We start from the raw sequence: 114837 nt of genomic DNA, 5'->3' as shown, positions 1-114837 counted from the left end.
TTCGACCGCTACATGGGCGCTCAGGGCCTTCATCTGATGCCGCGAGCCAAACGTGGCGAATCGGAAAACTCGGAAGATAACCAATTGGTGGCGGCCAAACGGGCCAAACAACAAGTCAGATTGCGTTGTAAGGCCATCGGGGCGGATCGGATGATCACGCTGACCTACCGAGAGAACATGCAAGACAAAGACCGACTGAGGCGTCATTTCGACGCCCTGCGCCGTCGGCTCGGGAAGGTGATGGAGTTTCAGTACGTCGCAGTTGCAGAGCGCCAGAAACGCGGGGCATGGCATCTGCACATCGCGGTCAAGGGCCGACAGAACTACAGAACGTTGCGCTCGATCTGGATTTCGATCATTGGCAACAACAACGGCTATGTGCGAGTAAGCAACCCGTTCAAGCAGAAGGGTCTACGCCACAAACTCGCCTCCTACCTGAGCAAGTACATCACCAAAGACTTCGCGGAGCACGCCATCAACGAGAAGCGCTACTGGACGAGCCGTGGCGTCGAAATCCCCGAGCTCTACTCCATTACGCACCTTCTCAACGACGATCCGCTAGATGCGATCGTGATCGCATTCGAGTCGGCCAAGCTTGCTGGCGCAACATTGGACTACTGCCAAGTGTTCTGGAATCAGGAGCTAGGGTGCCTTTGGTTGGCAACTAGGGAGAATTGAAATGGGGAACAAAGTAGATTTAGATTCAACGCCGAACGACGCCGATGCGCAAGCACTGTACCTCGTGGATCAGCTAGCGAAGGCAATTGCAGAGCGTATCGCAGCCCCGTTGCCGCTTTCGATCCAGCTGTGGAACGCTAAGGCAATCGGAACTTACTTGCAACGCTCACCGGCAGTGGTTCTTGAACGAGTCGTTACGCTTTCTGATTTTCCTGCCCCAATCCGGCTACCATCCACTAGATCGAAAGCAAAAGCAGATGAGAGCCGCCCCCAACGCAATGCAACGGGGCAACCCCTTTGGAAAGCAATCGAGGTCATTCGTTGGACAGAGTCTCATCAAAACATCCGCCGCGCGCAGGCAAGGGATGCTAACAAAAAGGTGCCTCCGATTCTCACTCCCGACAAGTGATCAACGATACGAAATGCGACGAAGCCCCGCTTTGCGGGGCTCCCTTTACAATCAATCCTCGCCACCAACATCGGTCGCACTTTCAAGCCTTCGGCGGGCAAGCCACTCCAGTCGCTGCGCCTGCACGAGCAATACTCGCCTAAGTCCCTTTTGCACCTTCCGCTCGCTAATCACTTGAGCCAGTCTAGAAATTGTCTGTGTCCTGCGTGCCACGCGAACATCTGGATGTTCGCGAATCTTCTTCACCTCATCGGAAACAATAACGCCTTCGTAAGACGAGGGGATTTCGACGTCCACTGTCGGTTGCGGAGGTTCCTTCTCGTTGAGAATTGCACCGAACCTCGATGCCTCAATTGCGCGAGAGTAGATCATGTGCTCCAGCGCATCAAGATATCGCTTCGCGTTGCTGTCTGAAGCGGCCTTCCCTTCCAACGCTGGCAGAGGGTACACAACAATTTTGTGCACTTCAAACGGGTCAAGAACATTCATTGCGACAGCGTCCGTACGCTGATTCGTCAAATGACGACGGATACGCACACGTAGTGATTCTTTCGTTTGACCAACGTAGATCGGCTCACCGTCGTAATCGTAGAAAGAATAGACACCCCACTGGAAGTTTCCGATCTTCGTTTCCGCCCCGGTTAGCGGATTGACAACAGAGCGAGTTAGAAAATAATCGAGCAGCCGCCGAAGCTCACTCGTTTCGAACGGGAGATCAGAGGTAGCATCGTTAGGAATCGGAAGTTGGTCGAGTATTTCTAATTGTTCTGGCAAATCTGGCATTCACGCCCCTAGGCAACGTTCAGTTGGACCTGTGGCTGCGCACTCATGATTGGAAGCAGGACATTTTCGCTAATGTGCGCTACCACCGGCACAACCACCCCATCACCAATCAGATGGTACGCTTCGTTGTACTTAGTAGGCAACACATACTCTTCCGGCAGCCCCATTAACCGTGCCGCTTCACGAGCACTAATCAAGCGAGTGCGGACGAGCGGACCGTCAACGATCATAATTGTCTGGCGACTCGATCCACCACTGGGAGTTCGGAGACAACCTGCAATCCCGTCGAACCGGACTTCGGCACGTTGAACACCTCCGCGCGTGCGCTTGTAAATCGTCCCAACGTGAATTCGACCGGCCTGTTGTGCCGTCAGGACCTTCTGAAGATTCGTCGGTGCCATCATGCCGAGGATCTTGTCGGTCTCCTCACGACTATGCCATTTCACCCCTGACGGTTCTGAATCGATTATTTCGTCTAAAGTCTTCAATACTGACGTCGGCTCGGCCATCTTCCACCAACGCCATTTACTTCTAACCTTCTTTGGCAAAGCGTTGTAGGCACCAATCAGCTTCTCTGGACACCAGCTTGGCAGCGCACGCTTGGACACGACTTCATTAGGTACAGTGAGTCGCTCGTCGACGCAAACGATAAATACGCGCGGCCGCGATTGAGGAACAAACTGAACTGCGTCAACAACCATTGCGCCGAAGATATAGCCTTCAGCCGCGATGGATCTCGCGATTGCGTCAAAATCCTTGCCATCATGCGATGTTAGAACGCCATAAACGTTTTCGAGAACAATGGCCGACGGCTTTCTTCCCTGCCAATTCAACTCTTGAATGAGATTCCAAAAGCCCCAGAACGTCCCCGAGCGATCGCCGTTCAAACCAGCACCATTCCCCGCCAACGACAAATCTTGGCAAGGAAAAGAGGCCCATGCCAAATTGGCCTGACCCGGCAACTGATCCGCGGTCAGCTTATTAATATCTTCGACAACAAGGTGTTCACCACCCCAATTAGCCTTGTATGACCTTGCCTTCTGCTCGGAAAAATCGTTGGCAAATAGACAGGTCCAGTCATCGCCTAGGCCTGCACGAGCCATCCCGCCACCAGCAAAGAACTCGTAATAAGTGGGCATAATTCTGAGCAAACAAAAATCCAAGGAACTACAACTGACCATCGGTTGCCGTCAGGCTCGTTTATTTCTTTCTACAAACTGCTTGAGCGCCAAATCTATTCGTGTCTGCCATCCAGCACCTGATTCTCGAAAGTAAGCGAGAACTTCAGGCGAAAGCCGAATATTGATCTGCTCTTTCGGGGAACTAGCCTTGGGGCGTCCGCGCGGTCTAATCCGAAGATTCTCGATTATGTCGCCAACCATGCCCAAGGACTCTCGACCATCCGAGTCTTCCAAAATGGCATCCTCCGTAAATCGCAAAAAAATCACGCTACCAAACGATGCTGATCCGCCAGGTCGAACACCACCGCACAGGTGAAGATTTGATCGCGCACGTCAATTTTGTCACTGCGATACCCCCATGGATGTCGGGTAGCAATGTTTCCGGTGGTAATTGTACCGACATTTCCAAGTGGCCGATCTCGTTTTTTGCGGATACAAAAAATACAGATTCTTCCCATGCGAACGCCCTGCCTCGAGACCGCGCGGCAACCAACCGACGGGCCTCGCGCGTTAGCCGAGTCGCCCTGCGATCTCTGTTGCGGTAGCGTTGTAGTAAGTCATTAGTTCTGAGATGTTCCTATGGCCCGTCATTCTGGCGAGGTCCAGAGGCTGCAACTTCTTCGCTAGGCGGGTGATGGCTTCGTGGCGCGTGTCGTGGAACGTCACGTCCGGGATCTCGGCACGATCCCTCGCCTTCCGGAACAGTGCGTCGCGGCTAGACGTCGATAGAGCAAACAACGGTTCACCCTTTGGTACGCTCGGCAGCATCCTCAGCAGATCGATAGCCCTCGACGACAACGGTACGCTCCGGGCCGTCCCGTTCTTCGTCATCGGAAGCCGCGCAAACTTGCCTTTGTAATTCACTGACTGCACAGTGAGCGTCAATATCTCGCTCGAGCGCATGGCGGTTTCTATCGCAAAGAGAAATGCAACGGCGACTCGCTGCATCGGCTTTTCGACCGGCAGTCCCTCCTCGTATCCCATGCTCGCCAGCAGCGTTTCGATCTCTTCCGTGGAAATCAACCGCTCCCGCCCGGGAGGCTCCGGTGGTCGCTTCACTTCGGTCATCGGGTCTGTCACCAACCAGCCCCACTCCTTCCGAGCCACCTGAAATGCGTGCGACATCAGCGACATTTCGCGTGAAGTCGACGATCCCGATACCTCACGCATCCGAACATCTCGCCAAGCCGCCACATGGCTAGGCCGAAGCTCCGCCAGCCTGATATCAGCGAACTTCCGTCCATTGACCACTTTGCTGCCAATCAGCGGCAATCGAAGCTTCTCCCATCTAGCCCCGCGTTTCGTGGGACTCACCTTCAGCTCGTACTCTTTGAGAACGTCACCTACTGTTAGCGTCTTACTGCCACTCCCGCTAGCAATAGACCGCATTTCCGTCTCCCGCTGCGCACACCACGCCTGCGCGGCTGCCTTTGTATCAAACGTCCTGCTGTCGCGCTCGCCGTTGACCATCAACTGGGCGCGCCAGCCCTTCACCACCTTCTGAATGGATGCCATTTCGTGGGGAAATCTCGGGTAAAAATTGGGGAGGCCACCCCGATTTTAGGTGTGAACAGGTGAGATTTTGGGTGATGGGGAAGACAATCGGAATTCACGCAAAGCCCCCGCCGGGCCTTACCAGACGGTCTTTCGCGCGAATTTCAGGGAAGAAGTAGAACCTACAAAACCGATGCCAAAACGGGGAGTTGGTGCGAGGAAGGGGACTCGAACCCCAGCAAATTCCTTGTAACTCGGCCCTCTCAGCCAGCATGCTGGCAAAAAGCTGGCACTACGATGTACCGCACTCCGGTTGAACGGCGAACCCACACGCTCCGACTGCACTTCCATGTGGGTCGATTCTCGTCCACCCGATTCGTTTGATCATCAAGACATCTGTTACAAGGACACAACAGCTCAATCGGGCAATTGAAATTGGTACGCCAACCGCTTAAGTTCTACCCACGGGGATTTTTTCTGTGTCTAGAAACGTCGTCCTGGGAGCGCTTCAATGAATGCTGCGAAACGCCTAAGCAGTCCGTTCTCTGATCCCCTAAGATCGATATTTATTGCACTCTCCCTGTGTGCCTTTGGCACTGCCCACGCGGCATGTGACAACACAAATCCGGCAAGCAACACGACGGTCACGTGCACGGGAACCGGTGGCACGGTCCTAGCACAAAGCGGAAGTACCAACGTTACGGTGAATGTGACACCCGGGAGCACCGTATCCTTGGTACGCGGCACGCCGAACCTCGCGATCATTTCAGTCGACACTTCCAGCACCATCTCCAATTCCGGCAGTGTCAGCCTTTCCGGATCGTCCTCGACAGGTCGCGGAGCAGCGCTCCTCGGCCAGAACGACAGAAACACACTCATCAACACGTCGACCGGCACCATCACGACGAGCGGTGCTAACAACGACGCCATGGCCCTGAATGGCAATAATGGCTCGCTTACGAACAATGGCACCATTTCACTTTCCGGCCCCAACTCTTACGGAATGACGGCCTCCTGGGGGCAGGCTACTGCCCTCGGTCAGTTCACTACGTTCGTGAACACAGGAACAATCAGCGCATCCGGATCTAGCAGTCGTGCGATAAGCGCCACCGGTGGTCAAAGCACGATTACCAACACCGGATCGCTTATTACCACGGGGGGCACTGCATCGGGCCGCTCGTTCACCGTATACATGCAGGGCAATAACATCACGTTCACCAATAGCGGCTACGTCGAAGCACAAGGTGTCAACAGTGACGCAGTGGTAGTGAACACGGCGCAAAGCTTTACCGGGACCGTTGTCAATCAGGCCGGAGGTCAGATCATCAGCCAGCAAGGTACCGGTATTAGGTCAGTCAACGGCTTCATCTCCATCACAAATGCCGGCCTGATCCAGAGCAACGCCGGAACAGCCATCGCGATGAACCCCGCCGCACGATCGAACACCCTCACGCTGCAAACCGGGTCGCAAATCATCGGTACGGCCGACGGGGGCACCAGCGCCGTGAGTACCCTAATCCTGCAAGGTACAGGCACCGCCAGCAACCCATTCGTGAATTTTGGCACCCTGCTCGCTCAAGGTGACAATTGGACATGGAGTGGTAGCGGCAACTTCAACAACGCCCAGTTGCAGACCGGGACGTTCAACCTCACGGGCACGCTTGGCGGCGCGACGACAACGGTGGCTTCTGGCGCAACCCTTACCGGGACTGGGACGCTCACGGGCAACGTCACGAACCAGGGCATCGTTCATCCGGGGGACGGCAGCGGCAATGGCACGCTGACCATTGTCGGCAACTACACCGGGCAGAACGGCACCTTGAAAATTGACTCTGTGCTTGGCAACGACAGTTCGCGTGTTGCCCCTCTAACCGTGAGCGGAGGCACGATCAACGGCAACACATCGGTTGCCGTCAATAATCTTGGCGGGCTCGGTAACTTGACCACGGGCAACGGAATTCCGGTGGTGCAGGCCGTCGGCGGCGCAACGTCGACCGCGTCAGCCTTCGCGCTCGGCTCGTCGGTGAGTGCCGGCGCCTATACCTATTACTTGTATAAGGGTGGAACGACGGCCGACAGCACGAACAGTTGGTATCTCCGCTCGACGGTTGCTGCCCCCGTTGAGGTGACCGTTACAGATCCAGTCACCGGAGAGCCGGAGGTCGAAATTCTTACGCCCACGCCTGGCATCGGCACACCGCCGACCGCCACCTTGGAGCCGGGCGAAGATCCACTGCCCATCTATCGGATCGAGGTGCCCGTCTACTCGATGATGCCGGAGCTAGGCAGAACCGCCGGTTTTGCCCAAATGGCCACATTCCACGAACGGCAGGGTCAGCAGGGATTGCTTGACGAGCGTGGCTGGCTGACCGATGGCTGGGCTCGGGTGTGGGGACAGACCGAGCAGTTGCGTACGAAAGGTGATGTCACACCTCAGTTCGACGGCAACATTGGCGGCATTCAAATCGGGCACGACGTCTTTGCAGGTCGCAGCGAGTCAGGTCATGGCGACCACGTGGGGATTCTCGGTGGGTGGACACGCGCGTCGGGTGACGTTCAAGGTCTCGCGCTCGGCATGCCAGATACTCACGCAGGCTCCTTGGCGTTGGATATGTACAGTGCCGGCCTCTATTGGACCCACACCATGCCAGGGGGGGCGTACACGGATGCCGTAGTCCTCGCATCTTCGATGCAGTACCAAGCAAAGCCACTAAGTGGCCTCAATCGGAACGTCAACGGCAAGGGCCTGGCCGCGTCGCTGGAGACGGGGTGGCCGATTCACCTGTCGGAGACGTTGGCGCTCGAACCACAGGCACAGATCATCTGGCAAAGACAGAGCATTGACGATTTCAATGATGGAATTTCCAGCGTAGCGTTCAACAACGTCAACAGTTTGATTGCGCGTATCGGCGCGAGGCTGGAAGCGAACTACGACGGTGCGCGCGGGCTGCTCCGCCCTTACCTGCTATTCAATCTCATCCACACCTTCGGAAACGATGGTCGGGTTCTGTTTGGAGGTAATACCCCGGTGGTGACCAACTCCAATAGCACCGCCGCCCAGTTTGGCGTCGGCGTCGCCGGTCGCTTCAACAAAGCAGCGAGCGTATATGCAACGCTCGCCTACCTGACCCAGCTTGACGCAACGCGCCAGCAGTCGGTTTCCGCCACGCTCGGTCTGCGCTGGACGTGGTAAGTAACAAAGACCTGGTTCGGGCGTGTACCGCATCCGACAGTACAACTCGGGAGAGCGTACCTGCATGGGGTGCAGGTGGTCGGAGGTTCAAATCCTCTCGCCCCGACCAGAATTGAACCCGCACAGTCATTGGCTGTGCGGGTTTTTTCGTTTGGGTCAATCTGTTGATTCGTACAGCGGAATATTAGGCGATTGCCTAATATCCAATGGCAGCGCGCAGGTCAGGTAGCGGGCTTCGGCTGTGGCTCCGCGCGCATGGAAGCGGTATCGGGCAACATCACAATAGACCGCGCCGTGTCCATCGATCGAGTGCTCCAATGTTTTGGTGACGTATCTTGAGGCGAGACTCGAACCCCAGCACAATCCTTATTCGATGCGGCTTCCAGGCGATACGCTGGCACAATGCTGGCATTCGGTCAGTTTGTGTGCCGGTTCTGTACGTAATGGCGGCTGTCGGCCACTCTCGGCCATTCGACATACCTGCACGAATCGCAGACAATCGAGTGAGCAAGCTTTATTCGCGACGGAAAGCAGACTGATGGAACCTTGCAAGGTCCAATTTACGGTGGATAGCCTTTGCCACTGGGCAGGCATGGGCGATTACGTGCTGATTCCGCCTGATCGCAGCTATGAGATCACGCTGCGATATGACGGTGAGCTTCCGCACGGAGATTCATACCACGTCGCTGCCATAGCCGGGCGCCGGTTTCCCGGCTATGCATGGGGCAGCATGTTCGCAATGTCAGAATGTTCGAACTTAATTGCCTTCAGTTGGATGAGAAAGAAATTCGAAAGGCTGACGACGATTATCGACGTGAGACATTCCAGATACTTCGTTTTGCCGCGATACATCTACCATCCCCGTATCGAATGGCCGTCAATTCTAGATGCGATGTGCGAACAAGAAGAGTATGCGTTCAACGGCTCAGAGGCTTGGGCGAATTATTGACGAGTTTCAGGCTTTATCGTCGGTTCAAGCCCCCCCTCCGCGCGTCTGCCGAGTGAGCACGCGAATTGATCTTTGCGACTGACTGCTAACGAGAAAGGTGAAGGTCTTTTCAGGGTCGGAATCGGTCATCCGAGAAGACCAATTTCCCTCGGTGAAAATTCTCGCATCGGTGCACCAAGCGTGCACCGATTGAAGATATCTTATTGATCTAATTGGTTATAGGATTCTGGCCCCCGGCACGCCTACTCCATTTTTGATGCAGTTCGAAGGGATTTTTTTGAAAGGCTGAAGTCGGCCATAATGAGTCACTCGACGGGACACATGGGATCGCTCACAATTCGCCGTCGATGATACGAAGGAAGCCAATGTCCGAGAATGACTTTGATACCACCCTCGACGAACTCGTCGGCCGCTCTGTCGATAGGCTTCTCAAAGCCGATACCTTCGATCAAGCTGCGTTTGGCGCTCTGATAGATCATCTGTGGCGGAAAGCTGAAAGACTTCAGCACGAACATTGCTTGTCAAAGCAAATTCTGCGCACAATTCGGTCAGCCATCGCGGCTATAAGGAGCCGGGCGGAATATATGCAAGTCGTGCGAGGTCAGCTTCATTTGGCGAACGAATTCGAACTGATGCTCGACCGATTGATCGAAGGAGAAACGAGATCATCTAGGGTACCGGGCGTTCCTCGAGTCATTTGATCCGACCAACTGAACGTCTGCTCCTGGGAAATGTAAAGGGCCGCATTGGGTCGAAAGCAGACTGTGGACACGTTGATCACAGGTTCGATTCCTGTCGGGGGGACCAGCCACATAAAGCTTTCAGGGTTTGCCGTGACACGTTTGTGTCAAATCTGGCAAGCAATCCTACGCTTTCGGCGCGGGTGCACAGAAGAGCGACTCCGACCCCGGCAACACAATGAACGATCTTGCCTCGTCTGTGCTTCGTGAGCCTAGCCAGTCATCGTACTCGTCGGGCAGAACGATCACGACCGAACGCTTCTCGCTCCCCGGCTTGTGAAATCGCTTCATCAACGGGTGATGATCCGCGTTGAGCGTGAGCATCGTGAATGAAAGCCTGGGACCGCCGTCGCCTTCCCACTCTCGCCAAATACCAGCTATCGCGAAGGGCTCGCCGCTTGCCATGCCAATGGCCCAGCGTACCGCCTTACCCGTCTCGTAATCCGGCTCATAGAAAACCTGCGCCGGGATCAGACAAAGCTGCTGCTTTTTCCAGGCGCCGCTAAAGCTCCGCTTCTCCCCTACCGTCTCGGCACGAGCATTCATCGTGTCGAACACCTTCACGCCCTGCGGGATCTTCTCGCGCGGCACCATGCCGAACGACGCCAAGTCCGAGCGCCGCCCCTCACCGTCCCTGCGAATAATCGGTGCGAAATAGTCCTTGTAGACCTCGTCGCGCCATTCACCCCCAGGAGCAGTGACACCGTACATATCACTGAACAGCTGCCTATCAGGTACGCGGTAGTTCGTGCACATATGTTCGCTCCGACGCCTGGAGTGTCTACTTCGCCGTGTCAGTTGGCATCAACGTCCAAAGGGATTTCAAGCGTTTGCCCCTTCTTGGGCATTACCTGATCCATCATCTTCAGGAACTTGTTCCACCCCCAACCATTCGCGATAGACAATCGCTGAATTGTGAGAACTGACTGCATATGAGCTGCAAGCATAGGATCACCAACCTGCGGACTCAGCCATTGGTGAAGTTTGTTTGTTCTCGTACCCGAATCGTTCATTGGGCTCTTCTCAATCAGTGCCTTTGTCAAGCCATTCGCCATGCGGTCATAAATCAAGTCAGTTGTGTACTTCGCCACAACGCTGTATCGATTTGTTTGCATGCCCGGCCAAACCCAACCGCGAAGTTTGTAAATGTTCTCGTAGAACTCGTCCGGAAATTTCTTGACCCACACTGCAAGGTCCTTTTGGATGAGCTTTTCGAGATACGCCTGAAGCGCATCTTGGGGGCGTTCGGACTGATAGCCCGTCGCCTCATCGACAAGGGCAACGATACCCACTCGCGCAAAGGCCCGAATCAGCGTATCCGCAAACTGCGCATAGCGCTTTTCATGTTCGGTGACCAAGAGACCAAGGTCGCGACTTTGGAGCAATGCCTCGCAAAGATCCTGAAGAACCGCTGCTTCGAATCCGTCACTGGTTTCCCCTACTCGGGGACTCCCACCAGTGAATTTGATTGGCTCAGAGATGGCCAGGAGTAAACCATTGTTTTCGTAGGAGTTTACGGCCTTCATTGCCCGAATTCGGCCAACACCTTGGCCACGTCCCTTCATGCCAATTGCAGCGGTAAGGCCCCGGCCGGAAATTACGCGACGGCCGTCATCCAGCACGAAACACGGAATCTCCGTTTCACCAATCTTCAGCATGCCCTTATGCGTAGCAACGGGCGACGCAGGTGCCTTGTGTCGTGCTGCTGCGGCTTTCTTTGCAATTTCCGTTCGCTGAGAACTGGTCAACGCCTTCGCGCGGGCGTTGCCGCCGGCGCTTTTGCCATTGTTCTTCGGCGCATTCTTCGATTCGCTCGTCACCGCAAGCTCCTTGTTAGAAAGTGCTTGCATTATTTGCAGCGAGATCAAAATTTGCAAGAAGAATTTCTCTTTATGCTTGCAATAATCTTTATACAATCATTTTTTACTGTGTTTTTGTACAGTATTTTGTGATAGTTTACCTCCCCGAAAGTGCACTACAGGGGAGATCGCCATGGACATCCGCATCATCCGCGCGCGAGGCCGCGTGGATTACGCTCGCGCACTCGGTGAGGTTGATGAGGTAGACCGGCGCTTTCAGGGCGATACGACGGCCAGCTACAACCATGTTCCCGGTGAACTGTGTGCTTTGGCTATGCGGCGGCCAGAAAGCGGCCTGAGTATCAACGGCGCCCGCTGGGGTTTTGCGCCCGACAATGACATAGGTAAGCGATATGGCCCGCAGCCGTTCGCCCAGGTCGAGACGGCCATGGACAAGCCGTATTTCAGCGAGGCGTGGCTGCACCATCGGTATCTGGTGTGCGCTTGCGGCTGGACGATCGTTCGCAACAGAGGGACAGAAAGGGAAGCATGGCACGTCCGGCCGCGCGATGGCGAGCCAGTGTTCCTGCTCGCACTGGGTGCGCCGGTTCACTGGTCTGCCGTCGACGGCTTTTCAGTGCTCGTCGCACCAGCCCCCGGCAAACTGGCAGAGCTTGCGCCGCGGGTACCGGTCACGATGCCCGGCTCACTTGCGCGGTTCTGGATGGACCCGGGGCTAACGCCGCACGAGCGAACCACGCTCGCCAGCCGGACAATGATGGGGAATGCGTTCGAATGGTCGCGGGTCACGCAGCATGCGATGAACCCGGATATGGACGGCCCCGCCCTACTGCTGCGGGCACCGAAGATGGGCGAGCGCGTACATGGGTACAACGCTGACGAGTGGTGGGAAAAGCCGAAGGGAAAGCGATAACCGCTCACGTGTGAGCGCAAAAGCAACTTTGTGCGCGCCTGGTGAGCGAATGCGGCAGGTTTCGATCGACGACCATAGAGGCCAGCACTTAGGACCGACCGGCCTCACGCGCCTCAATAGCCGCTATCGCGTAACGAGCCGAAAGCTTCACGTCACGTTTTCTGGACTTTAGGTTTTTCTCAAGCGAAGGGATAGACTTACGCGTGCCAATTTTGTTGAGAGTGGAGTGGCAACAGGCTGCATCATAGGGATCTAATGTGGTCGCCAGAATATCAAGCAACCTATCTTCCACCTCGGCCCTGTGACAGCCCGCTAGCGAGCCTATTGCAGAACGCCTTACGAGCCAACGAGCATCATTGAGGTGCTGAAACAGTGGCGTTACGTCGACGCTTTCAGGCTTCGGAATATCAGCGAGTCGGTCAAGTATGCCCGCCAGTGCGTACTTATCATGCTCTTTGGATGAATATTCAATGAGGAGAGATGCACACTTTTCACTTGAACAGTTCTTTCCGATCTTGCCGATAATGAAGTAGGCAGCAGAGCGCTGTTCCTTTCTAGGCTTCTGAGCCAGATATGCATCGATCTCTACAACTAGCGATTCGTCGTCGAGTTTTTCCGCTTCGCGAAGAGCGTGCCAAGAGATTGAATCGTCCGAGTTGACCAACGGCTCACGCACTGCAATCCGTTGGATTAGATCAACGAGTTCCTGCCGCATCACCATACCCCGCAAGGACGTAGTTGAAATTAGAACAGTCGGCCAGATGAACTGGTGTCTGACTCTATAAGCCAAATTGTCATCCAACAAGGCCCCGGTGTCGATGGTCTGCTCTTTTCTCACTACATCGCCGACACTAGGTGATGCCGACGAATAGCTGCATATGTGATAACTCTGTTTTACTCATTATGCAGTTATCGCACGCCCCTCTCGCAATCAAATCAATCCCGCTTCGTCACCGATCGAAGTAGCGCCTGCTGACGATCTCGACACTCTCCCCCTTGGCGCTGAAGATCGAGCGCAAATTGCCGAAGGTCAGCGAGCGTCGGACCCGACGGCTGTTCGAGCACCGGCGGGCATGGCTGTGCCATTGGCAATGGCCGCGTTGTCACGGTAGAGGCGCATCCAGTCGTCACCAGTGCGGCAATCAACAATATCAGGCGTCGCATTCTTGGCGGCCTCCACAGTCTTCGTAATGGTTCGGTACTGGACTTCTTTCTTGTCCTTGGCTTCGAGGTACATGCCGAAGGCAGCCTCGGCATTCTCTTGCCACGCTTGCACCTCTTTGGCCTGCTCAGCCCTCTGGTCGTCAATCCCGGTCGACCGTCCTTTGAGATAGCCAGCACTGCACGCAAGCGCGATCGCTAGAATAAAAGCCCCCCACAGACGCGGGTCGATCCAACTCACAGGGCACCTCCAGCTTTCACGTACTGCTGAATCAGCGGCTCGATCGCGTGTTCGACCTGACCATATCCAGCACCAGGCAGACTCGCCCAGATGTTTCGGCACTTGGATATCGCCACTTCGATCTGTCCGGCTTTGATGTCCGGCAGCGCGCCACGCTCGCGGATCTGTTGAATAGCAATCTTGTCCTGGCTGATCGGCGAGAAGTCGGGCAACCCCAGCTGCTTCTTGTACACGTCGAAGTACCGCGAGAGCAGTTGGTACCGGCCCGCGGCCGTCGACCAGACATTGAAGCGTTTGATCCACACTGATTTTCGCGGGTGGTCGGCGTAGCTCGGGAATAATCCGCCGCCGACCAAAACGTTGTACCCATCATCCGAGCCTGCGATGCGCGAGGTGAATTCCGACCATGCGAGCATGTCGAGGAAAGCGCAGACGTTTTGGCCGCCTGCCGTTGTTGGGTCAATACGTGTCATCCCGCCCTCCCTTGTTATGCCAGTAGACCTTGCGAACCATCATCCAAATACCAACCACAGCCATGCCCACCAGCATCAAGATTTCGGGGCCATCGATCGCTTCGCGCATCCAGATGGGCTTGGAAAGATTGATGGCCGCGGAAAGGCCGATCATGGCAAAGCCAAACGTGCCCCAAAAGCCTGTCGGAAGAGCGTCACTGAGTGAGATCCAAATACTGGCGGCGAGAACGATGATGTTTGCCGCGATAAACAAACAAACCAAAAGCGTGATCATTTCTCCAGCCCTCCGAAAAATCGCCGCTTGAGAGCCCCGATAAAGTCGGCATCGTTGATTTCCTTGAACACTTCTTTCGCTACCGCGAGGCCGAACAACCCCAACAGAAAGCCAAGCGCTTGCTGCGCGCCGGCATCCGTGATCGCGAAATACACCACCACCAATGGGCTGATGTAGTACGACATCGCCGCGCCGGCCGCGAACGACATCGCCTTTTGCTTTCGTGTCAGCCCTTCACCGATGAACCGAAGTGCAATCAGCGAGCCCACGGCCCCCGGTAGCACCTTCACCACCACAGCCAAAGCGGCCGCTGCTGCGCTCGATGTGGGTTCTGCCATTGATTTGTCCTTTGGGCGCCCCCGCGCCCTGCCCCGGAAATGAAAAAGCCACCCGAAGGTGGCTGGCGATCACAGATTGCTCACGTCGATCAGAATGCCCCCGTAGTCGAGCGCAGACTGGTAGTCATATTGGAAATTTGGAGGGTTTGGTGAACTCGGCCCGAAACGCCAATTGAAGGTGGAGAACGTCGCCACACCGTTGCCGGTCATCCATCCACCAAAGCCGATGTTTCCTCGCCATGCCCCCGAGAGCACGCTACCGTTGAATTGCGTCGAAGGCGTACGAATCGCCCCAACCCCGATGCGGCCACCACCAGGCGAGAACGTCGCCGAGAAGCTCGTCGCTGCCGCATAGTTGTACTGGCCGTAATCCGGCCCTGCTCCGATCACGTTGCCTGCTACCACCTGGCGAATCAGCGGGTACTTCATGTTCGAACTGGCTACTGGGCGGCCGGTGCCACCCGGTTGCCCAACACCGTCATAGACAATCATGCCCCACCCGGAACCCGCAACTACCACGTTTGAAGAGAACACGTAGTACGTTACCGAAACGGCTGCCAAGGCCATCAGTCGTGTTTGCCACATGTTCGGGCCGACGCTGGCCGTCGAGATGACTACAACAGGAATTCCGCTCGTGTTCTCCATTACAAACAGGGGGTCGGGCGCTGTGTAGCTCACGTCGGCAACGTAACATGTGCCGTAAACATTTCCCGCGCCGGAGCCGCCTAGAAACAAAGACTGCTCTGAGAGCGTTACCGCCCCCTTCAATGCCAGCGAGTAGTTCGCATACGTGCCGTCGATCTGCAATATGCCGCCATCGTTCTCAGCGACAAATCCGTATTCCACTAGCGAACCCCATAAGTAATGTAGCCAGCCATCGTGACCTGATTTCCCTGCGGCTCCGGGTAGTACCACGAGAGCGTTTTGCCCGAGATCGAGATGCGCGGAAATCGGCGAAATGATCTGACGTCGTAGAAGAGCTGCTGTAGGTGAAACGAAGCGAACGCTTCACCCGAGGCTAGCGCGTCATGTTGAAGGCTTCCCGAGGTTCCATTAACGTATACCGATCCGAGGACTCGACCTACCCGCGAAGAAAGCCGCAACACCGGTTCGCCGTTCGGGCCATTCAGTTCCAGCCCAGCCAACTCCAGTCCCGCCAACATCAGAGTTTCCCCAACTTCACACGTAGGACGCCGTTCTCGTCGTACACGTACAGGCCATTCGGCGAGAGCACCACCCGGCCACCGCCATTGACGCCATTCATATACAGGCTGCCGCCCTTATCTAACCGCCACCCTGACACCCCCTCTTGGTAGTTGTTTGACTGGATGTAGTCGCCAATCATGGCGTTGGTGATCCGACCGGTGCCAATAATCGCCTGGCTAATGAACGTCTGGCCGTTCTCGATCACGAACGGGGTACTCACCGTTCCGTTGATCAGATTGATGAATCCGAAGCGATCGGCTGTGAAGAGGATCTGGCTTTGAATGGGGCCGTTGTCGTTACTTACACCGATACCGATGCCAGCGCCGTAATAAAGTCCCCCCGCCGTCACGCCAACTTTCATTTGGAACGAAGCCGAGACCTTGCCGTCGAGCGCGACGAGCGCCTGAGCCGTTGTTTGAACCTGTGCAGACGTGGTGTCGAGCGTCGCCTGCACGTTGTCGACGCGAATTCCAAGCGCCATGTCCGCCGTCGCTCGCGCCGACTGCTCAGACCACACGCCCGCAAAAGCAGTCGTCGCACCAGCGTAATCTCCGGTCGATCCGGCCATCGGTGGATTCAGTTGCGCGTACACCCCATCGATGCGGGTTGCCATCGCGGAATCAGCGTCGGCGCGCGCTGTTGCCTCTGCTGTAACGGCCGCGGTGTTGCCAGCCACGCCCGCCACAACGGTATCGATGCGTTGGCCGAGCGCAGTATCGCCGTTGGCTCGTGCCGTTGCCTCTTGCTGAATAGCCGCAGCGTTGCCACCCACACCCGCAGTGACGGTGTCAATCCGCTGCCCTAGCGACGCATCCGCTTCTTGCCGCGCCGACTGCTCACTGCTCACCGCGGCCTGCCGTGCTTCAGCCTCTTCGAGAACCCGTTGATTGACCGATCCCGCTACGCCCGGCGGTGCATCGATAAGGTCGATGCGGCTGGCCAAATCCTGCGCAAGCTGTGTGGAACCGATCTTGCCGGCAAGGTAGTCGAGGATCTCACCAGCATCATCACTCGACTGCCCTTGAACACCGGCGCCAGTCGGATAAAACTCACCGATATTCCCGCTCTTGTCGACGAGACGCGCCCAAAAAAATAGCCGCACTCCGGCGGCCATTCCCATGATCGTGTTGGTGTTCTGTGGATATGCAAAATCCGCCAACTTGATCGCATCAGCTCGGTCGCTTGTCTGACTACACCAAACCTCGGTGCGCTCGACATCAAGCGCTCCCGTAGGAAATCCCCAATCTTGGCGAATACCAAAGACGATGCCAGTTGTGACAAACCTGGTGACGGTAGGTGGAGGAGTCGTCTTTCCGGAGAGCTCCGTGGCCACCGAGTAAGCTGGGATCGACGGCGTATCGAGGGCGCTAATGGCCGTGACGCGGGAAACATACGTGCCCGCAAACAACCCCGGAATTTCAATGCTTTGTGATCCGGTGCGCCCAGCCTTCACCCACTCGCTGTTATCGCGCCGCCATTCAACGTCGTAGGCGACTGCCTTGTCAGCTGTTGTCCACTTAATGACGCCTGTGGTCGTCGCGAATCCTTGCGAGATGACCGAATAGGAATCCCACATTACGCCAGATGGCGGGGCTTGCACTGACGGTGGGATGACGCTGATTGGTCGCTGCTGCAAGCGCGTGCCACTGTCGATCGCGTCGTACTTATCGGGGTTGTGCTGAAGCGCAGTAATCGACCAAGTAAGACCATCACCTTGCGAAATGCTGAGCACGCGGAAAAGCTGCGATTTGAGGTTGGCGCTCTCAACAGTCCATACCGACTCAGCGCGAACAGCCTCCGTCCAATTAGCAGAAACCGTTACCGCGTTCCCGCTGACAGACTGCACTGTGCGTGTCTGCCGCGTACCGCTGGGAAGAATTACCGTCAGCGAATCACCATGGGTGATCTGATCCGCTTTGTCGAGCACCACCGTCACCCCAATCGCCGACGCGACACGACCACCTATACGGCGCCCAGCACGGGAGGCATCAGCAACGCTGATCACGCTGCCCGGCGATACCATCGCCTCTTCCAAGCCGACCGAAAACGAAATCGTTTCCGTTTCAATACGGCTAGTCAGCAGGGTCCAGTGCCCCACGCGCTGCGCCTGCCCCTGACTCGTGCAGCCAAACGCCGTAGTTTCGGTTTGCTGAATCCCATAACGGGCAATGCCGTCCTGATCCTCAACGTACTCGACCTTTGCCTTATAGAAGTCGGCAGGATCATTCCACGAGACGAGGGCAACCGTCTTGCGAGCCTTCCAACTGCTACCCGCATACTTAAACGTCCCGTCGATTACATTCGCATTCGTGAAACTGTAGACAGGATCGCTAGGCATGTCGGCCACGGCAATCACGTTGCCATTAGACCAGTACGCCATACCCCGAAAGACCGACGCGATATCCTGCAAAATTTTGTAGGCATCGGTGCGCGACTGAACGTAGCTATTGCAGGTAAATCGAGGCTCTTGCCCACCCTTTCCGTCATCGACAAGTTCGTCGCAGTACTGGGCAATCAGGTACAACGACCATTTGTCGACCTGTGCGGGCGTAACGCGATGCCCGAGGCCAAAGCGTTCGTTTAAGACATAGTCGTAGAAAACCCATGCAGGGTTATCTGTCCATGCCGACTTAAATGAGCCGTCCCACGTTCCAGCATACGTGCGCGTCTGGGGGTCATAATTTGATGGGACTCGCGCGAGTCGCATCCGCATATCAGCCGATATCGTCGGAATTCGATTGAACTGACGGGCGTCAACCTGAACCCCCAAAAGCGCTGTGGTCGGGTACCTAAGCTTTGCATCGATAATCTCGGTGAAGCTCTCAACGGTGGTCGTATCGTTAACCGTGCTGCTGTTCGCATTTGGAGTGATGCGCCGAACTCGAATTACCCACCCGGAAACCGCGTGGGGCAAGTTGATTCGATGATTACGCTGATATTTCGAAGTGGTCTTTCCATCGAAAGCCGTTGCGGCGATCGGCTCAAACGAGCCGCCGTCCGTCGAAAGCTCCACCACATACTCGATTCGATAGCCGGTGATATCGCCGTTGCTAGTGTTTGCCTGGGAAAGGGCAGGCACCGCGAGCGTGACCCGTACCGCAGAAAGCTGCAAATTGGTAAAGCTGCGAGCCCACGGTATTGCCGAGGTAAGAGCGGCTCCAACAGACGTCTCGTTCTCGACCTCAGGGAAACCTTCGATGTACGGTTGATCCTGTGTTCCCGGGCGGAAATCGACGGTGACGTTTTGGAAGTTAGATGACCCATCCGGATTGAGAATTGGCGTGCCGTCGATGAATACACTTTGCATGCCATTTACTAAGCCACCGAACTCCCCTTCTCCGAGCGCAATCAGAATTCTTGCGTACGAGATGTTGTGGAGACTGTCGGGGCTCTCCACGGGAGAGCGATTTTCTCCGCCACTTTTGCCTCCGCCGCCGTAACCGATGATGTGTTTCATGGGCTCCACAAATGCAAAACCCCGCACAAGGCGGGGTTATTGGGTACTGCTGTTGATTCGGCAATTACATTTGGTCTTCGGCGTAGATTCCCGCAGAAATGACTGGGCCACCGATGATCATTCGACCGTGGCCCGTAGGAACAGGATTGCCCTGCGCCTGGGTGTTCACTGGTCCGTTGAAGTTGTAGCTTGCGCCGTTGTCCGGACTGTCCTTCGCCGACAAGCCAGATTGTTGAGGCGATAAGAGTTGGACGACGCCCCCAAGTGCTAAGGAAGCTCCTGTCATCCCAAGAAAAGTAGATGCACCAGACCATGCGACTGCGTTCAAACCGGGGATGAAAGACGCGGCAATGAGCGCCGCCCCAAGCACTACCTGGAGCAAACCCCCACGCTTCGAACCTCGCAGCACCGGCGCAATGCGAATGTCGTCTTTACCTGGAGGAAAGGACAATTCGCTTTGACTGATATTCCGCTTGCCAATGAACAGCGCGTACGCCACACCGTTCCGACGGCTGTCGATCAGCTCCTTCTCAAAGCCCTTGAACTGCACACACATCGCTCGGATCGCCTCGGCCGCGTTTGATACGACAAACCTATGCACTCGTCCAAATCGCGCTCCTAAGCTTCCATAAAGGCGGATCGTCCTTAAGCGTTCATTCATAGCGGCAGACATAAAAAAACCCCGCCTAAGCGGGGTTAGTCATCAAAAAATGGCCCTTACACACACGCCTTCACGCCTCTTAGCATCTTTTCATTGCCAAACCAGGAGCGGCTGAAGAAAGACACCTTCGATCCATTTGAGTCCGGGGTTGCCTCAAAAACGGCGTAATAGTAGCCGGGGTCCCCGACCGCGATCTCAACACCATCTCCAAGTGGTGAATACCGGAAGTCGACATCATTTGAGCGCCACTGTGACGCGACGCAACCGCCTACGTTCGCCGGCTTCTTACTGGATGCCGCCGTGAAATCCGGCGCTCTCTGCTTGACGTCCTGAATGCTCGTGCATCCGCCGAATACCAAAACAGACAGCGCGCCGATAGACATAGCCACACGCATTTCGGCTCCCTAACTGGTCAAAAGCCGAATATTACCCGAACAGGTCCTTGTGCCTTAGAACGCAACGTGTGATCTCGCGCCAGTAGCCACCGTACACTTCACGGGTCGACAGGCGCCCGTGCATATGATGCAGCATCAGGCCGTCGCCAAGATAGACGGCCGCGTGATTGGGCACAGTTGAGCGACGCTGCATCAGGATCACGTCGCCCTCTTTCGCAGGCTCGTCCTGATTCAGATGGACGAAACCGGCTTTCGGGTACCCCTCCATGTAGAGGTTTTCGCCCTGTGCCCACCAATCGTCGCGCCGCTCGAAATCCGGTAACTCAATTTTCAATTCGCGGGCGTAAAAATCACGAACTAGTGACCAGCAGTCGAGTACCCCGTGTGCGAATGATCGCCCAACTAGCGGGGCTTGAAACCCGCTTGGCTCCATCGTGCGGAAGTCATCCGCCGGCCACGAAAGAATGTGCCACGGCAGGCCAGTCGCCTCGCAACTCACCAGATCGGCTTCGCTCGGCGTTGCCGGTGCGTCGGGATGTGAGTGCACTACGGCAACCACGTCCCCCACGTCTTCGGCCGCCGCGTAATCCTCCGGTGACATGACGAAATGTTCAGTTCCCTGCGCGAGATTCCGGCAACGCATGTACCGCTCGCGCCCCCTTCGAACTACGATGAGGCCGCAGGCTTCACGGGGATACTCCGCTTCCGCGTGTTCGCGGATAGCCTTAAGCGTTAGTTCTTTCATCAGCTCGTACGGACCAGGTCGGCCGCCGGGAAGCCGCCGTAGGGCAACTCGTTGTTCTCGCCGAAGCGACATTTGCACGACGAAACGCGGCCGCCGCACCGATCGCGCGTTGGATCGGCCACGGGGTTGTCGTCCTTGTCGAAATAGGCCGTGCCGGTGTAGCCGCAGTGGGGCCCGCGATAGCCACCGATCGTCAGCCAGATACAAACATTGGCGATGATCTGGCGGCGCGGCAACTGCTCGCCGTTGAAATCGAGCGCGCTTGCCAGTTCGAAGGTCACTGCCTCGTTTGTCTCTTCCGTCTTCTGGTTGATGTACCAAAGCTCGGGCGGGAACTGCTCGTCGGGGTCCGCCGTCGGATTGCCCTCAGGGAAATTGCGGGCGTCGAGGTACTGGCCCAATGTCCGCAGGCGCGAAACCTTCGCACCGACCATGTCGTCCAGATACAGGCACAAAGCGGTGATTGAGCCGTCCACGTTGCCTACTGACAAAGTCGGTGTCGGCTGTTGGCTATCGCCGCTGCGAGCGAAACCCTCGACCTCAATCGGCCAAGGTAAGTACTCGTTTCCCTGCCACCAGATTGAACCAGCCTGCATGTATCCGTGGAATCGCAGAACGTCGCCTGACTGGGCTGTCGCGTCCAATTCAAACATCTCGATCAGCGCACCAGGCTCAAGCGTCTGAATATCGGAATAAATGCTCATTCGCCGGTCTCATGACCCGCTTGGCCTTCACTCGGCATCATCCGCTCAAGTGCCTCAATTCGCCCGACCAGGCTTCCAATCGTTTTTTCCGCCGCCTCAAGACGCCGAACCGTGGCCTGCAAGCCGACAGTCGTGTAAACGACTAGTCCGACGTAGTTCATTCGCTGATACCGAGCCACGGGCTTGCCATCGATGTCTGGAGCGGCCTCTACTGCGTCCTTGGTTCCCTGCACGAGCAGCGGAAATGCCTCACTCACTTCATGAGCTAACCCACCAGGCAAGCGCCCACCGTCCGGGTCAAAAATGGACGTGTATTCGACGCCTCTGAAGCGCATGACCCGCTCAAGGACGTCGTCAGGATCCAACTCGATCACGTCCGTCTTCAGCCGATAGTCCGAGCCTTGACTCAATGTACCCAGGATCGAAAGCGATCCTGTGGGCGTAAGGTACATTCGTGCCGCACCACTGGCGCTCCCTCCGCCGTCGGTTCTGGCCCAATACAGATTGCCAGCAGGATCCATAAAGTTACCCAGGGCTGTCGACCCGGGAATATGAAACTCCAGCATCGGGCCACTGGATGATTTGATCTGCCAGCGAGGGTTGATCGCGTTGTCGAGAGCTCCGCTACCCATCACGACTTTATCGACGCCGCCACCAGGATTCGCGGGCATCTTGCCCGCGACGGCGGTATCGACGGCAGTGAACTTCTCGGATATGTCCGTCGAGTTCTGATTAGTCTTTGCGAACGCAGAACGAACGGTATCGCCGTCTCCCCCCGTAGGAGTGGAGCCGAGATTGATTTGCTGGAGGTTCATTTTCGGTTTTTTTCGTCGATATGAAGAAACGGGACGGCCTAGATCACGGCGCGAACGTCTGGTCGAACGTCGCCGAGATCGTATAAATGTCCCCGTCCTTCACTGGCCCGGAGTACTTCTCGCAGACGAAAAGCGCCTGCTCCCGTAAGGGGGGCTTCCAGAAAAACGACTTGCTGCCTGCGTGGGCGTCGAGGAAAGCCAGAATCGCCGAAATCTTCGACTCCGTCCCGACGAAAGTTAGTTGGTAGCTTGACGCTCTATTGTTCAGCCCGTTATTGGCCCGCTGCTCATAGCCGTCACCAAACTTAGCTTTGAGCACTGAAAAGGTGGTATCGCCGGACGAATTCGTGCGAGGGGACCAGATGAACGTATCGGTCATGCCAGCCGCCCGTATTTCATCTGCGACGCATAACCACCCTGCCCCCGCATCTTCTTGTCCATGCGCTCATCGATCCAACCCTGGACTGCTCGCTTCAGATCTCGCGCGTCCGTACTGTCAAAGCCCCCTGGACCACCACCGGTTGCCTGCACGTTCAGATCCACGTTCGTGTAGTTCTGCACCTGTGTGCCGCTTCCCACGTCGATCGACGCACGAACCCCCAATGAGCCATCAGCCCCGCGCTTGAGCGGCATGATTGCTTCCTCCCCGGCTTCGCCGAAGAGGGCCATGGGTGCGAGGGTGGGTTGATTGACTACCTGATTGGTGAATGTGCCGCCCTTGGCAAAGGCGTGCACGACGGAGCCGCTTGCAAACACGTTGCCCTTCGCACTGGGCATCGTGAACATGCCGGTACCACCTAAGCCCGACGAGAACGAACCGCTATACGATCCAGCCAGCCCTGCGTTGACACTGCTCGACGAATACCCACCGCCAAACATGCTGCCCAAGTAGCCAGTCAACGCGCCAAATACTGGTGATGCCGCCGCGCGAATCGACATTTTTATCAGCTCTTGCGCGAACGCCGAACCGATATCCGCGATGCGCATCTTGGTGCCAGTGGCCCACTTGGCAGCGGCGTCCGTCAACCCTTCGTAGACATTCGAAAAGCTAGTGCCGACCTGGTCCGCGACGTTGAGCGCCTTGTCGTTGAAGTTCTCCCAAGCGCGCCGGGCACCGTTGAGCCAGTTCCCTTGTGCGGCGCGAATACGGTCGGTGGCGTCATACTCCATCGCCACTCGTTTATCGTAGAAGTCTTGTAAAGCCTTCAACTCCGCGTCGTACTGACTCGGGTCGATGCGATTCTCGATACGCGAGCGCGTCAGGTCCGATAGCTTCTGGTCGTATTCCTTAGCCGCAGCGGTAAGTCGCGAGAACTGGTCGCGAGCCGTATCGCCCATGCCGATCGAATCGACGCTTTGCGTGATCGCGTCGCGCCGCGTTTGCAGGGACTTGTCGAGCGACGTCACGTAAGCCTGAAGGTCCCGGGCTTGCTTCTGCTGAAGGGCAGCGGAATCGTCCGCAAACTTACGGTCGTTCTCGGCGAGCTTTTGCCGAATCTGAGTCTCTTCGCCCGCGTACTTTTGGTATGCCGCGAGTTGCTTCTTGCCCTTCGCCAGCTCTTCCTGCTGCTGAACAATGCCCAACTGCTTCGTCAGCGACTGCTGCCGAGCGTCGTGTTCCAGTTGCAATTGGTCCTGCAACGACACCAGTCCCTGCTCTCGAAGACTCTTGATGTGCGTGAGATTCGACTTCAGCGAATCCTCTTCGGCCTTGTACTGCTGCTGCAAGGCTTCGAGGCGTGCGTTTAGCGCGTTCTGCGCGTCCGATTCGCCTTTCTTGTCCGTGTATTGCTCGATGATCCCCTTCCGGGTCGCAGCAAGCGCTTTAGGATCAAGCTCGGGGCTGTTCGGGTTCGCCGTCCGAAGGTCAGAAATATGACGGTCAAACTGATCGAGAGCGTTCTGGCGCGCGTAGCCCTTGTCGTATTGCAGCCGCTGCTTGTGCAAGGCGTCAGTCGCGGCAATGCCTGCCTGAGCCTCGCGCGCGCGGCGTGCATTGCCTTCGGCAAGGCGCTGTTCTTCGATGTTGAGCGATTGGAGCGAAGCGATTTGCTTGTCGATGCTGGCGATGCGCTCTCGCGCCATCTCGCCACCGCCACCCGAACGCTTTGCCATCGACTCAAGATCGCGCCGCTCGTTGAGAAGGGTATCGATCTTGTCGGTGTTCGTGGGGCCGGTGCTGAAACCCTGCTTCAGCTGCGCCCAGGTCTTTGAAATCTCGAGACGAAAATCCCGCCACGCTTTTGCTGCGGTGCCGAGCTTGTCGGTGGCATCCGTTACAAGTTGCCGATGGAGTGCTTCGGAGACGACGCGAACCGCGTCGGACACCTTGCCCGCCTCTTCAAGGGATCGGACGTACTCATACGTCGCCGTATCCATGAAGTGCATACTGCGATTGTGCTCGGCAGCCCACTTCGCAACGCCATCGGGCATCTTGGCGTAATCGGCCACAATATCTTCGAGCTTCGCGCCGGTCAGGTCGGACAGCTTGACGACGTCCTCCCCCAGCGTCTGCAAGCTCTGTCCGGTGAACTTGCCGGTGTAGATCAGCTCTTGGAGAGCGTCATGCGCCGCGCCGATCCCGGACTTGGTGCCCTGCGCGATACCTAGCGTCATCGCGTTGAAGGCGTCGCGAGTCACACCTGCGGCATTTCCGGTCAGTTGCAGAGACTTTGCAAATGCCTCCGCCTCGTTCTTTCCCTGATACGCCGCAAGCGCAAATGCGCCGATGAAAGCGCCGACGAGCCCGACCGTGACGCCGGTCGCGGACATAATGGCTCCCAACGCATCCGTGCGCTCACCGAGTACGAGAAGCGATCCACCGAAGTTCTTCCAGGCACCAGTAGAGGCTTCGTGTGCCAGCACCATCATTTCTTTTCGCGCCGCGGCCGACGCGAAATTCATTTCATGCGCCCCGTTCTCGGCCTTCTTCATGGCCGCGATCATTGGCGCCGCCGAATCCGCGACACCGAGCTGGGCCGCGCGCATCTCCATCCATGCAGCCTTGCCTTGCGAGACGGTCACGGACTGGCGTTCGAGCGACGCCATGAAGCTGCGAATCGACGATTCGCTAGCCCTAGCCCCTGACGTTGCCGCGTCCGACATGCCCTTAAACGCCGCGCTCGTCTTTGCGCCGGACGCCGTGGCCGTGGCCTCAAGCTGCTTTACCGACTGAGCGCCTTCGGCCATGCCAGCCTTAAGGCCCGTGGTATTCGCCTCGACGGCGATTACGGCCTTTCCGATCAGGTCACTCATTGCGATGTCATTGAAAAAGCCCGCGTACAGCGGGCGTTAATGGGATTTGGGCGAGATACCGAAAATCGCGGCGCGGATGAGGTCCGATTGCGCCTTTGGATCGGCAAGCTGAACCGGCTCGTCTGGTGACGTGTCTGGTGACTCAGTCCACGGCAAGAAGTCGAGAAGGCCGTAAGGCTCGGGCCGCTGTTTTCGATCCCGATTTATGTTCGCCAGCATTGACACCACCGCACCGGTCCGCAGATCCTCAACAGGGCTGCCGAAATTCTCGATGCTGGCGTACGCCAACCACTCGGCAAACTCAGCGGAATCAATCTCCCGCTGAGCCTGCCGAACGCTCATTCCGAGGTGGAGGGCGAGGCGGAACCAGAATCGCCGCTCGGGGCGGCTACGGAGTTTTTTTCCGCGCTCTCCTGAGCGGCCCGACCGATGCCATTCAATAGCGCGGCCTCATTGGCGAGCATGTCGAGAATGTCTTTTTTCTTGTCGCGCAGCGCTTCGACGTCTTCCACCGTGAAAACCTGCTTGCCGTCGAGACCAACGATCGTCGCCGCGAGGAGGTTCGCTTCGAACTCCCCGAGACTGCCCGTGCCGCGCTCACGCGAAGAGTGAAATGCGTCGCGCTCAGCGCCAGACATAACCGCAAGTCGAACGGCACCGCCCCACTGGGGCACCGATACGTCCTTGGTCTTGCGGTCGTCCGCCGTCAGAATCTGCTCTTTTGAAAGTACGTTCACGGAGCCTCCGTCCACGTCACGTCACCGCTGATACGCGTGTTGACCGTACCGGTGAGCACCGCGTCGACACCGCCTTGAAGCGGCGTGCTCTTTACCAGGCCATTCCACGTCGCAACTTGACCGTCCGGCAGCGTGAGCTTGAACAGATGCATTGCACTGCTGGCCCGCGCAGCTTCGAGCACAATTTGGCCGGGATCCGTGCGGTTGATGTTCAGATCGAAGTTGAAATTGCCGTTGTCACGCAGGCCGAGCAGGTATTCCTTCGACGTGCTGTCCAAGTCGGTCGTGTCGATTTCCGACGACTGGCCGTCAAAGCCAGTGAACGACTTGAAGCCTTTGATGCGCGTGTACGTCGGCGTGGCGCCCAGAGGCGCGATTTCGAGCTTGCTGCCCTGAGCCGAGATTGCCGGGGATGGCATAGCTGTTCTCCTGATGTATCAAGGGGTGAACCAAAAAGAAATATCGAGGCGCTCGCCGTACCAGTTGGTATCGGACTCATGCAACCCCACGGGTGCGCCAATGGACACACCCTTCAGTTCGTCGTCGCAGACGGTCGTCATCACCTGCCGCATGACCGTCGCCGCTTCCTTCGCGGTCTCCGCCCACACAACGAACTGCACGCGCGCGTTCATGCGCTCGGCAAGACCTTCTAGTGAGCTCGCGTCCTGCCCGCCAACTTTTTGAAAAACTGCAAATGGGCGTGCCGTGTTGGCTGGCGCTGTGGCGTTGAATATCCGACCACCAGCAACCCCGGCCAGCGCGCCCGTGATGAGTGGCTCGATCATTTGCCGCGCGCCTCGTGAATTTCCATCAACTTCTCTTTGAGCCTGTTGCGCATAGCATCAACGGCATCGGTCTTGCGCGCTTCCCAAGCCGGTCGGATGAACGGCCGTGCGGCGACCCAATGCTTACCTACCGAGTTGGCTCGGTGAGACTTCCACCTCACGCCCTTCGGTTTCGGTGGCACATACCAGTGTCCGAACTCAACCATCGGGCCGTAGAAGGCGACGTCGTTTCGGCCGTCACCCTTCTTCCCGCCCCGGATGCTGACGTAATACATCTTGCTCGTCTCTGTCGAGCGCTCTTCGATGAACTTAAGGTAGAGCGCGCGACCGAGGTTTCCGGTTTCGCCTTGCGGGGCGCGAAGTGCGGCTTCGTCACGTAGAATCGTCCCGCCAGCGACAGCCGCAGACCGTAGCGCGGACTCGGCCAGATCGTCGGCGAGCTTCAAGAGCGCCGCGGCAGACTCGCTGAAACCGCTCGTCTTCCAATCAACCGCCATCGCCTTGACCGGAGACGCAAACGAGGTCCGTGTACTCCCGGCCGGCGTAGTCGGGCAACGGCTTCTCGATGTTGAAAATCTCGTCGTCCACCGGCTGACCGGCGACGTACTTGATCAGGACCGCACGCATTCCGTTGTCGATGTCGGTGCGGTAACGCACGCGAATGCTCACGGCCGCCGCGCCGACCGGCATATCAGATTTGATGGCTTCTGAGCCTGACGACACACGGACGTTGCACCAAAGCACCGGCCCGATCGGCACCCAGCCGTCGGACGGTTGGCCGAAATCATCCTTCCCGGCGCCCCGACGTTCGATCCGCACTTGCCGAGTGAGAGTTCCGGAGCGCATCACACCCCCGGAATGATTCGGTGAGGCCGCAAGAGCGATTTCGCGTTGAACGGCAGTTCAGCGACGGTCCCAATGCTCGAATCCTCACGGTTCATGTACAACTCAGCGGTCGTCTTCAGGATGGCCGCCTTAATCGCTGCATTCACCACCATCGGGTTCTCACCGGCCGTACCGGCCGTAACGGCGGCCTGCAACGCGGCGTCGGTCTCGAAGACTTGACGATTCAGATAGTCGATAGCGGACTGTGTAGCGCCGTCGAGCGCCATTTGCACGACGTCGTCATCAGCACCGAGGTCCTGTTTAACGAACTTCGTCGCAAGTTCGATGGAAACCAACGGCACCTTTTACTCTCCGGCCCCGTTCAGCAGTTCGAGCAATTCCGCCTTGCTCGCGCTTGCCTTGTACTCGACACCCTTGGCATCCAGCGCTGCCTTGATTTGTGCGGCAGTCATTTCCTCGGGCGCCAGCGACTCGTCGCCGAGCGCTCCAAGCTCCCGCGCGCCAGCTTCCAGTTCCGGCGGGCATTCGTCGCCAGCTTCGAACGTGGTCGGATAAATGTCGCCGTCCAGCACCCCCAGAAACGCCTTGATCAGCTTTGCCATGTCTTCCTCGCAAAATGAGAAGGGCTCCCGAAGGAGCCCCCGATCTCCTGCATGCTGCTCGCGATTAAGCCGAAGCGGCGACTTTAAGCGCTCGCATCGGTTCGGGATTCAGCAGGCCGCCGCCGACGCGCTTCGTCGTGTAAAACAGCACGTAAGGCTTGTTCGTGTACGGGTCGCGCAGCACACGCACGCCGATGCGATCGACGATGAGATACGTCTGCTTGAAATCACCGAAGAGGATCGGCGTCGAGTTCGCGGCAACGTCTGGCATATCGGGCACTTCGCTCACCGGATAGCCCGCAAGAGTGGCCGGCTGCCCCGCGACGAACGACGGCTGCCACAGGTAATTGCCCTGACCGTCTTTGAGCTTTCGAACCAGACGTTGCGTGTTTCGGTTCATCGTGAAACGTGCGTTACCGGTGAAGGCGCTCGGCAGGTCGTAAATCAGGTCGATCAAGCCATCCGACGTGATGGACGCTGCGCCGCCACTGTTCACGACGCTGATCGCGCCGAACGGGTGCACGGCGGCATTCGCTCCGCCAGCAACATACGTCAGGATGCCCGTCGGCTTATTCGTGCCGTCCCCCGAGAGGAAGGCGAGCCCTTCCTGCTTCGCGAACTGGGTCTGCACCTCGTTCGCCAGCCACGTTTCTAGATCGATCTCGCTATCGTCGAGAATCTGCTGCGTTGCGGCGGGGTTGGCGTAGATCTCACCGGACGTGAACGTCAGCGGCTTGAAAGTGGCCGTATTCGTTTGCGGGCGTGCCGCCGTCTCACCAACCCAGCCGCTACCGGTACCCCCCATGTTGAACAGCTTCGAGAACCCCGCCTTCGAGACCGACTGCACCTGCGCGAGTTGGCGCATGGGCGAGATCAGAACAAGTTTGTCGGTGATGGTGCGATCCCACTCGATCGGCGTCAGGTAGCCGCCTTCAGCGTCGGCGCCCTTATTCAGCGCCGCGCTAACGTCACCCTTCTTCACGTGCGCCTTGAAGGCGTCCGTGTATTCCGCATCGCGCAGCTTCGCACTGCCGCCGGCGCCACCCATTTCAAGCGCGGCCATCTTCACGCTGTGTTCGTCCAGCGCCTTCTGGAACGAATCCAGATCCGCACCGATCTTATCGACCTTGGCGGTAATGTCCGATGCCGGCAGCCCAGCCTTCATGGCATCGAGTTGCTTCGTGTGCTCGGCCTTGAATGCCTCGAACGCGCGGTTGACGCCTTCGACGAGTGCTTTAACTTCGGTGTCAGCGCGCACAGACATGATGCCGCGCGGCACGGGTGCGAAGGTTCCGGCCAGGGCCGCCGTGAGGGCGGAAATCATTCGTTGCTTGCTCATGGACTTATCCTTGAAGAGCGTTGATGAGGTTTTGCAGAGAGGCTGCAACGTCTTCGCCAGCGCCCGGCATGGCGGTTCCAGCGGCAGCGCCCGGCGTGCCGTCGAAAAGGGTTTTGATGGCGTCACGACGAGCGCCGCGCGAATAACCAGCGCGCGCCATCGACGCCTCAATGAGTGCAAGCGCCTTGCGGCCACTCGCGTTCGTGTCTTTGGCGACCTTCGCACTATCGAGCAGGCCAGTTGCAAAGCCATCGTCGACGGCCTGTTGCGCGCCGATCCACGTTTCCTTGTCCATCAACGTGGCAGCTTCGTCCTGCGAGATGCCCGCGCGCTGCGCATAAACCTTCGCCATGGCTGCGTCGAACGGCGCCAGTACCTCGGCGGCCTGCGCGATGTCGTGCCGGTTGCCGATTGCAACCGTCCATGCGTTGTGGATCATCAGGAAGGCGCCATCACCCATCAGGATCTCGTCGCCCGCCATCGCAATCACTGAAGCCGCCGACGCGGCAATGCCCATCACGTTCACCGTGACCTTGGCCTTGTGCTCGCGCAGCAGGTTGTAAATCGCAACGCCTTCGAAGAAGTCACCGCCAGGCGAATTCACGTTGACCGTGAGGTCGCGCGCACCGATGTTTCGCAGCGCTGCACTGATGCGCTTCGCCGTGATGCCGGTGCCTTCCCAGTTGTCGCCGATCGAGTCGTAGATCGAGATCGACGCAGAGTCGTCGCCGGCCGCAGCGTGCACGCCCGGCTCCCAACGCTCCAGCGCATCGGGCCGCACGTCGTATTGCGCGCTGTTGAGCCGGTGATCGGCTCGGATTTCAGGCAGTTTGAGGAGGCTCATTGCCGCTCACCTTGGGTTGCTGTGTCATCGGATTGCGAAGCTGGTCAGCCTGCGGGTCGTTCGACTTCGGCAGGTCGGATATCTCACGCACCTCGTTTTGCGACATCCACGGCGATTGGCCGCCGGCGCCCAGCGCCTTCGAAAAGAACGTCGCCTGGTCGTTGAGCGTGCCGCGCAGCAGCGCGCCTTCGTTGAACTTGAACTGGATCGCGTCGAGCAGCGCATCGGGGATAAACAGCCGCGCGGCGGCCTGCTCCCACGCGACGAACCACGGCGCGAGTGTGTACTGAATGAAGAAAATCGCGAGCTGCTCGATACCGCTGCCCCAGCTCGTGTCGTCCATCATCAGAAGCGGGCGCGGCACGCCGTAGGTGCGGGCCACTTCTTCGATCTGGTGATTGCGCGTCTCGATCTGCTGCGCCGACACGGCTGTCGAGGTGAATTGCTTCGCCTGAGCGCCTTCTTCAGCGAGCATCCATCGGCCGGCATTCTCCGACCCGCTGTAGTCTTCGTTCAGAGACTCCTTCATCCGCTTGTACGCGGTGTCGGAAAGCTCTTTCGGAACCTCGATTACGCCGCCGGCCATGACACCGGTGCGGAACGTGCGCGACGCGGCACGCTCCGCCTGCTCTGCAAGTTCAAGCGCTTCGCGCGAAAGCTTTGGTCGCGACAGGCCGTTCACCCCATCCAATGACAGATCGCGCAGGTGGAACACCTCACGCGCAGGCAGCGTGATCTGGTTTCCACCCGGCGAGGTGTAGTCGTAGACCATCTGCCACGTGTCGGCCAGGCGCGGTTTGATCGACCCACGATCCATCGGGATCAACATGACGGGCCGGTCTCCCGACCAGATGACGCGGGCGAACGACTGGCCGTCGAGCATCGCGCGAAGTTGCAGCAGACTCTTGAACTCCAGGGGCGTCTGCCAGCTATTCGGGCGGTACTTAAGTAGCCGGTGCGCTGGGTTGCCTTTCTGGACCTGCTTGGTGTCGTTGCTGGCGATCAGGTTGAGCGGCAACATGCCGATCGACTGCGAAATCAGCGTGCAGCAACGAAGCACCGCCGTGTTCCTGAGCGCATGCGCCTCTCGCGCAGCGACGCCACCGTTCAACTCACCTCGGCGGATGTATTCGAGCAGGCGAGGATCATCAAGCCCCGTGAACACGGCATCGCCAGTAGGCAGTGCGGATTTGATAGTCGGTTCCTGGCGACGTGACTGGGCCTCCGGCGCACTATCGCGACGGAAACGTTCGAAGAAACCCATTCACACCTCAGAGGAACCGGATACCACGCGACTCATACACAGACGGCCCTTGAGCCGGTGGATTGAGCGCCATGAGTGATACCGCGTTGAAGAGAGCCATCAGCGGGTCGATCTTCCCCGTCCCGCTGACCTGCTTTGTTATGTTTACCGCGTTCCCCACTGGCACGACCCGGGCATTGCCCACGCACCAGGCCATCAAGCGCTGACCGCCGTGCATTAGCATGCCGTCGGACGTCTGCGCTCCATCGGGCACTCGGCGACCGCTGGCAGCCGCGATACGCCGTTCTGCCGTTTTGATCGCGCCAGACAGCTTCCAGCCTTGGGAAATGCCGATTACCTTTTCTTCAGGGATACCTGCCTCAGCAAGTGCATCCAGCACACCGCCGATGCCGGCCGGGTCCGCACCAACCATATCGAGCAACCCAGCTTTATAGATGGTGGATACGATCTCTGCGACGTCAGCGACATCATCGCCAATCTGCTCAACGATGGTCAGATCACCGTCGCGTTCGAAGTCACGCAAGCGATCAGCGATTTCCTTGCGCCGCTCGAAAACCGATGGATGCGCCCATGCGTGAGTCCACGCGAGCCAATTCCGCGTACCACGCTCGCGACCGACGGCTGCGCCGCCGAGCAAGTCGTCAAGGCCACCACCGTCGATTCCGACGTCGATAACCTCACAACGGGAGATCAACTCGTCAAGGGATACGTGCGGCGCCAGCGCCGCCGCCTCCCAAAATTCGGCGCCTGCCCACCGATCGCTTCGAAGCGCGAGACCGATTTCGACGTTTGCATGCTTGGCTAGGAAACCCCGGAAGGACTCCTCGCCGCCTTCTTGCGCCTTACGAAACTCGCGGAGCAAGAACGCTTCGTCGACCGAGTAACCCAGGTTCGGATTGACCATCCCAAGGTTTTCAGCGAGCAGGTGTTCCTTTCGCCTCACCATCTCGGGCGGGTGTTCGTAGATCACGGGCACGAAACACGGATCGTGGATTTTCCCATCGCGCACGTCACGCGCGTAACGCAGTTTCTGCGCGAACACGCCGGCTGGCGGGTCGTCCGATTGCGTCGTCAGGTAGATCACAAACCCTTCCGGGCGCGAGGCCAAGCCGCCAATCGCTTCGCGCAGCATGTTCTCGGCGTTCGGCTGCTTGCCGAATAGCCACACCTCATCAACCAAGGTGCCTACGCTCTTCTTGCCGCCGACCGTATTCGAATCGGCTGCGACCACCTTGAGCGTGGCACCCATGGTTCGATGGGTGATGGTCTTAACGTGCGCCTGGACCTGGAACAGGTCATCAAGCTCTTCCTCATGCTTGACCATGTCCCGGCTGGGCGCAAAGCTGTTGTTCGCGACCTCGATCGTCGGGGCCAGAATCGCAAATTCGGCGGACATCCGCCAGTTTAGAATCATGGCCGTCATCATGATCCCGGCCGCCAACGTCGACTTCGAGTTCTTCTTCGGCAGGCAGACGAACCACTCAGTGATCAGCCGCCGACCGCTGTCGGCGTCATACGCGCCGAAGATCGAGGCGACCAGGTCAAACACCCACTGCGCCGACGATTCACCAAACGTCGGGCTGCCAGGCGCATCGACAATCTTCAATTCTTTGAACACGCCAAGCGCTTGCTCGGCTTGCTCGGGAAAGATCGGCGGCGGAATGATCGACTGCCCCGCCTTGAGCCGTTCGGCCCAATCGAGACACGCTGTCGACCATTCCATGTGCTATTTCCTGTTGACCAATTTCAGCGGCGGTGCCAGTGCACCGAATTTGCTGGCCGCCTTCTGCGCCCGATTGGCTTGATCGTCCTTTTTTCCGCCCTCTCCCTTCTTGGCATAGAGGAACGGTAGCGCCGCCGTCGCGGCGCGGACCTGAATCATCGTTGCGTCGACGCGACCAAGCGCGATGTCTTGAATCAACGTCAGCATGTCCCGATCGTCGAGCCGGACCGGTGTCGCCTTCGTGCGCTTCAGTGCGCCGCCGTGTGCCTGCGGCTCCAGCTCTTCCTTCTTTGCGGTCCGTCTCGGCGCGACCGGTTTCGGTTGAGCGTCGGTCTTCGGCTTCCGACCGGCTCCGGGTCGGGCGCCGCCGCGACCACCTGCTGTTTGATTCTTTGCAGGTTTGATTTCGTCGGTTTGCGGCTTAGGTTTACGACCGGCACCCGGTCGCGAACCCCCGCGCCCACTGGGTTTACCAGCCATTTGAATTTCCCTGTTTGATTTCCGAGAAGTGTTTAAACGGCGATTTTTTCTGCGCGTGCGGGAACGGTCGGTCTAGGCACCGCGGACGCTCAGACTTTTGACGCCCCCTCCCTATTGGGAGCGCTCGGCGCGCTGCTTTTCACTATCGTGATGCAGTTTGCAAAGCGTCTGGATGTTGGTCGGGTCGAGCCTGAGCAGGTCATTGCCACGGTGAGGCACGATGTGATCGCCGATATTGCCTAACGGCTCCGCGACGCAACGAGACGCGCATGCGAGCACAACCTCGGTAGGCAGCATGCCTAGCATCCCAAGATCACGAAGGCAAAACACGCAATGCGGATGTGCTGCAAGGTGCTTCGCGCGTAGCCTTTGCCACTGGTAGTCATAGCCACGAGCCGTGCTCCCATTCTTCCCGACTCTCCATGACATCGGCTCAGCTACGGCCACACGGCTTTTCAGCGCAGGCAAACGCGAACCTAGTGTCTTTAGACGTGCCATGAAAGAATGGACCCGCTACCGCGATTGCGGCGCGGGCAAACGCCACGAGGCGAGGACAAGATCAAAGATTTGCGAGATAAGCCGTAGATTCACACGCGGTTAGAATAGGTTTCCGGCCTATCCCGGAAATACTAAGGAGATCAACACAATGTCCGTAAATTCGTACGCTTTTCCTATTCCTGAGTGCGAAGTCCATGGCAATCGCCATGTGCCAACCAACAAAGGAATGACGCTTCGCGATTATTTCGCCGCACAGTTGATGGCTGGGGACGCGGCCAACTCCGCAAATGACGATTCCTGGAGAAGCGACGCGCCTGACGATGCCCTACTCAAGCGCGCTGAGTTCTACTATCGCTTCGCGGACGCCATGCTGAAAGCGCGCGGATAAACGAAAAAGCCCGCAAAGCTTTCACTTTGCGGGCTTTGGATGCACTGATTCAGCCTTTCCGAAATCATACGTTTTCTACCGAATTTGTATAGCCCGAAGATGTATAGCGTGGCGCTATGCGCTTTCGGCCATTCGGCAATATGCTCGATACGCTTGCGAGCGACCGCTTTCGACGCGCTTATAAAACGCATCGCGCGAGATCCCCAACGCGGAGGCTACGCGCTTGATATGAGAAACGCGGTGGATGTAGAACAGGTACAGTGCTTCCTTCTCCGGGCTCTCGGGTAGTGATAGCACTGCGAGGTTGAAGAAGCTGAGCATCGACGAGCAGATAGCGTCCGGCTCAGGGCCAACCTTACGGGGCTGCATGCCAGCGAGCACCCCACTCGGCATCGGTGGCACGAAGATTCGCCGCGTGCGGTGCCAGGCCGCCCAGTCCTCGCAAAGTGCGTTGAGGTCGCGTTTCGTGGTCATCACTTTTCCTCGTACAGTTTGCAGCGGCGCATGTTCCTGGCACCCGGCTTGGTCTGCTCCTTGGCGCAATACTCCAATCCCCATAGCGTCAGCTTGTGTAAGCAGCCCTTGCATGTTGTGCTCTCCTCAATTTCAATGACTTTTGCCGGATCCTGATAGAAGTGCGCGGGTAGAACTGCCATCAGGCCACCTCCGGTGCGACACTTGCGAAGATTCGGTGTGCTGTTTCGATCCGCGTCTGCGCAAGCAACTCAGCCTCTGTGCCGTATCGCCGCTGAAACTCGGCGGGACCAGCGTGAAACGCTACGCCGTATCCTCCTTCGCGATGGTGCATGGGGCACAGTGGAATCGTGTCCGTATGAGCTGATCGCTGCCCGCCTCCGGCCAGGAATCGCACATGGTGGACTTCGGCCGGACTGTCTCCAAACCCGAGGTTGCGGCAGACAATGCAACACAGGCCCGCGACGAACCCCATGTACTCACGCTCGGTTTTCTTTGCCCGCTTGCGGGCCTTCGACTTGAAAGACGAGCGCTTGAGCGGGGTTGTAGAACGCAGCTGCTTCTTTCTCGTCAGGCTCAACGCGTCACCTCGCAGAGCGCTTTGAGTCCGTGCGTGTATGAGTCGTATGACTTCAATGGCGACCACTGCGGCACAAACCGCGACGTGGCTACGGTTGGAACACATCCATATCTACGGGGCAGCGACTTCGGTCGGCTCATTGCCAGACGTACTCGCTTCTTGTGGTTGAAAATCTCGCCCTCAAGCACGCCGTCTTCGATGAGCTCCAAGCAGGCACGCGTGACGCCCGAGAACGAGAAACCGCTGAGCGCCACCAAAGTCTCATAGGCATACCAAACACCCAGATCCATGCTTTCAAGGATGTCGTGCTTCATGCCCGCTCCAGTTCCGTCTCGATGGCAAGGACTGTCACGCACGGCTTGTCGCTGTAGCGCTTGTGCACCCGTAAATCGATAACCTGGTTGTCGTCGACATAAACGACGCCGTTCAATCCGTCCTTGATCGCCTTCAACACGTTGTCCGCGTCGGGCTTTTTCGTGGCCGCGATTTCGCCGGTCGCCGCGCGCCCTCGTCGCTTCTTCGACCAACTCTCCGGGATCGGCAGATGAATGCCGATTTGCAACATCACTGGACCGACGAAGATTGGCTGTTGCGCCATGGCGTCAGACGCAGCGGCTGCAACCGCTCGCTCGTATGCCGCAGTCTTCGCTGGCGTGTAAGTGCGCACATGGCCCTGGATTCGCGCGAAGCGCGCGCGCCCTTTCGGCTCAGGCTTACCGTTGACGACAAACTCGACCTGCCTCACTTCCGCTCTCCACGTAGGTGGGCGATGTACGCCCTCAGTTCCTTTTCTTGCCTAGCGGCCACTTCGTCACCACAGCGCCGCCTCACACCTGCGAAATAGGCTCTCGCGTCGTTGCCACGCCCTGCTAGCGCCGCCCTTGCCGCTTCATCGAAGCGCCGCCAGCATTTGGCCTGTGTCATGCAGCGCCGCGTTTGCGCAGTTCCTCAAGCTTCGTGGCCGAGACACCGTGGAAGAACGCAAATGCGCGCTCGTACTCGTTCGGATTCGCCTTCTGTGCCTTTGCGAGTTCGGCCTCGATCCAAGGGCCGGGGCCAGCAGCGCGGAAGACGTGCATCATGAATGCGCGTCCGTTCCAATCAGGCCGCTTCTCAACGCCCAATTCCGCCCCCTTGGCTTCGATGCCAGACATCGTTTCCCACCAGATCGCGCCAGCGCCCGATGTCGCACCGCCCTGCTCTTGTGGATTGGCAGCGTCCTTGACCGGGAACAGTCCGGTCCAACCACGCAGCACGCTCTGGTTGATCACTGCAACAGGGTCGTGACCGTCTGCACGAAGCTTGTCGAGTGCTTCGATCGACAGTGAGGCAGCGTGATCGGTGAACGGTGCTTTGCCCTTTCGGCGATAGGCCACCCAGTTGCCCCAGGCCTCTCCGGATAGCCAGTCAGGAAGCTCGATCGTCGATTCAACGCGTCGCGAAGCGCGCGCGCCTTTGGTTTTCTTCTTCTCTTCTTTATCTGTATCTTCTTCTGTCTCTAGGCCGTTACTGGAACGTTTCTGTAACGTTTCACCATCGTTACCAGCTTCGTTTCCTGCCTGTTTCGACTTGGCGCGGTAGTTGCGAACACGCTCAGTGCTTGAATCTGAGCGCATCTGACGCTTCTCCCAGGCGAGAGGCTGCCAGTCATCGTCGATCAGGCCCGCCAAGACGAGGCGCTTCTTGACCTCCTTGATAACCGCGGAATCAATCCAGAGTCGTTGTGCGATGATCCGGTTCATGAGGTCCGGGTCGCATTGATTGTCGAGAGTGCCGTCACCCTTAAGGGCGAGGAGTCCGATGAAATGGCGCTGATCCTCGAAGGCCAGCGTGATCATCTTCGGATCATTGAGGAAGTCCGTGTACATACGGAACCATGGCATTTTGGTTGCGCTCACTGCCGTCCCCCTACAGCCACACGGTACTGCGTTACCCCACGGCGAATCGGCGTCGTCGTGATGTGCCCCGCGGCTTCCAGTGCCTTGATGGACTCGCGCACAGCCGATTCCGACATGCCGCAGTCACGCGCAAGACGGCTTACCTTTGGAGATGACTCGCCAGTCGACATAACGGCGTGGTGGCTCAGCGCCAACAACACGATCTTTTCGGTGTGGCGAAGTTCGATGCCCCACGCTTGATTGACTCGATGTGAGCTCATGGCGTCGCCTCAGTGGTCGCACGGCAGAGTGCCGCTTTGGTTCATTTGTGCTCCACAGGAAATACAGGTCTTGGGCGCCCCAGTGCTTGCGGACTTGAAACAGTCCGGCGATACGTCCTCGTCAACGACCAAGACACCGTCCATTCGGAGCCACACACCTTCGGCAACTTGGAGAAGGTTATTCATTCGGCCATGCCCTCCAAACGTGCTGCGATGTTGAACAGGACCTGTGCGTGATTGAAGATGCTGCCCTTCACACGCACGACTTCCTGGAACTCGACTCGCCCGTCTTCGAGCGTCTTCACGATTTCCTTGCCAACAGCACCGTGCGTTTCCCATGCACGCGCCATCATTTCGACAATGGCCGAATCGCAGCACTCGGCGATGTTCGGAATCTTCACCAGCGCATAACCACGCGACGCAGCCCAAGCCTCAAGCACGCGGTCGTCGTTCGTCACGTCCGCCGCCTTCACCGCTTCCTTCAGGCTCAGGTGATGCGTCTCGTTGTTCGGATTGACCTTGTTGCGCAATACGGCTGCGGACATCCCCAGGCGCGGAGCGAGCGATTCGCTGCCGCCGGGATAGTCGTGCACAAGGGCATGAGCTGCGTCGGTGATGTTCATCTGTGTGTTCCTCGAACGTTTTTATTTGCTTCTCGGGCCACTACGATGGCCTCATGAAAACTTCTAAATTTGGCGAGTCCCCCGACGGTGCTAAGCTGTGCGCTCTTCACTTCGTACAACTCAACATCCATCGGGGTACTCATGGCGGATCAGCCGACGAAAACTTTCTATCCGTTGACCAACATTGCTATCGGGCGCGACGCCGAGAGCGGCCAGTTGACTCTCGAACCGAAATTTCTCTTCAACGGCAAAGAGCACGACGGCCGAAACTTCTCGCTGACGCCGGACGCTGCTCAGATGCTTATCAATGCGCTCCAGGAGGGACTGGAACTGCTATCGAAGCAATCACCGTCCGTCCACTGAGTGCCTCGCCACCGGTTCCGCCGCGCTCAAACTCCACCCAGATCAAGCCTTCGGGTTCGAGTGCCTTTTCGAGCGCGGGTCGGATCAGCCACAGCACAAGCCGTGCGTACAGTCGTTTCATTCGCTCTCCCCAGTAGCGCCGCCGGAGCTTGTCCCGATCGTCGCGGCGTGTAATTGCTCGATCCGCTTTGCGATTCCGTAGGACGTTCGAACACCGCGCTTTCCGGAGAACAGCGCCGAGATGAGCGATTGCGAGCAATTGGCCGCCAACGCCAGTTGAGACTGCGTGAGGCCGGTTTCCAGTAGATCGGAGACTGCTTGTCGAATGTCCATGCGCCGAGTATCACATTTGTGTTTATTCAAGTCAACACAAATGAAATGGCGCACTCCATTACGATTGTGATATGTACACCCTAGCCGAACGCCTCCGATGGGCACGAACGAAAGCTGGCCTCTCCCAAGAACAACTCGGGACAAAGGCTGGCGTTACTCAATCGACAATCGGGAATCTCGAATCGGGGACGCGGGGCACCGCAAGGCGCTTGCCGCAGATTGCGGAAGTCCTTGGGGTGAATGCACTGTGGCTTGCTGAAGGTAAGGGGCCGCAGACATCAAGCGGGAAAAGCGCAGGCAATCTAGACGCAGCTTTGAGTGGCGCGAGCGACGCCGCGCGCGAACTTGTCGAAGCGATTCTTCGCGCCGATCAGGCCGGGGAACCCGCACATACTTTCAATCTGATGCTTCGGATGCTCCCCGCGGACGATGAGCCGGTTGGTCGTCTGAACCCGTAACCTCGTCCGACGCCGCATCACGAGCACCGCCGATGGGATCCAGCGCCCAGTCGTCAGCGATCATTGCTCGAGCGACCACCATGTGGCATCGGTCCTCACTTATAGAGAACGCTGGGCCGTCCAACAGGTACACGAGCCATTCCGTCGACGAGTGGGCGCGGCGGATAAACACCAGCCGTCCCTCCAACAGCTCGTTCCAAGCCTTATTAATCCGCGCCAAGTCCCCTGGCTTGCATCGCAGTTGGGACGACCCACTTTCCGTCACAGCTAGGCCCTCTTAGAGTTTTTGTTAAGACTACTGTATATTTGAACAGTAGTTTAGCCTCGCACACGTGAAAATTTCAACCTAATTTCTCCATCACTCGTCATACGCCCTCGATCGCATAGCAGCCGATCACCGAGGCTCGATGACTCGCGCTGTTCGAAAGCCGAGGCGAAGTAGATGTGGTTCGGCAGGACCATAAAATCACAAATGTGTTGACATCAACAAATCACATATGTGATTATTAAGTCCAACGCAGCACACATCGCTGCCCGCCCGACCTCTCGGGTGCTCTCTAAAAATTCGGCGGATAAAAGGTGTCACGCGGCAATAGCGCCGCCATGCGCACACATCTCCCTCACGCGTGGATGAGTCGGTTGGAAACGCGGAAATGGTTGGCCAACTGGTTTGGCTGGCTCCCGCAGTACATCGCGGCGCCCACTCATCGTGTCGATGGCGAGGTAATCGACACAAAACGCAGCTGACCCCGGAGCCGGTTTGGCCGGGTGTAGCCGGGGCACTGCGTGTGATGTATCTGAGGCGGCTTTCTTCTCGAGAGTCGCGCCATATACGTCAGAGGAGATGCAATGGACACGTTGAGTGCATTCGCAATGGGGTCTGCAAACCGGAACAATCAGATGAAGGTGTTCGACTGGGACAAGGCCGCGCAACTTATCAAGGAACATCAGCCTGTCTGTGCGTCTGCTGGGCTCGCGGGCGACTGGGAATACACGGGCGGAGACACCTTTCGTAATGGTGCACCGGTACCGCAAGACCACACCTGTACGTATCTCGCCTCGACCTGGGCAACTCCGCAGCTCGATATGGACGGAGAGGTGATCGATTGCTTCGTCATGGAGTCGGAGAAACCCGACTGGAATGCCAATACCTATTGGCCGGATTCAGCAGTTGAGATTCTCGTCGGCGAAACCTAAACCTGACACCTCCCCGGCGAGGGAACGCCCCCGATGACGTAGGCGTGACGGCCGCCAGAGTGCGGCCGATAGGATCTCAGATACCTTTTCGCTCGAATTGCACGAGCTCGTCAGTAGGCTTGAGCCTATAAGGAAGGTGGGCCTCCAGAGACGCGATGACACGCCTCACAGCACTTTCTGCGGCTGACAACGTCTTTGACTCTCTCACTTTAGCAAAGCAAGCCTCTTTGACCATACGCATATCCTCCATTTTGAATGTAGACAACACACCGATTACTTCATTCACAGCGAAATCCCCCCCGAACCCAAGGGGGCCAAACGTGTACGACATACCGGCTGTCATCATCAGTCTCAGGAGGCCACCTCTGAGAGACGCGCATCACGCGTTTCGACGCGCCAATTCTACCGACTGTAGTCCTAAATTTCTACGACGGCGTACCTTCAAGTGAGCGGATCCGCGTCGGCGCGGCGACGTTAAATAGCCCGTATCCCACTTCCCCGATCTGTTCAGGATCTCGGGTCTGCTCTCTTGAGGGTGAAGCGCAGGGTCACTTCGTCCGCCGCGCAACAGACGACACGAATGCTCGGGCTGCATCACTCACCGAGTCGGTCGGACGATTCGAGCAATAGCCTTCCAGCCACTTTGTGAGCTTGACCGGGTCGACATCAACATATGAGCCGTTCGCGTCGGTCAACCCAGCGACATAACCGGTCGCCCAGTGAAGTATTGCTGACTCACTGTAGCTAGTGAGCCCCCCGGCCGCCTTTGGAGGCGTCTCGTGCGTGTTCATCCAATGTTGACACGACAAACTCCCCCAATCCGATGCGCCTACGATGGGCGAGCTCGTTAGCAGAGCCAGCATTACTAGCGAATACTTCCTTTTCCGTCCGGCCATTTCGATCCCCTCGGTTTCTTTTGGTCGATGACTTTACACGCCCCTATGCCGATCATCCTGATCTTGCTACCGCTCCTCTGGGCGCGGGCGGCAGCGTACCCGCGCCTTGGCCGGCAGGTCTTGAGGCGCATTCGACCAACACCTAATCCGGCGGTGCCTATGGACTACGGCTAGTTAATCTACGCGCCCATTTGATCCGCCAGCCTGCATAGAAAATTGCGCGCCAGCGGCGTGGAAGCCGGACGTAACGCGGCACGGGATCTCAGTTGCCCGATGGCTGGAGGAGTGCCCGCCCTCTTTATGCCAGATGACGGCGCCCAAAGTTCACAGGTAGTAGAGCGAGCCTGAGCGCTAACAGGCCCATGGCGGACATGGTCAAAGCCGCAGCCCTTCGTCCGCGCTAATCCCAAGAAATGTTGTCCACGGGGATGGTGCGGACCTTCCCCTCGACCACCGCCTGAATCGAATCTGCTGACATCGTCGAGAGCCTGATATCCGCCAAGCCTACATTGCCAAGACAGTATCGGATCACGCCATCGGACATGCGCACGAGGCCGATTCGAAATCCCATTCCTTCTGTCCCTTTTCGGTTAGGCACGTCATCGACCTTGAGGCTTACGAACGCCATAAACGATTCGTCGGCTGCCCACACAACCTCGGGTGATCCCGCGCTTTGCTCTGGACCGCCGTTGATTGAGATCCAGCCCCATTCAGGGCCGCTCATCCAAAGCTCGCCGGCCCAGCGCCATGTGACGCGATGGCGCGTGGACTCAATCTGCACATGCATTGAACGATTCATTTTCGTCTCCTAAGGCGCCGTCCGTCAGAGTCGGTGGCGCTCCTGCCAAGCATTCTCATCTCCCAACACTAGGGGGCGCAAGTGAAACACTTCATCGTGACGGTCTATACGGCCGGTGGCCGCTATCGCGGCGATGGTATCGCTCGCACCTGGAGCGAACTCGGACAAGCTGCCGCCGAGCACTTTGGCACCTCCGCACTGCGAATCGTCGTGAGGCCTGCAAATGGTTGATCGCTTTCTCATCTGGTCTGTGAACGGCACCGATCGGTGGATCCGTCGCCATCCTGCGGCGGCATGGACCATCTGGGGCGTTCTTCTCGTCGCCTGCCTCTATGTGAGATGGAAGCACGGCGTATGAGCAATACCCCGAACAGGGCAGCAGCACTGCGGGCTTGGGAAGCACTCCGGCCGCTCGTGAATAAGCAGCGTGGCCGATCACCCCGGCCCGCACTCGTCGGGTCCGCCAGGTATCACGAAGAGATTGAAGCGCGGCATGCACTAGCCGAGGCGCTGGAAACTCACTCTCACGTCCTGCTCGCTGCCCTCGCCTTCTACATCAAGACCGATGCCCAGCGCCGTGACGACATCGAAGAGGACGCCGCGCGCTGGCGTCACATCGAAGCTCTCTACCCATACGGCGGACACCCTTCCAAGGGATTCCGAGAACACATCCGTACCGCCGTCGACCGCGAACGAGGATTGAAATGACCACCGTACCGTCCTTCAAACAGAAGATCAACGACAAGGAAATTCGCCGCGCGGACGCAATGAAGATCCGCTACGCCGATATCCACATCGAACCCGGCTTCAATCTGCGCGCCTCGCTCGACCTTCTCGAAGGCGAGGCACTCGAACAGGCCAAGGCGGACGACGAAAGCCTGTTTCAGCACATCATGGCGGGCGGCCAATATCCCGCACTTGAGGTCCGGCCCCGCGCCGAGGGCGGCGTCTGGCTCGTCGACGGTCATCGTCGTCATGTAACCATCGGTCGCGCCGACGCTGCGGGCGCGCCCCTCCGGGATCGGGACGGCGAGTTGATGATTCGGATCGACGCGTTCGACGGGAACGACGCCGACCGAACCCTTCGAATCTTGTCGAGCAACAAGAACCGCCCGCTTCACCCGCTCGAAAAGGCATTCGGTTATCAGCGCCTGAGCCGGTTTGGCTGGGACAACACCAGAATCGCCGAGAGCGACCAGGTATCACCCCAATGGGTCGGAAAGATGCTCGTGTTGGCTGGCGCGAACACGGACGTTCACCGCCTCGTGTTCGCAGGCAAAACTTCGGCATCGGTCGCCGCCGACGCCGTGCGACAACACGGCGAGGCGGCCGGGACGTTCCTGTCCGGTGAACTGGAGAAGGCTTCGGCAAGCGGTAAAAAGAAGGTCACGGCCGGGTCGATCAAGGGGAAGTCTTACCCGCGCAAGGTCGTCAACACATATGTCGAGCGCGTTGGCTCCTTCGTCTCGACGCTGCCCGAGGCTGAACGCATCGCGATCACGAAGAGCGAAACTGACTTTCAGGTTTCCGTGAGCGCGAAGGCGTTGCGCGAACTGCTCACCGCGCACTCCGACATCAGCGCCGCCCCGGGAGCCTGATCATGCGTATCTGGATACCAAAGTTCGTCGCGAGTGCAATCATCGCCCGTGCCCAGCGAACGCCCTACTTTGACCTGAAAGGCTACATGCAGCGCTGGTGGGTCAAGAAGCCGCGAGGCCACGACGCCAGCGCCGCCGAGGACGGTCGACGCGATACCAGTTGGGGCGCCCGCGTTCACCGGACCATTCGAAGCGATGCGGGCCGCGATCTTCACGATCACCCATGGTGGAACGTCTCGATTGTCCTGCGCGGTGGATACTGGGAAGTCATCCCGACCGATCAGGATCAGTTGCCAAGATTCGATAGCCGCCCCGAGAGGACTTTCCGCTCAGGCTCCTACGCAGCGACGGTGCAGGGCTATCGCCGCGTCTGGCGCGGTCCAGGATCGATTGTCTTCCGACGGGCAACCGATCGCCACCGCCTAGAAATCCCAGACGGCGGTGAGGCATGGTCCCTATTCGTCATGGGGCCGTGGCAGCGCAACTGGGGCTTTCATACGCCCCACGGATGGGTGGCTTGGCGCGAGTACGTCGAGGCCCCGCGGCGGTACATCGAACCGCGCTCGGCATCAGACGCAATACCGATCAGAGCTTGAAATATTCGATCGCCGTTTTGATTAGGTAAGCCGTTACCTCAGGGGCAATATCCTTGGCCGCTGCCCACAAAGACACCTTCTTCCCGATAACCTCGCCTGCGTCAGCCGTCTTTCCGTCCACTCCGTCGTCACGCAACTGCGTCAATAAGGCAATTACGTCATCGACTTGAAGTCCCGGTGGAAGCTTCCCCAACAATTCCATTAAGGCCTCTGACTTCTCGCCGGGGCGAATCATCAGTGCCGTCTGCACTCGACTGAACTCAACTTGATCCAGATCCAGGTCTGCATCGGCAGGTGCGCTTATACCCGTCCCGCAATCGATGAACTTGGTGTTGCGCATGGTGATCGCCATTACCGTCTCCTGTTGTTTCGCGAAATCCTAACATGAGCCACTACCAAAACCCCCGCCCTGAAGGGCTGAATACCGATCCGGCTCCGCCTTCAGTGGTGGAGACGCTCAAATCTCTGCGGCACTGCGCAGCTTCCCGCGACGGCGAGTGCTTCCACGACCAGTGCCCGCAGATCCGCGACAACGAGCCGCGAGCGACTGGCCGTCATTGCCCTCTCGACACAGGAGACACAGATGTCTGAACTCACAACCGCGATGCTTGCCGCGATCAAGGCAGCAGGCGCACACGTCCTTTCCGACGGCAGCATCTTCTTTGCGAACGTCGAGCAGTTCCGGGCCGCTGCGGAATCTGTCCTCGATCCCTCGTCGCCGATCGCCACGATGGAACGCCAGCCCGTTGGCCGCGTGCATATCGACGAGGGGCATATCGAGTTCGAGCCCCTCGACGACGCTTGGCGCATGGGCCGTCATTTCGACGTGTACGCCAGTCCCGTCCTCACGTCTCCTGCAAAGGCAGGCGGGGATGAGCGGGAGGCGTTTGAGCAAGAAATGCGCAAAACGTATCCGTCTACAGTGTGGCTCTTTAAGCGCATTGAATTCCCCGGCTGGGGCGAGACACGGGGGCAGTATCAAGCGCCGTATGAAGAACGCGCATGGAACGGCTGGCAAGCCCGCGCCGCGCTGTCTGCGGATGGCAGGGAGGACAAGCGGGATGCGCAGCGGTACCGGTGGCTACGGGACCAGAACGATTGGTATGCAGAACCACGCCTTGATGAAGAAGACGGAACGATCTGGAAGCTTACGTTCTATACGTCGGCACGCATCGAAGATGAATCCGATGACGACAATCTAGACACCGCCGTCGACGCCGCCATTATTGCCTCACAGGGGGTGAAGCGTGACTGATTTTCAAAACCGCTGCATGAAATCTCTTGTGCAAAATGACGGGCCCGGTACGACATCAACGGCGCGCCTTGCAGGCCGACTGGCGACGTCTAATGTGGCGATCACATCAGCGATGCGTTCGCTCGAGCGAAAGGGATTGGTGCGCGGCGTGTATTGGCCGGAGAACAGCCGATGGGCAGCCTTGTACTGGCACCTGACCGCCGAAGGCCGAGCCGCCATTGCCGCCAATCAGGCGAAGGGGGATGCGTGACTGAATTCCAACTTCGGTGCGCCCGCAAGCTCAACACGAAGAATAGTTTCGGCGCCATTTCTACGGCGTCTCTCGCCTACCTGATCGGCAGCAACAACGTCGCCGTCGTGTCAGCTATGCACTCGCTGGAACGTCGGGGGCTGGCTGGTAGCACGCGCTCAGATAACAGCCGCTGGGCCGCGCTGTGTTGGTTCCTGACGAAGGAAGGCATCGCCGCCTCTCAGGCAGCGGAGGAGCGGAAACGATGATGTATCAACCCAGTCGACCGATTCCGATTCCGGCGATTACCGAAGCAAGCACGAACGCTATCGCAGAGGAAAGCATCAGACGATCGGCGTACTTTCCATTCGCAATAGAACGGGGACCATCCCCCGCGAATACTCCAATCCGACTTCTGGCTCGCGCCTGGTGTGCGAATACCGTCAACATCGCGCCAATCAGAAAAAGCGCTCCGGCACCTAGACCAAACCACTTAAAGGCGGCGAACAAATGCGCATCCTTTCCTAGTAGCGCTTGCTCGAAGCCCAGCATGGCGACTACTCCACCAGCATTGAGCAGCATGCAGGCTTTCGACGCTTCGATAAGCAGCGCATCCGCCTGCCTCCACATCATTCGCTTGTGCTCGGCAACTTCCTTTGCGACGTCGGACATTCCTCCAAGATTGTCACGTTCCATGGCCTCTCCACGAAGTTTCGAGGAATCCTAGCATGAGACAGAACGAGATCATTCTGGGCGACTGCCGCGACACCATGCCCATGCTGATAGCCGAAGGCGTCAATGTGCAATGCACGAGCCCGCGGTACTGAAGCTCACATTGGAGATGCACGAATGCCCAGTCTGACAAGCGCCGCCACCGCGCAAGCCAATGCGGCCACATGTGAACAGTGGGGGCCTCCGCACCCACGCATAGTCGATTGCCCCCCAAAGTCGGGACGGCTGATCCGAACGTAACCCTGGTATCTGCCGTGCGTAAGTTTCAAAACGTGGGCAGTACCACTGTTTGTTTTTTGGTTCATTTCAAGTTTCTCCATGAGCGCGCGTGATGAGCGTTATGGAAATCGTAGTCGACAAAGCCGCGCCTATGTGCCCCCCCTCCCGGACGCAGGAGGTGGAAACCAGCATGACCACCCACCCGACCACGGCCGAAGCACTGAAAGAGATCCTGCGTATGAGTCGAGTATTAGCCTTGATCGGATTGCGCCGCCCCGAGTCGCCGGATGAATTCCACCAGTTCAATCTGAACAGCATTACGGTGAGCGGTTGCGTTGCGCAATCGGTCGGGGCCTGCGCCGAACTGCCTGATTGCAGCTTCGACGTCCGCGCACGCGCGCTCAACCCGCGAAAGCAGATCTTCGTATTGATCGGTGATATCCATGAGGATGCCCATTTTATGACAGTTAGATCAGTGGGCAACGCCACGGAAAGAAACTCTACCAATGGGCATGTGAGAAAGAAGTGTTTGTCGCCACGATTTGGGAAAAGCCCTCGGGTTCAAGGGTCAACGAGGTCCCGGTCGATCGCGAGCCGAACTTCGTGCATCAGCTCTCGCTCGATTAAGTCGAGCTCTTCAGTCTTGGGAAGTTTCAGCTTTCGACTTCCGATCGGCTCAATGAGCTCGACACCATCAAGCGGCGTCACAGTGATGGTGATGTCCCAAAGCATGGTGCGCTCGCCGATCTCGATGTCGATCTCACAGCCTCTGTACGTCTCGTGCAATTGGACCATGGCTTCCCCCTGCCCTCTGTCAGTTGGCTGGCCCGTGGTCTTGGGCTTCCATTGCCATTGCCTGAGCGATCTTCGCTAGGCCCGTACAGAAGTTCTCGACCTCTGGCAGTGGAATCGCAAATGCGAGCCAACCAAAGCCGGGATGACGAATTTTGAGAACAGCACCACCACCCATAGGATCAGGCCCAACCTGCCATCTGGGATCGTATGCAGCCGTCATTTTCAGATGTGGCGGCGGAGGGTCCGCTGTTATTGGAGGCTCGATTGCTGCACGGCAGTCCCCTAGAACGGCGATCAACCGATCGAACGTCTCGATCGCGACGGGTTTGTCCGGGTCCCCATTCCGGTAGCGCACCCCGGTCTGGTCACCGTCTTCAAACAGTTCCACTGCGAGAAGCGTGTCCGGCATAGCGACCTCCTCCACTGGATAAACGTATCAAGGGCTACGTCATCACTCGTCAACCTGCATCCGCTCTCTTCGAGAACATCAAGAATCGGTTCCGGGAATCGTAGCACGACCACCTTCGTGCGAACGGAGGAACGGTAGAAGCACACCGCGACAGAATGAGATCTGAAAAATGGAAGCCAAACTCCGCAATACTCACCGCCGAGCGCCACGCGCGGGCGATCAATAGAGCGAGGTCCCGATGGTACGTTTTGTGACTATCGCAAAATTCTGCGAGCTGACCGGATTTACCCCGGCAGCCGTCTATACCCGCAAGTGCAAGGGCATCTGGCCGGAAGGTTCGGTCTGGAAGTACGAGCCCGGCACTAAGAAAATCATAATGGACATGGAGGGGTATGAACGATGGCTAGAAAGAGGACAGGAGTCGACATCGTTTCAGACTCCAGCTATGAAATCACCTTCCATTACCAAGGGCGGCGGTGCCGCGAGCGGATCAAAGCGAAGCCCTGTCCTGCCAACACTCGCAAGATAACGCAGTTCCGGGCCGCGATTCTGCACGCAATAGAGAAAGGCGAGTTTGACTATGTGAAGTCGTTCCCGGACTCAAAGCATGCAGCAAAATTTGCAGAACGCCCTGGTGACGTCCTAACCGTTGAATCGTATTTCGAGAAGTGGCTAGACCGGAAGAAGATGGAGATCAAGGCATCAACATTCACGGGATACCGAAACATCGTGAGCAATTGGGTTATCCCGAAATTCGGTAAGCTGCCCCTTTCGGATCTCCGGCGCGCGACTATCAGAGACTGGCTCGCCGGAATCGACCACGACCGCGAGCGCAAGGCTTCCAACAAGCGACTGGCGAATATCCAAAGCTGCATGCGATCGGCGCTCGGCGACGCGTCAGGAGACGAATTAATCGAGGCGAATCCACTCGCAGGTTATACCTACGCACGCGCTGAACGGCCGAAGGAAATCGAAGAAGACGAGATCGATCCGCTTTCCCCTCAAGAGCAAGCCGCTATTCTCGATAAACTGACGGGAGGGAATCGAAATCTGATCCAGTTTGCGCTCTGGACCGGGATGCGCACCTCGGAGTTCATCGCTCTCAACTGGTCGGACATCGATTTCGTTGGAGGATACGTCCGCGTACGTCGCGCGATGACGCGCGAGGCGAAAGGCGTCGCCGAATTCCCGAAGACTGCGGCGGGTCGGCGCGACATCCGGTTGCTTGAGCCAGCGAGCGCCGCCCTTCATGCGCAAAAGGCACTGACCTTCCTGTCCGAAGAAGACGGCGCAATTTTTAAGGATCGGTCGGGAGCGCGCTTTACCGGCGCCAATCAGATCTGGCGCATTTGGCAATCCGCTCTCAAAAGGGCTGGCGTACGCTACCGCAATCCGTATCAGACCCGGCACACCTATGCTTCGATGATGCTTTCGGCGGGCGAACACCCGATGTGGGTTGCAAAGCAGATGGGGCACGCGGACTGGACGATGATCGCGCGAGTATACGGACGGTGGATGCCGGCAGCGGACGTGGAAGCGGGGAATAAGGCCGTGAAGAAGTTCGGAAACCACTCACAACAAGCTATTGAAGATGCAAGAAAAAAAGTTTCTTGAAGACGCAGGGCTAAAGCACATCCCGATTTTGCGAAACCGGCGAGGAATTTACTTCCTACTGTTGCGCGAGCGGATAAGGTACGTAGGAAAGACAGAAGACATCTACCAACGACTCGGCCAACACATCAATGTCAAAGAGTTCGATGACGTGATGTTCGTGCCAACCGACCTGCTACATCTTCAAGCATATGAGGAAGCGTGCATTCGGATCTTCCGACCCGAACTAAATCATGAGCGCACTAAAGGGGAGCTTCAGCCTGACGACGACGCAATGCTGCGACATCTGATAGGTTCGATCGGACACGCCAGGATCGAACGCAGACTAAAGCGATTTTTGGAAAAACGAGTATTAGAAAATGCTGGCACGGTTCATGGCATTTTCGAATAAAAACGGGCAAAAACCGGCTAGATTTTCGCCAGCATCAAAACGTATGTCGAGTTACCCATAAGTTGGCGCGTTTCGGACCCATGAGTTGGCGGACTCGTACCCTAATGCCCTCACTTTCCGCACTTCGCACATCTCCCACCACCCCGAAGCGCACCCACAAGTTGGCGCAAATCCGTGAATCGCACCCATGAGGTGGCGCAACTATTTTCGGCAACACCTTGATTCACAAACGCAAATTTTCGCGACGGAGCAAAGCCCTGTTTTCTCGCCCCGGATTTTGTCGCTCTCGCAGCAGTATAGGCACGCCACTCGCATTTTCTCGCGCGCAGAGCCCAGCGCGGCGACGCAACACGAAAATCTCGCTTTCATCTGAGGGAAACTGACCTAGCCTACGAGTGTGCTTTCACGCGTTTCGCAGGAGGTCATCATGCCCATGTGGAAAACACGCTCCGTCGACACGGAGCCAGTCACCCATCTCGTTCGTTGGCGTGTCTTTGAGGCCAGTGACCTCACACGACACTTTGTTGGATGGGCAATCGAGGGGATGGCCGGGCGCGTGAGCTCGGCCATCCAAGAGTTCGATGCTGCGCGAGGCGAAGGTAGGACGCGGTCTGGTCGCGTTTACCGACTTGAGGGTCCATCGAGTGAGGATGGAGACGCGTCATATACGTGGTCCAGATGGTGCGATATCAATGCGGTTCTGTCGATACGTGACGTTTCCGCGGAGTATCGAGCTGGAGCCGCATTTGGGGACGAAACGTAGACTGCAATGGCGACTCCGCAATAGAACGCGCCCAAACCCCGGAGTAATAGTTTATCCGTTGCTCGGACATCGCCCATATAATGGATTTGAAGGAATGCCGCAAATCGCGGCCATAAATAGATAAATAGTTATCCAGAGTCATTATGCGAATCACTGCTAAGATGCTTGTGGGGGCATCCGTGCTGGTAGGGGCTGCCCTGTTCACTGTCTTTCTCGTGTTCGCCCGCGAACTGCTCGACCATCCCGTACTCTGGCGAGTGCTGATGGCACTTATCGTGGTCTTTCTGGCTCCGATGTTTGTATTCGTGCTCCTTGGTCGTGTGGAGTCGCGTCGGTCAGTGACGAGATTGGACGACGACGCTCAACGTTCAACGCCAGTACATGAGGCGAAGATGCCTCCTCTGTTCAATGACGGGAGTGCTGCCGCACAGATGGACATATACGGGCTGAATACGCGCCACGACGACGCACACTAGCCAAACTGAACGTATCCGAAACAGATTTGGCCGGCCCCTCAACAGGGCCTCGCCCATAACGAACCCGCCCGTAGTACCTATAGCGACCCGATATGTCTTTCGCATCAGACGGCTAATTGTTGCATGTGGCTTGAAGTGCCCAGCGGAAACTTCAGCCAAAGCGACTAGTCATGTGCTGCAACGTTAACTGCGAACTGCCTAAAATCATTCTTTCCGGCAGAACCATTGACTTAATCGCTTATATTTTCACGGGCTCGCGATAAAGCCTAGGCACCTAATGAGAAAATATCAGCCTCTTGCAGCTCACTTGGCTGCACAATCCAACAGTGAAGTAACACTCTCGTTTTCCGATATAGAGAAAATTATCGGCAACGAATTGCCACCAACGGCTGATCGGTTCAAGCCATTCTGGGCAAATTCAAGGACTAAGGATGGTCACCCAGGTCAATTTTGGATGGAATACGGCTGGAGGCAGGTGAGGCTTGACCAAGTCAACCGACTCGTCACGTTTAGACGCGCGGATGCTCCTCCTACAGAGTCACTTGAGAGCCTCAAGCCGTTATCGAAAGGCACACTTTACGATCTTCTCCGAGACGCGGGGGTATCGATTGACGGCTGGAATGAAGACTTCAAGTCGAATCCAAATTTTTGCTACGAGTGGTGCTTCGGGTCCGTGACCGAAGGCTTCGTTCTTTGTCTGTGGCATAGCGAATTCAAGGTCAACGAAGACGGTTGGATCTATTTTGACCGGAACGCTCGCGCCGAGAGCGATCAGCGGACCAGAATCGCCACCGACCTTGCGATAGAAAAAAACGTGCGCAACCGAGCGAAGACACAAGCTCAACGTGGAAAAGCACTGGACGTTGCTATCCGAGAGTCTTTTGAGCGGCGACTTCCGGTGCGAGTGATCGTTGGGGCGGGAAGGCGGCCCGAGGGCGAAGACCGGGCTGAACAAGCAGCTAAGGTTGAAAAGCGCTATCTGGATGGCCAGGAGTGGTATGTGCACTCTTACGACTTCTCCAACGGAGAGTGCGTGCTCGTACGTGGAATTGAAAAGACGCTCGAAGACAATACCGTTGAGCAAGCCGACGACGAAGATAGCACCTACGACGAAGTCCAGAATCGCGCCATCAAGACACGCCGTGGTCAGGTTAAATTCCGGCGCGCCCTATTGACCGCGTATCGGACGCGATGTGCAGTCACCGGTTCACGGATTGAAGAACTGCTGGAAGCGGCGCATATCGTTCCACACTCGCGTCTGACGGACTACAACGTGCATAATGGACTTCTGCTCAGAGCAGACATTCATACACTGTTTGACCTCCATCTGTTGTCCATCGACTCACGAAGTATCGTCCATGTCGCGCCACAACTCCGAGGGACCGACTATGAGAAGTACGATGGAAAGTCACTTGCGGTTGTGCCGGAGCGCTTCAAAGATGCACCTGCTGCGGACGCGCTCGACAAGCATTACTCGATGTATTTGGAACGCCATCGGCGGCAAAGGCGATGACATAACAATCAAGAGTTCTACCGCGTGGCAAACCAACAAACATCCGCTAGCGGAAACTCTGCCGCATCTGCCCTAGGTATAGAGCGGATGCTTACCGAGGCACCCACGAAACGGGTACTGGATGTTCGGCTTGGCGAATCGTCTTGGCACAACGAACGCCCTACCGGCCAATGAATTTCGATTACTCACCGCACAGTCACGTTGTCAGGCTGCCCGCTCCTGAATGAAATGATATGGGCTCGTTTGTTCGACCGGCGCTAGATGCATTGCCACGTCCTTTGGCAGCTCGATGGCCGCCGGAGCGCCAACCCCAGCGGGCATCTCACTGCGATACGCCCTAGAACGGAAAATGGGATTTGCCGTAGAAGGATGCGACACATAAGGCCGAAATCGAAAGCGCACGCATCAGAACCAGGCGAATGTCTCTCGAGATCAATGCTCTACGCCTCTCCCTGTCGTCCGTAAACGAGCAGTAGGCACTCTCAAGGACATCGTAACGTTGTTGATTTTTGGCGACTTTACGCTCGGGCATGATCTCCCCTCAGTTCAGTAGAAGTCGCGTGCGTACTTAGTGACTCTTGCCGTTCGGAGCAACTCGTAGGCGGTACGACCCAAAGGGATCTTCCTGCCTCCGCAAAACATTGCGTCGAAATTCAGGCCTGAGTCTAGAAGGTTTTTCGTCCAAGCTGGTTCATTCGCTAGGCTAGCCTCAAAACCAATTGGTCGCCGGATGACCCTGCCGTCAACGACAGCATCTATTAGCGCCCACTTGCCGAGTGCCTCGAGTAACGCCAGAAGAGTGATGCCCAGAGGGAAGTAGACCATCGCCCAATCGTCATCGATCACCTCGATGTATGTTGTCGGAATGAGATTCGAACGTACACCTTCAGCCTTATTCATCCGAACTTCCAGACCGACTTGAAGAAGTCCCCTTACATTTCTCGGAAGCCTCAACGCAACGGCATAACGGGGACAAGCGGCAACCGTTCTATCGACCAGTATTTGCCGCGCAGCAATCTTCGCGACGAGTATCTCAGCAAGTTCCGGGGAATCACTCCGAAGTACGAAGGCCTCCTCTCCCGCAGTTGGCATCAGCTCAAGCTTCAAGGCAAGGCGGATATCGGTACCGCATGCCGGTCGCATGAGGATTGAGGGACCAACGTCCGTGCGCCCCACATCAAAGCACATACTGATTGAGTCCGAGGCGATTGCATCAACAAACGTGTTTGCCAATCGATGCTCTCCGATGTCATCGCCCAATTCGGCTTGCGCTTTACTCCATTCGAGCAACATTGGCACACCTTCCACGGAAAACAGCTTGCCCCCGTTGGCATCCGATGCCGAAATTTCTACTTCGAGGTTAGGTGCCTTCCGGTTCACCCCCCCGACCGTGGGGAGGCCAAAGAGCAAGTATGCGTCCCCCCTGTAAAAGTATGGAATGGGACGCTCGTTGAGTTCTTCACTGTACTCGCCCCGGTAAGGCATTGTCGCCAGGGCTTTCGTGAACCACCGCTCATGAGCGGCCATATGTTCGTCGAGAATTTCTTCCGGGAGAGCCAGATCGACATCCCACTCATCTTTGGGGGCAAAAAGATAAGTTCGTGCCGCATCCAGCCACGCGTCGGGGTTAGTCCAGACAATTTTGAACTTCCCAACCGGATAGGCTAATTCCGGGTGGTCCACTTCGGCGCCGAAGTCGAGATAATCTGGCAGGTAAGTTCGCGTAGCGACTACTCGGAATGCATTGCCGTTCACGTTCGCATTTGCATACATCACCGCGTAGGCATCGGGACCAAGATTCGCAGGCTCCCACGCAAGTGGGGGGAGTGACGGCGCGACATGCTCAAGCGTTGTCGGGGCACAATTCGCGAGGAACATTTTCCTCACAATGTCGTAAAGGCCGGCAAGATTGGTGTTAGGCATTATTTGCTGGGCAATGGACCGGGCAATGCCGTCCAAATTTGCAGACAAATAGTGCTCGGCCCTGTTGTCACCAGGTAGTGATGCCAACATTCTGATATGTGTTGTTGGACAAGCGAGTCGCGCGAGAAGGCTTTCCCAACTCTTACATTGGTACGGCCCCTCAGCCAGCACGGCACGCGCGACACGAAGACGCACGTTTAGATGCTTTTGAAGACGTCGAGCCTGCCGCTCTACCTTGTGCTTGGCGTCGAGAAAATGAAAATCGGATGTGTCCACGTTCCGTCACTCCTTAGAGTTCCGTCAGAGACGCCCACCCGAATTCTCTGACGCCCGGAGACCGGGTTCAGATATTTTGAAGATTGGATTTGGAACGATGCGAAAGCTTGACTGCGGCCGGAAAGCCCCAAGGGGTGGGCAGCGCGCCGACGTTCTGCGACGCAGAAGCGAATCTAACTCAAGAGCAAATCCAACGCAACTCCCGCAGCTACAGCACAACGCAAGAGATGAGATGCTGCTGTCGAGTCGGAGAGCACTTTGATATTATCGGAGTCGCCTCGTAGACAGAATTTCTGCCATGAATCATGGCACTTGACAACAATGTTAGGACCTATGCTGCATCGATATCAACCTGATTGGCGCCATGTGGAGCAGGAGCCAATACGCGTTGGAGTGTCTACGGGGCTCTCTATCTAAATGCTTCCGAAAAATACACTTGAGTGGTTCCAAGGCGCCAAATCGCGTGCAGAGCTCGCGATGCTTCTTGACATCAAGCACCAAGACCTGACGTACCTTCTCTACGTCAAGAAAGATCCTGAAAGGTATAACGTATTTTCGATTCCCAAGAGTAGCGGAGGCAGCCGGGATATTTGTGCTCCCACATCCGAGTTAAAGTCGTTACAACGCAAACTTGCTGCTGCGCTGGAACAATGTCTCGTGGATATTGCCGCGCTGACCAAGAGAACTAATAAAGCTTCTCATGGCTTCCGTCCGGGAAAAAGCATTCTCACGAATGCTGCTGCACACCGCAACAGGCGATACGTGTTCAATCTTGACCTCAAGGATTTCTTTCCGAGCATCTCGGGGCAGAGAATCCGAGGATTCCTCATCAACGATAGATATTTTGCGTTTGATGCGAAAGTAGCCACGACCATCGCCCATATAGCCTGCCGAGATGGGGTGCTTCCCCAAGGCAGCCCGTGCTCACCGGTCATATCCAACATGATTGCCGGAATCTTGGATGCGCACCTTTCCAAGCTAGCCCAGATGCACGGTTGCACTTACACGAGATACGCCGACGACCTCACGTTTTCTACGAACAAGGAAGTATTTCCCGCGGCGATTGCGTATCGTGATGACTCCAAAGAACACAGCTGGCACGTCGGAGCAGAACTCCAGCGACTGATTTTGCGAAGCGGCTTCTCAATCAACGAGAAGAAAACCCGAATGCAATATCGAGACTCCAGACAACAGGTCACGGGACTCGTCGTGAACAAGAAGGTAAACGTCAGCACCGAGTATAGGTATCTCGTGCGGGCTTACGTGGCGTCCCTTGTCAAGAACGGCAAATACACAGTCAAACGCCAAGTCCCTGACGTGCATGGCAAACTACAGACGTTCGAGGAAGAAGGAACGCCGGCGAAGCTTCATGGAATGTTGGGTTTTATCCATTCCGTTGACAGCGTTTTTCGTACAGATATCAAAAGGCATCCATACAACTATCCAGGGCAGCAAGCTAACGAAAAGAAGCCCACAGGCAATTTGGCCATCTATCGGCGTTTCCTCATATACACCCGCTTTTATGCGAACACCGTACCGCTGATAGTGTGTGAGGGAAAGACGGATGGTGTGTATATCAGCAATGCGGTACATCAAAGCAAAAATCTCTTCCCTAGCCTGGTAAAGAAAAATGTCGAAAAGGAAGACGTGCTGTCCTTTCAACTACTAAAGTACGCACGAAAACACAAGAAAAAGAAGATGGTGCATCTCCCCAACTACTCCACCATCACCATTTTGGGGGGCGGTAGCGGCGGCGGGGCAAATTTAGGAAACCTGATTCGTGCCTATCATGGCGAACTGGCGAAGTTCAAGTCACCTGGGGGCAAGCAACCGGTCATTTTCATTGTTGACAACGATAGTGGTGGCAAAACAGTCTTCAAGGTGGTCAAAGACACGTTGAAGTTAACAATTACTGGAGACGAGTCCTTCGTCCACCTGTTCGCCAACCTATACATCGTGCCGGTTCCTCTAGGCAACGCCAAAGAACGAAGCATCGAGGACCTCTTTTCACAAGTGGACATCGCGAAGGGCCTTAACGGGAAGCCCTTCGACTTCTCATCAGAGTCTAGTTCGACTACGTCGGTGGGCAAGGCTGATTTCGCTTACGAATTTGTCGCGAAGCAAGCCAAAGAGCTAGATTGGGCTGGCTTCCACCCTCTCCTAGCGAACATTGTGAGCGCAATGGACGACTATGCCGCGCGTCTAGCAGCTGCCGCGGCCTGAATCATCGACAGTTGACGACAGCAACCGAGATACGAGGCCACGTCAATTGGAGCCGCATAATCCGCGACTACGTCTGACCCTACGGCTCAATGCCGCATGAACTACGATTGCCTGCCCGATACGTAGCCGCAGCTCACGGGTTCCGCTTACTCGATTGTCTTTGTAGGTGGCTTAGTCTAGGCTCAAATCGTGTATTGGCCACCAAGGACACCACGATGTCGAAAGGTAAGAAGAAGTCGAGTCGAGAGGACGACGAATTCATGTCCATCGCGGACGCAGCGAAGATGCTGTTCGTCTCCCAGACGCACGTCGCCAAGCTCATCGACCAAGGCAAGCTCAAACTACACCATATAACTGGGAGCAACCGGCTTGTGAGAACCGACTCGGTGCTGGCATATCAAGCCGGCCAGCAAATCGGGATAGAGGCTTACCACTCTGCTGCGTCAGACGAAGAGTGAGCCGACGGGAAAGGGCCCCGGGTGATGCAGCTGTGGATTTTGGCAAATTTGGTGACATACATCACCACTCACTTGCCGTCCGTAGTAGTTTTACTTGCCGTTCATAGTAGCCCAGCTTGCCGTACGCAGTATTTCTGCGAAAACACTCCCGAAAATCCCCAGTAAAGTCGCGCAGATTTTGCCCCCGACACGCCTCCCTAATCTTTGTGATCTCGATAATCGGCCCCCTACCACTCCGGCGCGCAGCTGCCTCTCAAGGGGATAGGTGTGCCTCCCCTCGCAGGAGCGCATCTCCCGCTAACTGCTATGTGTAGTTGGCTTCGATTGACCGAGACCCAGAATCACCAACGTACGCGGTCGGTCACTGTACGGTACAGAACGCCCCTTCCGCACCTTCGCTTTGGCATGAGCCATCACTGATTCTGTCGCCGACAATTCCGTCCGTGATGGTGAGATAGTCCCCGTTCGAGGTGTCTCGCAACGACGATAGAGTGATGCCAAAACCAAACTTCAAAACAGCCTGCCCACCAAGGGACGTGACCTCCCGGATCTCCAAGCTGCCGTACCCAGCGTTGTAGATGAATGTGTCGGAACCGCCGCCACCGGACATGACAACCCAATAGTTACTCATGCTCTTTTCCTTGCGACTTAGACCCTAAGGGTAACGTTGATTGCTTCTGCCAGTTCGGCGTCTATAAGCCGCATCACCTCTGCGACGACACGCCAGCTTTTCGCACGAAAGTATTGGCCTTCGAGGTAGGTCGACTGGACAGCGACCACGCGAGCGGACGATTCAGGCGTCCAAATCCCGTCCGTCGACTCGTTGAATTCCCACACAGATGCCCCGCTGGCTCCCGGCAGTGGCGGTGTGGCAATGTCGCGCCACGTCCAACGTGGTGGCCGTCCGTCCATAGTCGCAGAAAATATCAATACCGAGATCAGCGGGCTGGTCAGCGTTAGCGGGGATGGTCGGGATTCGCTGGCTGTACGCACTGACGAAGCGGCCACGGACCTTCCCATTAGCTACCCACCCATCTTCAGGCGAATGGTCTGAGCGCGGGTAGCCAGCGAGAAGAAGCGCCCCGTCACGAAGGGTCGAAGTCGGCAACCCAACATTGTCGAGTGTGAGAAACCGCCAACCAGTCCTGAGTTTCCCTATGGTGGTCTGGTCCAAGAGTTCGACGACGGCTACGTCGTGATGATCCGGCACGCTTTTCGCGATCGTCGTGCTGCCAAACGTATGCAGGTTTCCGTCAATCGGATCGTCGGAAAAGGCGAGCTCTTGAAAATGCGCCTCTGCGAAGCCAGCGAAAATATGGAGCGCGGTGACGATGAAAAACCGGCCCGCTATTTCAAAGAGGGTTCCCGTCCCGACCAAAGCGACTCCCCGTCCATCCCAATTCAAAAACAACGGCACGGTTGAACGCATCGCGAACTTTTCGAACGCTACGGCCTCGGTCAGTCTTAGATTCATGATTCCTTCATTTCTCCTGCTGATTCGTTAACAAAGCTGCGCGCCGACATCGACACCGCGAACTCTTTTTCCTAGCCATATTTGGAGCTCTCCAAGGTCAGTGGCTCGCCGTCTGCAAACTTCGAGGTGCCGCGGATTCTTCTCTATGCCGGGGAAGTTTGCCAACTCGTGGAGCTCTTCGATTTTGATCCAGAGATCTACGAGTTGTTTGTACTGTTGCCGATCTCTCTCACTTCGAGCAACTCGGCCCAGACGTCACCACTGTAGATGCCGGCGACTTGATACAGAGCAGAGAATTTCCTGCCTCGCATCGCTTCGTACCCTTCACCTTCGATGAACCCGGCCAAAGCCCTGAGAGGGACGCGTAGCCGCGTATGCTTTCCTCCAGACGGAACAGCCAACCAGAACCCCTTCGCGACATCGCCTGGAGGACTATACGTAGCGCGATTCGTGGCGCGTCCGCTCCCCGAGTCTATTTCCACCGACAAGGTCGAATAGTCGACGCTATCTACCACAAAGATAATACGAGAAGTTTCAACTTCCGCCGCCAGTTGTCCCCCGACCGCGCCTTGCGGATGTTGAGCTCCGGTGCTGTCAATAAGTCCAATGACATAGCGTCCACAGTAAGGATCGTGGATCGAAAGCGCTTGTTGTTGATGGTCCACGAACGCGCGCAATTGAGCGTCCCCAATCCCTCGCCCATTGACGTAATTCAGCAGAGCCGTGTGAAGAGCCGTGGCATCATCGAAGTTGATGTTGACAAGCGGTCCAATGATTGGCGGAGCGCTATGCCGTGCTCGTTGAATTGTGATCGCATTCGGGTATGCCCCGAAGCACGAGCTCAAATGAACTACGGTCTGGTCCGGGATAGATTGAAACGCGTTAGCATGGCGCAAAAGGGAGATCGACACTTCGTCTCCATCGACTATCCGCCCGGGTATCTCGAGGTCGCCAGAAAGCTTGTGGCCGTGAGCGCTTATCACCAGGACTTTCGGCAAATCCTTGGCGACCTTAGACAACGCCGCACAAGCTTCCTCAACACACTTATCGAACTCCTCACCAAGACGATACATTCCCTTGAAAACACAAACATGCTCGGCGACATTTTTTTCATAGATTTCCGATTGACTGCCGTCTTTTTGGATGCAGCGCTGCTCAATGATTGCGTAGTACGTCATATTCTTTGACATCCCTGTTTCGCGCACGCCAGAATCGCCGCGTTGCTTATCTATCTACCAGGCTTACGCCACGATGCATCCTTGACTGCGGCCTCAGCGAGCCACAAAACGCGCTCAACTGCGCCTACCAATTGAGTCGGCTTCGGTGTCGCCAACTCATTGCGACCTCCCGGATACCAGCCACGGAATCGCCTCCTCATATCCAATAATCGTCGCGCTACTAAAATCGGCGTAGACGTCGGCGCCACCGGTAAGCAATATGATGTCTGGTCCGCTCCTTCGAAGCGAAGCATGGGAGCTTGCCCGAGTACTAGGCCTATCAGCTTGAGAACTAACCACTTCGCCTCGTACCGATTGCCCAACTTATCGGCTATCCTGCCTGGAATCATTGAACTTTTCCTAGTGAACATCTGATGCTACGAGAGCATCACGTCAGATGCCCCAACATCGGTGCTAGGTTCATAACGAGGAGGCAACCGGCCTCATTACGACGGGGAATTCTGTGCGATGGCTGGTTTGCCGGGGCAAGTAAGTTGAGCTCAGGCAGTCATCAAGGCCCTACAGGGTCGCCTGAACTGTTTGAACAAGGGCAAACTCGAACGGTGACAACTTGACTGTAGATAAGTCAAGTTGTCGCAATCGAGACAACGCATCATCGAGCGAATCGGGAACGCCGGTCGCTCTCCAGATTACCTCCCCGATTTGAACCGGTAGCCCATATTCATCGAGAGCGTTTACGACGGGGCTCCTCCCCAAGTTCTCTATGTGCGCGATGTAGGCATCATAGTTGCCTGGCGTCAGGTTGAAGCGGCGAAAGATATGTTGCTGAATTCGGTTTAGCGCAGAAAGCAGATTCGGCGCCCTGAACTCCGACCATTGGCGCTGGAAGTCTAGGGCCAAATCTATTGCATCCTCAATGTGGATGCCATCCGTGCGGAATACCGCGACAACGTCTTGAAATGATTTGGCGGCGAGTACTTTCCAAAGCAAGAACGCCAACTGAGCTCCACTACTCGCGCCACTCCGTCGGCGCCTGTCCGTAAAGTGCTCCCAAATGAGCTCGCAGGTCCATTTGAACTGTTCCCATTCCGGATACCCTCTCCAGCCAAGCATAGTGTGGGAAGTGGACAAATCTCGAACTATCGCTTGCGCAACAGCTAACTGAGCTTCTGGCGATATCCCGGCATTTTGCTTCAACAATTCGATGTCAAGGAGCGGGCTCTCTAAATATCGAGCAACGCGTTCGCGTGACGCTTCGGTGAGCTCGCTGGGCTCAATGTGGATGAGGAGTGCATCGCTCGCATCTTCCGTCTGCGTGATGATTGGAATGTCGACGAGCGGCAGCTCTTGCTGCGGTGGCTCGTGATACAAATAGACGTTTCCAATATAGTGCTGGAACATTCTCCCAGACCTGCCACGAATGTTCGCAAACGTGAAGTAGTCAAATTTCTTCGAGGCAATTTTGTTGTCAAGAATGATCACGTTCTTCGCGCGCGTGTTGACTCCTTCGATTAGCGTTGATGTGCAAACAAGGTATTTCAGCGTGCCTTGGTTGAATTCGCGAACGACCATTTGCGCCAGAGCTCGTGGCAATCGTCCGTGGTGAATCCCAATGCCCCGGTCGAGTGCTGTGGCGAACGACCATTCCGGGTGATAGTTACCTCTCACCCAGTCAGCTGCGTGGATTGCGCCGAATCCGTTATTTAGTGGTCCAAGCACCTGCGCAAGGCGAGCAGAAAATTGCTTGGCTCGTGCTGGCGATCGAACATAAATCAGCGTAGGTTCTCGGAGGGAAGCGCACAACTGCAATGCGTGCTCGACATCGTCATCAGCGTTTATGCGATGAACCTCGGACGCAACGGTGTTGAAATCGGTTCTTTCGAAGACGCAATCGAAGCGATTTTCGAACGCTAACGGTATGCCCTCGATGTTTGGTCCGAGCATATAGAACTGCTTAGCTTGTTGTGCCAACTTGTAAAACGCCAGATTCAGGGTTTGAGCACGCTCAACGTCCTGCTTCGGGTTCAGTTTGTAAAATTCATCAATGACGAAGAAGTCCACATTTTGGATGTTCTTATTCTCAAGCACGCGCTCTTGCGTATGGACAAAAATATTGCGAACACCCGGTGTCTGTGACGAGTGAGTAATGATTTTGTACAAATGTGAGAACCGAGCGAGCCTTCGGCGGACTTCGTCGAGAAGCGCAAGTGTGGGCACCACGATTACGATGTTTGTGTGCTTGTTCGACTCGACGATGGCATCAACGATAAGACTCTTTCCAAAGCTCGTTGGAGCGCTAAGCACAACGCTTCGGCCGGTCATAAGCGTATGGAACACCTTTGCCTGCATCCGGTGGAATACTGTTGTCCTTGCGTTGGCACCTGGGCGGTGAGCTTCATAAGCGAGTGTGTCACTCAGGCTAAGCTTCGCGGGTTCGAGATAAGGAAAGAGGCCCGCGTCACGAATGAACTCGATCAAAATGTCTTCGTAACCCACGAGGCGAGTACGGGCATCGAGCAGGCGTACCACCAGTTCTTGAGCCGTCGGTGCGGAAGACGTATCTCGGACACGATTTATGTAAGTGGCGATATCGCGTAGAAGGTCAAAGGTTCCGCCGGCGGAATTGTCGCCCAGCGACTGGATGCGTTTGCGAAGGCTCTCGACGGTCAGAGGCATTGTGCAGCCCCCAGTTTTCGGTGGAGCTCATCAACCAACAGGGCTTTTGCCCGAAGCGGGAAGAGGATTAGCCGGATAGTCACTGTCGTAAGGCGGTTCTTGCTGACAAAGCGGGAATAATGCTTCTCTAGTTCAATGAGCATTTCTGCTTTGTATTGTTCGCTTAGTGCGGCGTGCTTCGCTGTCGTCGAGCTTTCATATGTGAGAAGTACGGGGACGCAGACCGTCTCGAATACCGTGTCTAACGACGTGGTCTCCGCAGTCAGCGCTCTAAGGCGCTCCGCATGCGGCCATGTGTCGTCTATTTTTCGGTTGATGAGAAGAAACTCGTTGCGCAAGTACTCTCGAGAGAAGTGAACATCAAGCTCTTTACAAACGTCGTCGACTGCCTTGGAAATATCCGTATAGAACTTGACTTCGCCAAGCCACAACTGCAAGCCGGTTGCTGTGGGAACCACGTGTATGGCATCGAAGCCCTTCACGGTGTTATTTACGGAATCTTTGAAAAATATTTTCGATATCGCTGGCAGTGTGTTGAAGAGTTGCTTGAGTACGACGTGCAGAATCAGCTCTCCAAACTCCCCCCGACTCTTGAATTTCTCAGTCTGATACATCGTTTTTGCCGCCGAGGAAATCAGTTGCATCGCGTTGTCGACCGAAATGTCCCTGCATTCTGAGTGACGAAGACAAAAGTCCGGAAGAGAGCGGAATAACACGGTGGCAAGCTGTTGCACCCTCCACGAGCCCTGCTCATATCCTGCACAGATGCCAGTCAGTGCCGGCTTTCGGTCAATGTCATCAACAACAACGTTAAAAAAAGCCCCCGTCATTACGTGTCCGTCAAAGATATTGGCGCACTTTCTTGATTTGTGACTTCCGCTCGGTTGACCTCAGAGGCGGCGCGGTGCTCTTGGTCGAAATGCTATGCGTTGCTGATGTCCGCTGTCCACGCAAGTTCTTTATTGTGGTCGGAAAAGTGTGGCGAACGCTTCATCAGTTATGCAAAGTATATCGGCACTTTTCACAAATTCGATTCGGATATATAGTTATCCACAACGTTTGGTGCCAAATATGGCCTATATTTATCCACAATGACGCCCGAACAAGAGCTTGAATATCTGCGGCAGGCTGGCGAGAGCGATATACGTACATATCTAGCTTCTCGAATTCGCCGCGAGCGTCGAACGGCGAGGATGTCCCAAAAATCGTTCGCCGCATCCGCAGGGATAGCATTGAGGACCTACAAGCGCTTTGAGTCCCACGGAGATGGCTCACTTGAAACCTTCGTGCGAGCCCTGAAGGCGATTGGACAAGCGAGAAATCTCCTGCTCTTGTTCCCTCAACCGCTTCCAACGAAAAGACTGACGCTCGAGGAGCGGGTCCAGGCCTTGGCCTCCAAGCACGGGGGCGATACCGCCGCCCCCTCTCAGCAGCCGAAGAAATTCCGATAAACGGCTGCCAATACCGAATCGCGGCACCAGACAGGATGCCCCGGATTCGAAAATCACAGGGGGAGAGGTGGGGGGGTAGTGTTCTGTTCCCTCCAGACACTCATTTAGGCGAGAATGCTGGCCATGAAAATAGTGTTTGATGACCAAACAACGTCCTTCATTTCCCCCTGAGTTCAAACGCAATGCTGCCACACTGGTTCTTGAACAGAGCAATAGCCACATGGATGCATGCCGCTCCCTCGGCGTTGCCGAGTCGGTTCTGCGCCGATGGGTTGAGCAGCTTCAGCTTAAGTGACGAGGCGTTACCCTTCAGAGCGAAGCCCCCCAAGAGCAGCAGCGTATCCAAGAGCTGGGCGCGCATCGCTCGTCGAGGAAGATGGGAATTCAGATGCCGCTACGAAAACAATGCGATTGTCGAATTTTTTAAGCAAGGTGGTTCAGGCACCATACTATATGCTCGGCGACAATTACGACCCAACCACTTAATTTAGGTCAGTTGTCCGCACAGCTGGCAGCACGCCCACCTTGACCGCATGCCGATCACGAAATTGAATTTCGCCGCCGAATGCTTTCATTAATCTGTGGCTACTCCACACGGCCGCCACAGCGATCGCCAGCCCCGCGATAACATCCCAAATGTAATGCCCACCATGAGTCGGCGTAGACGCGATCATTACAATATTTAGCAAAATAAATATAGGGAAAACCCTTCTCACGTGACGTACAGCGTACGCGAACAACACGGCCAATACCGTGTGGAAGGATGGGAGCGAGACCAACCCCTGCATTGATTGAAGCGTAAGCTCGTGGAACCGACCGCTTCTGAATAACCAAAAGTCGGCTACCGTTGAAGCAGTCCCTAGGTCACGAATATTAAAATGGACGTATGCACTCTCAGCGGGGAAAGGCGTAGCAATGAATATTACAAATGCAGAAGCAACAATGAACTGAATAACGAATTCTGCGTAATAGCGAACGTTATTGGTGACGATAAGTATGAATGGGATCAACGCGAGCTGGAATATCCCCGACTGGTAAGCCATTGAGAATATTGCATCCAACCACGGTCGCGCCTTCACCCAGTAATAGGCAGCCGGCCAGTCGAACCCCAGACGCGAATCAGCGGCCACTAAGGTGGACGCAATTTCGGGAAACGAAAGAGTGACAGTGAGATATTGGAATATCAGGGCGAGGCTAGCGAAAACGGCCAGCGTAGCAATCCACATGATTCCCGCGGAAGCGCTGCGGTAGAGCACCGCTCGAGTCGTCCGCGCGCACCAAGGAGAATTCGCCGCGGCACGCAGCGCGGCAGCGATGCCCAGACTGATAAGACAACGCAGAGCTACCCACTCAAGGTAGCTGCCATCAATCTGCAATCCTATCTGATTTGACCAAGTCCAATCAGCAAGAGCCAAGGCAGTGTTTACGAGCCATGTGAAGGCGTAGATGCGGCCAGCTTTTTCCGACATTTCGACTCCCGTTTTCCCGAGACTTCGGCATGGAGAGCATATCGAATGCGACAATGGGGGTATTTTTCTGTCGGATGTTACTCGATTTTTTTGACAACGAGGTAGGGCATTGCACTCCGTCGCTCTGGAAACTCTCGCCTTCGCAACGAGGCATGCACGCGCCAATTTGATGGCGAGGGAATTTGTCTCATATCTCGCAGTGAGTACTGGACTCCGGCACCGCACCACCGGCGCCGTTGCGAGCGCCCTGATTAATGGACCAAGTCTTCGGCCGGTGCTCATCGTCGGTAATTTCACAGTGGGCATGCTTCGCTATTGATGTCCGCAAATTTCCAAAGTGGCGCATTTGGTCGAAACGCTGATGTGTATCGTCGCCGTTCGCGGCCGTTGCATGCCCATTGCGAATCAGACGTAGCCCGGCCAGCAGTAGCCGGCCTATTATCGACTCCTTGAGCCGCCCCACATACGTCCTCGCTCAATGGAAAGTTGCCTGCTCGGGAATGAAGTAGTTCAGTGCAGCGCCCACCAGCATTGCGATGACCGAGGCATTAATTCCCAATGCAAGCTCATGATCGCGGCTAACACGACCAAGCACCCCAGGGGCATACTCGGACGTTGGGACCTTCAAGCAGGTCTATGCGGCCTCGCGTGCTCGACCGGTCAAGTTTGCCGCAATGGATTCAGGATTCCATAAGCAGTGTCAACGCAATGCCTGGAAGCAACACCTGCTTTACCTCCTGGATCGGCCGATCCGAGGCTTGCACGGCAATCGCAGACCACCAAGCGACAGGAGCCGAGCCAACTTCGCGCGGAGCCCCCGGAATCCTCCACGAGAAACAGGCGTGAGCCATCGGCCAAACCATTTTCAATCGGTCGCGTGCAGGCAGGTGTGCCTGATGTTCAGGGGAAGCGGACGATCGTCCTTCGTTCGCGTCACCAACCGTCGTCGCCATGTGTTTGAACATTTGACCTAGACGTTCCCGTCGATACGCACGTCGAAACTCGACCAATCCCGGGTCCACACTAGAATCGGGAAACCGCGTAAGGGATTACATCGTTCCTCTGCCGTTAGATGATCCTCGCGAATGCGAGCGGCGATTTCGAAATGTGGGAGCAAGTAGCGTTGTCCGTCGTGCGAGTCAGGCTTCATGCTAATGTTCAAACTTAGCGAGTGCCACTTAAACTCTTGCCGACTCCAGGACTGACAATGGCTTCTTTGTTTTTCTCATACTGTCACGCTGATGAAGATCTTCGAGATCAACTCGAAGTACATCTGTCGATGTTGAAGCGCAATGGACTTATTGAAACTTGGCATGACCGGAGGATTGTTGCCGGAGACAACATCGACAACAGCATCTCTGAGCAGTTGGAAGGAGCCGACGTTATTCTGCTTCTGGTGAGTGCCGACTTTATCAACTCGGCATATTGCTACTCCAAGGAGATGAGCCGCGCGCTCGAGCGTAGCCGTAACGGGGAAGCCCGCACAATTGCCGTGATTCTGCGCCAGTGTGACTGGCAAACGGCCCCCTTTGCTGACATGCTAGCGCTACCTAAAGATGCACGACCGGTGACGTCGTGGCCAAACCGGGATGAGGCATTTACCGACATCGCAAAGGCAATCCGAAAAAGCCTTGAAAGCACTGGGCTCAAACGGTCAATGCACTCTAAGCCCTCCGCAGCAAACGAGGTCCGAATCCGTCCGGCGGAGACCACTCCGCGCTCCAGTAACTTGCGCGTACGGAAAGACTTTTCAGAACTGGAGAGGGATACCTACATCGCTGATGCGTTCAATTTTATGGCAGCCTTCTTTGAAGGCTCGCTATCAGCACTGCAGGAGCGTCATCCCGATTTCAAAGGCCGATTTGAGCGAATCGACTCACGCAGCTTCACTGCGAGCATATACAAGGAGGGAAAGTGCGTGACTCAGTGCGCCATTTCCCTAGGTGGATATGGCCGAGGGCATGCCGAAATTCGATACTCCAACAACATCTCGGCTTACTCGAATAGCTTCAATGAGGCACTCACGGTCGGGGCGGACAGCCAGAAGCTATTCCTCAAACCCATGATGAGCATGTCCGGCACCGCGGAAAGTCAGCTCTCCGAGTCTGGGGCAGCCGAGTATCTTTGGGCCACACTAATGGAGCGAATCCAATAGTGACGCACTTGGTCGCGGAAAGTCGATTGCAGTTTCAATGCTTTGACCCAGGAGGCTTCTCATGTCGGAAATCTCAAGCGCACTGCAAAGCGCGCGAATCGCCATAGAGCACCCGCAGTGCGGAGGTGGTTTTCAAACACAAGTGGCAACCAATTTTCGCCCGTTTGGAGACCCTCAGGCGCTTGCTATCTTGCTTGCAGTCCCTTCGGTTCCTGGCGCGACTGAAAATGAGAAGAAGGATGCTGCTTCGCTGCTAGAGCTATGGGAGCGCAAATGTGGCCATTGGCGAGGAGACCATCTGAATCGTGACAGCGTTGCCCCGACGCTACCTCATGCCTTGCAACATTGGCAGGAGTTCCTCAATGTCGCGCTTCGTAGTTGACGTGGCACCTTCGACGCAAACCGTTGTAAGCCGCGAGGCGGCAGCAAACCCGCCAAGCGTCAAAGTAGCGAACGCAAGCTAATGCCGGGATTGTGGCAAATCGCGCGAAGATGTCTACCAAAGGTTGGCCGGTCTAGAGTTTGCACGCGCCCCACCCGCTTTAAATGGTCACTTAGGCCAGTCCGCCCTACTTGAGCGCCTGCGAGCCAATCTGCCCCGGCGCGTACCCTTCAAGTCGAAATCCCACGCGATACCTTTCGTCCCTGGGGGAGCTTCTCACGACTACCGTGAGAGTCAATTCCTCGAGTCCCTGACGTAATGGTCATAAGTTCACTTGAGTAAATCCGTCACCATTGGGCCACCGAAGCGGGCCGCGGTAGTTTGCTGCACGGAGGATCATCCGCGTTACCAGCGCACGTGCAACGTACATGTATGGGGTGATGTCCTCATGTCTATCTCTGCCAATACCGCTGTGTACAACCTCATTTCGCGCGGGGATGATGCTTCCGAACACGTCCATGGGGAAGTCGTCTACGCGTACGTCATGTTCCATCAGGTAGATTTTGAGCTTGTCACCCAGCGCTTGGCGATTCAACTCTGGGAGTTTTCGGCACATCGAATCAACCAAACTGTCTGAAAGCCCCTCCTCGTTGATTACCGCGGCGAGCTTTCTTCTAAGTCGCGCAAACGCTGCCTTACCAAGCAAGACTCCCCCGCTAACGCGAGAAAGAATAGCCTCCAGAGCGGTCATGGCTCCGATGTGCCGCGCCTCGTCGTAGTGGCTGGGGGCGACCAACCACCGGATGGGCAAGTCATACGACTCAAACGCGCTGCGTTCATCGCGTGTCATTGCAAATGCATGTTCGAATATGCTGGGCAGCTGCACAAAACTGAATGGCGCTACGTGCGGCTGGGGCGAAGGGCCAAACGCGTCGACACTGAACACGTCGACATCAGGATACTGCTCAAGAATAACGCGAGGTTCAATGTATACATCTAGGGCAAGCGACATCACGCGCGCGACATGTCGAAGCGAATTTACAGCCCCATCGAACCACCCCTCGGACGGGACCTCCAATTTGCTAACAAGAACCACTTGACCGGCAGTCGGCGGATCATGCTTTTCCCCGAACTGGTGACCAAACATCCTTAACTTTTCATGCTCATTCTCAGTTCTGAGCGCGGTGAACGTCTTGAATCCGTTCGTATAGAAGGCCACCGCCGCTGGGCGCAACTCCGACCTTTCGCTCTTTCGCGTGATTCTCGCGGACATACAGCGCCCCGCCAATGTAAGCATCGGATTAGAACGAGCCCCGTCCGAACGCTTACCGGTCAAGTAGAAATCGGGGCTTGAAAACTCTCCGGTGTCGGATGTCCCCATAAGGTGCAGGTACAACGTCAGGTCATCCGCGCCAAAATTGTGCGCGACTAGTTCAAATGCAATACCCGGTTCTGAAATGGATTCAAACCTCAGGTGAAGCTCCCCAGCATTGTCAATCCGCACAAAGAACTCAATGCTCAGCTGCCTGCCTCGCTGGTCCGCAAGGGTGCCGACGAATTTGGTATCTGAGTAAATTTCTAGCGAAGACATAGTGCATCTCAATCCAAAATATTGAATCGTCGGGCTACTCACGAGTCTCGCCGATCTCTCCGCCTAAGTCGGGCAGCTTGAAATCGTGAACTGGTTGTACCTGGATCAACTTTCGAAGCCACCCTACAGCGCTGCTAGTCCAAAGCCAGCTCATCCACCTGAAAAAATGCCATTCCTCTCTAGCCACGCTTGATGGCCTTGGATGACATTTGTGAACATGAGCGGTCGTACCCGGTGGAGAGTCGCGAAACCAGACAAGCAACGCTCCTCCGGAGTGTTGCCGTCGAGAGCCTGGATCATTGCGTCGCCCAACGTCGCGCCCGGTCCAAAATGAATGGCCTTACCTGATGCCACTGTGCTTTGCATCAGGTCCCGCGCTCCTTGCACCATGCATTCATTCATAGTACTTCGCGCAAGTTGAGCATCCTCCTGCGACAGCTGCCAAGGGTTTCCTGGTAGCGTAAGTTGTTCCGCGAGAACAAATGCGATTTCCGTTTGGAGTGTTTGCCTCTCCAAGTCGAATCCATGGGTTTCCGTCAATACAGACTGAATACCAATGACTGTGAAAACTGCCGTACCCAGCGTCCAACGATAGTCACGCACCAAGTCTGGACCGATTATGATCGCTGACGCTACGAGTACGCCCGCTAGGAAAAGGCTAATCGCACCTAAATACTCATCGTGAGGAACAACGCGTACGGCGAAAACAAGACCAGTAAACACAGCGATAGCGGCAAGAAGTATCCTAAGCATAACTAAGAATCCGATTCCATAAATATTCTTATAGATTGGCCAACTCCGCGAGAACTTTAGGAACTGATTGCTTAAAAGGGCTGAACAGATCGTCCGCCCAAGTCTTTCACTGACGAGCGCTAAACCCCAAGGATTCCGCGGAGTCTCCCGACTCGCAAACACAGAAAACACCACATCATCCGCGACAAGCTGATTGCTAGCGAGTTGCACAATCGTAGCAACAGACAGCGGACATGGAGTGGTTTACGCAATCGCGAAGCACCCTCGACGCTGCCATGCAAACGTAATTCCGCCGCGGTGGGCAATCTACGCTCGTACTCCCGAAATGGAACGACGAGCCTGTAGTGACGGCTTCATGTTGGAAGCCCGTTGCTCCTGGCGGCGACCTATTGGCTTTCGACGGCCATTTTTGTCCGAACGCTATCGTACTTCCCGCTAACGATATAACAGGCAACGCCCGGTGCGTAAAGGTCAGCAAGGGCGATGAATTTCGGCCCGGCGACCGTTATCACTCCCACCTTAGGAAGTCGAATCTCAAAGATCGGCCCGCAGTTAGTTCCTGCACCAACCGAAGGAGACTGGCGTAGCTTGGTGGTTGCGTATTGCATAAGCGCCCTCCTCCGATTCGCATCCTGAGCTTCGTGTTCCTGTTGCCACCTTGCTGCTGAAGTTGGCGATGAAGCATACGCTCTGGTTGCCCGTCTGACCAACGGTTCAAGGTTCGAGATTTCCCGAATCTCGCCAAACTTGATGTTGTACTTCATTGCGAAGTTGGGAATCGCCCCACTCAAGCCTCGTGAGACCACCATGTTTTCCGCGATGGTCGCTGCGTCCTTCGACGCCCGGTTAGTCCCGGCCTGCTCTGCCTCGCTCTCGCTCACGTTCGCCAGGAATGGCGGCATCCCGGGAAAACGATCCGGGACGCCATAAACGCCGGCGCGAACAAGGTCTGCACACACCTTATTCAACGTGCAGGCAACCCATTGCGGGCCCGCATTCTCGTACGCATCCCGCTTCAGGTAGGTCTCCGTCAGCGTCTCCCCCGACCTGAGTTGGACCGTCACTGCCATGTACATGCGGTCGCTCGTCGGCGAAAACGCGTTAATCGACGAAATGTCCTTCGTATTGATAAGTCGATTCCGGAACTTGATCGCCAATACTTGGTTTTCAGTCAACCACACATGCCTCGGGGAAATTATTCCACTCTGATAGATGTAGGCCACTCTGTTATCCGGATACACACTCAGCGAATCAGCAAGCTCCTGCGTCGCTTTCTGGGGTTGCCCCTTCGATACCGTTGCGCAAGCTTGCAGTAGGAGCACTGTGGTAAGTGAGGCGGCTGTCAATCTCATCATCATTGTTTCCAGATCCTTGCGTTGGGTTGAGCGGCGCGCCCGCTGAAGTTCATCACACCTTGCAGCCAGGGAAAGGCATGTGAGAACACAGCAGCTCCAGAACGCGCGAATGCAGAGGGACGGCACGTGACCACGACGGCATCGAAGCTCTCAGGAAGAACAAGCATTTGAGTTTCGCCGAATTCTACGAATTACGTAGAGATTGAGCAAGGTAATTCTACGAGTATCGTAGGATGACTACCCAGCAACCCGCGACCATCTTCGGACGTCGGCTCAGAGAAGCTCGACGGCGAATGGATATTCCGCAAGATTTGCTCGGGGTTCGTATCGGGTTGGATGAGGGGACTGCCAGTGCCCGGATAAGCCGGTACGAAACGGGGGTTCACGAACCGCCATTTGGTATAGCAGTAAAACTGGCAGACGCACTAAATATCCCGACCGCGTATTTCTATTGTGAGGACGACGGCCTCGCTGAGATTGTTCTTCTCTGGGGTCGCTTACCCAAGGCCAAGCGACGGACAGTACGAGCGCTGATAGAAGCAGAGCAAGCCGACGACCATAGCGGCTGAGCATCTACCCCCCCTTCTGCAGGCTGTCCCACGAAGACACGTACAATTCCGCTTGAATCGTGGGCCCCATAGCAAAAAGCGACCGCCCTTACATCGGACTGTCGCTTTTGTTAGTTAAACCGATTGTTCCCTTTCGTCGTTACGCCAATTCCTCAAGATGCTCCAGGCGGGACGACGCGTTGGACTCCGCTCGCACGCAGGGGAATACCCCCCCATTGTTCACTGAGGACTGGAAACATTAACGAAGCATCTTTTAGCGTTCGTAGAACTTCCCATTCTCGGCGCACCGCGCCTGCTCATCCCAACGATCAAAATCCGCCACGAGCTTTCTGCACACCGTTCCACGGCGAAAGCGGCAGCCCTTGTCTACGCACATGAGCAGCTTCGTTGTTACGACCACCTGCGTGTGGCAGGACCTGCGCGACAGGAATCGCCGAACGCATGCCCCTCATTTAGCAAGGCGACAACTGTGGACGATACGATTCAGTCGCTCGTTTGGAGTTCTTCTACAGCATCGTGTCAATGTATTCTCGGGCTTCCGGCCTTGCCCGCTCCCCCTCCTGAGCAGGAGGTCGGATTTTCCGCTCCGTACGGCCTCATCGGAGTGCTTCCGGTCCGCGCGTTTGAGCCGGACCTTTTTTTTCCAGACGTAAGGCCTCAAGCTTAGTTCTCGATCGTCTAACTGGAATTGCAATTGACGTCTGTGCCCCTGGAGAGACGCCAACCATCCGTCGCCTTTTTTCGATTGCGTTTATGTTTTCCAAGTCACAGCTGAACTCGAAAGCAATCCCATTATAGAGGCACGGCTTGTCGTCATGCAGAGCGTGCGATTGCGCTGTAGACGTGCATCGTACTGTCGACTAACCGCTGAATCTCCGGCTCGAAATGAAAACTCTTTGAAGTATTTCGAGAGCCGTTCTCCCGTCTCGACACGCGGCCCGCCAATCGCATCACCTAGTAGACGAAGCACCTTTCGCGACTTAATAGGAATGAGATAAACGCTGAGGCTTCTGCTTCGATGGCAACGCGACTGCAATCAGCGCCCGACTATGTCGTAATCAATCGCTAGCCTGACCTCTCTAAGAAGCTCTCCGACGACAATTTGCAATGCCTCCTCTTTCGGCACACTCATTCTCCGACGTCCGAAAGGTACAACGAGTTCGACACCGTCCCGGGGCCAAACATCTATTGTGATGACCCACGCCGAACAATGAGCACCAATGGTGATTCTGATATCGCACCCCCGATGAACGTCGAACAGTGAAATCACGAGTACCTCACTCGCCGCCGACGGGCGTGACGTCCGCCAGAGTGCGGCACCTAATGTGTTGTGAAAACGCTTCCGACCGTCACCAGTACGCATATAGCGATAAAAAACTGCGAATAGCGTGTCCGGACATCGACGTTCCTGCTCGGCAGCGACTGGGACGTATAGATTGTAGCCTCCCCTGCATTGGCGTCTCGCCACTTAGGACCCAAGGACGGATAGTGCTATCCAGGCTAGTGGTTCGTATTGGTTCAAACGGCCTCCTGCCTCTCTCAGCGAACGTGCGACCCAAACAAAATGAGGATCGCCAGCACCGTAACCGACGTTGCGCCAGCGATGAGCGTTGTTCGCACGTTGTGATCCTCGTCGTCGCGCGAGCCGTGAGAGGGCATGAAGTAGCCAGCCGCACCGACTACGACACCGATTGGGACTAGAGCGCCTAGTATCGTTCTGACCGTCACCAACATGATCGTTCCCCCGAAGTTATGCCGCTGATTCTCGTCCGCACATAAGGACGTTGATGGGAATATTTTCGAGCTGATATTTCAAGCGGTCGTTTTAGCGAACGAACACCACCGTTGAAGTGAGCTGATCCGACGGCGACGCCAAAAGGCGCGTATTCCATACTCCCATCTGACCGGAATCTCGGGGCTGCTCTCTTGAGGGTGAGCGTAAGCGCAGGCCAGGATTAAATTCTCGGCCCGGCGCCCGTAATGCTAGTCAACTCTCTGAATCTGCGGTGCAGTCCACGCTCCACTAATCGCGGCTTCTTTCGGCCAATAAAGGCGCAGCACGGCGGAGAACGGGCCTTTAGGAACCGGCAGCCAGTTTGATTCCTTGTCAGGACCCGGCGACTCATTCTGTAGGTAGATCGTGAGACCTCCATCTTGGTCCCGCTTCAAGTCGGGGAGCATCGGCGAGTTGATCAAGTATCTATTCAAAGCGTTCGCATACAGCAAACTCTGAGGCAATTCGTAGACCGTTAGTGACCAAAATGCATTGACGGGCGGGAGCTGCTCCGAGGAAAAATGCAACGTGTAGCGATGCTGCCCATTGAGCTTTCGCTGCGACGCGTCGGCAAAGTACAACGGATACAGTGCTTCTGCCTTAGAGTTCCCGTAGATACCGAGCACCGCGCCTGCCATTCGCGCCATATAGTTGTTATTGAGTGCCGCCCGCGTTCCAAAGCAATCGGCGCTAGAGAACTTTCCCGTATCGATCTGGTTGCGTTTGAACGCCTCAAACTCTTCCCAGGCATCAGCCATTCCTTGCTTCATGGCTTCTTGGATTTCCGGCGACTGGGCATTCGGATCGAATCCCCCTTTCACGCCGAGCCCAATCTTCTGAAAACGCGAGCGCAGCTTCTTTTCGGACGGGACAGCAGGAGCGAACTGTAAGACAAAGTTCAGTTGCTCGAAGAACTTTAATGAAGTGCGCTCCTCCTCTGGGGTGAGTGGCTTAATGAACTCTATGGCCTTTGGAGCATTCGGTGATTGCTTGTTCAAGAACTGCGAGAGCGGTTGGGCGTGGTAGCCAGCCTGGACGTGCTTCACATTCTCCAGGTCCGCAGGATTGATCAGTTGCGTCCGATATACAACCAATGCCAGCTCAGTTTCTGAGCGGATGACTTCGTTGATGCCAGTGGGCTTTGAACCTTTCCAGTTCGGACCGACAAGAAGATATCGCCCCGGCCCATTGCCAGTGGCGCGACTACCCACGTACGCAAAGTTGTGTGTGTACAGGTCGATGAACTGAAGCGAGTAGTACCTCTTTTTATCAACTGCCGGCACCGTCAACACCAACGGTTCGCTGCGCAGATCGGCACCAAGCATTGAGTACGGCGTATCCGAGTTTGGCGTTTGAACGGCTCGATCCTCAGGAGTGAAAACGCGAGCGCTGCCATGCACCTCGTTCCACGCACCCTTGTACTCAGGGTTATGTTTATCGACAAAATAGGCATATTGAATTCGATAGCTATCAACCATCGGGAAGCCGTAGACCACCGCCTCCTTCGCTATCGACCGTGCCTCCTGCTCGGTAAGCGTCCCAGCACACGCCGACCGTCCTACGAACAACATGACGATCATGAGTGCGAACGTGAAACGCTTGGGCTTCTTGCATATTGACCCAAACTTGCGTGCGTCAAATATTGAAAGGTCCACAGTAGTCCTCCCCATCTTGGCGACACCATCGTTTTGATGAGCTTCCCGATCCTAAATTCGGAGTCGTTCCGCGTCAACGACTCTCAGTGAGGCCTGACGCGCTCCTCCATTATCTATTCGGTTGCCAGCTATGCCGCGCCTATCTCCGAGGCTGTAGTGGCTTCGTCCGACACCAACGCAGATCTACGTCCTTCTATCTATCGAAGGCGCTCTCATGTTCAACTCAGATATTTGCAAATTCCAGGTGGGATGGCGCGACGCCATGTTCAATACGTTCCGTCAGTCCAATGGTCCCTCGTAACGTCTCGGGTAACTGAGGCTTAGAGGAGCGCCAATTAGGCCTCGGCAACGATATTGGCAACACTGCGCCCGGCCAGACTGCATGAGGTGAAACAGACCCCGCTCGATGTCCGCAACACGCTGGCTTCGAAGGTGTGCCCCCATGCATCACGACCAGACGCTCAACATCGAAGAAATCAATAAAAGGCCCTTTTTCTTGTGATGCAGGACTTCCTCGACGAAAGGGTCCGCCTCCCCCAATTGGCCAATGCAGTACTATCCTAGATAGAACTGATTGCTCCGCAGACTCCATCGGAGTTGCGCGTCTGTTGCGAGCTCGCCAATCAAGGAATACCTGTATGCCACGACTTCTATTGGTGCGGCATGGGCATGTGGAAGGTATAGACCCCGTACGTTTTCGAGGTCGAGTCGACATACCTCTCACTTCTACCGGCAAGATGCAGGCGTCGAGGCTCGCGGCGAGACTTCTAAAGCACTCGCGTCCCGCATTTGTCTACACCAGCCCAATGTCTCGCTGCGTTGATACGGGCGAGTTCATCGCGAATGCAAGCAATGCAGCGAGCGCCACCCTCGAGTATTTGAACGACCTCGACTATGGCAACTGGCAATGGCTCACACACAACGAGGCAAAACAAAAGTGGCCGGAGCAATTCGAGACGTGGCTAACTCATCCGCACCTCGTGCGTTTTCCGGGGGGAGAGTCACTTCAGGACCTAGTGCAGCGGACCGCCGACGCGTTGCGTTACATCCTCGAGAAGCACGCCGCCGAACAGCGCCCTATCGTTCTAGTCGGGCATGACAGTGTAAATAGGGCTCTTCTGATGCAACTACTTGACCAACCACTTTCGTCTTATTGGCGAGTAGCCCAATCACCTTGCGCAATCAATGAGTTTGAAGTTGGACCCGCCGGCGTCCACGTCCTTCGTGTAAACGATACTGCCCACCTTGAAGAGGCGTAAGGAGAGATTACGTTCCTTGCGCTTAGTGCTAGAATCAAGGCACACAGGAGATGGCATTCCTCCTTCAACCGTCGCGTTCGCGACTGATGATGCCTACGGAGCCCGAGACGCACGGGATGTAGGCGCATGAACTTAACTCCCCGCATTTCGGATCGATAAGCGCTCAGCTATTGCACGTTCTCCGTGTTTATGGCCGAGACCCGCATTGGGAGAGGTTCACATGGCCAAAGGCAGCCAGTTGACGGTCTACTTCACAAAGAACCAGAAGAAGGGTGGCCAAGACGCCGATACGTGGATCGCGTCGCTAATTGAACAAACGGGCATCCGCGGCCAAACGACCGTACAGGCGTCCACCGGAGTGGGCGCCGACGGCAGATTGCATGCGGCCCGATTCTTCGAACTGGCGGACGAGCCCGTGGCAATTACCGTCGTAGCGGAAGAGGCTAAGATCGACTCGCTAGTTGCTGCGCTCTCGGCCGGTGGCGTCAAGCTCTTCTATACTCGAATTCCCATCGAGTACGGATACCTCGGAGGAGACTAATTCGACACGATACTGCGACTGCGGGGATGGCATTCCCCCAAAACCTCCGCTATCGGATGATGATGCCTACCCAATCACCTTGGCTATTGACCATGGTATTGAGTGGTTCATGATGCGGAGAATAACAACATGGCATCCACCCAGCATGTCGTTTCGCCCGAGATCGCAGCTCAACTCCAAGGGCTTCTGGAGAAATTTGACGAACTCCGCAGCATCTTGGATACATCACCGGCGGATTTTCGCCTCTCCCAATACTGTGACGAGGAACCTGCCCTTGTTAGGGATACGACGCTAGATGCAATTCACCGCGTCCGCCTCGCGATATTCGACCTGATAAGTAGCGTCGGCGCAGCCCCTCCTCTCGACTCAAGCGACACGTTTCAGGCGATGCGCTCGTGCCTTGATGAAATTCCAGCCTTAATCTCACAGCTAGATTTATCACTTCGCCGAGCGTCGCCGCCGTCCCTTCCAGAGTTCTCGCGCCACGTCACCATGTTCATTGATCGAGTCGAGGACGCAGTCGAAATCGTTCGTTGTTCCCTGTCGGTTGCCTACGCACATGCCGACAAACACCACATTCAAGACACATCGGACACTCCTGCTGAGACTCAACTCGATGAGTTGCTTCTCACCTGCGCCCTCTTCGGATTTAGCTCATTGCAAGAGCGCGCGGAAGTGCTTGTCAACCAACGTACTTCGTCTGCCCTGCATGTCTTACTGGTCGGAAGGGCCTGTACTGGGAAAACGTCCCTCACCAATCTTATGGCGCCCACGGCAAACCTACCGACTGGCCCCATCCCCACCACTGCCGCGACAACATTGGTCGAATCGGCAAAAGAGAAGGCCTGTGTCCGAATCCTTTTCTCTAACGGAAGCATCGCTGAGACGCCGCCAACCCAGCTTGACGAATTTCTTAACTTCCAATGGAACAAGCACAATTCCAAGCATGTGGCGCTGGCGACAGTCGACTTGCCGAGAGCAGACCTTTGTGATGGGCTGGTTGTTATCGACTCACCCGGCATCGACGGGGTCGAATCCGGTGGCTGGTGGTGGCGAGCATCCCCTTACTTCGATTTAGCCATTTTGGTTACCGATGCGCACGGCCCTTGCAATCTGGACTTACGCATCGCGAGCCGAGCAGTTGATCTGGGTGGTGAGCTCGCCGTATTAATCAATAAGGCAGATCAGCTCTCGCTGCGCGAGCAATGGTCAGTCCTCGAACATGCAGACAAAAGCATAAGACGCACTCTTGGCAAACATACTGCAATCTATCTGTCGAGTGCCAAGGGCGAACATAAGGAGATGAACTCGTTGTGGATTGACGGCTTCATCAAAGGAAGAGTCACCGAACGTCCGCGAATTAAGAGCGATGTGAGATCCAGGCGTATCAATAACTTGAGGCGTGATGTAATTGCCACATTGAACGCAAAAATCCGATCCCTCGAATCGAAATGCTCGACTGCGGAATTAGAAATCTGTTCGACTCGCTGCCATCAAGCGCTGTCTCGCGCAAGCCATTGCCTTGACAATCCCCCTTGCGTTGGCATGACCGGCAATACGTCCATGTCTACGATACGCGAAGCCGTTTCAGAAGCCAGTGAGAACATCGCAGAGCTCGCACGACGAGATCCCGAAGCATTAATTGACCCGGCGCCGCTAATCCTAGCGTCCATCCGAAGTCGCGTGAGCTCCGATGCTGATTGCATAACGCAGCAGTTGAGGCAGCGGGAGGCGGCCTTTCGCGAATTCATTGCACATGCGAGACAGGCAATGTCAGACACTCATACCGACTTTGATGGCCCCTATCCTCGCGTTCCCAAGCTACCCGAGATTGATTTTGGACGTCTGACCGCGGGAAGATTCTGCGATGAACTAACACACCAATCTCGCTGGAGACCACTCAAGTCGCGCGTAGTGCGCGCATTGACCAATCTTAAAGTACCTGAGACGCTGGAAAGTTGGACATGTGACACCAGCAAGATACTTAACGAATCAGCACAGGGATGGTCGCGCGCAAGACTTACCTGGCTGAACAACGAGAGCATTCGCCTGACCGATCCGAGAAATTCGGTTGCGATGCGTCTATCGGCAATGCGAGATGCGCTGGCTCGGCTGACAGGTGCTTGCACAAATGAACCTAACGGCACCTCCAGTACCGCCGCCGGAGTCATCAGAAACAATACATAGGCACAAACAGCAGAATCCGCATATAGGGAGAGACGACTTGAGGACCATCGTGTTAGTACGGCATGGTGAGTCACTCTGGAATCGCGAACAACGCTTCACAGGGTGGACCGACGTTGAACTAACAGCGCTCGGTGCAAAACAAGCCAGTTGCGCGGGAATGGCGATTGCGGATGCCGGCTTACACGTTGACGTTGCTATTACCTCGAGCCTTCGGCGTGCGATTGATTCACAGACACACATATTGAAGATGGTGCAAACCGTCAGACATCGGGATTGCCTCCTCGATTGGCGATTGAACGAACGACACTATGGTGCGTTAACTGGTCTAGACCGCCAAGAAGCCGAAGCAATCTACGGCGCTAGCACCGTGCATCAGTGGCGCAGAGGCTATGCTCATTGCCCCCCGCGAATGGAGATTTCCGAAGCTCATACCTTGGTAGACCGTCTATCAAGGTCTCACGGTGTCACCATACCATTCATACCTCGCGCAGAATCGCTGCGGGATACGTTCAATAGAGTTAAGCCGAGCTGGATAGATACCATTTCCCCGTTACTCCGATTGGGACGCTGTGTACTAATCAGTGCCCACGGGAATAGTCTTCGCATGCTCATCGCGGCAATGCACGGCACAAATCCGTCCACATTTTGCGAGATGGATATCCCAAATGCGACACCCATGGTGTACGAGCTGGACTCCAAACTACGCGTCCGGAACGTCCGTTACCTGAATACGGGCATCGACAGCTCGGCATCGAAGATTCTCTAGCGTTCTTTTGGCTGAATGCGTGGCAGGACCGAGACGGGCTCAGAGGTAAGCGAGGCAATCCCGGGAAAGAGCACCTCATTCTGGGTGGATGCACATCCTATCTGATGTCGCCCTGAAGCTCTTAAAGTTGCTCCTCTCGGGAGCCATGCTCGCGGCACAGTGCTAGCGTTAACTCTCACAGTCACTGTAATTCTGACGCTCGCGTGATTCACTCCAATGATAGGAGCCGGACTGCTGATCCCAGCGGCCGCGTAATTCTCGTTAATGCCGTGCTTCCGGGGGCGCAACGCAAATGCGATGACTAGGCCCGGGGGTCGACGCGCAGCCGTCTATCCCAGAGGGCGATGAGCACCCTCATTATCAGGCATCCTGAGTTCGTACTATGCGCGGCGAGTTATGTCAGCGCTCGATGGTATCGCCAGAGTCCCCAAAGCCCCTTTAGCAACGGCGAACAATCAGATTTTCGTTCGCTTCATTTAAACATCGGCCTTGGTCGTCTGACTGCTAAGCACTAAATCCTCGCAAAAAATGCGCCTGTAAAGATCCTCGCCAAAGCTCGTCTCAAGTGGTGCCCCTTCGATAAGTCGGAAGCTCCTCGTCCCGTCCTCATTACGCGGAGCACGGAGAAATAAGGTCTTCCCGACCTCCGACGAAATAACAGACCGAGCCAGATGATAGAAATGCGTGACGAAGAGTACGCGTATTTCTTTGTCGAGCATGGCGCGGATTACATCGTGGGCGATTGCGGATCCTTCTCGCTCGTTGGTCGCAGCAAAAGACTCGTTACACAGTAGCATCGAGTTTGGAACAATTTTTTGCGCTATCCGGCTCATTCGCGAGACCTCCTCATCAAATTTTCCACTTTCCAGCCCGGCATCCTCCTCCCGCTTGTAGTGCGTGAACATCCCTTGGTAGATTTCGCTCTCATATTGATCCGCACCAACCAACATACCCGCTTGGAACATGAGCTGGGAGACGCCTACGCTACGCAGGAAGCTGGATTTCCCGCCTTGATTCGCCCCAGTAATCATCACGAGTGACTTCCCTGTGGCGTTGACCCGATTACCCACAATAGCCTTCTGCATTTGTAAGGCAAGGCACACGTCATACATCTCATCAAATCGGAGCCCTCGCGATCCCGATGGCGCAACGGTCGGAACACAGAGTTTGGCGCCAAGCAACCCAAGTTGTTTCTGCAAGTTGAGCTGGGCTCGATAGAATGCGAGTTCAGTACGCAGGAGCACAAAAAAGCCAAGAATATGCTCCATCGATTGGGCGAGCGCATTTGCGACGGCATTAATTCCACGCCCCTGGATGTCACTAAGCGCCTGCGCACCAGCATCATCGCGCTCCGGAATTTCAAACGAAAACTCCGATCTTCGCCGCTTGATGAGTCTTCTCCACCATGGCCGCTCGTCGGCATTCGGGAGTCGAACGATATAGTCGATACCTCGACCGTCTTTGCCCAATGAAGCGCTTAGCAATACGCCACGCCGAAAATGCAAGATGGCGAGGTGATGCTCAACTTCGCTCAGGTATTCATCAGAAAGCTCCTCTCTAAGCATGCAAAAAAGGCGCTTGAATGCGTCGGACGAGAAGGTGCTCTCACTTTCTTCAGCAATTTTCCGCAAGTCTCTGAGCTTCTTGACGAATATTTCCATCACTTCGAGCGCACCATGCAACACAGCGCTTGGGTACGTAGAAAGTATCCCGAAATACGACTTTCCTTTCTCCTCAATAGCACTCAGTGCAAGTTGGTAGATAGCATCGATAACTTCGCCATGGGCCTGACAGTCTCGCAAAACAGCATGCCTATGGCGAATGGTCTCCGCATCGTTGGTCAGCGCCCCATAAGTCGCGCGCTTCGCTACCTCATACAAGAACTCGTCCTCCATCGCCATGGCATGCCAAAGCGTTGGCAACGCCAAATCCTTAGCCAGCTCATCTCTATCCCAGGCCCCTTGGGCCGGTGGTGAGAAGTCCCGATCCGGGTGCATGAGAAACGCATTCATGACGGCACCCTCCTCATCAACCATTCGTAGGTAATCTCGTACTTCTCAGCGATGGCATGGGCATACGCAAGCCCATCAGCAATATGACGCTCGACTCTGAACGTTCGCACTGCAGGATTCTTCGGGTCAATCATACTAACCATGCTGACCGTCTTTTCGTTAATCGTGGAGAGTTCGTCGATGAACGTGACACATACGCAGTAAGCATCAAGTGCTGACAGCTTTTCTATAATGCGTGCTCCCAGCTTCATCGCATCTTGCAAAGACGTTGACGAGAATATCTCGTTCATGATGATGAGGCTTCGCGGCGTCGCTTTGTCTAATATCTCGTGCATCCGGAACAGGTCATCCTCTAGCTTCCCTCGGAGCGTCGTGATGTCCTCGGATCGTTCAAAGTGGGTGAAAATCTCATCGGAAAGATAGAGCTTGGCTGCACGTGCCGGCACAGGAAGCCCCAACACAGCCAGATAGTGCAATTGGCCGAACATGCGGGCGAAGGTCGTCTTTCCGCCTTGGTTGGGGCCCGATACGACAATGATTCTCTCTTGGCCATCTAGTCGAAAATCATTCTGAATCACCGATAAGCCGTTCTGCTCGAGTTTCTCAGCAAGAGCGAGGTCGAATATGCCATCTCCGAAGATTGCCCCCTTCTCCGTAGTGACATCGGGATAACAAAACGGCAACCCCACCTCTCGGAACCTCGCTATATAGTTGAAGTAGCCAAGATAAAACGTAGCCTCATGGTCGAACTTGACTACACCGGCGTCCTTATAGGCTGTCCGTTGCGCGAATGCATCCAACTTGGAGAACTTATCGGGGTATCGTCGCGCTACGAGGTCAACGATCCACGATTCGACATGATTCATGCTCTCCGAATTCTTGTAGGCGACTCGATAATCGCGAACGGCGTTTTTTTGGAACTTTGCGAACGTGTCATGTATCGCTTCACTGTAATCGCGTTCGCCTCCAAACGGATACACCGTGACCTCTCCGCCATCAATCCATACGCAATAGCGAACTTCGGCAAGCATTTCTATGAGTGCGAGAACTTCGTTCTTGAGCGCGACATACTCTGGACTGTGCGCGTATTCGGTGACGTACGCTCGCATTCGCTGAAGACCTGCGGACTTCAGCTCTAGCGCATCGAATGCCGCTGCCACTCCATCTACGGCAGCACAGTATTGGCGTGCCCCATCAAGGAACCAGAATTTCTTCTCATATCCGAAATAGGCTTTGAGTGATCGCTCCTCGCTTTTTCGCTGATGACGCATGTACTCGGCGAATTCATTGACAGCAGCAATGACGGCCGGCAACTCCAGTTCGCCTGCGATGTCCTGCCGATACCTGATATCCGCCAAGCGTTGGAGCGGCGTATTGAGGATGGGATTGAGGTCGAATTCCGCCTCGTTCGTATTGACGTGCAACATCACCGACCCGAGGTGAAGGTCAACGAACGTAGGGGGCGCCTTAGATCTTAGCTCTGCTGGTTCTGGGCCTTCGTAAAGAAGGCTCGGCGCAGGTGTCCGGCTCCCGCCGGACGGCAGACTCGGCGCGACCTGCCGTTCGTCTGCTGGCGAGTCCCCATGACTGAGGCTTTTGCGCGCGCCCGCGGCTTGCAGGGCCATTGGATCTGCGGCGGAACTGATTGAGGAATGTGCCATGTTGCCTTCCATTTAGCTGAGCGCATTCATGGCAACAGGGCATAAAAAAGCCTACGTACCCCATCACCGGGAAAACGTAGGCATCATTAGCCAAAATTTTGGCGCTTGAGGGAGAATGCCATCTCCACGAGGCCAGTCTAGCACGTGGAAATGCTTTGAGCAAAATGGAACGGTGCCCTGCTTTTTCCCCCTTGCGCTATACTCCCCCGTGGAGATGGCATTCTCCCGTAACCGCCCGTCAAGGCTGATGATGCCTACAGGTCGTACCCCAAGGGTACGCGTCTGTAGTGTTGCCGACGGGAGTTATTCGTGAGCACGACACAACCGCACGCCAGTAGTCCCTCCCCCCTGACATCACGCCTGTTACTCGCATCCGAGAAGGACGGTGCGCAGCACACGGCTAAGCACCGCGAGCCACGAACACTCACCCCTTACTTCTGTGCCTGCCAGGTTTGCGCAGACGTTAGCGTTGCCCATTCGAAATACGTATCCACAAGACTGTTGGCGAAAACGCGTAGCGACTCTGCAAGCGAAGCCCTCGTCGACACTCTCGGCTTTTGCCGTGACCATACTGCGACCTTGTCCGCGCAGCTTGCCGGGAACTCCATCTTTCGGACTCGTGCGAAAACTGCCGTCGATTGGTTCGAAGAGATTTTCTCTGCGATGCCGCAAACCACAGACAAAGTCCGCGCAATGGTTTTCGGAGCAAGGCATCGATGTCCCGCCTGCTCATACCGCAATCAACGCGACGGACACGCCTTAGCACGGTTCTTCAGAGCTCTTCCCAAGTGCAGGAAGGAGTCTGACCAAGTGATGTCAACGCAACTGTGCCTCCAGCATTTGCGAGACTCCCTAGCATCACCAACGGTCGAGTCTGTTGCGCAGGCGCTTCGTATCGCGCGGTCCCGAATTCGCTCACTTGACGAGCGGTATGGAGGATGGAGCCTGAGTGGTCAGCAACTGGCTCCTATCCCTGATCTTTTTTACTTGGAGCGCCCGACACTTTTCGAAGCGCTATTTCGATTCGACGTCCGCGAGCGTTCGATCAGCGACCAGGTCCGCCTAGACTATCAGTGCTCAGTACTTTCCATGGCAAACACTGGTTGTGTGATTTGCGACGCGGTGGTATCAGCTCGCACCTCTTGGCGTGAACGATTTGCTCGCGCGGTCGCACAGCAACAGCCGCTTTGGCTAGTAAGTCCAACATGTGAAATTCACGTTGCTGAGGCGCTAATGTCGCCAAGCGAGGCCTGCCAATATGCCGCGTGGAGCAGCTACAAGACCTTTCTCACGAAGAACCTCAAGCAACGGTTGCGAAAATCGCCTCTGGCAGCGAGGCACCTGCGCCGAAGTGCGAGCTGGAATATTCCACCTATTAATGAAGACATAACCGATGATCGGACTCCCGCCTCTATAGAAGTTGAAGACATCGAGTTCGATGTCCCGCCGGCTCTAAATGCTGGATGTCCCGCCTGTGACGCCGAAGCCATCGCCCAAATGAAGGCACTTCTGAAGGCCTCTCATCGTCTTCACCAGAAGATTTCTCCAGGAACTGTTTGCCTGAAACATTTCGCCGAGATTTTCATTCTTGAGCCCGACCACGTTTCGCGCAATGCGCTTTTGATGTCCCAAGTTTCCAGGCTACGCCGACTGGCGGATAGTGACCCGGTTGGCGCATTCGGCACGTTCTCGTGAGATCGCATTGGCTTTAGGAATGCTTTTGTCGCGAAGCACTTCTACCGGCGAGGAAAAGTGGAAACTTCAATTGCGCATCAGGCCAATCAGCGAGAACGCGTGAGATCCAGAAAAGCTCTTAGATTTGTCATTCTGATTGGCATTCTTAGCTTCTTCGCCGACTTCACCTACGAAGGCTCTCGCAGCATTCTAGGGCCATTTCTGCTGGGGCTTGGCGCTAGCGCGACCGTGGTTGGAATCGTCACTGGTTTTGGCGAGTTGCTCGGATACGCGCTTCGTGTCGCTTCCGGTCGCTGGGCGGATATGTCTGGGAAGCCTTGGCCCATCACAATCATTGGTTATGTTGTGCAAATGTCCGCAGTCCCCGCATTGGCTCTCGTCCACACATGGCATTGGGCTGCGGTATTGATCGTGCTTGAGCGTGTAGGCAAGGCGATACGAAACCCGCCGAGAGACGTGATGCTTTCGTACGCGGCCTCGGACATTGGTGGCTACGGCTGGGCCTTTGGCATCCATGAAGCACTTGATCAATTCGGTGCAATGGTAGGTCCGCTACTGGTTGCGGTGATCCTTGCACTCAAGGGCACTTATCAACTCGCTTTTACGGTTCTTCTGGCTCCAGCGCTCGTCAATGTCATCCTCGTGTTGATCGCCCGGTCGTTATATCCGGTGTCACTCGCACTGCAACCATCTGTGGATGGAGACCGTGGGAAAGCCCTGCCGAGGGAATACTGGGTCTATTTGGCAGGTGCGTCTTTGGTCGCAGCAGGATTTGCTGATTACCCATTGATCGCATTTCATCTATCGACCAGCTCGCATATTGGCAGCGAGGTCATTGCGGCTCTATACGCCTCAGCGATGGCCGTGAGCGGCGCAGGCGCCCTCGTGTTTGGGCGCCTATTCGACAGATTCGGGTTTGCGGTCATTGTCTGCCTGACGCTGCTCAGCACGTTGTTTGCGCCAATGGTATTTCTTGGGGGTAGTCATGTTTGGTGGATCGGCGGCTTGGTTTGGGGAATCGGCATGGGCTTCCATGAATCGATCATTCCGGCGGCTGTGTCTCCTATGGCTCCGCCGTCTGCTCGAGCCACTGCGTTCGGAATATTCACTGCGGGCTATGGAATGGCATGGTTCGCAGGGAGTTCGGCTATCGGCATCCTTTACGACGCGTCAAAAACGTCAGCAGTCATTTTTTGTGTGAGTAGTCAATTGCTCGCGCTGCCCTTCTTTCTTTGGGTGTGGGCAAAAGGGGCTGTCGCGCGCTGACCCTGCGCGACACTCGGATTTGCGGTAAAAAATCCCCCTCCAAAAAAGATGGACCGTCGCATCATAGGTCTCCCTCAAGAAGCTGACGCACACGAGAGCCCATTTCTTGGCGACACCTCGAGCGCAGGCAAAACTTTGCAAGAATCAGGCTCCCCCGTCGTCGGTCTGTCGCTCCAATGCAATGATCTTTACCATCGGCCATCTGTCTTGGTATCTCTTCTGTTCAAGCCGGTCCGTATACGCGGAGAGGCTAACCCTAGCGGGGTTCCGCCGAACGACCATATCGAATAGGTCATCAAGCCCGTGCGGGGCTACTACGTCAATCGAATCGTCCCATCGCAACGCGATGCCGACTGAAGTTGCAAACTCCGGCCACGAAGAGACCGCATCCTCCAGCGAGGAATATGGCAATACGGGATAGCCAAATACCTCTTCGTACCATGTGTGTACCGCCGCCTGGTTCGTCACATCCCAACGAACTCGCGAATGTAAGCGGCACAGTCGAAGCTGAATTGCCGCATCGCTTTCCCGTGAATAATCGGACGCGTCGAAGTGAGCGAGGTCGATATCCGGGAGCGCAGAAGGCACTTCAAAACCATGTAGAGCATCCCAAACGAGGTTTCGAACTGCCCCGGCTCCGATACACCATGATGCTAGGTTCATTTGCCGGGCAGCCATCAACGCGGCCCAAAACCACTCCGACTCACGTGCCAAGGTCCTTAGACGCATATCAAGATTCATAGCTACCGGAAAAACTCGAAGGGGATTGTGAACGAGATCCTTGTTGATGCGAACCGCCAGAAAGTACGTTCACCGCTCCACCTCCAGAAGGTGGATGCACAATGAAGAACAGGCCGCCGGAGCCACGTTGCGCTTTTCCAAACTATTGATCTAAAATAACTTGCGATGGAGATGGCATTCCTCCGAAACCGCCGCTTTATCGGCTGATGATGCCTACGAATCCCTGGGGTGGGAGATCGTAGGCCGTCTATTGGCAGCATCCCAGGTTTGTTCCCAGCAAACGTGGAATATATGCGCCCTCTTTCTATTTTCCGGCGTCCGCTCCGCCCGGATCTCACCAAGCGTACCGCTACTTGTAACGCCGCTACTGTAGCCCCCCCTTCAGTTTGGGCCACCAATCGGCGTGGCAAGCCTCGCGCTACGCCACTCTTCCGCGCTAAAGATCATCAGCATCGTTAGGTCACGCGCACAGCGCGAGCCGCAGGGAGAGTGCGCATGACATCAACTACGATATCAAAGCAGGCTACTGCCACAAACGCTCGTGTCACAGCGAGTCAATTTATCGAGCAAATTCTGCTTGGCGCTGACATACAGATTAACGGCCCCCGCCCTTGGGATATGAAGATACTCGACCATACCCTAGCTCGCGATTTGCTGACGGGAGGTTCGCTCGCACTCGGTGAGGCATATATGAATGGCCGCTGGGAGTGTGACGAGCTCGACGAATTTTTCGCCAAAGCACTGCGGGCACGTCTCGACGAACATATTCAGCCAAGCAAGTTGATCTACATAACGCTGCGCGAGAAGCTCTTTAATCGACAATCGGTGCGCCGAGCGTGGGACGTGGGCAGACGTCACTATGATTTGGGCAACGACTTTTATAGCGTCATGTTGGATCGTCGCATGACCTATACCTGTGGCTATTGGTCTGCCGGAGCACAATCACTGAACAGCGCTCAGGAAGACAAGCTGGATCTGATATGCAGAAAGCTGCAACTAAGACCCGGAATGCGCCTTCTCGATATCGGCTGTGGTTGGGGAAGCCTGATGGCTTTCGCCGCAGAGTACTATGGGGTGCATTGTGTCGGGGTCACGATCTCTGAAGAGCAGGCGACTTGGGCAAAGTCCCGGTACGATGGGCTTCCTCTCGAATTCCGACTGCAGGATTATCGGAGCTTAAACGAACCGTTTGACCGCATCGCAAGTGTCGGAATGTTCGAACACGTCGGCGCGAGGAACTACCGCACCTATATGCAAGTAGCGTCGCGGTGTCTTAGCGACGATGGACTTTTTCTTCTCCACACCATCGGCAAGAACCGAGCTGGCACTCATCCCGATCCCTGGATAGACAAATACATTTTCCCGAACGGCGAGCTTCCTGCCATGGACCAAATCGCAGGTGCCGCAAGCGGTCTTTTTGTAACAGAAGATGTTCACAATTTCGGTGCGGATTACGACCGCACACTGATGGCGTGGTACGCAAATTTCGAGCGCGGTTGGCCACAGTTTTGTGACCAGTTGGGGGAGCAATTCCATCGCATGTGGAAGTACTACTTGCTGTCCTGTGCGGGCTTATTCAGATCTCGCGAGGCGCAGCTCTGGCAATGGGTGTTTTCCAAAAAAGGGGTTGCGGGAGGCTACCACCGGCCTCCGGGGACTTGACGCCAGCGACGCCGACGGCAGAAGCGTCAGCGTCGCATTCATATATCTATGACAACGGAGCGCTCACCAAACGCCGCTTCTCGATGGCACTCCCAGACTAACCATCGTCGCCCATGATTCCCAACCCCGAAACCAGGTGGCTGAGATTAGGAGCCCTTGGTTGGCCATACGTCGTAACTGCCGCCGGATGGGGGGTAGTCATCTCGGCATTCCACATGCCCGTCGGTCATTTTTGTATGTGGACCCTGTTGCTGACGATTGCGGCCTTAGCATTATGTTCCGTGCACTATGCTCAGCGTCTTGCCGCTAGATTTGGTCCAATCTTAGGAACGCTGATCCTCGCGCTAGCAGTGACTGTTATCGAGGCGGGATTCATAATTTCAGTAATGGCTGCAGACGCGAAGACGACTCAGACCCTTGCACGCGACACTGTATTTTCTTCGCTCATGCTGTGCTGCAACGGGATGATTGGCCTTTCGCTTCTCGTCAGCACCCGCAGGGAACAGATCGTAAAGTTTGATGCGTTCATCACTGGCGCGGCCTTCGCGACCGTCGCGACGGTCGCGACGGTCGCGACGCTTTCGATGGTACTCCCCACGTTCACCAGCAGCACATCCGGCCCACAATTCAATACAGCACAGTTGACGTTCGCCTCCTGCGCGTCAGTCGTCCTCTATGTTCTCCATGTGGTGAAGTCTACTGGCTGGTTACACGAGTACGTCAATGCGGAACGCCGAGCGGCATCAAACGCCGTGCCAATCCGAATCGCAAAGCGACCTAATGCCGTACCCGCAGTCCTGCTGCTTCTATCAGCATTGGTTGCTATAACTCTCGCCGCTCAAATCTTGGCTCCGAGCATCGAGTCAATGGTTCAGAACGCCAACCTTCCCATCTCCTCAGTAGGAGTCATGATTGCGATCATTGTTGCTCTTCCAGAAACGCTGACGGCTATGCGTGCAGCGCATGCTGGAGAAGTACAAGTGAGTTTTAACTTAGCACTTGGCTCAGCCATGGCTAGTTTGGGACTGACCATTCCTGTAGTGGCCGTGGCCGCGAACTTCATGCAAGTTCGACTAACACTTGGTCTCGGCCCCAAAGAAATGGTCTTCCTTGTGCTCACCACGGTAGTCGGAATCCTGACTGTTGTTTCCGGACGTGCCTCGGTACTTCGTGGGTCACTGCACACAACCATCTGCTGCGCCTTTGTTTTTATGGCGTTCTTCCCATGAGTCTATGCGACGCCCACTCTCCGCCCTCTGGGACGGTCACTGAAAAACGACGACAGTTGCGTAACCCAACGCTGTCATAAGGACCGAGCAAGTGACATGAATGCCGATTTCACCCAACGCCCAGGCGTAGTGCCCAGCCTGAAGATGGTTGAACACCTCTGCGGAAAATGTGGAGAACGTTGACAAGCCGCCCATCAGACCGGTGATGACAAACAGCCGCCACTCCGAAGGAATCTCCGGATATCTGGAGAAGAACGCGATCGCGACACCAATGATGTAGCCGGCGATTAGATTCGCCGCCAAGGTGCCAAGTGGAAGGTCGATGAACAGTGCGTTTAGTCGAACACCTAGTACCCAACGCAGCAGTGAACCAAGTGCGCCTCCAATTCCGACGGCTAAGACGGCTGTGTACATTGACGAACCCCGGGGTAAGAAAAAAGCGTGTTCAGCACGCCGAACCTCGTAGGCATCATCAGCCGTGCTACCCGGCGGTTTTGGAGGAATGCCATCTCCCTTTCGGGTTAGTCTATCAAGTCCGGCGCCGCAATGTCGAGAGACGAAAACTTCTCGATGAAACCTCATGGCGTTTCGGGTAGACTTCAACAACATAGGAGATGGCATTCTCCTTCAACCGCCTCCCGGCTGATGATGCCTACGAACCGACGGGCCTTCGCCCCTCGGAATTTCGCAACGGCGTGCCCTATGCGGCATGTCCCATCGGGAGAGCGTCATGCAGTCAATTCCCCTCGTTGAAGCGCTTCAGGCCAGAGAAATTCTCGACTCGCGCGGCAACCCAACACTTGAAGTCACAGTAACAGTCACGGGCGGCGTGACAGCTACCGCGTCATGTCCATCGGGTGCATCCACAGGAACATTTGAAGCAAAAGAGTTGCGTGACGAAGACACGTCACGCTATCGCGGCAAAGGCGTACGCCACGCAATGGCGAACGTAAATGGTCGCCTGGCTGCGTCGTTGCACGGCAAACGGGTAGACAGGCAGCGGGAAATCGACAACTTGTTAATCTTCCTTGACGGAACCCCCACGAAATCTCACATAGGGGCAAATGCGGCACTCGCGACGTCTCTGGCGTGCGCAAGAGCGGCGGCTGAATTTCATCGAATACCACTTTATGCCTATCTGGGAGGCTCCAACGCTCACGTACTCCCAGTGCCAATGTTCAATGTCGTAAACGGCGGTGCCCACGCCACAGGCGGGACAGACATCCAAGAGTACAAAATCGTGCCCGTTGGCGCCCCAACGTACGCAGAAGCGCTCAGATACGGCTCGGAAATTTATCACGAGCTAGGAAAAGTCATCGTCTCTCGCGGGTACACGGCCAACATCGGCGACGAGGGGGGCTATGTCCCCGGCGCACCAACCAATGAGCTGGTTTTGACGTTCCTAATGGAAGCCATTGAGCGAGCCGGTTATGCCGCGGGCACTGACGTCGTCATTGGCCTGGATCCGGCTGCGAGTGCATTCCGCGAGGGGGATGAGTACTTCCTTCGCCTTGAAACGATGCGACTCACCTCCGACGAGTTGATTTCCTTTTGGGCTGACTGGCTCGACAGATACCCAATCGTTTCCCTAGAAGATCCGCTGGCAGACGACGATTGGAATGGGTTCGCCAACATTACACAAAGGCTTGGTGGCCGAGTGCAGATTGTCGGAGACGACCTGTTTGTCACCAATCCAACGTACCTACGCCGCGGCATTGATGAAAAGTGCTGTAATTGCGCGCTAATCAAGCCGAACCAGATTGGGACAGTTTCCGAGACGCTAGATGCGGCGCGCATGGCCCTGCACGCTGGGTACCGATGCATGGTTTCGCATCGTTCTGGAGAGACGTTAGATACCGCAATAGCCGATTTGGCCGTTGCACTCAATTGCGGGCAAATAAAATCTGGAGCGCCGGTTCGCGGAGAGCGAGTCGCGAAATACAACCGCCTACTCGAGATTGAAGACGAGCTTGGAGATGCCGCCACTTACGCCGGTCCAAACGCATTTGCCGTGACTTCCTCAGTAGACGTTAGCTGAAAACGGGGAGGACTTAATGCTATATATCGATATCCCAGGGTTCGGGGAACTCTCGTTAGAACATATTGTTCTCGATTTCAATGGCACGTTAGGCCGCAACGGTGTGGTGCTTCCCGGAGTCACCCCCCTCCTCCATGTCCTCTCACGCGATGTGCTGTTACATGTGGTCGCAGGGGACGTATATGGCGATATTGCCGAACGAGCCAAGGATCTCCCTGTGCAACTGGTTTCGCTACACGGTGCGGAACAAGGGGTAATGAAGGCCGACTACGTTCGCCATTTGGGAGCGCCGCGAGTGGCTGCCATTGGAAATGGGCGAAACGATGTCGACATGTTCAACGCCGCACGTCTGTCGATTGCCGTCATCGGACACGAAGGCGCAGCGTCAGAAGCGATTGCGGCTGCCGACATCGTGACTGGCCTTATCCATTCTGCATTGAAGTTGTTTTTGTACCCTGATCGAGCCGTTGCTACGCTTGGCACGGCTACATCGTAGCCACTAATGAACCGTGATATGCTAGATTAGACATAGATAGGAGATGGCATTCCTCCTGTAACCGCCACTTTTGGCTGATGATGCCTACGTACCGCTGACGCGGGGCGTAGGAGTTCGTCCCCGTCGACCACGAAAAATATAAGCTGACGGAGGGACCTATGCGAGACAAAAATCCTACGAATTTGTCTTTGGGCTAGCGGAACTACGCCCGGACTTCGCTCGCGTGGCTCCCGTGGAGGTCATCATGCAAGGATGTCAGCTCACTTTCTATACCCAGCAAAATCATCGGCACGGCCATCAGACGGTAGCCGAATGGCTCATGCTCGAAGTGCGCCGGTTGGGCATTCGTGGCGCGACGATGATTGCCGGCACAGAAGGAATCGACCACGTCGGCAAGCTTCATGCCGCACGATTTTTCGAACTCGCCGAACAACCGATTGAGGTTGTGCTCGCAATAACAGACGAGGAGGCCGAACGTCTGCTCGACGTTGTGCGAGCAGAGCGAGTTCATGTCTTTTACACGCGCTTCCCCATCGATTTCGAGATGCTCGGTGATACCTAGCCTGCTGGGCTTCCGCCGCGCGAAAAATGACTTTCCCCTGCCAAAAGGCTCTTCCTCTATGGACTTCAATAGCATCCCCGCTGGGACCAGCATCCCGGACGATTTCAACGCCATTATCGAGATCCCCGCAGACGCTTCACCGGTCAAGTATGAAGCTGACAAGGGACTTAACCTCTTTCGTGTTGACCGGTTCCTATCGACCAGCATGCGCTATCCGGCGAACTATGGTTTTGTCCCAAGCACGCTGTCGAGAGATGGGGATCCGGTTGATGTTCTTGTCGTAGCGCCATATCCCATACAAACCGGTGCATTAGTCCGATGCCGCCCTATCGGATTAATGAAAATGACCGACGAGGCTGGCGAAGACGCAAAAGTCATCGCTGTCCCAATAGATAAGATCTGTGCGGCCAGTGTTGGTATCGAGGTGCTGCCTGACCTGGGTGAAGCGCTTCTTAGCAGAATCGAACATTTCTTTAAGCACTACAAGTCCCTTGAGCCCGGCAAATGGGTTCGCTTCGAGGGATGGGGCGACATTGACGCGGCCCGCAAAGAGCTCCTTGAAGCGCAAGCCGCGTTCAAGCCACACGCTTAGACGTATGAGTGGTCTCTGGCACTTTTACGTACGAGAGCAAAACCGGGAGAGTATGAATGGAAGTGCAGGTTTCCGATGTGAACGCCCGCATCGGGCGGATGATGGGCGCAAATCCCAAATCGCGTTGGGTTATTAAGGACAACAACGACGAAATCTTGGCAGGCGACGTAGCCGACGAGCCGACTGCGTTAGCGATGATCCCTACGATTTGCGAGAAGACGGGACGACCGGCCGGTGAATTACGAGCAATCAGGGAGGCTCGCTGGCCAGACTATCTCGGGGTGTGCTCGATCGAACAAGAACAGACTGAGTTCACTCACTGGGCGATGCGCGAGTTGGGGCATGTATCTGTGTTTGGCTTCAATGAGCGGCCGTCGGACGAAGCGTTTCTTGTTATTGACCAGAACGGCAAGCGCGCGACAGGCAGGACTCTCGCAGAATGTCTGTATCGGCTCGTCGAGTACAGACGAGCCCGTTCCACCGTGATGGCTTGAATAAGGAATTCCCACCTTCTATACTCGGCAATAGTAGTAAGGAGATGACATCCTCCTCAACCGCCGCAACGGCTGATGATGTCTGCGCTCACTCGGGTTCGGGGTGCGCAGACGTTACTGCGCCCCCGCTCGAAGATCCAGAGATTTTCGGTCGGAGGTACACGTGAGTTTCCGCAAATTTCCTTCCCATTTCGGCCGGCTTTTTCTTCTTCACACTCCCTGTAGAGTGAGTATCTGCTCGGTCATTGGGGGTGCCAAATGAAGGACGTTTGGTTCCTCGCGTCTATTTGGTTGGCGATGGCGTTAATCGCGACGCTGCTTTCAATTTGGTTTCGGATCGCCACGGCACTCTCTGAGATTGTCGTCGGAACGGTTGCGCAATTGGTCATCGGAGCCGTTGTCGGTGCCAGTGTGCTGCAAACCGACTCGGGATGGATTCAGTTTCTCTCGGGTACTGGCGCTATCGTATTGACGTTCCTCGCCGGCGCCGAATTGGACCCACAGGTCTTCCGCCTCAAATGGAAAGAAGCTTCCGCCGTCGGGCTGATCGGTTTCTTCGCCCCGTTTCTAGGCTGCTTTGCGGTCGCATTCTTCGTACTACATTGGGATTGGCGGGCTAGTTGGTTGGTCGGCATCGCGCTGTCCACGACGTCCGTGGCCGTCGTCTACGCAGTCATGCTTGAGTTCGGCCTAAACGCTACGAACTACGGAAAAACCGTGCTTGCTGCATGTTTTGTCAACGACCTCGGAACCGTGCTTGCCTTGGGTTTCATTTTTTCGCCCTTCTCGCTGCGCACACTCATCTTCTTTGGCGGACTCGCACTGGCATTTTGCGTACTGCCGTGGATAACCCCCAGATTCTTCAAACACTACGGCAACCGACCGTCCGAACTGGAGGCGAAGTTTCTGCTGTTAGTGCTGTTCGGTCTGGCTGCATTAGCAACGTGGGCCGGCAGTGAGGCGGTTCTACCCGCCTACATCGTCGGTATGGTGTTGGCAGGAACTGTGGGGAAGGACCACGTCCTGATTCGGCGACTACGCACCTTGACCTTCGGCTTGTTGACACCGTTCTACTTCATTCGTGCGGGGTCCTTCGTTTCCGTGCCGGACATCATCGCGGCGCCGATTCCGGTTCTCGTACTGCTCGGGGCAAAAATCCTAACGAAATGTGTCGGTGTATATCCGGTAGCGCGCGGATACGGGTCTCCCAGACGAGAGTCAATGTACACAACCCTCCTGATGTCCACGGGACTGACGTTTGGGAGTATTTCGGCGCTATTTGGCTTATCGCACGGAATCATCAATCAAGCACAGTACTCCTTCATGATTGCGACGGTCATTGGAAGTGCAATTATTCCGACGCTTATCGCAAATGCAGCATTTCTCCCCAAGCATCTACTCAGGAAGCAAGCTGCTGATGAAGGAACGGCAGAGTCATCGCTGGATCTCTCGTCAGCCAAGTCGACGCGAACGAACGAGTAATTGCGGAGGTAGCTATGTTTAAGACCATCATTCTTGCGTTCGACGGATCTCCCGCCGCCCTTAAGGCGTTCGATTACGCGCTGGATATTGCTGCAAAATATCGAGCCGTACTGCACATAATTGCCGTAGCAAGACCGCCAGAGATATCTGAGGACGTCGAAACAGAGGCGCTTCTTGAACAGGCCGAGACATATTTCGACGAAGCGTTCGCGCAACTAAGGCAGCGAGCAGCGAATGCTGGACTCCTGATCGAATGCACTGTGCGCGTCGGTCATCCCGCCGAGCAAATTGTCATTCTCGCAGAGGAGCTCGATGCCGATCTCATCGTCACTGGGCATAGGGGACGCGGGGTATTCGAACGATGGCTTCTAGGATCGATATCACGCCTCGCAGTTGCGTACGCGCACTGCCCAGTTCTTGTCGTTCGGTAATCGATCAGCATCTCATCATGAAGAGGACTCCATGACCACGGTACAGACGATTTCGATGGTTGGGCTTGCGCTATGCGTGATGTACATCGTCAACCTGGTACGCGACAGCTACCGCAAAGAGGAGGCGAGTCGAACCACGCGCCTTCGGTCTGGCGTCATGCGCACCAACGATAGCGAATGCCCATTTTGCTTCGACGATGGCAAGGCCGTGTTCCGCCGAGCTCATGCACGAGTCATCTATGACATAAACCCGGTGACAACCGGGCACATGCTTATCCTCAGCACCAGACACGTGTCGTCATATTTCGACCTATCGGAAGATGAGAAGCGTGCGATGTGGGACCTGGTCGACGAAGTCAAAGTATTCCTCGACAAGCAATTCGAGCCTGACGGTTACAACGTCGGGGTGAACATAGGAGGCGCATCCGGGCAGACGATTCCGCATGTCCATATCCATGTCATTCCACGATATGTTGGCGACACACCGTGGCCTCAAGGCGGAGTCCGTGGCGTAATCCCAGAGCGCCAATCCTACGAGTGACTAGACTAAATTGACACGCGCGTGCCTGAGTACGATTGACACGCACGTGTCAGGGTTCGATCAAGTCCCCTTAGCGTTAATCTCGCAAGGAAAAAACACAGCTCGAACGTTTTCCAGATGTTCCCCGTGATGGGCCAGAAACTCGCGAAGCCGATGTTCAAGGTCGATCAGCTCGATGCAGTGAGGCAGCCTATGGGGTCGCGCGTCCGAATGGTCGTGGCTCAGCTTGTCTCCTGGCAGGTAACCAGCCTTCACATGGTGCATTACGACTTGGTGAATGCCCGCTTCGCTCGCCTTTTTGAGAAGGTGTGAAGCAAGTGACGGTCGAGCCACCTTATGCCAGAAACGAGAGGGGCGAACGCGAGCCGAGTGATGGAAATAGAGTCTAAGCGCGAAATGTTTACTCATGATGATGTGATCCTGAATGCGATAGAGAGTTTTGGCGGAGCTACTGTCGTTCGGCCGAAGTATCTGGGCGGGACGCGCTATCACGCCGGAATGCGTGAATCTCGGAGAGCCTGAGTCCCTCTGGAATAGAGATTCGCTTCGCGTGTCCGATGCGCTGAGCACGGTATATACCCGTGTGTCCCGAGAACAAATAGCTGACTACGCAAGCAATAGCAGCGTACGCACCAATTTGGGGTCCAAAAATCTCGATTGCCATCACCGTTGAAGCGATAGGAGTGTTAGCGGCGCCAGCAAACACCGCAACAAACCCGAGGCCAGCGAGCACTGGAGCCGCCAGCGGCAAAATGTGCGACAAGGCATTGCCCAATGTCGCGCCGATGTAAAAGAGTGGGGTAACTTCGCCGCCCTTAAATCCCGACCCCAGAGTGAGAATCGTAAAGCCAGCTTTGCCAAGAAAATCGTACCAAGGCAATTGATGGTGGAAGGCGTCGACGATGGTGGGAATACCAAGCCCAAGATATTGAGGCGTTCCAATGAGTGTCGCGGCTAGCGCGACGAGGATACCGCCAGCAAATGGGCGCAGTGGCGCGAACTTGAAAGCCTTTTTGAACAGTGCAGAAGTTGCATGCGTCCCTTCGGCAAATAGCATCCCTGCCACGCCAAATACCGCTCCCGCCGCAATCACGAGCAGAATGTGTACTGCGTTGACCGGTGGCATCGAAGCAATGACGTACTCTGTGTGATGGATACCCCAAGCACGAGTCGTCAAATCACCTACGATTGCGCCAACGAAACACGGCAACAGGGCGTCATATCTCAGCCGCCCCACCGCCAGAACTTCGAGACCGAATATTGCGCCAGCTAATGGAGTCCCAAAAACAGATGAGAAACCCGCACTGATGCCGGTCATCAATATGACCCTGCGCTCTTCACTGTCTAGTCGTACAAAGTGGGTGAGTTGATCTGCAAGTGCGCCTCCCATTTGAACTGAGGTGCCCTCTCGTCCGGCAGACCCGCCAAAAAGATGGGTTGCGACCGTGCCCAAGAACACGAGCGGAGCCATGCGAAGAGGAATTACCTTCTTCGGATCATGAATCTCGTCGATGAGAAGATTGTTTCCGCCTTCCACGCTCTGTCCAAAGAGTAGATAGAGCCAGCCAACGACGAATCCGCCGACAGGAAGAAGCCATAACAACCAAGGGTGAGCTAGGCGCGTATCGGTCGCCAATTCGAGCGACCACAGAAAAAGTGCAGAAGCGCTACCGGACAGACCTCCGACAACGGTTGCTAACGCAACCCATCGCCCAAGGAATGGCAGCATCATCAGTTGCTCTCGCGCAGCTGACAATTTATGGATTTTCATGAGGTTTCCAGGTTAATCAGACACGAAAAACCTGGACAAAGGAGAGCAAGGGCGTCCTGCATCCTCCTGTATCCAGGATTCAGCAGGCATCATCAGCCCTGCAAGGGCGGTTACGGGAGGAATGCCATCTCCGTAGTTCGACTGCGGAGTCTACCAGAGCAGGACGACGCCGGCAAACGACTGACTTGGATTGATTGACCCACGAGTAGAAAATGATACGCGTCCAGCATATTTGGAATTGCGCTCCGAGCGTCCGAGACCGTCAATCGCCGCAGGTCGCATATCGACACATGCGTCAACGTGGCTTCTAGACAATTGATCCGAGCCAGGAGCACCCGTCGGTCGATTTGGTCAACCTCGATAGTTTCCGCCACTCCATACCGCAACACGATGCCCTGTCGAGACAACGACCAGCATTTTCTGATTTCCAATTCGTTTCTCTTTCCCTATAATTGCAATCGATTCTCATTTGCATTTAATTAGGGAGATGGTGGCGCACAGTGGAGGCTTCGGACGGTGATTCGCGGTCGTGGGTGGCACAGGCCTATGCGTCGTGCCGCCTGCCGCTGTTGCGATTCCTTCAGCATCGGCTAGGCAACCGTGCGGAGGCTGAAGACGCCATGCAGGAGTCGTTCACCCGCTTCTTCGCCCGCTTCGGCAAAAACGAGCCTGTGCCTGCGCCCGACAAGCATCGCCCCTATCTCTTCCAGATTGCGGCCAACCTTCTGCACGACCGGCATCGCGATCGGCAAGATCCGGCGCACATGGTATCGTTCGGCGATTCCGAACTCGAAGCCGACGCACTCCCCGCCCCCGGTAACGCAAACCCCGAGCACGTTGCCGCGAGCCGCCAGCGCCTCGAACGTCTGCAACAGGCACTCGCCGAGTTACCCGAACGTCAACGTGAAGCGCTGGTGCTCTATCGCTTCGATGGTCTCACTCAGGACGAAGTCGCCGAACGCATGCAAATCTCCCGTCGTATGGTCGTGAAGCATCTCAGCCGCGCTTTCGCCTATTGCGAACTGCGCGTGCAATATGCGCGCGCCGACCAGATGGGACCCGCACTCGCCGAACTTCGCAACGAGGACGAAGCATGACGTCCGCGCAGACTCCCCCCGTCGCGCCGCGTGACCCCGTCACTCCCGATACGCTGGCAGTTCACGAGGTCGCCGCCGAATGGCGCATACGAACCCAGCACGACAGTTGGTCCGACGCCGATCAGCAGGCGCTCGACCGATGGCTCGCTGCCGACAACGCGCATCGCGCCGCCTTCGAGTCGCTTGCCATGACCTGGCACGCGTTTGCGGCGGTACCGCGCCCCGTGCTCGCTAGCGAGAGTGCCGCGAAGCCAGATTTCGCGACCACACCGCGTCGCGACACGCTCCGCACCCGCGGGGCAGGCCGACATCGCGCATGGTTCGCGTCGGCGTTCGCCTTTGCCAGTCTGGTGCTCTGTGTCGGCGGCTGGATCGCCTATGACAACCTCCCCGGCTACCGGCTCGATCTGCGCACGGCCCACGGCGAAATCCGCACGGTGACACTGCCGGACGGATCCGCCCTCGCCCTGAACACCGACACCGAGGTGCAAGTGCGCTACTACCCCCGACGACGCGAAGTCGTGCTGCGCGAAGGCGAAGCCTATTTTCAGGTAGCGCACGCGGCCGAGCGCCCGTTCACCGTGACGAGCGGCCGCACCGAAGTGCGCGTCGTCGGCACGATGTTCAACGTCGATGCCGGTCCGCCGAGTCTCGTCGTCAGCGTGCGAGAGGGCCGCGTGGAAGTCCGTCCCGACCGTGAGGAGAGAGACCGCGTCATCGTGCTTACCGCGAATCGGGGCGTCGCCGTCGACACGATAACCGGCGCGACCGTCGCCTTCTCGCCGCACGCCGACGATATTGGAGACTGGCGCAGCGGGCAATTGGCATTCCGCCGCACGCCGCTTTCACAAGTGGCCCAGACACTCAGCCGCTATCTCGGCAAACCCGTCACGCTCGACAGTCCGGTACTAGGGGCCCTGCCCGTCTCCGGATTCGCCACGACAACCGCACCTCGCGCCTTCGTGGAGTCGCTGCCCGACCTACTTCCCGTGCGCGTACAACCGCAGCCCGACGGCGGTGTACGCATCGTCTCGAATAAATAATTCACACGTTGGGTTCCCACTTCGTTGCCAACAGCGTCTTACGTCTGAGAGGCCGGAATCGTTCGGTTTCATGACAACACGGGGAAGCAGGATGAAAGCAGGGAATCGCGGCGGCACATGGATGTCAGCCGGTGTTTTGCGATGCGCGTCGCTCGGGCTCCGACCGGCGGCACTCACGGTCACGGCCGCTGCAGCGTTGCTCACCGTCGGCGCACCATGCGCACACGCACAGCAGACGCGCGTCACATTCGACATTGCCTCGCAGTCGCTCGACAGCGCGCTGCGCGCCTTCTCGGCACAATCGAAGCAGCAGGTGCTGTTCGATGAGGACACCGTCGCGGGCCGTACCGCGCCCGCTGTGCACGGCACCCTCACGCCCCGCGAAGCACTCGACCGTGTGCTCGCCGGTTCCGGCATTCAGGTGATCGTCTCACGCAGCGGTGCCTACACGCTCAAGCGCAGCGCCTCCGACGACACGGCCGCGCAATTGCCGACGACCAACGTTACGGCAGACGCTTCGCGTGATCAGCCGGCCATCGGGTACGTGGCCAACACGAGCAGCGCAGGGGCCAAGACTGACCTCGCGCTCATCAAAACGCCGCAGGCTATCTCCGTCGTCACGCGCGACCAGATGGATGTGCAGAACGTTCAAAGCGTGGCGCAGGCACTCCGCTACACATCCGGCATCAACCCCGAGCAGCGCGGCACCAACACCGATTCGCTCGAATATCTCTACGCGCGCGGTTTTCAGGTGGAGGAATATCTGAATGGCCTCCGATTGCCGGGCGCTATCGCGGGCTATAACGTCACGAGCTTCGATCCGTACATGCTGGAGCGCATCGAATTTGTCCACGGCCCAGCGTCCGTACTCTATGGTCAGGGCTCGCCGGGGGGAGTGGTCAATCTCCAGAGCAAAATGCCGACCGACACGCCCATGCATGAGATTGGCGTCCAGACCGGTAGTTACGGACGCGCCCAGCTCTTCGCAGATTTCAGCGGCCCTCTCGACCAGGACGGCAAGGTCCTGTACCGCATCACGGGCGACGCTTTTCGCACGGGCACGCAGACCAACAACGTGCGCGAAAAGCGCTTCGCCATCGCGCCGAGCCTGACTTGGCGTCCCACGCAAGACACGAGCCTGACCGTGTTCGCGAGCTATCAGGTCGACCCCGAGGCGGGCAACTACAACTTCGTGCCGGTCGTAGGGACGGTCAAACCCGGCGCGATCATGCTGCCGCGTGGACTCGACATCGGTGACCCGGATTTCGACAGTTTTCGCAAGACGCAGGCGTCCATCGGCTACGCGTTCTCACACGCGTTCAACGACGTGTGGTCGTTCAAGCAAAACTACCGGTTCCTGCACAACACACAGACCGTGAAGTACGTGAGCTACGACTCGCTGTCGGCGGATCAGACCACAATCAACCGCACGCCCTACATGAACTCGGGCACGGTCAACATGCACACGCTCGACAACCAGCTCAGCGCGAAATTCGCGCTCGGCACGGTGACACAGAAGGTCACTGTCGGGCTCGACTATCAGCACCTGCAATACGATCACGACTTCCTCGGGAGCTTCGACGACACACCGTCGCTTTCGATCGCGAATCCAGTGTACGGGCAATCGATTCCGTATCCGAATTTCATGTTCGGCACGTCCGGCGCTCAGCGGCTCGACCAGCTCGGCGCCTACGCGCAGGATCTGATCGAAGTCGGCAGATGGACTTTCCTCGCGGGCGTTAGGCAAGACTGGACCGACGAGGAATTCGTGCCGTACAAGGCGGGCAGCGCCACCACATCGCAGAGCAATCACGCGTTTACGTGGCGTCTAGGCGGCGTGTACAAGTTCGACAACGGGATTGCGCCGTACGCGAGCTACTCGACTTCGTTCGCACCACAGATCGGCACGGATTTTTCGGGCAAGTCGTTCGTCCCAACGACAGGCAAGCAGTTCGAAGTCGGCGTGAAATTCCAGCCGCGCGGCTACAACAGCTTCGTCACGGTGAGTGGATTCCATCTCACCCAGGACAACGTGACGACGGCAGACCCCGCGCACACGAACTTCAGTGTGCAGACAGGGCAGGTACGCTCGCGTGGCATCGAACTCGAGGCGCATGCGAGCCTGACAAACAACCTGCAACTGATCGCCAACTACACCTACACGAACCTCGTGAACACACAGAGCAACAGCGTGCAGGGCAAGTCGCCGGTCGGCATTCCTCGCAACATGGCCTCGGCGTGGGCCGATTACACGGTCAAGGCGGGGAATCTGTCGGGGCTGCAATTCGGTGGTGGCGTGCGCTACGTCGGCGCGACGTATGGCGACGCGGCAAACTCATTCCAGGTGCCTTCGGTTACGCTCGTCGACCTGTCGGTGCGCTACGACTTGGGCCGTCGCTTCCCGGGAATGCGCGGCTGGCTTGTCTCGCTCAACGCGAGCAACCTGTTCGACCGGCGCTTCGTCTCGTCGTGCAGCGGCGATACCTGTAACTGGGGTCAGGGCCGGATCGTGCTAGCCGGATTGAAATACAACTGGTGATGGCCGGCACGTCACCTCCGACGTGCCGCAACCGATATGGCTGACTAAGGCCGCTGGTGAATGCTAGCACTCGATTTCGGTCGTATCATCCATAAAATAGTGGCAGAACCGATGCTCGCTGCGCGCCTTCCGGCTCAGGATGTGCCACAGGGACACGCAGTCACCGTCACGCAATCTCAGCAGGAGGCCGACATGTCGGCCTCCCTTTAGTTGAGTCGCTCGTTTCCTTTCGTCGTTACGTCGGCCCCTCAACCCGCGCCCGAAGGTGCGACTGCTTGGACTCGGACTACTCGTAGGGAAATATCACAACGCCGTTACTTGACGCGAACCGAAAGCACTCGCGAAGCATCTGGTAGTAGTCGTAGAACTTTCTATTCCCGATGCTCTGTGCATGAGCTTCCCAGCGGTCAAAATCCGCCACAAGCTTTCTGCACACGTCGTCGTCCATAGGTCTCCCGCGATACAAGTCTCGGAACATCTCGAAGAACGGCCCACGCCCCTCGTCGTCGTGCCAGCCACCCCGTCGCTCTACGATCTCCGCGATTTCGTCGCACCACGCGCCAACATCGCGTGCCGGCTCAAGTTCTCTTCCTTCGATTAGGATAAGAAGCAGTCTTTCGCAGAATTGCTCGAAACTGTATCCGTCCTGCGAAGGATTTTCCCTGTACACGGCCACATCCTCATCTTTGACGTCTCCAAGGTCATAGTCCGCGAGACCATCCAAACAACCCGGAGCGAGTTCCGCTATCAGCGAGTCTTTCCACCAGCACTGAACTTTCGGAGCTCCCGGCAAACGCTTGCTGACGTTGCGCAACGAATGGATATAGTACGAAGTCGCCACAAAATTCTCCTTGCTTGCTCAGCGGTTAAATTTGGTCGTCGTCCCCGCAGCCATTGAAAATCAGCCCCGTCAGCCGGCGAAAATCGTAGGGTTCAGGTTCAGGGACGCCATCGAAATACAACGCGCCGAATCTCGCCGAGAAAATCAACGCCTCCGTCTTGCGGTATTGAGCCAAGAAGTCCGAGTCACCAACAGCCTCCACCCTCGCCTCCCAATCGTCGAAATCGTGGAGCAGTTTCCTTGCGACAAAACTACTCATGTGCGCCCGTTGCAGCCCATAGCGTAGAAGCTCGAAGAACGGCCCCGGCCTGCCCGGCGGATTCTCGGCGCGCCAGTCGTGCCCAACCAAAAGAGCCAACTTGGCAAGGAACGAGTAGAAGCCAAGCCCCTCATCTATCACCGCTTCCTCGCGCTTGGTTTTCCAGGAGTAAATGGCACCGACTTCGAGACCCTTCGTGTATCGGTCATAGCCAGGAATTGCCTCGATTCGCATTCGATTTGCGAGTCTGCGCCCGGACGTTGGGCACAGAAGGTGGAAGTCCGGCGCCCAAGCCGCGGTTTCCTGCGTGACACCTTGAAATACAACGTATTTTCCGAGATACGGTTGAACTGGCATATATGCTCCTTGCTAGAGATTGCACGCTGTCTTCGAAAGAGGTGATAAGTCGTGGGCAAGCCGATGGCCGCTCCCCTATCCCCCACACTTGATGGACGATTGCCCGGCACCTGGATAGGCGACGTAATCGGCCAAATGACAGCAGGTGAGTCGACGCCAAACGATTAGCGCGAAGGAGTATAGGAATATCGAGAGACCATGATTTTTGGGGCGGTAGGTCGCTGTGACTTCGGAGACGAAGACGTCCTGCCCTCAACCACCAGCGGCTAAACGACGTGGCGTAGGTTCATGCCGTAAGCGCATTCACTAAAGGGGCTGAGTGCCGTGAATCACTCTGTCGACTGGATCGAGAGCACGCGATAAAAACGTTGGCGAAGCCACCAAAGATGACCTACGGTGTTCGATGGAACATGGATACGGGGCGAATCCACTGATATCGGCGATTTGCGTAAGAACGCGAGGCGAGCCCCTCCCGACCTCAGAGGATGGACATCATGGCAAGCAACTCCAACGAGTGGGAATCCCGTGTGTACGCAACAGGCAAGACTCACTGCCCTGAATGCGGTTCAGAGAGCGTCACTATGGGCGCATGCGGTATTGGAAGTGTCACCGTGCACCAAGAATACGTTTGCGAAACGTGTGGGTATGAATTTACTGCTCTATTTCGACTACTCGGATGCTACAACGGGCATCCCCCGAGTTAGCCGACGGCGCCGGTGAGTATCGAAAAAGCGCGGGGTCGACGCTGGCGCTCGCCATAAGCGGACAAAATTCCGGGGCAGAAGGCGGAGAAGTCTGGAAAATCAGCCCTTGCGTCCCAAGGGAAACGACCTATTATTGTATGTAATATTACTCACCAAAATAGACGCTGATCACGAATTTTTGACCGATTTTTCGAGCCTAAATGGCGAAATTCCTACTGCCCAGACCCGCCGTTTCGCGGCGCGAGGCCGATCGGTCGACCTACTGACGCAGACATTCGTCGCTCATCGGTCATGTCGCGTGATGGAGCAGACGGCGGACGAAGAGGCAACTCTCGCTCAGCCAACATCACGTCACGCAGACTTAAATAGCAATCAAAACCAATCATTGGTGCAAACATCGCGAGATACATTAGCAGCGTAAATGGAACTCGACCTCTCGCCCCTTTGACCTCATTAAGCAGGCGATTAATCACGTCCTGCCGCTCAAGCGGATTATTTGCTAGTTCTAGTTTGGCTCGATAGAGGGCAGCCCGGCATTCCAACGTAAAAATCTCGACGCATGCGGCGTCCCAATCGAAGCTGGAAGCGTCGCAAACATCGGGGTCTACATTCAAGAGCGCAGGTGCCCAATACGGAGGAAACGTCGACCGTGAGGCGACCATGACCTGAAGAAAGTACGCGCAATCAAAGGTGCCACGATCGAGCCGCCCTTCATGGCTTCGGCGCGAGTGCATGATCCCAAGCGTCTCGAACGCGACCAACAGGTCGTCTACCGTCATGCCTTGACGGAGCACCATGCTGCGGACGCAGCGCGATGCCAGTCGAGTCCAAGGAGTAGGTACGTGACTCAAAAGAACCTCACTTTGCTCCCCGATCGCCACGGTGACCGGCATCGAGATAGGACGACCAAAGGTCGCCAAGGAGCTCGCGCGGACTCAATTGACACAATGCTATCGATGCATGTTTGTATTGAAGGTGTACTACTACCGCTCCATCACCTTCCAGATGCGTTCCCTGCTGGAACTCTGGCTACAAATACAAGAATTCTAGAGAAAACGCTTCAGTCATTCCCATCGATAGAACTGAGCCTTCACACGCGCCGGCTAAATGAAAAATCGTTGAGAGAGCTTCTTCAGAAACTACCGGATTCTATGGCCGCGCGATTTACGCCCCAGTCCGTCGAACATTTAAATGATCTTTGGAGCATGCCAGACGAACTAAGTGTGGTTAAAACCGCCCCCGAAAGTCTGCTTATCTGTATTGAACACTCATGGACGCCGATTCCCAACTGGGCCATCCCCTGGACGTTCATGGTGCACCCATATTTTGGACTAAGCGAAGCGCGAACGCACCTAGCGCTAACAAGTTACGTCAAACATATTTTTGAGCGATCACGATGGACTTGGAAGTAGGTAAATATACGCACAATTAGTATACCGTTAATTTCGACTTATCTCCGCCCATCTCCACCCCAAAATCCGGCAACGTCGATCAAGTTGAAAATCACGCTTGCACGCGGGGGCACTTTTCGGATAGGATTCGGACCCTATGAAAATATCATTACCACCGTAGAAAGGTTTCTGATGACCTTGCCCCCGACCCAGAACGCGAGACGCATCCGGGCCGCAAAAAGAAAAAGGGGCAAGGTCAGAATCTCCAACCATGCCCCTTTTGGGCGATCTCTTGCGAAACCGCGCCCATGACCCGCTATTTTCGCAGATTTCGTCCATCGGGTCAAATGACCGCGCTCGCCCGTAGGAAGCGCTAACCAGACGAAATCATGCATCCTCTTTTTCTCCCCCGTAAGCCGACCCCCTGCCCTGCGCACGCGCGCTCCACGCCGTCGCATCGAGCACGTCCGCCGCAACGCGTTCGCGTTTTGAACGTACGACATCGTCACCGACGACTGTAATCCCCTTCCCCACAGGTCGTAACACTAGCCCTCCTTCGTGAGCGACTAGTGTCCGTTGTCATTCGCGCTAAGCCGAGCCGACTCAGCGCGGACGGCGTCCGCACGTCAGGACCTTTTGCGTCTTGGCGTGCGGGAGCCATTGCAGAGCATCGACATGAAGTACATAGACACCGATGCGCTTTTGCGCATGACGGAGACTCTCGCTCTGACACACGAAGGCAGGGACTACGTGCGCCAGAGCATCCTTAACGAAGGCCCATCGCGGAAGGTCGAGTCCAAGGTAGGTAACGTTGTTACCAAATACGTGAATCGGCTCACCAACGTCAGCGAGACGGCTGAGAGTTTGGTGGAGTACGCTGCGGCCATGTCCTACGAGATGTCACTCGCCACGGACTATTACGCGAGTCAACCACCGCCCATCCACTATCGGCAAACTGTTCATCGTTTGATGAAGGGCAGAGAGTCCACCTACAACTCCCCCACCCAGTACACGGCAGACTTTCTCGTCGTGGAAGACGGACAAGTCTTCGTGGACGAGTGGAAGACTGAGGCAGAACTGCAGACACTTGTAGCAAAGCAGCCATACAGATACCAGAACGATTCGGGAGTCTGGAAGTGCCCGGAGCGCCAAGATGAGTTTGGCAGGCTTGGGATTACCTATCGGCTGCGTGCGAACACGGAAATATCGCCAACGCTTCGAGATAACGTCGAGTACCTTCAGACCTACATCGCGTCAGAAGCAGCACCGGTGCCGGGAACCAACCTTGAATGCATCCTGACCGTTCTGAAAGACAGCGCACTGGAATCCACGACGATTGAGCAGCTCATGTCGCGCTCATGCGGATTGGAGGTTTCGGCATCGGGTGAGCACGTGCAAGTTCAGTACTTCACCATCGACCACGTCCACAAAGCACTTGTGGACAGGCAGATTCTGGCTGACTGGGAAGAGGACCTTTTTGGCGAGCAACATCGGGCCATTGTTTGCCTGTCGCAAAAAGCCCTGGATGCCCTCCGAAGCTCGAGACCAGCCCGTCACCTCGTGCAGTGGCAGGTCGACTTCGCGCTTAGAGAGGGCGCGATTTTCGAACTCGATTCCGAGACGTTCGAAATACACACGGTAAGTCCTGATGACGTGCATTTGGTGAGCGAAGGCGGCAAGGCTCTCTCCATCTCTCGTCGAGAGTTTGCAAGGCGATTCGGCACCGACATTCGGCCAGTGCGTCAGGACGGTGACTCTCCAACAGAGTCCCTGCGCCACGTCACGGTGAAAGAGTTGAATCAAGCGACGAATCGACGCCTGCAAGTCAATGCATTTCGACTCGGGAAGAATGTCGGCGCCGCAAGCCGCCGCTCACTACAGCGCTGGACGCAACTGATACGTCTCGCCGGCACAAGCGATGTCGCGCAAATCATCGCCCTTTTGCCAAAAGTACGTCGCGGCAATCGAACTAAGCGGTATGACCCGGCGCATGACGAACTCCTCAGCAAGGTCGAAGCGGACGGAAATACTCCGACGAACCCCACCGGGAAGTTCAGCTACAAGCAGTACGTGACGGCTTGCGAGAAGGCCGGACTCAAGCCACTTTCGACCAAATGGTACTACCACCAAAGTAAGGCGCTAAAGGACACAACTCTTCGCCTCGGCGCCAGACGCGCGTATCAGTTGCAAGCGCAGGTCTTGAACCTTGAGCGAGGAGACTCGATTCAAGGCTTACACCCGTTTCATGTAGTCCACATCGACCACACACAACTCGACTGTTACGTCGTGATTCGGACGCGCCATGGCGAGAAGCGAAAAATCCGACCGTGGTTGACCGTCGCTTTCGATGCGTATTCACGGACGGTGCTGGCGTTGTACATCTCGGCGCATCCGCCGAATTTCGCGTCGGTGATGATGGTTCTTCGCGAAATGGTGTCCCGGCATCGCAGAAAACCGGACATTCTAATCGTCGACAACGGCGCCGAATTCAGGTCCGACGCAATGCATTACTGGTGCGTGTCATTCAACATCCATCTCCGCTTTCGGCCAGCGCATCACCCTCGCTTTGGCAGCGTACTTGAGCGCTGGTTTGGAACAAGTAACACCGAATGCATACACAACCTGATTGGAAATACGAAGGCAACGAAGCACGTTCGAACGATGACAAAGTCAGTCAATCCGCTCAATGCAGACCTGCTGGATTTCCCGGTGCTACATGCGTTGCTGGACTACTACGCATACCACGTTTACAACACCGCCCCGCACTCCGCCACGCATGTATCACCTGCAGACGCACTGGCTTTCGGATACGAACGTACGGGTAATCGGCCGCATCAGCAGGTCGAATATGACGAGGATTTCTACCTGCGTACTTGCATTCCTTTCACTCGAGGCGGGGCGCGGCTGGTCAAGTCGGATGGTGTGCTCTTCTACGAGATTCCCTACTTTCACGAAAAGCTCTCGCATGCCATCGGCATGAAGCTTCCCGCCGTATACGACCCGTGGAACTGCGGGCACATTTACGTAGCATTGGGTGGAGAGTGGCTCAAGTGCGTTTGCAAGCTCACGGCGAAGCTGGAGAAGCTCAGTCACTGGGAACTAAGGTATGTATTTGACGCGATTCGTGTGGTCACCAAGGATGCCAAGAAGTCTGGCGTGAATAACCGCGTCATCACACTAGAAATAATTGAACGCTTCATAGACGCGTACCTAGACGGAAGACTGAACGAAATCGCGTCACCTTCTAATAGGAATCGGCGCTCACCGCCTCCGGACAACAACCTGCATGAGATTAGCGAAACGCCTGCGCCAGAGAACACACCACTGGCAGATGACGCGCTGACAGACACCCATCCACCCGCCAGAGAAGAAAAAGACGACCATGCGGACGTCGAAATTCTGGAGCAATTCTGAGAGACTCAAAATGATACTTCGCCCCACATTGGAAATGGCTCAGCAGGGAGGCCTGGACCTCAAACTGCAATACCTGAAGGACACGATTCGCCTCCCTCATAGAAATATGATGGACGCGCTCGACCGCATTCGCACGTCAATTGCTCCCTTCGCAAGCGGTAACCTCACAACCGTCGTGGGGCCACCCGGAATTGGCAAGACGAAGCTTGGGGAAAAGATTCTCGAGGACACGATATCGCTATATGCGGACGAAATGCGTGCAGACCCCTCATTTATCCCCGCCATTAAACTTGACGTCCCGCCCTGCAAGTCGAAGTCGAGCACATTTCCCTGGCGAGATTTCTACAGAGCCATCTTGCACGAACTCATGGTCCCCGAGGCGGACCTCCCCGCTCAGTTCTCGCAACGACCGGGAACAAGTTCCGTCCTTGGAACGCGAGCACCCGGGGAGGAATCGGCCATACATTTTGCTCAATACGTAGCAGGTCAAGCCCTATCGAGACGACGAACAAAAGTCGTCATCCTCGATGAGTGTATTCACTTCGCAAACGCGTTGCACTCATCCCAAGATTGGGGCAACGTCCTCAAATCGCTCGCCAACAATAAGTCGATTACGTTCCTACTTCTCGGCGCATACGGCACGGAGGAGATTGTTCGAGCGAGCGGACAGTTGGCGAGGCGAACGGACATTATTCATTTTCCCAGATACGGAAATACCCCAGAAGATGTAAAGGCGTTTCGCTCGGTCGTCGCTTCCGTGCAAGCTCGCTTCCCTCTAGCAGGCGCGAAGTTCGAGCACCTTTGGAAAGACCTACTTTTGGGAAGTTTTGGAATCACTGGCCAATTCATCCGCATCCTTATGATGGCCCTCCGGCTTCTCGAACAGATGAACAAGGGGAAGGACATCAATTCATGCGAATGGAGCGACGACATTGTCTATGCGGCAATGCCTTCGCCCGAAGAGTTCGCGAGTATTTCGGACGAGACTATCAGGGGTGAGCTCTGCATCACGCCCTTTCTCAGAATGCCAGCGAAGGATGCAATGACCCGCCTCCGCGCCAAGCACGAGGAGGCCATTTCTTACCAGACGGACCTGCGAGAGGCCGCGTCCTCGTCGACAGGGGAAAAGCGCTCCAACAAAGCAAAGGCAGCAAATGCTTGAAGCACTTCTTGAGGCCCAAGGCATACCAACGCGCGCTTACTTCCCGGACGTTGCCCCACTGGGCGTGGACGGTGCGACTCGTGAAAACCTCTTCAGCTTAGTGTGCAGAATTGCGCTCAGTCATTACGTTCACCCGCACGCGGTCGCTGAGAACAAAGTGTGGCCAATCGTTAAGCACATGCCAGGAATGGGCGGAAGCGCGTTTTCGCATGGATGGAAGGAAGGAACAATGTCGGGATTCGGTCCTATGGCAAAAGCATGGGTGCACGGCATGAACACGCTTTGTGTTCGCGATGACCTAGACCGGTTGACGCTACTCCCTCTCGAAGCCTGGCTGCATGGATATCGACTAGGTCTTTGTGCGGGGCGTCACTGCCCTGCCTGCGTCGAGAACGACCTCAGCTCCCCATTGGGCCCGTATGACCGCTTGCTTTGGACGCTTCCAATGGTCAACGCGTGCCCGATTCATGAGGTGCGTCTGCTTGATTACTGCGCCTGCGGTCGAACAGCGGCTCGCATGTATTTCACCCCCGGCCGATGCAGACATTGCGATGAGCCCCTCGCTATTTCGCCTGCAGAGCCGGCAGACGCTCGCTCAATCGACGTTGCGCGCAGAGTCGCCAGACTGCTCGACGCTGCGTCAGCGTTCAAACACATCACTCCGAGGCATGACCGGACCGCTCAGTTTTTGAGTCACGCCATAAAGGCACACTACGGAGGAAAGTACTGTGTATTCGCACGAGAATTCGACGAGTCAAAATCGAATGTGCATGGCTGGGTCAATGCCAAAACTACGCCTTCGCTTCCGGTACTATTGAAACTCTCTCAGTTCTTCGACGTGCCAGTGGAAGACACCATCCTTGGAAACAAACCAGACACGTGTGTGCAGGGACTGGGAACATGTGCCCCAGAACTGGTCGAGAGACAAAGACGCAACGCGAGCACAATTATCGATTGGGCCGCGACTCGTGATTCCATTGAAAGCGACCTCGCGAATCCGCTGTCGTCGCGAACCCTTGGGGAGATTGCCACATCCCTCGGCATCGGGATGCGGACTCTGAGAAAGGAACTGCCCGAACTTTGCGATGCCGTCTTTCAACGGACGAAAACGCGCATCCGCAATAAAGCAATCGTTCGAGTATCAGTTCGCAGGGACCACTATCTTGAGACCCACGCACGGCTTTCCAGAGTTGCGGGGCGCTCGGTATCACGGCGCAAGGTGTTGGCTGCCGCCACAGAATGCCGATATGACCGTACAGAAGCCAATCAATTCCAACAGAAGGCCGTGAAACGCTTCGCTCTGGCGAGCCGCAACTGACGAAATATCGCGACGGAAGCTGAGCACGGCTTTCGTCGCCACGAGCTTTCTCGCAGAATGAGAAT

The 114837-nt window shown here is 56.1% G+C and carries 115 protein-coding genes, 1 other RNA gene and 10 riboswitches (1 of these 126 only partly in view); of the genes, 49 read left to right on the top strand and 67 right to left on the bottom strand.

Annotated features, from left to right (window positions below):
* Both PPN31114_RS01355 and PPN31114_RS01350 read left to right on the top strand, forming a co-directional pair.
* A protein-coding gene (locus tag PPN31114_RS01355; protein ID WP_150677711.1) for a rolling circle replication-associated protein crosses the window boundary here: on the top strand, positions 1–678 show its 3' portion. 102 nt of this gene lie to the left of the window's left edge; 678 of the gene's 780 nt are visible here — the last part of the coding sequence; the start codon falls outside the window, past its left edge; it ends in the stop codon at positions 676–678.
* A gap of 1 nt (position 679) precedes the next feature.
* On the top strand, positions 680–1087 hold the full coding sequence (locus PPN31114_RS01350) for a hypothetical protein (protein ID WP_150677710.1): 408 nt from the start codon (positions 680–682) through the stop codon (positions 1085–1087).
* A 51-nt stretch (positions 1088–1138) separates the two neighbouring features.
* Here the strand turns inward: PPN31114_RS01350 and PPN31114_RS01345 are convergent, their stop codons facing one another.
* The 4 genes from PPN31114_RS01345 to PPN31114_RS01330 form a co-directional block, all read right to left on the bottom strand.
* Positions 1139–1870 (bottom strand): GIY-YIG nuclease family protein, encoded by a 732-nt coding sequence (locus tag PPN31114_RS01345; RefSeq protein ID WP_150677709.1) that lies wholly within the window; start codon positions 1868–1870, stop codon positions 1139–1141.
* An 8-nt stretch (positions 1871–1878) separates the two neighbouring features.
* Positions 1879–3021, bottom strand: coding sequence for a DNA cytosine methyltransferase (locus tag PPN31114_RS01340; protein WP_246182355.1), 1143 nt, complete (start codon positions 3019–3021; stop codon positions 1879–1881).
* 39 nt (positions 3022–3060) lie between these two features.
* The gene (locus PPN31114_RS01335) at positions 3061–3252 is read right to left on the bottom strand and encodes a BrnA antitoxin family protein (protein WP_150677708.1); all 192 of its coding nucleotides are present in this window, start codon (positions 3250–3252) and stop codon (positions 3061–3063) included.
* Positions 3253–3561: 309 nt separating this feature from the next.
* On the bottom strand, positions 3562–4566 hold the full coding sequence (locus PPN31114_RS01330) for a tyrosine-type recombinase/integrase (RefSeq protein ID WP_150677707.1): 1005 nt from the start codon (positions 4564–4566) through the stop codon (positions 3562–3564).
* 490 nt (positions 4567–5056) lie between these two features.
* On the opposite strand from PPN31114_RS01330, the gene PPN31114_RS01325 reads away from it, so the two are divergent.
* The 3 genes from PPN31114_RS01325 (at position 5057) to PPN31114_RS26285 (ending at position 9388) form a co-directional block, all read left to right on the top strand.
* Entirely contained in the window at positions 5057–7738 is a 2682-nt protein-coding gene (locus PPN31114_RS01325) for an autotransporter family protein (protein ID WP_150677706.1), read from the top strand.
* A gap of 538 nt (positions 7739–8276) precedes the next feature.
* Positions 8277–8687, top strand: coding sequence for a hypothetical protein (locus PPN31114_RS01320; protein WP_150677705.1), 411 nt, complete (start codon positions 8277–8279; stop codon positions 8685–8687).
* 365 nt (positions 8688–9052) lie between these two features.
* Entirely contained in the window at positions 9053–9388 is a 336-nt protein-coding gene (locus PPN31114_RS26285; protein ID WP_217426904.1) for a hypothetical protein, read from the top strand.
* 165 nt (positions 9389–9553) lie between these two features.
* Here PPN31114_RS26285 and PPN31114_RS01310 read toward each other — a convergent pair whose 3' ends face one another.
* Both PPN31114_RS01310 and PPN31114_RS01305 read right to left on the bottom strand, forming a co-directional pair.
* Positions 9554–10183 (bottom strand): SOS response-associated peptidase, encoded by a 630-nt coding sequence (locus PPN31114_RS01310; RefSeq protein WP_150677703.1) that lies wholly within the window; start codon positions 10181–10183, stop codon positions 9554–9556.
* A 38-nt stretch (positions 10184–10221) separates the two neighbouring features.
* Positions 10222–11343 (bottom strand): P63C domain-containing protein, encoded by a 1122-nt coding sequence (locus tag PPN31114_RS01305; protein ID WP_150677702.1) that lies wholly within the window; start codon positions 11341–11343, stop codon positions 10222–10224.
* A 76-nt stretch (positions 11344–11419) separates the two neighbouring features.
* On the opposite strand from PPN31114_RS01305, the gene PPN31114_RS01300 reads away from it, so the two are divergent.
* Positions 11420–12160 (top strand): SOS response-associated peptidase family protein, encoded by a 741-nt coding sequence (locus PPN31114_RS01300; RefSeq protein WP_150677701.1) that lies wholly within the window; start codon positions 11420–11422, stop codon positions 12158–12160.
* A gap of 88 nt (positions 12161–12248) precedes the next feature.
* On the opposite strand, the gene PPN31114_RS01295 is transcribed toward PPN31114_RS01300, so the two are convergent.
* The 14 genes from PPN31114_RS01295 to PPN31114_RS01230 form a co-directional block, all read right to left on the bottom strand.
* Entirely contained in the window at positions 12249–12998 is a 750-nt protein-coding gene (locus PPN31114_RS01295; protein ID WP_150677700.1) for a HEAT repeat domain-containing protein, read from the bottom strand.
* A 192-nt stretch (positions 12999–13190) separates the two neighbouring features.
* Positions 13191–13562, bottom strand: a complete 372-nt coding sequence (locus PPN31114_RS01290) for a hypothetical protein (protein ID WP_150677699.1) — start codon at positions 13560–13562, stop codon at positions 13191–13193.
* Positions 13559–14035 carry a glycoside hydrolase family 24 protein gene (locus PPN31114_RS01285; protein ID WP_150677698.1) on the bottom strand — a complete coding sequence of 159 codons (477 nt, stop codon included), beginning with the start codon at positions 14033–14035 and terminating at the stop codon, positions 13559–13561. Before PPN31114_RS01285 ends, PPN31114_RS01290 begins: the two co-directional genes overlap by 4 nt.
* The gene (locus PPN31114_RS01280) at positions 14022–14309 is read right to left on the bottom strand and encodes a holin (RefSeq protein WP_246182354.1); all 288 of its coding nucleotides are present in this window, start codon (positions 14307–14309) and stop codon (positions 14022–14024) included. The genes PPN31114_RS01285 and PPN31114_RS01280 overlap by 14 nt, the downstream gene beginning before the upstream one ends.
* On the bottom strand, positions 14306–14647 hold the full coding sequence (locus PPN31114_RS01275; protein WP_150677697.1) for a holin: 342 nt from the start codon (positions 14645–14647) through the stop codon (positions 14306–14308). The genes PPN31114_RS01280 and PPN31114_RS01275 overlap by 4 nt, the downstream gene beginning before the upstream one ends.
* Before the next feature lie 69 nt (positions 14648–14716).
* On the bottom strand, positions 14717–15493 hold the full coding sequence (locus PPN31114_RS01270) for a hypothetical protein (protein WP_150677696.1): 777 nt from the start codon (positions 15491–15493) through the stop codon (positions 14717–14719).
* Between the two features lie 316 nt (positions 15494–15809).
* Complete coding sequence (locus tag PPN31114_RS01265; protein WP_150677695.1) at positions 15810–19310, bottom strand: TipJ family phage tail tip protein; 3501 nt, start codon at positions 19308–19310, stop codon at positions 15810–15812.
* Between the two features lie 64 nt (positions 19311–19374).
* A complete protein-coding gene (locus PPN31114_RS01260; RefSeq protein WP_150679082.1) occupies positions 19375–19971 on the bottom strand; it encodes a tail assembly protein in 597 nt (198 codons plus the stop codon).
* A gap of 56 nt (positions 19972–20027) precedes the next feature.
* Entirely contained in the window at positions 20028–20360 is a 333-nt protein-coding gene (locus PPN31114_RS01255) for a hypothetical protein (RefSeq protein WP_150677694.1), read from the bottom strand.
* Positions 20361–20397: 37 nt separating this feature from the next.
* Positions 20398–21111 carry a C40 family peptidase gene (locus PPN31114_RS01250; RefSeq protein WP_150677693.1) on the bottom strand — a complete coding sequence of 238 codons (714 nt, stop codon included), beginning with the start codon at positions 21109–21111 and terminating at the stop codon, positions 20398–20400.
* Positions 21111–21815 (bottom strand): phage minor tail protein L, encoded by a 705-nt coding sequence (locus tag PPN31114_RS01245; RefSeq protein WP_150677692.1) that lies wholly within the window; start codon positions 21813–21815, stop codon positions 21111–21113. The genes PPN31114_RS01250 and PPN31114_RS01245 overlap by 1 nt, the downstream gene beginning before the upstream one ends.
* Entirely contained in the window at positions 21812–22630 is an 819-nt protein-coding gene (locus PPN31114_RS01240; protein ID WP_150677691.1) for a tail fiber domain-containing protein, read from the bottom strand. Before PPN31114_RS01240 ends, PPN31114_RS01245 begins: the two co-directional genes overlap by 4 nt.
* A gap of 43 nt (positions 22631–22673) precedes the next feature.
* Positions 22674–23009 (bottom strand): phage tail protein, encoded by a 336-nt coding sequence (locus PPN31114_RS01235; protein WP_150677690.1) that lies wholly within the window; start codon positions 23007–23009, stop codon positions 22674–22676.
* The gene (locus PPN31114_RS01230) at positions 23006–25678 is read right to left on the bottom strand and encodes a phage tail length tape measure family protein (protein ID WP_174987543.1); all 2673 of its coding nucleotides are present in this window, start codon (positions 25676–25678) and stop codon (positions 23006–23008) included. Before PPN31114_RS01230 ends, PPN31114_RS01235 begins: the two co-directional genes overlap by 4 nt.
* On the opposite strand from PPN31114_RS01230, the gene PPN31114_RS26500 reads away from it, so the two are divergent.
* Positions 25677–25805 (top strand): hypothetical protein, encoded by a 129-nt coding sequence (locus PPN31114_RS26500; protein WP_281350935.1) that lies wholly within the window; start codon positions 25677–25679, stop codon positions 25803–25805. The two genes, PPN31114_RS01230 and PPN31114_RS26500, sit on opposite strands and share 2 nt — an antisense overlap.
* A gap of 116 nt (positions 25806–25921) precedes the next feature.
* Here PPN31114_RS26500 and PPN31114_RS01225 read toward each other — a convergent pair whose 3' ends face one another.
* From PPN31114_RS01225 to PPN31114_RS01165, 13 genes are all read right to left on the bottom strand, one after another.
* Entirely contained in the window at positions 25922–26227 is a 306-nt protein-coding gene (locus tag PPN31114_RS01225; RefSeq protein ID WP_150677688.1) for a phage tail assembly protein T, read from the bottom strand.
* Positions 26224–26622 carry a hypothetical protein gene (locus PPN31114_RS01220; RefSeq protein ID WP_150677687.1) on the bottom strand — a complete coding sequence of 133 codons (399 nt, stop codon included), beginning with the start codon at positions 26620–26622 and terminating at the stop codon, positions 26224–26226. The genes PPN31114_RS01225 and PPN31114_RS01220 overlap by 4 nt, the downstream gene beginning before the upstream one ends.
* Complete coding sequence (locus PPN31114_RS01215) at positions 26619–27041, bottom strand: phage tail tube protein (protein WP_150677686.1); 423 nt, start codon at positions 27039–27041, stop codon at positions 26619–26621. Before PPN31114_RS01215 ends, PPN31114_RS01220 begins: the two co-directional genes overlap by 4 nt.
* Before the next feature lie 18 nt (positions 27042–27059).
* Positions 27060–27407 carry a DUF3168 domain-containing protein gene (locus PPN31114_RS01210; RefSeq protein WP_150677685.1) on the bottom strand — a complete coding sequence of 116 codons (348 nt, stop codon included), beginning with the start codon at positions 27405–27407 and terminating at the stop codon, positions 27060–27062.
* The gene (locus PPN31114_RS01205) at positions 27404–27904 is read right to left on the bottom strand and encodes an HK97-gp10 family putative phage morphogenesis protein (RefSeq protein WP_150677684.1); all 501 of its coding nucleotides are present in this window, start codon (positions 27902–27904) and stop codon (positions 27404–27406) included. Before PPN31114_RS01205 ends, PPN31114_RS01210 begins: the two co-directional genes overlap by 4 nt.
* Positions 27894–28253, bottom strand: a complete 360-nt coding sequence (locus PPN31114_RS01200; RefSeq protein WP_150677683.1) for a phage head closure protein — start codon at positions 28251–28253, stop codon at positions 27894–27896. The genes PPN31114_RS01205 and PPN31114_RS01200 overlap by 11 nt, the downstream gene beginning before the upstream one ends.
* Positions 28253–28594, bottom strand: coding sequence for a head-tail connector protein (locus PPN31114_RS01195; protein WP_150660132.1), 342 nt, complete (start codon positions 28592–28594; stop codon positions 28253–28255). Before PPN31114_RS01195 ends, PPN31114_RS01200 begins: the two co-directional genes overlap by 1 nt.
* Positions 28595–28597: 3 nt before the next feature.
* Complete coding sequence (locus tag PPN31114_RS01190; protein ID WP_150677682.1) at positions 28598–28855, bottom strand: HeH/LEM domain-containing protein; 258 nt, start codon at positions 28853–28855, stop codon at positions 28598–28600.
* Positions 28856–28919: 64 nt separating this feature from the next.
* On the bottom strand, positions 28920–30194 hold the full coding sequence (locus PPN31114_RS01185) for a phage major capsid protein (RefSeq protein WP_150677681.1): 1275 nt from the start codon (positions 30192–30194) through the stop codon (positions 28920–28922).
* Between the two features lie 4 nt (positions 30195–30198).
* Entirely contained in the window at positions 30199–31038 is an 840-nt protein-coding gene (locus PPN31114_RS01180) for a head maturation protease, ClpP-related (RefSeq protein ID WP_150677680.1), read from the bottom strand.
* On the bottom strand, positions 31016–32302 hold the full coding sequence (locus PPN31114_RS01175; RefSeq protein ID WP_150677679.1) for a phage portal protein: 1287 nt from the start codon (positions 32300–32302) through the stop codon (positions 31016–31018). Before PPN31114_RS01175 ends, PPN31114_RS01180 begins: the two co-directional genes overlap by 23 nt.
* Positions 32303–32309: 7 nt before the next feature.
* Positions 32310–34025 carry a terminase large subunit gene (locus PPN31114_RS01170; protein WP_150677678.1) on the bottom strand — a complete coding sequence of 572 codons (1716 nt, stop codon included), beginning with the start codon at positions 34023–34025 and terminating at the stop codon, positions 32310–32312.
* 3 nt (positions 34026–34028) lie between these two features.
* A complete protein-coding gene (locus tag PPN31114_RS01165; protein ID WP_150677677.1) occupies positions 34029–34505 on the bottom strand; it encodes a hypothetical protein in 477 nt (158 codons plus the stop codon).
* A 646-nt stretch (positions 34506–35151) separates the two neighbouring features.
* On the opposite strand from PPN31114_RS01165, the gene PPN31114_RS01155 reads away from it, so the two are divergent.
* Positions 35152–35391, top strand: coding sequence for a hypothetical protein (locus tag PPN31114_RS01155; protein WP_150677675.1), 240 nt, complete (start codon positions 35152–35154; stop codon positions 35389–35391).
* Positions 35392–35505: 114 nt separating this feature from the next.
* Here the strand turns inward: PPN31114_RS01155 and PPN31114_RS01150 are convergent, their stop codons facing one another.
* The 8 genes from PPN31114_RS01150 to PPN31114_RS01120 all read right to left on the bottom strand — a co-directional run bounded on the left by PPN31114_RS01150 (position 35506) and on the right by PPN31114_RS01120 (position 39226).
* Entirely contained in the window at positions 35506–35865 is a 360-nt protein-coding gene (locus tag PPN31114_RS01150; protein ID WP_150677674.1) for a sigma-70 RNA polymerase sigma factor region 4 domain-containing protein, read from the bottom strand.
* Positions 35865–36047 carry a hypothetical protein gene (locus PPN31114_RS01145; protein ID WP_150677673.1) on the bottom strand — a complete coding sequence of 61 codons (183 nt, stop codon included), beginning with the start codon at positions 36045–36047 and terminating at the stop codon, positions 35865–35867. The genes PPN31114_RS01150 and PPN31114_RS01145 overlap by 1 nt, the downstream gene beginning before the upstream one ends.
* Positions 36047–36550, bottom strand: a complete 504-nt coding sequence (locus tag PPN31114_RS26610) for a Ref family recombination enhancement nuclease (protein WP_150677672.1) — start codon at positions 36548–36550, stop codon at positions 36047–36049. The genes PPN31114_RS01145 and PPN31114_RS26610 overlap by 1 nt, the downstream gene beginning before the upstream one ends.
* Positions 36442–36759, bottom strand: coding sequence for a hypothetical protein (locus PPN31114_RS26130; RefSeq protein WP_174987458.1), 318 nt, complete (start codon positions 36757–36759; stop codon positions 36442–36444). The genes PPN31114_RS26610 and PPN31114_RS26130 overlap by 109 nt, the downstream gene beginning before the upstream one ends.
* Entirely contained in the window at positions 36756–37190 is a 435-nt protein-coding gene (locus tag PPN31114_RS01135; protein ID WP_150677671.1) for a RusA family crossover junction endodeoxyribonuclease, read from the bottom strand. Before PPN31114_RS01135 ends, PPN31114_RS26130 begins: the two co-directional genes overlap by 4 nt.
* A gap of 175 nt (positions 37191–37365) precedes the next feature.
* Entirely contained in the window at positions 37366–38343 is a 978-nt protein-coding gene (locus tag PPN31114_RS01130; RefSeq protein ID WP_150677670.1) for a hypothetical protein, read from the bottom strand.
* A complete protein-coding gene (locus tag PPN31114_RS01125) occupies positions 38340–38603 on the bottom strand; it encodes a helix-turn-helix domain-containing protein (RefSeq protein WP_150677669.1) in 264 nt (87 codons plus the stop codon). The genes PPN31114_RS01130 and PPN31114_RS01125 overlap by 4 nt, the downstream gene beginning before the upstream one ends.
* Before the next feature lie 182 nt (positions 38604–38785).
* Complete coding sequence (locus tag PPN31114_RS01120; protein WP_150677668.1) at positions 38786–39226, bottom strand: phage regulatory CII family protein; 441 nt, start codon at positions 39224–39226, stop codon at positions 38786–38788.
* 141 nt (positions 39227–39367) lie between these two features.
* On the opposite strand from PPN31114_RS01120, the gene PPN31114_RS01115 reads away from it, so the two are divergent.
* Positions 39368–39589 (top strand): P2 family phage major capsid protein, encoded by a 222-nt coding sequence (locus PPN31114_RS01115; protein ID WP_150677667.1) that lies wholly within the window; start codon positions 39368–39370, stop codon positions 39587–39589.
* 117 nt (positions 39590–39706) lie between these two features.
* On the opposite strand, the gene PPN31114_RS01110 is transcribed toward PPN31114_RS01115, so the two are convergent.
* Positions 39707–39922 (bottom strand): helix-turn-helix domain-containing protein, encoded by a 216-nt coding sequence (locus tag PPN31114_RS01110; protein WP_150677666.1) that lies wholly within the window; start codon positions 39920–39922, stop codon positions 39707–39709.
* A gap of 71 nt (positions 39923–39993) precedes the next feature.
* On the opposite strand from PPN31114_RS01110, the gene PPN31114_RS01105 reads away from it, so the two are divergent.
* Both PPN31114_RS01105 and PPN31114_RS01100 read left to right on the top strand, forming a co-directional pair.
* Entirely contained in the window at positions 39994–40380 is a 387-nt protein-coding gene (locus PPN31114_RS01105) for a helix-turn-helix domain-containing protein (RefSeq protein ID WP_150677665.1), read from the top strand.
* Positions 40381–41229: 849 nt separating this feature from the next.
* Positions 41230–41577, top strand: a complete 348-nt coding sequence (locus PPN31114_RS01100) for a hypothetical protein (RefSeq protein WP_150677664.1) — start codon at positions 41230–41232, stop codon at positions 41575–41577.
* A 330-nt stretch (positions 41578–41907) separates the two neighbouring features.
* Here the strand turns inward: PPN31114_RS01100 and PPN31114_RS01095 are convergent.
* Together PPN31114_RS01095 and PPN31114_RS01090 are read right to left on the bottom strand one after the other, a co-directional pair.
* An RNA gene (locus PPN31114_RS01095) (hammerhead ribozyme type II) lies at positions 41908–41971 on the bottom strand.
* 902 nt (positions 41972–42873) lie between these two features.
* Positions 42874–43272, bottom strand: a complete 399-nt coding sequence (locus PPN31114_RS01090; protein ID WP_150677663.1) for a hypothetical protein — start codon at positions 43270–43272, stop codon at positions 42874–42876.
* Between the two features lie 81 nt (positions 43273–43353).
* Here PPN31114_RS01090 and PPN31114_RS26125 point away from each other — a divergent pair, with 81 nt between their 5' ends.
* The 4 genes from PPN31114_RS26125 (at position 43354) to PPN31114_RS01075 (ending at position 45466) form a co-directional block, all read left to right on the top strand.
* Positions 43354–43503, top strand: a complete 150-nt coding sequence (locus tag PPN31114_RS26125; RefSeq protein WP_174987540.1) for a hypothetical protein — start codon at positions 43354–43356, stop codon at positions 43501–43503.
* Positions 43504–43626: 123 nt separating this feature from the next.
* Complete coding sequence (locus PPN31114_RS01085; protein WP_150677662.1) at positions 43627–43980, top strand: hypothetical protein; 354 nt, start codon at positions 43627–43629, stop codon at positions 43978–43980.
* Positions 43977–44870, top strand: coding sequence for a ParB/RepB/Spo0J family partition protein (locus PPN31114_RS01080; protein WP_150677661.1), 894 nt, complete (start codon positions 43977–43979; stop codon positions 44868–44870). Before PPN31114_RS01085 ends, PPN31114_RS01080 begins: the two co-directional genes overlap by 4 nt.
* Before the next feature lie 2 nt (positions 44871–44872).
* Positions 44873–45466, top strand: coding sequence for a hypothetical protein (locus PPN31114_RS01075; RefSeq protein ID WP_174987537.1), 594 nt, complete (start codon positions 44873–44875; stop codon positions 45464–45466).
* On the opposite strand, the gene PPN31114_RS01070 is transcribed toward PPN31114_RS01075, so the two are convergent.
* Positions 45456–45818: a hypothetical protein gene (locus PPN31114_RS01070; protein ID WP_150677660.1), complete on the bottom strand. Its 363-nt coding sequence runs from the start codon at positions 45816–45818 to the stop codon at positions 45456–45458. The two genes, PPN31114_RS01075 and PPN31114_RS01070, sit on opposite strands and share 11 nt — an antisense overlap.
* Before the next feature lie 231 nt (positions 45819–46049).
* Here PPN31114_RS01070 and PPN31114_RS01065 point away from each other — a divergent pair, with 231 nt between their 5' ends.
* The 3 genes from PPN31114_RS01065 to PPN31114_RS01055 are packed head-to-tail and all read left to right on the top strand — an operon-like array spanning position 46050 to position 47219.
* The gene (locus PPN31114_RS01065; protein ID WP_150677659.1) at positions 46050–46721 is read left to right on the top strand and encodes a hypothetical protein; all 672 of its coding nucleotides are present in this window, start codon (positions 46050–46052) and stop codon (positions 46719–46721) included.
* Entirely contained in the window at positions 46714–46971 is a 258-nt protein-coding gene (locus PPN31114_RS01060) for a helix-turn-helix domain-containing protein (protein WP_150677658.1), read from the top strand. Before PPN31114_RS01065 ends, PPN31114_RS01060 begins: the two co-directional genes overlap by 8 nt.
* The gene (locus PPN31114_RS01055; protein WP_150677657.1) at positions 46968–47219 is read left to right on the top strand and encodes a hypothetical protein; all 252 of its coding nucleotides are present in this window, start codon (positions 46968–46970) and stop codon (positions 47217–47219) included. The genes PPN31114_RS01060 and PPN31114_RS01055 overlap by 4 nt, the downstream gene beginning before the upstream one ends.
* 4 nt (positions 47220–47223) lie before the next feature.
* On the opposite strand, the gene PPN31114_RS01050 is transcribed toward PPN31114_RS01055, so the two are convergent.
* From PPN31114_RS01050 to PPN31114_RS01035, 4 genes are all read right to left on the bottom strand, one after another.
* Entirely contained in the window at positions 47224–47646 is a 423-nt protein-coding gene (locus PPN31114_RS01050) for a hypothetical protein (RefSeq protein WP_150677656.1), read from the bottom strand.
* A 505-nt stretch (positions 47647–48151) separates the two neighbouring features.
* Positions 48152–48346, bottom strand: a complete 195-nt coding sequence (locus PPN31114_RS01045) for a hypothetical protein (RefSeq protein WP_150677655.1) — start codon at positions 48344–48346, stop codon at positions 48152–48154.
* Between the two features lie 116 nt (positions 48347–48462).
* Entirely contained in the window at positions 48463–48696 is a 234-nt protein-coding gene (locus tag PPN31114_RS01040; protein WP_150677654.1) for a hypothetical protein, read from the bottom strand.
* Between the two features lie 19 nt (positions 48697–48715).
* A complete protein-coding gene (locus PPN31114_RS01035) occupies positions 48716–49105 on the bottom strand; it encodes a hypothetical protein (RefSeq protein ID WP_150677653.1) in 390 nt (129 codons plus the stop codon).
* A gap of 399 nt (positions 49106–49504) precedes the next feature.
* On the opposite strand from PPN31114_RS01035, the gene PPN31114_RS01030 reads away from it, so the two are divergent.
* The 3 genes from PPN31114_RS01030 to PPN31114_RS01015 all read left to right on the top strand — a co-directional run bounded on the left by PPN31114_RS01030 (position 49505) and on the right by PPN31114_RS01015 (position 53859).
* Complete coding sequence (locus tag PPN31114_RS01030; RefSeq protein WP_150677652.1) at positions 49505–50719, top strand: site-specific integrase; 1215 nt, start codon at positions 49505–49507, stop codon at positions 50717–50719.
* A complete protein-coding gene (locus tag PPN31114_RS01025) occupies positions 50697–51107 on the top strand; it encodes a GIY-YIG nuclease family protein (protein ID WP_150677651.1) in 411 nt (136 codons plus the stop codon). Before PPN31114_RS01030 ends, PPN31114_RS01025 begins: the two co-directional genes overlap by 23 nt.
* A 1516-nt stretch (positions 51108–52623) precedes the next feature.
* Positions 52624–53859 carry an HNH endonuclease gene (locus PPN31114_RS01015; RefSeq protein WP_150677649.1) on the top strand — a complete coding sequence of 412 codons (1236 nt, stop codon included), beginning with the start codon at positions 52624–52626 and terminating at the stop codon, positions 53857–53859.
* A gap of 546 nt (positions 53860–54405) precedes the next feature.
* Here PPN31114_RS01015 and PPN31114_RS01010 read toward each other — a convergent pair.
* Positions 54406–56058: a hypothetical protein gene (locus PPN31114_RS01010; RefSeq protein ID WP_150677648.1), complete on the bottom strand. Its 1653-nt coding sequence runs from the start codon at positions 56056–56058 to the stop codon at positions 54406–54408.
* Between the two features lie 417 nt (positions 56059–56475).
* Here PPN31114_RS01010 and PPN31114_RS01005 point away from each other — a divergent pair, with 417 nt between their 5' ends.
* Positions 56476–58281: a retron Ec67 family RNA-directed DNA polymerase/endonuclease gene (locus PPN31114_RS01005; RefSeq protein ID WP_150677647.1), complete on the top strand. Its 1806-nt coding sequence runs from the start codon at positions 56476–56478 to the stop codon at positions 58279–58281.
* 215 nt (positions 58282–58496) lie between these two features.
* Positions 58497–58739, top strand: coding sequence for a helix-turn-helix domain-containing protein (locus tag PPN31114_RS01000; RefSeq protein WP_174987528.1), 243 nt, complete (start codon positions 58497–58499; stop codon positions 58737–58739).
* Positions 58740–59100: 361 nt separating this feature from the next.
* Here PPN31114_RS01000 and PPN31114_RS00995 read toward each other — a convergent pair whose 3' ends face one another.
* The 5 genes from PPN31114_RS00995 to PPN31114_RS00975 all read right to left on the bottom strand — a co-directional run bounded on the left by PPN31114_RS00995 (position 59101) and on the right by PPN31114_RS00975 (position 64897).
* The gene (locus tag PPN31114_RS00995) at positions 59101–59370 is read right to left on the bottom strand and encodes a hypothetical protein (protein WP_150677645.1); all 270 of its coding nucleotides are present in this window, start codon (positions 59368–59370) and stop codon (positions 59101–59103) included.
* 162 nt (positions 59371–59532) lie between these two features.
* Positions 59533–60213, bottom strand: a complete 681-nt coding sequence (locus PPN31114_RS00990; RefSeq protein ID WP_150677644.1) for a hypothetical protein — start codon at positions 60211–60213, stop codon at positions 59533–59535.
* A 197-nt stretch (positions 60214–60410) separates the two neighbouring features.
* Complete coding sequence (locus PPN31114_RS00985; RefSeq protein ID WP_246182353.1) at positions 60411–61403, bottom strand: hypothetical protein; 993 nt, start codon at positions 61401–61403, stop codon at positions 60411–60413.
* 546 nt (positions 61404–61949) lie between these two features.
* On the bottom strand, positions 61950–64067 hold the full coding sequence (locus PPN31114_RS00980; RefSeq protein WP_150677643.1) for a DEAD/DEAH box helicase: 2118 nt from the start codon (positions 64065–64067) through the stop codon (positions 61950–61952).
* Positions 64058–64897 carry a HamA C-terminal domain-containing protein gene (locus tag PPN31114_RS00975; protein WP_150677642.1) on the bottom strand — a complete coding sequence of 280 codons (840 nt, stop codon included), beginning with the start codon at positions 64895–64897 and terminating at the stop codon, positions 64058–64060. The genes PPN31114_RS00980 and PPN31114_RS00975 overlap by 10 nt, the downstream gene beginning before the upstream one ends.
* 760 nt (positions 64898–65657) lie before the next feature.
* On the opposite strand from PPN31114_RS00975, the gene PPN31114_RS00970 reads away from it, so the two are divergent.
* Positions 65658–65813, top strand: a complete 156-nt coding sequence (locus tag PPN31114_RS00970; protein ID WP_150677641.1) for a transposase — start codon at positions 65658–65660, stop codon at positions 65811–65813.
* 187 nt (positions 65814–66000) lie between these two features.
* Here PPN31114_RS00970 and PPN31114_RS00965 read toward each other — a convergent pair whose 3' ends face one another.
* The gene (locus PPN31114_RS00965) at positions 66001–66987 is read right to left on the bottom strand and encodes a phosphatase PAP2 family protein (protein ID WP_174987525.1); all 987 of its coding nucleotides are present in this window, start codon (positions 66985–66987) and stop codon (positions 66001–66003) included.
* Positions 66988–68194: 1207 nt separating this feature from the next.
* Here PPN31114_RS00965 and PPN31114_RS00960 point away from each other — a divergent pair.
* Positions 68195–69142: a toll/interleukin-1 receptor domain-containing protein gene (locus PPN31114_RS00960; protein WP_150677639.1), complete on the top strand. Its 948-nt coding sequence runs from the start codon at positions 68195–68197 to the stop codon at positions 69140–69142.
* Between the two features lie 61 nt (positions 69143–69203).
* Complete coding sequence (locus tag PPN31114_RS00955) at positions 69204–69524, top strand: hypothetical protein (RefSeq protein ID WP_150677638.1); 321 nt, start codon at positions 69204–69206, stop codon at positions 69522–69524.
* 322 nt (positions 69525–69846) lie between these two features.
* Here PPN31114_RS00955 and PPN31114_RS00950 read toward each other — a convergent pair whose 3' ends face one another.
* Both PPN31114_RS00950 and PPN31114_RS00945 read right to left on the bottom strand, forming a co-directional pair.
* Positions 69847–71115 carry a hypothetical protein gene (locus PPN31114_RS00950; protein ID WP_150677637.1) on the bottom strand — a complete coding sequence of 423 codons (1269 nt, stop codon included), beginning with the start codon at positions 71113–71115 and terminating at the stop codon, positions 69847–69849.
* Between the two features lie 1139 nt (positions 71116–72254).
* Positions 72255–73091, bottom strand: a complete 837-nt coding sequence (locus PPN31114_RS00945; protein ID WP_150677636.1) for a hypothetical protein — start codon at positions 73089–73091, stop codon at positions 72255–72257.
* 365 nt (positions 73092–73456) lie between these two features.
* Between PPN31114_RS00945 and PPN31114_RS00940 the strand changes: the two genes are divergently transcribed.
* The gene (locus PPN31114_RS00940; protein WP_150677635.1) at positions 73457–73792 is read left to right on the top strand and encodes a helix-turn-helix domain-containing protein; all 336 of its coding nucleotides are present in this window, start codon (positions 73457–73459) and stop codon (positions 73790–73792) included.
* Between the two features lie 1983 nt (positions 73793–75775).
* Here the strand turns inward: PPN31114_RS00940 and PPN31114_RS00935 are convergent.
* Positions 75776–77146, bottom strand: a complete 1371-nt coding sequence (locus PPN31114_RS00935; protein WP_150677634.1) for a DUF1254 domain-containing protein — start codon at positions 77144–77146, stop codon at positions 75776–75778.
* Positions 77147–77859: 713 nt separating this feature from the next.
* Here PPN31114_RS00935 and PPN31114_RS00930 point away from each other — a divergent pair.
* From PPN31114_RS00930 to PPN31114_RS26605, 4 genes are all read left to right on the top strand, one after another.
* Positions 77860–78480: a histidine phosphatase family protein gene (locus tag PPN31114_RS00930; RefSeq protein WP_150677633.1), complete on the top strand. Its 621-nt coding sequence runs from the start codon at positions 77860–77862 to the stop codon at positions 78478–78480.
* A 37-nt stretch (positions 78481–78517) separates the two neighbouring features.
* A riboswitch (Fluoride riboswitch) is annotated at positions 78518–78583 on the top strand.
* Positions 78584–78700: 117 nt separating this feature from the next.
* Positions 78701–79021 (top strand): DUF190 domain-containing protein, encoded by a 321-nt coding sequence (locus PPN31114_RS00925; RefSeq protein ID WP_042116327.1) that lies wholly within the window; start codon positions 78701–78703, stop codon positions 79019–79021.
* A gap of 13 nt (positions 79022–79034) precedes the next feature.
* Positions 79035–79097: riboswitch (Fluoride riboswitch) on the top strand.
* Between the two features lie 53 nt (positions 79098–79150).
* Positions 79151–81208, top strand: coding sequence for a dynamin family protein (locus PPN31114_RS00920; protein WP_150677632.1), 2058 nt, complete (start codon positions 79151–79153; stop codon positions 81206–81208).
* The gene (locus PPN31114_RS26605; protein WP_082117930.1) at positions 81153–81974 is read left to right on the top strand and encodes a 2,3-bisphosphoglycerate-dependent phosphoglycerate mutase; all 822 of its coding nucleotides are present in this window, start codon (positions 81153–81155) and stop codon (positions 81972–81974) included. Before PPN31114_RS00920 ends, PPN31114_RS26605 begins: the two co-directional genes overlap by 56 nt.
* A gap of 476 nt (positions 81975–82450) precedes the next feature.
* Here the strand turns inward: PPN31114_RS26605 and PPN31114_RS00910 are convergent, their stop codons facing one another.
* Positions 82451–83986 carry a MutS-related protein gene (locus tag PPN31114_RS00910; protein ID WP_042118694.1) on the bottom strand — a complete coding sequence of 512 codons (1536 nt, stop codon included), beginning with the start codon at positions 83984–83986 and terminating at the stop codon, positions 82451–82453.
* Positions 83983–85611 (bottom strand): MutS-related protein, encoded by a 1629-nt coding sequence (locus PPN31114_RS00905; RefSeq protein ID WP_082118050.1) that lies wholly within the window; start codon positions 85609–85611, stop codon positions 83983–83985. Before PPN31114_RS00905 ends, PPN31114_RS00910 begins: the two co-directional genes overlap by 4 nt.
* Positions 85612–85717: 106 nt before the next feature.
* Positions 85718–85782: riboswitch (Fluoride riboswitch) on the bottom strand.
* Between the two features lie 66 nt (positions 85783–85848).
* Positions 85849–85911, top strand: a riboswitch (Fluoride riboswitch).
* Positions 85912–86460: 549 nt separating this feature from the next.
* On the opposite strand from PPN31114_RS00905, the gene PPN31114_RS00900 reads away from it, so the two are divergent.
* Entirely contained in the window at positions 86461–87342 is an 882-nt protein-coding gene (locus PPN31114_RS00900; RefSeq protein ID WP_150677631.1) for a hypothetical protein, read from the top strand.
* A gap of 57 nt (positions 87343–87399) precedes the next feature.
* Entirely contained in the window at positions 87400–88608 is a 1209-nt protein-coding gene (locus PPN31114_RS00895; protein WP_052765652.1) for an MFS transporter, read from the top strand.
* A 144-nt stretch (positions 88609–88752) separates the two neighbouring features.
* Here the strand turns inward: PPN31114_RS00895 and PPN31114_RS00890 are convergent, their stop codons facing one another.
* On the bottom strand, positions 88753–89271 hold the full coding sequence (locus tag PPN31114_RS00890) for a nucleotidyltransferase family protein (RefSeq protein ID WP_231586231.1): 519 nt from the start codon (positions 89269–89271) through the stop codon (positions 88753–88755).
* A 236-nt stretch (positions 89272–89507) separates the two neighbouring features.
* Positions 89508–89572, top strand: a riboswitch (Fluoride riboswitch).
* Positions 89573–89844: 272 nt separating this feature from the next.
* Between PPN31114_RS00890 and cfa the strand changes: the two genes are divergently transcribed.
* Positions 89845–91011: a cyclopropane fatty acyl phospholipid synthase gene (gene cfa, locus PPN31114_RS00885; RefSeq protein WP_052765653.1), complete on the top strand. Its 1167-nt coding sequence runs from the start codon at positions 89845–89847 to the stop codon at positions 91009–91011.
* A gap of 236 nt (positions 91012–91247) precedes the next feature.
* A complete protein-coding gene (locus tag PPN31114_RS00880; RefSeq protein ID WP_174987522.1) occupies positions 91248–92240 on the top strand; it encodes a calcium:cation antiporter in 993 nt (330 codons plus the stop codon).
* Positions 92241–92276: 36 nt separating this feature from the next.
* Here PPN31114_RS00880 and crcB read toward each other — a convergent pair whose 3' ends face one another.
* On the bottom strand, positions 92277–92654 hold the full coding sequence (gene crcB / locus PPN31114_RS00875; protein WP_042116335.1) for a fluoride efflux transporter CrcB: 378 nt from the start codon (positions 92652–92654) through the stop codon (positions 92277–92279).
* A 42-nt stretch (positions 92655–92696) separates the two neighbouring features.
* A riboswitch (Fluoride riboswitch) is annotated at positions 92697–92762 on the bottom strand.
* Between the two features lie 79 nt (positions 92763–92841).
* Positions 92842–92902: riboswitch (Fluoride riboswitch) on the top strand.
* Between the two features lie 77 nt (positions 92903–92979).
* On the opposite strand from crcB, the gene eno reads away from it, so the two are divergent.
* The 8 genes from eno to PPN31114_RS00835 all read left to right on the top strand — a co-directional run bounded on the left by eno (position 92980) and on the right by PPN31114_RS00835 (position 98876).
* A complete protein-coding gene (gene eno, locus PPN31114_RS00870; protein WP_162597728.1) occupies positions 92980–94278 on the top strand; it encodes a phosphopyruvate hydratase in 1299 nt (432 codons plus the stop codon).
* Positions 94279–94294: 16 nt separating this feature from the next.
* Positions 94295–94774 (top strand): HAD hydrolase family protein, encoded by a 480-nt coding sequence (locus tag PPN31114_RS00865; RefSeq protein ID WP_042116336.1) that lies wholly within the window; start codon positions 94295–94297, stop codon positions 94772–94774.
* Positions 94775–94804: 30 nt separating this feature from the next.
* Positions 94805–94868: riboswitch (Fluoride riboswitch) on the top strand.
* A gap of 138 nt (positions 94869–95006) precedes the next feature.
* Positions 95007–95336 carry a DUF190 domain-containing protein gene (locus PPN31114_RS00860; protein ID WP_306439703.1) on the top strand — a complete coding sequence of 110 codons (330 nt, stop codon included), beginning with the start codon at positions 95007–95009 and terminating at the stop codon, positions 95334–95336.
* Between the two features lie 58 nt (positions 95337–95394).
* A complete protein-coding gene (gene ppa / locus PPN31114_RS00855) occupies positions 95395–95928 on the top strand; it encodes an inorganic diphosphatase (RefSeq protein ID WP_042116340.1) in 534 nt (177 codons plus the stop codon).
* Positions 95929–95984: 56 nt separating this feature from the next.
* Positions 95985–96422, top strand: a complete 438-nt coding sequence (locus PPN31114_RS00850) for a hypothetical protein (protein ID WP_042116342.1) — start codon at positions 95985–95987, stop codon at positions 96420–96422.
* 31 nt (positions 96423–96453) lie between these two features.
* Positions 96454–96514: riboswitch (Fluoride riboswitch) on the top strand.
* Between the two features lie 166 nt (positions 96515–96680).
* Positions 96681–97904, top strand: coding sequence for a cation:proton antiporter (locus PPN31114_RS00845; RefSeq protein WP_042116344.1), 1224 nt, complete (start codon positions 96681–96683; stop codon positions 97902–97904).
* A gap of 14 nt (positions 97905–97918) precedes the next feature.
* Positions 97919–98335: a universal stress protein gene (locus tag PPN31114_RS00840; protein ID WP_042116346.1), complete on the top strand. Its 417-nt coding sequence runs from the start codon at positions 97919–97921 to the stop codon at positions 98333–98335.
* A 31-nt stretch (positions 98336–98366) separates the two neighbouring features.
* Positions 98367–98876 (top strand): HIT family protein, encoded by a 510-nt coding sequence (locus PPN31114_RS00835; RefSeq protein WP_197088099.1) that lies wholly within the window; start codon positions 98367–98369, stop codon positions 98874–98876.
* Between the two features lie 448 nt (positions 98877–99324).
* Here PPN31114_RS00835 and PPN31114_RS00825 read toward each other — a convergent pair whose 3' ends face one another.
* The gene (locus PPN31114_RS00825; protein WP_197088100.1) at positions 99325–100647 is read right to left on the bottom strand and encodes a voltage-gated chloride channel family protein; all 1323 of its coding nucleotides are present in this window, start codon (positions 100645–100647) and stop codon (positions 99325–99327) included.
* Positions 100648–100723: 76 nt separating this feature from the next.
* Positions 100724–100788, bottom strand: a riboswitch (Fluoride riboswitch).
* Between the two features lie 392 nt (positions 100789–101180).
* Here PPN31114_RS00825 and PPN31114_RS00820 point away from each other — a divergent pair.
* The 3 genes from PPN31114_RS00820 (at position 101181) to PPN31114_RS00810 (ending at position 105326) form a co-directional block, all read left to right on the top strand.
* Positions 101181–101744 (top strand): RNA polymerase sigma factor, encoded by a 564-nt coding sequence (locus PPN31114_RS00820; protein WP_174987517.1) that lies wholly within the window; start codon positions 101181–101183, stop codon positions 101742–101744.
* Positions 101741–102787, top strand: a complete 1047-nt coding sequence (locus tag PPN31114_RS00815) for a FecR family protein (RefSeq protein WP_042116352.1) — start codon at positions 101741–101743, stop codon at positions 102785–102787. Before PPN31114_RS00820 ends, PPN31114_RS00815 begins: the two co-directional genes overlap by 4 nt.
* Positions 102788–102878: 91 nt before the next feature.
* A complete protein-coding gene (locus PPN31114_RS00810; RefSeq protein ID WP_174987514.1) occupies positions 102879–105326 on the top strand; it encodes a TonB-dependent siderophore receptor in 2448 nt (815 codons plus the stop codon).
* A 286-nt stretch (positions 105327–105612) separates the two neighbouring features.
* Here the strand turns inward: PPN31114_RS00810 and PPN31114_RS00805 are convergent, their stop codons facing one another.
* The 3 genes from PPN31114_RS00805 to PPN31114_RS00795 form a co-directional block, all read right to left on the bottom strand.
* Positions 105613–106167 carry a hypothetical protein gene (locus PPN31114_RS00805; protein ID WP_042116357.1) on the bottom strand — a complete coding sequence of 185 codons (555 nt, stop codon included), beginning with the start codon at positions 106165–106167 and terminating at the stop codon, positions 105613–105615.
* Between the two features lie 25 nt (positions 106168–106192).
* Positions 106193–106783 carry a hypothetical protein gene (locus PPN31114_RS00800; RefSeq protein ID WP_150677628.1) on the bottom strand — a complete coding sequence of 197 codons (591 nt, stop codon included), beginning with the start codon at positions 106781–106783 and terminating at the stop codon, positions 106193–106195.
* Between the two features lie 916 nt (positions 106784–107699).
* On the bottom strand, positions 107700–108380 hold the full coding sequence (locus tag PPN31114_RS00795) for a DUF6471 domain-containing protein (protein WP_269147752.1): 681 nt from the start codon (positions 108378–108380) through the stop codon (positions 107700–107702).
* Positions 108381–109553: 1173 nt separating this feature from the next.
* Between PPN31114_RS00795 and PPN31114_RS00790 the strand changes: the two genes are divergently transcribed.
* From PPN31114_RS00790 to PPN31114_RS00780, 3 genes are read left to right on the top strand one after another with little or no spacing between them, the layout of a single operon-like run.
* Positions 109554–112292: a DDE-type integrase/transposase/recombinase gene (locus tag PPN31114_RS00790; protein WP_150677626.1), complete on the top strand. Its 2739-nt coding sequence runs from the start codon at positions 109554–109556 to the stop codon at positions 112290–112292.
* 10 nt (positions 112293–112302) lie between these two features.
* Entirely contained in the window at positions 112303–113454 is a 1152-nt protein-coding gene (locus PPN31114_RS00785; RefSeq protein ID WP_042116362.1) for an AAA family ATPase, read from the top strand.
* Positions 113447–114772 (top strand): TniQ family protein, encoded by a 1326-nt coding sequence (locus PPN31114_RS00780; RefSeq protein ID WP_150677625.1) that lies wholly within the window; start codon positions 113447–113449, stop codon positions 114770–114772. The genes PPN31114_RS00785 and PPN31114_RS00780 overlap by 8 nt, the downstream gene beginning before the upstream one ends.
* Positions 114773–114837: the final 65 nt, after the last annotated feature.

The sequence above is a fragment of the Pandoraea pneumonica genome, assembly GCF_902459645.1.
Taxonomy (GTDB): domain Bacteria; phylum Pseudomonadota; class Gammaproteobacteria; order Burkholderiales; family Burkholderiaceae; genus Pandoraea; species Pandoraea pneumonica.
Note: the sequence above shows the minus strand (reverse complement) of the source record. Positions and strands in the feature narration are given on the sequence as shown.

Coding starts and splice junctions, on each gene's coding strand:
- PPN31114_RS01345 (WP_150677709.1), bottom strand. CDS start 1,870: ATGCCAGATTTGCCAGAACAATTAGAAATACTCGACCAACTTCCGATT.
- PPN31114_RS01350 (WP_150677710.1), top strand. CDS start 680: ATGGGGAACAAAGTAGATTTAGATTCAACGCCGAACGACGCCGATGCG.
- PPN31114_RS00980 (WP_150677643.1), bottom strand. CDS start 64,067: ATGCCTCTGACCGTCGAGAGCCTTCGCAAACGCATCCAGTCGCTGGGC.
- PPN31114_RS01175 (WP_150677679.1), bottom strand. CDS start 32,302: ATGGGTTTCTTCGAACGTTTCCGTCGCGATAGTGCGCCGGAGGCCCAG.
- PPN31114_RS01215 (WP_150677686.1), bottom strand. CDS start 27,041: ATGCCATCCCCGGCAATCTCGGCTCAGGGCAGCAAGCTCGAAATCGCG.
- PPN31114_RS00975 (WP_150677642.1), bottom strand. CDS start 64,897: ATGACGGGGGCTTTTTTTAACGTTGTTGTTGATGACATTGACCGAAAG.
- PPN31114_RS00850 (WP_042116342.1), top strand. CDS start 95,985: ATGGAAGTGCAGGTTTCCGATGTGAACGCCCGCATCGGGCGGATGATG.
- PPN31114_RS01105 (WP_150677665.1), top strand. CDS start 39,994: ATGTACACCCTAGCCGAACGCCTCCGATGGGCACGAACGAAAGCTGGC.
- PPN31114_RS01280 (WP_246182354.1), bottom strand. CDS start 14,309: ATGATCACGCTTTTGGTTTGTTTGTTTATCGCGGCAAACATCATCGTT.
- PPN31114_RS01300 (WP_150677701.1), top strand. CDS start 11,420: ATGGACATCCGCATCATCCGCGCGCGAGGCCGCGTGGATTACGCTCGC.
- PPN31114_RS01125 (WP_150677669.1), bottom strand. CDS start 38,603: ATGAGCTCACATCGAGTCAATCAAGCGTGGGGCATCGAACTTCGCCAC.
- PPN31114_RS00990 (WP_150677644.1), bottom strand. CDS start 60,213: ATGAATCTAAGACTGACCGAGGCCGTAGCGTTCGAAAAGTTCGCGATG.
- PPN31114_RS01170 (WP_150677678.1), bottom strand. CDS start 34,025: ATGGAATGGTCGACAGCGTGTCTCGATTGGGCCGAACGGCTCAAGGCG.
- PPN31114_RS01040 (WP_150677654.1), bottom strand. CDS start 48,696: ATGGTCCAATTGCACGAGACGTACAGAGGCTGTGAGATCGACATCGAG.
- PPN31114_RS01330 (WP_150677707.1), bottom strand. CDS start 4,566: ATGGCATCCATTCAGAAGGTGGTGAAGGGCTGGCGCGCCCAGTTGATG.
- PPN31114_RS00910 (WP_042118694.1), bottom strand. CDS start 83,986: ATGAATGCGTTTCTCATGCACCCGGATCGGGACTTCTCACCACCGGCC.
- PPN31114_RS01045 (WP_150677655.1), bottom strand. CDS start 48,346: ATGGATATCACCGATCAATACGAAGATCTGCTTTCGCGGGTTGAGCGC.
- PPN31114_RS00825 (WP_197088100.1), bottom strand. CDS start 100,647: ATGAAAATCCATAAATTGTCAGCTGCGCGAGAGCAACTGATGATGCTG.
- PPN31114_RS00940 (WP_150677635.1), top strand. CDS start 73,457: ATGACTACCCAGCAACCCGCGACCATCTTCGGACGTCGGCTCAGAGAA.
- PPN31114_RS01070 (WP_150677660.1), bottom strand. CDS start 45,818: ATGGCGATCACCATGCGCAACACCAAGTTCATCGATTGCGGGACGGGT.
- PPN31114_RS01205 (WP_150677684.1), bottom strand. CDS start 27,904: ATGGCGGTTGATTGGAAGACGAGCGGTTTCAGCGAGTCTGCCGCGGCG.
- PPN31114_RS00800 (WP_150677628.1), bottom strand. CDS start 106,783: ATGCCAGTTCAACCGTATCTCGGAAAATACGTTGTATTTCAAGGTGTC.
- PPN31114_RS01000 (WP_174987528.1), top strand. CDS start 58,497: ATGTCGAAAGGTAAGAAGAAGTCGAGTCGAGAGGACGACGAATTCATG.
- PPN31114_RS01030 (WP_150677652.1), top strand. CDS start 49,505: ATGGCTAGAAAGAGGACAGGAGTCGACATCGTTTCAGACTCCAGCTAT.
- PPN31114_RS26610 (WP_150677672.1), bottom strand. CDS start 36,550: ATGTGTTCCAACCGTAGCCACGTCGCGGTTTGTGCCGCAGTGGTCGCC.
- PPN31114_RS01005 (WP_150677647.1), top strand. CDS start 56,476: ATGCTTCCGAAAAATACACTTGAGTGGTTCCAAGGCGCCAAATCGCGT.
- PPN31114_RS01155 (WP_150677675.1), top strand. CDS start 35,152: ATGTCCGTAAATTCGTACGCTTTTCCTATTCCTGAGTGCGAAGTCCAT.
- PPN31114_RS00985 (WP_246182353.1), bottom strand. CDS start 61,403: ATGTCAAAGAATATGACGTACTACGCAATCATTGAGCAGCGCTGCATC.
- PPN31114_RS00930 (WP_150677633.1), top strand. CDS start 77,860: ATGCCACGACTTCTATTGGTGCGGCATGGGCATGTGGAAGGTATAGAC.
- PPN31114_RS00935 (WP_150677634.1), bottom strand. CDS start 77,146: ATGATCGTCATGTTGTTCGTAGGACGGTCGGCGTGTGCTGGGACGCTT.
- PPN31114_RS00905 (WP_082118050.1), bottom strand. CDS start 85,611: ATGGCCCTGCAAGCCGCGGGCGCGCGCAAAAGCCTCAGTCATGGGGAC.
- PPN31114_RS01050 (WP_150677656.1), bottom strand. CDS start 47,646: ATGGAACGTGACAATCTTGGAGGAATGTCCGACGTCGCAAAGGAAGTT.
- PPN31114_RS01190 (WP_150677682.1), bottom strand. CDS start 28,855: ATGGCAAAGCTGATCAAGGCGTTTCTGGGGGTGCTGGACGGCGACATT.
- PPN31114_RS01335 (WP_150677708.1), bottom strand. CDS start 3,252: ATGGTTGGCGACATAATCGAGAATCTTCGGATTAGACCGCGCGGACGC.
- PPN31114_RS00955 (WP_150677638.1), top strand. CDS start 69,204: ATGTCGGAAATCTCAAGCGCACTGCAAAGCGCGCGAATCGCCATAGAG.
- PPN31114_RS01245 (WP_150677692.1), bottom strand. CDS start 21,815: ATGAGCATTTATTCCGATATTCAGACGCTTGAGCCTGGTGCGCTGATC.
- PPN31114_RS00965 (WP_174987525.1), bottom strand. CDS start 66,987: ATGTCGGAAAAAGCTGGCCGCATCTACGCCTTCACATGGCTCGTAAAC.
- PPN31114_RS26130 (WP_174987458.1), bottom strand. CDS start 36,759: ATGAAGCACGACATCCTTGAAAGCATGGATCTGGGTGTTTGGTATGCC.
- PPN31114_RS00880 (WP_174987522.1), top strand. CDS start 91,248: ATGTGGACCCTGTTGCTGACGATTGCGGCCTTAGCATTATGTTCCGTG.
- PPN31114_RS01145 (WP_150677673.1), bottom strand. CDS start 36,047: ATGGCAGTTCTACCCGCGCACTTCTATCAGGATCCGGCAAAAGTCATT.
- PPN31114_RS01115 (WP_150677667.1), top strand. CDS start 39,368: ATGGCGGATCAGCCGACGAAAACTTTCTATCCGTTGACCAACATTGCT.
- PPN31114_RS00995 (WP_150677645.1), bottom strand. CDS start 59,370: ATGAGTAACTATTGGGTTGTCATGTCCGGTGGCGGCGGTTCCGACACA.
- PPN31114_RS01150 (WP_150677674.1), bottom strand. CDS start 35,865: ATGACCACGAAACGCGACCTCAACGCACTTTGCGAGGACTGGGCGGCC.
- PPN31114_RS00900 (WP_150677631.1), top strand. CDS start 86,461: ATGTCAACGCAACTGTGCCTCCAGCATTTGCGAGACTCCCTAGCATCA.
- PPN31114_RS00785 (WP_042116362.1), top strand. CDS start 112,303: ATGATACTTCGCCCCACATTGGAAATGGCTCAGCAGGGAGGCCTGGAC.
- PPN31114_RS01080 (WP_150677661.1), top strand. CDS start 43,977: ATGACCACCGTACCGTCCTTCAAACAGAAGATCAACGACAAGGAAATT.
- PPN31114_RS01200 (WP_150677683.1), bottom strand. CDS start 28,253: ATGCGCTCCGGAACTCTCACTCGGCAAGTGCGGATCGAACGTCGGGGC.
- PPN31114_RS01065 (WP_150677659.1), top strand. CDS start 46,050: ATGTCTGAACTCACAACCGCGATGCTTGCCGCGATCAAGGCAGCAGGC.
- PPN31114_RS26605 (WP_082117930.1), top strand. CDS start 81,153: ATGAACCTAACGGCACCTCCAGTACCGCCGCCGGAGTCATCAGAAACA.
- PPN31114_RS00795 (WP_269147752.1), bottom strand. CDS start 108,380: ATGCCGGTCACCGTGGCGATCGGGGAGCAAAGTGAGGTTCTTTTGAGT.
- PPN31114_RS00950 (WP_150677637.1), bottom strand. CDS start 71,115: ATGTCTTCGCTAGAAATTTACTCAGATACCAAATTCGTCGGCACCCTT.
- PPN31114_RS00865 (WP_042116336.1), top strand. CDS start 94,295: ATGCTATATATCGATATCCCAGGGTTCGGGGAACTCTCGTTAGAACAT.
- PPN31114_RS01110 (WP_150677666.1), bottom strand. CDS start 39,922: ATGGACATTCGACAAGCAGTCTCCGATCTACTGGAAACCGGCCTCACG.
- PPN31114_RS01035 (WP_150677653.1), bottom strand. CDS start 49,105: ATGCCGGACACGCTTCTCGCAGTGGAACTGTTTGAAGACGGTGACCAG.
- PPN31114_RS00925 (WP_042116327.1), top strand. CDS start 78,701: ATGGCCAAAGGCAGCCAGTTGACGGTCTACTTCACAAAGAACCAGAAG.
- ppa (WP_042116340.1), top strand. CDS start 95,395: ATGGACTTCAATAGCATCCCCGCTGGGACCAGCATCCCGGACGATTTC.
- PPN31114_RS01025 (WP_150677651.1), top strand. CDS start 50,697: ATGCAAGAAAAAAAGTTTCTTGAAGACGCAGGGCTAAAGCACATCCCG.
- PPN31114_RS26500 (WP_281350935.1), top strand. CDS start 25,677: ATGAAGCTGCGAATCGACGATTCGCTAGCCCTAGCCCCTGACGTTGCC.
- PPN31114_RS00920 (WP_150677632.1), top strand. CDS start 79,151: ATGGCATCCACCCAGCATGTCGTTTCGCCCGAGATCGCAGCTCAACTC.
- PPN31114_RS01085 (WP_150677662.1), top strand. CDS start 43,627: ATGAGCAATACCCCGAACAGGGCAGCAGCACTGCGGGCTTGGGAAGCA.
- PPN31114_RS01235 (WP_150677690.1), bottom strand. CDS start 23,009: ATGACCGATACGTTCATCTGGTCCCCTCGCACGAATTCGTCCGGCGAT.
- PPN31114_RS01075 (WP_174987537.1), top strand. CDS start 44,873: ATGCGTATCTGGATACCAAAGTTCGTCGCGAGTGCAATCATCGCCCGT.
- PPN31114_RS01185 (WP_150677681.1), bottom strand. CDS start 30,194: ATGAGCAAGCAACGAATGATTTCCGCCCTCACGGCGGCCCTGGCCGGA.
- crcB (WP_042116335.1), bottom strand. CDS start 92,654: ATGTACACAGCCGTCTTAGCCGTCGGAATTGGAGGCGCACTTGGTTCA.
- PPN31114_RS01230 (WP_174987543.1), bottom strand. CDS start 25,678: ATGGCGTCGCTCGAACGCCAGTCCGTGACCGTCTCGCAAGGCAAGGCT.
- PPN31114_RS01100 (WP_150677664.1), top strand. CDS start 41,230: ATGGACACGTTGAGTGCATTCGCAATGGGGTCTGCAAACCGGAACAAT.
- PPN31114_RS01240 (WP_150677691.1), bottom strand. CDS start 22,630: ATGAACCTCCAGCAAATCAATCTCGGCTCCACTCCTACGGGGGGAGAC.
- PPN31114_RS01310 (WP_150677703.1), bottom strand. CDS start 10,183: ATGTGCACGAACTACCGCGTACCTGATAGGCAGCTGTTCAGTGATATG.
- PPN31114_RS00780 (WP_150677625.1), top strand. CDS start 113,447: ATGCTTGAAGCACTTCTTGAGGCCCAAGGCATACCAACGCGCGCTTAC.
- PPN31114_RS01210 (WP_150677685.1), bottom strand. CDS start 27,407: ATGATCGAGCCACTCATCACGGGCGCGCTGGCCGGGGTTGCTGGTGGT.
- PPN31114_RS00970 (WP_150677641.1), top strand. CDS start 65,658: ATGACCAAACAACGTCCTTCATTTCCCCCTGAGTTCAAACGCAATGCT.
- PPN31114_RS01225 (WP_150677688.1), bottom strand. CDS start 26,227: ATGAGCGTTCGGCAGGCTCAGCGGGAGATTGATTCCGCTGAGTTTGCC.
- PPN31114_RS01120 (WP_150677668.1), bottom strand. CDS start 39,226: ATGAACATCACCGACGCAGCTCATGCCCTTGTGCACGACTATCCCGGC.
- PPN31114_RS00840 (WP_042116346.1), top strand. CDS start 97,919: ATGTTTAAGACCATCATTCTTGCGTTCGACGGATCTCCCGCCGCCCTT.
- PPN31114_RS01090 (WP_150677663.1), bottom strand. CDS start 43,272: ATGAATCGTTCAATGCATGTGCAGATTGAGTCCACGCGCCATCGCGTC.
- cfa (WP_052765653.1), top strand. CDS start 89,845: ATGACATCAACTACGATATCAAAGCAGGCTACTGCCACAAACGCTCGT.
- PPN31114_RS01265 (WP_150677695.1), bottom strand. CDS start 19,310: ATGAAACACATCATCGGTTACGGCGGCGGAGGCAAAAGTGGCGGAGAA.
- PPN31114_RS01165 (WP_150677677.1), bottom strand. CDS start 34,505: ATGGCTGGTAAACCCAGTGGGCGCGGGGGTTCGCGACCGGGTGCCGGT.
- PPN31114_RS00835 (WP_197088099.1), top strand. CDS start 98,367: ATGACCACGGTACAGACGATTTCGATGGTTGGGCTTGCGCTATGCGTG.
- PPN31114_RS01260 (WP_150679082.1), bottom strand. CDS start 19,971: ATGAATGAACGCTTAAGGACGATCCGCCTTTATGGAAGCTTAGGAGCG.
- PPN31114_RS00960 (WP_150677639.1), top strand. CDS start 68,195: ATGGCTTCTTTGTTTTTCTCATACTGTCACGCTGATGAAGATCTTCGA.
- PPN31114_RS00790 (WP_150677626.1), top strand. CDS start 109,554: ATGAAGTACATAGACACCGATGCGCTTTTGCGCATGACGGAGACTCTC.
- PPN31114_RS01180 (WP_150677680.1), bottom strand. CDS start 31,038: ATGAGCCTCCTCAAACTGCCTGAAATCCGAGCCGATCACCGGCTCAAC.
- PPN31114_RS01275 (WP_150677697.1), bottom strand. CDS start 14,647: ATGGCAGAACCCACATCGAGCGCAGCAGCGGCCGCTTTGGCTGTGGTG.
- PPN31114_RS01325 (WP_150677706.1), top strand. CDS start 5,057: ATGAATGCTGCGAAACGCCTAAGCAGTCCGTTCTCTGATCCCCTAAGA.
- PPN31114_RS00890 (WP_231586231.1), bottom strand. CDS start 89,271: ATGAACCTAGCATCATGGTGTATCGGAGCCGGGGCAGTTCGAAACCTC.
- PPN31114_RS01015 (WP_150677649.1), top strand. CDS start 52,624: ATGAGAAAATATCAGCCTCTTGCAGCTCACTTGGCTGCACAATCCAAC.
- PPN31114_RS00845 (WP_042116344.1), top strand. CDS start 96,681: ATGAAGGACGTTTGGTTCCTCGCGTCTATTTGGTTGGCGATGGCGTTA.
- PPN31114_RS00810 (WP_174987514.1), top strand. CDS start 102,879: ATGAAAGCAGGGAATCGCGGCGGCACATGGATGTCAGCCGGTGTTTTG.
- PPN31114_RS01250 (WP_150677693.1), bottom strand. CDS start 21,111: ATGAAAGAACTAACGCTTAAGGCTATCCGCGAACACGCGGAAGCGGAG.
- PPN31114_RS26285 (WP_217426904.1), top strand. CDS start 9,053: ATGTCCGAGAATGACTTTGATACCACCCTCGACGAACTCGTCGGCCGC.
- PPN31114_RS01320 (WP_150677705.1), top strand. CDS start 8,277: ATGGAACCTTGCAAGGTCCAATTTACGGTGGATAGCCTTTGCCACTGG.
- PPN31114_RS01285 (WP_150677698.1), bottom strand. CDS start 14,035: ATGACACGTATTGACCCAACAACGGCAGGCGGCCAAAACGTCTGCGCT.
- PPN31114_RS00815 (WP_042116352.1), top strand. CDS start 101,741: ATGACGTCCGCGCAGACTCCCCCCGTCGCGCCGCGTGACCCCGTCACT.